The sequence below is a fragment of the Rhizobium sp. BK661 genome, assembly GCF_024808825.1.
Classification (GTDB): domain Bacteria; phylum Pseudomonadota; class Alphaproteobacteria; order Rhizobiales; family Rhizobiaceae; genus Rhizobium.
On sequence record NZ_JANTYT010000009.1, the window covers coordinates 55,462 to 169,285 of the forward strand.

Below are 113,824 nucleotides of genomic sequence, written 5' to 3' on the forward strand. Positions count from 1 at the left end.
GCGGAAGGAATTGGAGCAGACGAGCTCGGCCAGGCCGTCGGTCTTGTGAGCGTCGGTGCCGCGCACACCGCGCATCTCGTGCAGGATGACAGGCACGCCGGCATTTGCGATCTGCCAGGCCGCCTCTGAGCCGGCGAGCCCGCCGCCGACCACATGGATGGGAGAATGGGAAGAGGTCTTGTTCATGCGCGGCTGATTACCACGCTGGGCCGGCGCAGGAAACCGAAGAATTGCGAGGGCTCGATGCCCTCATATATCCAACTCCAGCCGGGCGCCTGTGTCGCTCGCCGCGGGCACGGCGCAACAGATCAGCGCTTCGTCATCGGCGACGTCCGCGGTCGGCTCCTTGATATAGGCGACGGAACCTGACAGGATTTTCGTCCTGCAGCTTCCGCAATTGCCGAGGCGACAGCTGAACTCGGGCGCCAAGCCGCGCGCTTCGGCAAGCTCCAGTAACGTGCCCGATCCCGGCTCCCAGCGCGCTTCCTTTCCGGAGTGCATGAAATAGACCGGCTGCGGTTCCTCGGCGGTGCGTGCGGACCACCTCGTGGTCTCGTCCCCCGACCGCTGGAGCGATGCGGGGCCAAACGCTTCCGCATGGATTCGTCCATCGGCAACATTCAATCCGCGCAGGCCATCATAGACTGACTGCATGAAACCTGTTGGACCGCAAAGATAGAAGTCATAATCGTTGAACGGCAACACGCTGGTCAGCAGCGTCATGTCAACGCGCCCCTGCTGTTCGTAGTCTTCGCCGCCGACCGTATCACTCGCATCACTGAGTAGCCGGACCAGCTTGACGACGCCACCGGCCGCGGCGGCGAGGGCATGAAGCTCGGCATCAAAGGCGCGATCCTGTTTGTTGTGAGCCGAATAGATCAGCCAGGTCGGCCGTATCCGCCGCGTACGCAATCCTTCGTAGACGATGTGCCGAAGCATCGCGAGCAGCGGTGTGATGCCAATGCCCGCCGCCAACAGGACGGCTGGGCGTCTCTCCGCGGCGTCGATCGTGAACGCGCCGGCGGGCGCGCGGACATCGATGATGTCGCCTTCTCGGATAACGTCGTGGAGATGCGTCGAAACTAGCCCCTCTCGCTTGACGCTGATGCGATACACGCTGTCGGAGGGAGCAGAGGATATCGTGTAAGTACGAACCAGCGGCGAGCCAGCTCCCGCTATGTTGACGCGAATGGGCAAATGCTGCCCAGCGATATGGGGAACGATCCCGCCCGCATCTGTAGGCTCAAGATAGAATGAGCGCACGCTTGCGCTTTCCCGAACGACGCGGGCAACGCGGAACGGCCGCCAGCCCTTGGCAAGGGCCGTCGCGCGAAGTCGAGCGGCGGCATCATTCCAGCTTCCGGTCATCAGGGAATTGGGTGACTGGCCATCAGCACGCGAACGCCAGCGGAGCGGCAGCGCGCCCGCTCTGTGGACGATCTGACTCGGACGAAAACACCATAGCCGTTCGGCTCCCTGGAAAGCCGCGATTTCAGGTGACTCCAGTATGACCCAAGCTTCACCCGAGAGTTGGAGTAGATCGCCGCTCTCAAAATCCGCGAAGACGAGCCCGGCCCGCGGATTGGCAACGATGTTGCCGAGCGTGTTGAAGAAGAGATTGCCGGCAAAGTCGGGGATTGTCAGAATGCCGTCCTCGCCGATTCTCACGAACCCCGGCCTGCCGCCGCGATGCGAGATGTCGATCTGCCGCTCGCCATCGCGATCGACATAGGATGCAACAAAAAACGTATCCGCCTTCGCAATCATCTCTGCTGGACGGCCGCCGAGACTGTCGAAACGGACTGGGGGTGGCTCGGCCGGCTGCAACGGATCCCGCACGAACTCGAAGTCGCGCAGCTGTATATATTGCGGGCAGTTGCCGTAGGATTGTCCGACGCGCACATCGAAGCGGTTGGGTCCGGTACGGTGGATCGTTCCGTTCAGACGGTTTCGGCGGCGCGTATGGAGCTCGATACCGAGCATGGCGACCGCGTTGCCGTCCTCCATCCCTTCATCGGCCGGGTCGAAAGGCATGCGCTGAAGACCGACACTCAGGGTATGAATGTCGGGGCTGTGCAGGAATCCCGGCCGATTGGCGCGCAACGTCGCCCAGGGGTTGCCTTCCGTGTCCACGCTTCCGAGGGCGATGAAGGGTAGCTGCGGATAGAATTCGCGGTGCTGATCGATCAGGTAATCTCGCAGCACGCGACGGCCCACTTCGTCCATTCGCTTGGCGACGCCGACCTTGTCCTGAAGCGCGACCTCCCCGGCATGCCAGGGAGAAGGCTTGGCGCCGCGTATTTCGACAGACATGGCTGCCTCCTTTCTCGGCTGGTGTGCCTCAAGCCGCTTCGACTATGCCGACGGGCGATTTCTGGAATGGCTCAAAGCCGGGCAGGCCCTCGATCCGCTCGAGCCATGCCGTCACGTTGCGATACGCCGATCGATCGACATTCCCTTCCGGTGCGCGGGCGATATAGCTGTAAAGGGCGACATCGGCGATGGTTGGTCGGCTTGCGGCGATCCATTCACGATCGACCAGCCGGTCATCGATCAACTGCAGAATGCGATGAGCCCGCGCGATCACTTCGCCGCTATCGAATGTCGCGCCGAACAACGTCACGAGCCTTGCCGCACAAGGGCCATAGGCAATCTCGCCGGCGGCAACCGAAAGCCACCGCTGGATCGCCGCCGCGGCTGCAGGCTCCTCCGGAAGCCACCCTTCGGGCGCGTACTTCTTGGCGAGGTAGACGAGGATAGCATTGGAGTCGCTGATAACGACATCGCCATCTTCGAGCACCGGCAACTGGCCGAACGGATTGAGCGCCAGGAACTTGGCGCTCTTGTGCTCCCTGGCAGCAAGGTCAACTTGCACGACCTCGGCGTCGATGCCGATAAGCGACAGGAAGAGGTGAGCGCGATGGGAATGGCCCGAAAGGGGATGCGAATAGAGCTTCATCAGTCTGATCTCCACGTTGCAATAGGCCGGATAGTAATTGTTCCTTGCTCAGTGTTGAATTACGATAACACACAAGAAACTATTTCATTTGGCGGAATAACGGTGGGTGATGGATCGACTTCAATGCATGAGAGTTTTCGTCAAAGTCGCCGAAACGGCGAGCTTTGCGCAGGCAGCTCGCCAGCTCCATATGAGTGCCCCGGCGGTCACGCGCGCAGTCGCCTCTCTCGAGGAGGCCACCGGGGCGCGGCTCTTCGTGCGCTCGACACGCTCCGTAAAGCTGACGCCGTCCGGCAGCCGCTATGCCGATGACTGTCGGCGGATCCTCGGGGACATTGACGAGGCGGAAGCCTCGGCGGGCGGATCTCATGCAACGGCATCGGGGATCCTGACGATCACGGCGCCGGTTCTGTTCGGTCAGATCTATGTCATCCCGATCATGACGGAGTTTCTCAGTCTGCACCCGGCCGTGACAGGGCGTGCACTCTTCTTCGACAGGATGGTCAATCTCGTGGAGGAGGGCATCGACGTTGCCGTCCGCATCGGACACCTGCAAGACTCGGATCAGCAAGCAGTCAGGGTCGGTAGTGTCCGCCGCGTCGTATGCGGCGCGCCCGGCTATTTCGAGCGCCACGGCGAACCGACGACGCCGGCGGACCTTGCCCGGCACGTCACGATCGTCAATACCGGGTCGTCGGCGCCGCTGGAATGGCACTTTGCGCCGGGCCACGCGCCCGTGAAGCTTCACCCACGCATGTATTGCAACACTGTCGGTGCATCGATCGAAGCCGCGGTGACCGGGTGGGGGCTCTCACGGACCCTGTCCTATCAGGTGGCGGAACACCTTGCGGCCGGTCGGTTGAAAACAGTGATCGAGGAGTACGAGGAAGAGCCTTTGCCAATTCACGTCGTTCATGTGGAGGGGAGACATGTCTCGGCGAAGACGCGTGCATTCGTAGATTTTGTGGCTCAGAAGATAAAAGCACTCGGCCTCTGAGCGGGGAGCGGAATGCTGACGTGGGGTTGGACGCCAGCGGTGATGCACATCCAGAAGTTCAAGCCGTTGCTCTGGCCGATGTTTCGTAGCGTTTGGACATGAAGCTTATTCGGTCGAGATTATTCAGCAGATCGACCATGTCGCATGCTTCGCGCCACGTCATCCTAGCCATCGGAACGCCGTTCAGTTCAGCCGGGCGCTGTGTCGTGGCGTCGACGACTGTCCAAAGGCCGTCCTCCATCCGAAGATTATATCGGCACATTCCGCATGTCTCCGTTATGCAACGGCCGGATACTTTCACAATGGTTAATATTAGTCCACCCTAAAGGACGACCGATATCGCGCGTATCAACAGGCTGGCAGAATGTTCATTTCGCATGTTGCGCTTTGATCTCGGAGATCCGGGTCCAACCGAATGGTTGGCGTCTGTATTGGGCAATAAGGCCCCAGAATCAAAAACGGCGCCGTAGCGCCGTCTTGGAAGCTTAGCGCTCGCCGCTATTAGCGGAACGAGCGGGAAGCGATGTTGCGGATGTCGTAGCGGCTAACGCCAATGTCGGCGAGCGTCTGGTTGGAGAGGCTGCCAAGCTCGCTGAGCGTGCGGCGGTAGCTAATCCAGCTCTTTGCAATGCGGATCGGGTTCATGTTCATCTTCCTCAAAGTGACCGTCGAGAGCGGCGCCATCGCCGCCTGATCGTTGATCACTCATATAGATGTTCTCTGTCATATTGTGCAGTGCAAAGAAAAGGCATCTGCTATGCAATTGTGCATGCGATGCTCATTTCGGATGCAGGGTTACTATCTGGGCGCCGCCCCTTGAGAGCCCGATTCCGGCCACAACCATTGCGGAAGCCGGTAGCCAGACAAAAGAAAACGCCCGTTGCCATTGGCAGCGGGCGTCTTGGGTAAGCGATCTGCTTGGGAGGATAGCGGATCGTTTGTATTAGCGGGCAGAAGCCTCGCGAGCAACGCGCTGGATGTCGGAGCGATCGATGCCGAGATCGTGCAATTCGCGGTTGGTCATGCGGCCGAGTTCGGTAACGGTCTGACGATACTTGCGCCAGTTGTTGAAAGAGCGTGTGAAGTTCATTTTGGTCCCCTTTCCTAGGGCTTGCGATTTGCCAGCTGCCGCCGGTCGGCGCTGACCTCTATTTGATGAACTGAAATATATGTTGCAGTGCGAAACTTCGCCAGAGACAAGATTTCAGAGCACCTATGCAATAGATGCAGGTCTAGAACCGCTTATTGCATGATTTGGCCACTATCTGGTCAATCAATAGGCAGAATGCCTTGCTGCCGATCGGTTCGGGGCTGTTTTCCGGCCGCTGGGGCGCAGGGCATCCTGTGCCTAACAGGTCTCAGGCAAAGTTCGCTCGGTTCGCTCGTCGCGAGCGACGATTTTTCCGTTTGCTTGCGAGGGCGGGCCTGGTGGTCATATCTGTCGTGCGCGAGCTTCCGCCTGAGCGATTGTCATGGTCCTGCCGCAGATCGCTGGAAACGTTGGGCTTAGGCGGCTGTGCTCCGAAAACAAAACGCCCACCGGGGGAGGATCCGGTGGGCGTCATTAGAGTGACTGACAACTGGGAGGAGGAGTGTTGCCAGTCTATCGGAGGGCGCTGGGAGGAGGAGTGCGCTGCTCCGAATCTCGTTACGAAGATCATCTTCGCAGGCTTCCGGAAATCCGGGCAAGGACGCCATTCCCTGTCTTATGATCAAGCATATAGGATGGCCGATCTCGATTTTGCAGTGCAATATTCTCATGCTGCCCATGCATCAAGTGCATGGCTGCGAGTATGGAGCATATATTAGCGATTTGACGTTATCGATCGGTTAAGGCGCGCGCCTAATTTGTACAATGAGGAATTCATATGGGAATATTTCCCTCCTGCTCAATCAACGGCTATAAAGTAAGGAGAAAGCGCGTCATTGCGTGTTTGGTGGAGTAGGGCATGTACCGCGGTCGACTGGAGCGAGATCTTTCAGTTTGGGTGGAAAAAGGGCTTTTGCCGGAAGCGACCGCAGGAGCGCTGTTGGGGGAATATGATGCCCGTCCGGCAAGCTTCAGCCTCGGCAAGGTGTTGATGATCCTTGCCGCAATCCTGCTCGGCGCGGCGATCCTGCTTGTCGTGGCTTCGAACTGGGACGCCATCCCGCGCCTCGTGCGCCTGGTAGTCATCGTTGCGGTTATCTGGACCGTGCATCTCGGCGCGGCCGCCATGTTGAGGCGTGGTGCGATCGCGGCGGCAAGCGGGTTGCTGGTGATTGGCACCCTATCCTTCGGCGGGGCGATTTCGCTGGTCGGGCAGATGTATCATCTGTCGGGCGACGAGTTGACGGTGATGTATCTCTGGTTCGTCATTGCCGTGGTTTCGGCGATTCTGTTCCGTTCGGGCGTCGTCGCTGCGGTGGCGGGGTTTTTGTCGTGGGGCAGCTTTGCCGCCTATCTCGACACCTACGATACCCGGTGGGTCGGTCTTGATCCTTGGGTCGTGCCGTTGATGGCGGTGGTTGTCATTGGCCTTGTGCGCTTCACCGGTGCAGGCCGCGTGCGGCATCTGGCATATCTGCTGCTTGTCGGCTGGCTGACTTGGATCTATGCGGTCAACGAAAATTTCTGGCTTGCGCTCGTCTATTTTGTTGCCGGCATGCTGGCTTTCGTGGTCGTCAGCCTGCCGCTGCCGCGTCTTTCTGCACTCGTCAGAAGCGCCGGTTCCGCGCCCGCGTTCTACGCGTTCCTCGTGGCAGTGATTGGCTTGTTCTTCCTGCACGTCGAACTCGAGCATGGCTGGCAGTTCGTAACATTGGCGGTGGTGACGCTCGGCGCCGCGATTCTTGCGATCGGGCTCCAGGGCCGCGACAACGGCGCGGTGCGCTATCTGGGTTACACCATGTTTGCGGTGGAGATGCTCTATCTTGCGTCGGTGACGGTCGGATCGATTCTCGGTACATCCAGCCTCTTCTTGTTCTCGGGGCTTTTCGTTGCTGTCGTGGCATGGATCGTCATTCGGCTTGAGCGGCGATTTGCATCGAGAACGCAGGGGGCAAGCGTATGAGCGTCTTTTCAATGCAAGGCTCAGGGCGCCGCTACATTGTCGCCGCAGTCATTGTTGCCGCTCTGCAGACGGCGGTGCTGGGGTACGTCATTGAGAGTCGTGCTTCGATTTTGCGTAGCGGCGCCGATATTCTTCTAAAGACTGCGCCGGTCGATCCGCGCGACTTTCTGCGCGGCGACTACGTGGTGCTGAACTACGACATATCCTCGGTCCCGGTCGCCTCGATCATTGGTGGTGTGCCGCAGGATCAGGGTAGCAAGAGCCTCTGGGTGCGCTTGAAGCCTGGTGAAGGGGGCTTCTGGGGCATTGTCGAATCATCGTTCGCGCCTTTGCCGGAGCAGGCGGGGACTGTCGTTTTGCACACCAGACCTTTCTACAGCTACGGTCCCAGTTCCGCCGATCATCTTCGCGTTGAGTACGGGATCGAACGCTACTACGTTCCCGAAGGGCAGGGGACGGCCCTCGAGCGGGCTCGCCAAGATGGTGATGTATCCATTGCCGTTCGTGTGGCGTCCGACGGAACGCCGCAGATCCGCAGCCTGCTTGTCGACGGCAAGCCCGCTTACGACGAGCCTCTTTATTGAATAGAGGCCAAATGGGTGTGGAGGCCTGCTCGTGCGGGCAAAAACACTGTCATTTGCTCTTCATTTTTCCTTTGCCTCTCCCAAATCGGGTGATATAGAGACGCCGCGCTCCGGAAGGCCTCATGTGCAGGCATATGCATGCGGTTTTTGAGAACGCGGGTATGGTGAAATTGGTAGACACGCCAGATTTAGGTTCTGGTGCCGCAAGGCGTGGGAGTTCAAGTCTCTCTACCCGCACCAAAAGCTGGCTTGCAGGCGGGGGGACCGAAACCGGTGTCCCTCGATACCCGGAAGCAAGCGCCGTTCCGCCTTGGGTGGAATGAATAAGAATTGAGAACAAGCCACGCTCGGCAACTTTCCGGCGTCGTGCTCATCGAAACGAACGGCGTCTGGGCACGGCCGCCACGAAATGAGGTAGGAAGACATGCAGGTTATCGAAACGCTCGCTGAAGGGCTGAAGCGCGAAATCAAGGTCGTAATCCCGGCCAAGGACATGGAAGTCAAGATGAACGAGCGTCTTGCCGACGTGAAGGACAAGGTCCGCATCAACGGCTTCCGTCCGGGCAAGGTTCCGGCCGCTCACCTCAAGAAGGTCTACGGTAAGTCGATCATGGCCGACCTCGTCAACGAGATCGTTCGCGAACAGCCGACTGCCATCTTGGCGGAGCGCGGCGAAAAGTCCGCGACGCAGCCTGAAATCGCGATGACGGAAGACAAGGACGAAGCAGAACTGATCCTGGCTGCGCAGAAGGATTTCGAGTTCACGCTTTCCTATGAAGTTCTGCCGCCGATCGAGCTGAAGTCCGTCAAGGGCGTCAAGATCACCCGCGAAGTCGTTGATATCTCCGACGAGGAAGTCAACGAGCAGGTTCTCAAGGTTGCCGAAAGCGCCCGTTCTTACGAAACCAAGAAGGGCAAGGCTGCCGACGGCGACCGCATCACCATGGACTACCTCGGCAAGGTCGACGGTGTTGCCTTCGAAGGCGGCACCGATCAGGGCGCCGAACTGGTTCTCGGCTCCGGCCGTTTCATCCCGGGCTTCGAAGACCAGCTGGTCGGCACGAAGGCTGGTGACGAGAAGACTATCACCGTCACGTTCCCGGCTGACTACCCGGCCAAGAACCTGGCTGGCCAGGAAGCAACCTTCGACGTCACCGTCAAGGATGTTGCAGCTCCGGCCGACGTTGAAATCAACGACGAACTGGCAAAGAAGCTCGGCCTTGAGTCTGCTGACCGCCTGAAGGAAATCGTCCGCGGCCAGATCGAATCGCAGTACGGGTCGATGACCCGCCAGAAGGTCAAGCGCCAGATCCTCGACCAGCTGGACGAGATGTATAAGTTCGAGACGCCTGCCTCGCTCGTCGAAGCAGAATACAACGGCATCTGGAACCAGGTCGCCAACGACCTCGCTCAGTCCGGCAAGACCTTCGAAGACGAAGACACGACCGAAGAGAAGGCTCGCGAAGAATATAAGAAGCTTGCTGAACGCCGCGTTCGCCTCGGCCTCGTTCTCTCCGAAATCGGCGAAAAGGCCGGCGTTGAAGTGAGCGAAGACGAAATGCAGCGCGCCATCTACGAGCAGCTGCGTCAGTATCCGGGCCAGGAAAAGCAGATCCTCGACTTCTTCCGTAGCCAGCCGGGTGCAGCCGCCTCTATCCGCGCACCGATCTTCGAAGAAAAGGTCATCGACCACCTGCTGACCGAGATCGACGTTACGGACAAGAAGGTCACCAAGGAAGAGCTTCTCGCCGACGAAGAAGGCGAAGGCTCGGAGAAGGAAACCAAGAAGGCTGCTCCGAAGAAGAAGGCAGCTGCCAAGGCTGAGGCTTCCGAAGGCGAAGAAGCCGCCGCTCCGAAGAAGAAGGCCGCTCCGAAGAAGAAGGCTTCCGAGGACAGCGCCGAGTAATCTTCGGCCAAATGAACTTACAGAAAGCCCCGCCTTGTGCGGGGCTTTTTTATTCTCCAGGCCGCATGTTGCTTTCAGGTCACCGCTTATCCGGTCTGCGCTTGAGGCGCACCATCTGGTTGCATTTTAGAATGTTCGGATGCAAGCTGCGTATTGCTGGCAGGGGAGGGATTGACGATGACTTCCGGCGCAGACTTGAAAGACCTGACAAGGCAGATTTTCGAGGCGCGACATCAGGGGGACCTTGATGTCCTTATGTCATTCCTCGGTGACAACTGCATTTTCCGCGCGGCCGGAAGTCGGTATTTGGCGCCGCTCACCGAGCCGGTTGTCGGCAGTGCTGCACTTCGCGCGACGATGCGGCATTTCATCGACACTTGGGATATGACGGCGCTTGAGATCCTCGACATCCATGTCGATGGCAATGTGGCGCTGGTCCATCGTAGGGGGCAGATGCCGCACGGTACTACCAAGTTCGATACCGAGGTCATGGACAAGATGACCTTCGAGAACGGCAAGGTGATTGAGTGCGTAGAGTTCCTTGACACGCTTCAAGCTGCGTCGCTACTCAACATAGCAACGATCTCCGCGGCACAGATATAACCGTCCGTTCTTGGGCTGTCGACGGTGGCGCTCGGCCTCAGACGGCCGGGCGCACCTTGTGGGCGTGGGTTAATTCCGCGACCTTGTGAATGTGGGAGACCGCAGCTCGCCCGCCCGCTGTCTTCGTGAAGAGTTCAAGCGTCTCATCCTCATGGTCACCGACCGGTGTCAGTGCTTGGTCCATATAGGTCTTCGACTTTTTGTCTCGTGCGATGAAGAAGGCGCTGACTGCAAGCTTGGCAATGGTTGCACCTAGCGACACGTGCTTGGTGACTGTTTCCCAGACGAAGCGCGGCCAAAAGATTAAAGCGCTTTCGCGCGGCAGATCGGGCCTCCGTTCCGAGGGATGCTTGAGCCGTAGAAGGCCGCTCTGCAATGGATGCACGTTTTCCAATGGTACAGTCGTGGCGAACGACACAAGGACCTTTACGAGACTGGCGAGCGGCACACCCGTGGCAACGGCCCGGCGCAGCAGCGTCTTCATGTGCTCTGGCGAATAGTAGAGCGACCAGGCCTCCTGGTAGATGTCTTCCCATTCCTGCTTGGTCATCTTCGGATGCGCCGTGCAGACGTGCTCGACGTCATAAATATTGAGGTCGGCGTCCATCTCGACGCCCTTCTTCCATAGAGTCTGGTGGTCTTCGGAGCCCGGCAGTGGCGTCAGCACGAAGAACTCGATGACATCAAGCGGCAGTTCGTGCTGGATAATCGCGATGTCGCGTCGAATCGTCTCTGGCGTGTCTGCCGGGAAGCCAAGAATGTATCCGGCTAATGTCATGATGCCTTGCGCCTTCCAGGCAAGCAACATTTTCCGGTACTCAGTAATTTTGTTCTGGTTCTTCTTGGCCGCGGTCAGGTTATCGGGGTTTACATTTTCGAGCCCGATGAAGACGCGCGTAACGCCGGCGCGCTTCGATTTTTCGATGAAGTTGGGGATCTTGTGGCAGAGGGTGTCGACCTGGATCATCAATCCAAGCGGAATGCCGTCCTTCTCCCGGAGTTCGATCAAGCGGTCGAAGATTGCTTCCCAATCTCTGTTGCGGGCGAAATTGTCGTCGGTGATGAAGAACTTGTGGATGCCTTGCGCCCAGTTCATCCGCACCAGTTTCTCGACATCGTCGGCCGAGCGGAAGCGTGATTTGCGGCCTTGCACATTGATGATGGTGCAGAAAGAGCATTGATAGGGGCAGCCGCGTCCGGCGTCGAAGCTGGTGCTGAGGCCGAGCGTCTGCGCCACATTGGTTTTCGGCAGGAATGGGACGGCCGCACCTTCGATGCTCGGCAGGTCGTTCATGAAATTGTAGAGTGGCTCAAGCTGGCCGCTGGCCGCATCCTGCAGCACGCGCTCCAGGCGTCCTTCAGCCTCTCCGGCAAACATCGAGATACCCATCTCGCGACAGGCATCGAGGCCGACCGCCTTGCCGTCGAGCATGGCGAGGCACCCCGACACGTGAAAGCCGCCCATCGAAACCGGAACTCCGGCCTTGCGGAAAGGGCGCGCGATGTCCAGTGCCCGGGGATACTGGTTCGACTGAACACCGACCAGCGCAACCATCCCGAAATTGTCGTGTTGTGCGAGTCGTTTCAGCAGCGCCGGAGTGTCGACCCGCGTGTTGGTCTCGTCGATGACCGTGATCTCGATCTTGACCCCTGGCCCCAGCACCTCGCGTTCTGCACAGTCGGAGGCGATTCCGTAAATCGCGGCCAGGGAATTGGAGGGGATCATCGCCCGCCACCACCGGATCACATAGCCGTCGTCGTCGTAATGCGACGGCTTGATCAGGATGAGCTGGAAATTCCGTTCGGCAGTCTTTGGCAGATCTTGCACGGTCACTCGCTGGTAAGAGAAATCCCCGAAAATGGACGCTACCAGACGCGGTGGATTATACAAGGGAAGGTTTTACGGGGACTATCTGACACAAATAAGTCAGGCCGAACGGATTTTTGTACGCTACTATCATTCTGTTTTTGTTTGATAAATCGCCAAAGATTTGCGGTAGAGCTCGATGGCTAGCTGTCAAAGTTCCGATTTGATGTCGCCCATCCGGTTCCATGCATCAAGACCGGCGATCTTGTAGGCTTCGGCGAGAGTCGGATAGTTGAACGTATTTTCCACAAAATACTCAACCGTGCCCTTGAGGTTGAGCACGGCCTGGCCGATGTGCACCAGCTCGGTCGCCCCTTCGCCGACGATGTGCACGCCAAGCAGCCGGCGCGTCTTCAGCGAAAAGATGAGCTTCAGAAGCCCCGTATCGAGGCCCATGATATGACCGCGCGACGTCTCGCGGAAGCGCGCAATGCCGCATTCATAGGGAATGCCGCGCTCCTTCATTTCTTCCTCGGTCAAGCCGCAGGTGGAAATCTCAGGCACGGCGTAGATGCCGTAAGGGAAGTATTTTGGCGGCTCCTTTGCGACCGCGCCGATCGCAACGCGGGCGGCGATGCGACCCTGTTCCATCGATGTGGACGCGAGGCTCGGGAAGCCGACGACATCGCCGGCGGCATAGATGTTCGGTACCGAAGTCTGGAAGGTTTCCGGATTGACCTTAAGACGACCGCGGCTGTCGGCTTCCAGCCCGGCAGCTGGTAGATTGAGTGTGTCGGTCGCCCCCAGACGTCCGGCAGCAAACAGAACCATGTCAGTCACCAGGTGGCGACCATTGTCGAGCTTTAGTTCTACCTTGCCGTTGTCCAGGCGCGTTACCTTGTCGGCTTTGGTGCCGAGCAGGATCTTCATGTTGCGATCGCGCAGCTGATAGGTGAAGTCTTCGACGATTTCCCGGTCGATGAAGTCGAGCATCGTCGTTTTGGGATCGATGACTGTGACCGCGGTATCCAGGGCGCTGAAGATCGTGGCATATTCAATGCCGATGACGCCGGCGCCGATGACAGCCATCGAGCGCGGCAGCTCTCCGATATCGAGCAGTTCGTCGCTGTCGAGTACCGTCTTGTTGTCGAACGGGATGTAGTCCGGGCGGAACGGTTTCGTGCCGACCGCAAGCAGGACACTCGCCCCGGTGACCTTGACGACCTCGCCGTCGTCCTTGACGACTTCGAGCGTCGACGCGTCGACAAAGCTTGCTTTGCCCCTGATATGCTGCACGCGGTTTCGGGCGAACTGGTGCTCCAACACCTCGACTTCGTGATCAAGGGTGATCAGCAGGCGCCGCCGAAGGTCATCGGCGCTGATTTCCTCCTTCACCCGGTAGGATCGGCCGTAGAAGCCGCGCTCGCGCCAACCCGAGAGATTGAGGGCCGTTTCGCGCAGCGTCTTTGAGGGGATGGTGCCAGTATGCACCGAAACGCCGCCAACCCGCTTGCCCTGTTCGATGACCAGTACCTTCTTGCCGAGCTTTGCGGCCTGGATAGCGCCGCGGCGGCCTGCCGGACCGCTACCGACAACAACGAGATCGTACTGGAACATTCACCTGGCCCCGATTGCTAAGCTGGAATCATTTTTGCGACGCAGTATGTCGCGCGTCCACGGGTAGCAGGTCAATGTTGCAGAATATTTTATGAGCGAATATCAGGATTCACTGAAGCCAAGCAGGGGTTCTAGCTTCTCGAAGGTGCGATCCATCGCGAAAGCGCGGCTGATCGGAAGCGGAATATGGCCATAGAGAATCGACATCTGTCCCTCCGCCACGTGTTCGTTCGTCTTGCTGATTGCCGCAAGGTACAGGGCTGCTGCAAGCCCGGTGCGATCGGAACCGGACAGGCAATGGATCAACAAGGGTTTCGGAGCGTCCTTCATGACCTGGATCAATTCCTTCGCCTGCTCCGGAGTAAGCTCCCTGTAAGCGGACATTGGAAAATCGATGTGCTCGATACCGAGCGACTTCGCTTGTGCGACTTCGGCTTGCCACACGGGGGTATTGACGCCGCCACGCAGGCTGATGATCGTCTTGATCCCGTAGCGCTTCTCGAACTCCGCGATGGCCCGCGGGGAGGGCTGCGACGAGCGGTAGACCTCGCCGGCGACTACGCTATGAAAATTGTCGGTCGCGAACAGGTAGACGGCGTAGCCGCCGATCGTGAGCGTGAGGAGCGCAAGACATTGTACTGCAAGTCTCCAGGACCGTGGAAATTGGCGGGGGGCGATCGTGGTCATGGAGGTCTCGAAGCAGGACGGTTGCAGCGTCCTCGCTTTGCCACCCAAACCTGACTGGCACCTGAAGCGGCCCGGGCCCTAAATCAGACGCAGGCCCTTGAGGCTCGCATGGCCATCCTTGCCGATGATGATGTGATCGTGGACCGTGATCCCGAGCGGCTTTGCCGTGTCGACAATCATCTTCGTCATGTCGATATCGGCGCGCGACGGCGTAGGATCCCCGGAAGGATGGTTGTGGACCAAGATCAAGGCGGTGGCGGAAAGCTCGAGCGCCCGCCGCACCACCTCGCGCGGATAAACCGGCGTATGGTCGACCGTTCCGCGTCCCTGAACCTCATCGGCGATCAACGCGTTGCGCTTGTCGAGAAACAAAATGCGGAACTGCTCGCGTGTCTCGTGCGCCATCGCCGCATGGCAATACTGGATGACCGACGACCAGGACGAGAGCACCTGCTTGCCGCGCAGTTCGCTCTTCAGGGTTCGCTGCGCCACTGTCGATATCAGTTTCAGATCGAGTGCCACGGCCTCGCCGATGCCCTTTACCTCTTGCAGCAGCGGCAGAGGCGCACCGAAAACCGCTGCGAGTGAACCGAAGCGCTCGAGCAACGCCTTGGCGATCGGTTTGGTGTCGCGCCGCGGGATCAATCTGAACAGCAGCAATTCGAGCAGCTCGTAGTCGGCAAGCGCCGTATCGCCATGCTGGCGAAAGCGGTCACGCAATCGCTCCCGGTGGCCGTGGTAGTGCTCTTCCTTGCCAAGCGATGCCGGGAGATTGGATTGTTTCACCAGCGAGGCCGGTTTGGCGGCCTGTTCCGCGAAGAAAGAGCGTTCATCGCTTCCGTCGCTGGTGGCGAAGGGCAGTTCGGCGTCGTTGGAGTGCGAAACAGGACCCTTCGTCATCAAGTGCTCATCGGTTCAAGGGCGGAAGGCCGGGGCGGTCGAGGCCGCCGGGAGAAAGAGTGAAGATCTCGCAGCCGTCGGCGGTGACGCCGACCGTGTGTTCGTATTGCGCGGAAAGCGAGCGATCGCGCGTGACGGCGGTCCAGCCGTCGGCCAGCACTTTCACATGCGGACGACCGAGGTTGATCATCGGCTCGATGGTGAAGATCATGCCCTCACGCAGCTCCGGTCCCTCGCTGGCGCGCCCGTAGTGCAGAATGTTCGGGGAGTCGTGGAAGAGGGCGCCTACACCATGGCCGCAGAAATCGCGCACGACGGAACAGCGTTCGGCTTCGGCGTACGTTTGAATGGCTTCCCCAATTGCACCGGTGCGAGCGCCAGGGCGAACGGCCGCGATGCCGCGCAGCAGGGATTCGTAAGTCACTTCAAGAAGCCGCTCTGCGGCGCGTTTGATGGTACCGACCGGATACATCCGGCTTGAATCGCCGTGCCAGCCATCGACCACATAGGTGACGTCGATATTGACGATATCGCCCTCGCGCAGCGGCTTGGCATCCGGAATACCGTGGCAGACGACATGGTTGATCGAGGTGCAGGTCGATTTCGTGTAACCGCGATAGTTGAGGGTCGCCGGAATAGCACCGTTGTCCATGCCGAACTCGAAGACGAAACGGTCAATTGCATCGGTCGCCAAGCCGGGCTTTACGACAGCGGCCAGCTCATCCAGGCAGCGCGCCGTGAGGCGGCAAGCCTTGCGCATTCCCTCGAAAGCTTCGGAATCGTAGAGCCTGATTGCGCCCGTATTCTTCGACGGTGCGGAAGAGGCTTCGATATAATTCACCATTGCAGGCCCTTAGCGATTGTCATTCTGGTACATAATGCAGCTATGCCGGGTTCGTCCATCGCGATCAATGGGTGGAACATTATTTCTGGCTGCGCGGTCGCTTTGAACCTGCGCTCCGGCCTTTCAACCGACCGCAGCACTAACCTACACGCGATCCTTTCGGCCCGTGGCTTGATCCTGCATGTCACTCGGACGGGGCGCTGGAAATTGCCTCGCTGGAGTAAAAACAATATGGCGCTTCCCAGCGCCCCGTTCGGCGGTTTGTGCCCGCAACTCCGGTCCCTCTGCAGCCTTGCCGGAGGAAGCCCAAGCTTCTTCAGGGGGCCATGTGTGCCACACAGGCACGTCCGAGGCTCAACTCGGCGCCGCATTCGCGCGGACGCCGCCGTCCCCGGAGGGAGACCATTTTCTGCGGACCCCTGATGCGGAAGCTCACGTCCTTCTTCCACATCCGGCGCCGTTCCCGCCCCGCCGCAACGCCTTGCGGTGTATCCGCGGCGGGACGAGGGGATGATGGCATAGCCGATCAATACGGGGAAAATCGAGTATGTCTTTTATTGATAACGACCTACTCAGGAGCGGGACGAAAACAGCGAGGCGAAGGTGGAAGTCGGCTTGTTCGGCATACTGGTGACCACAACCAGCTGACGTATCTGGCCGCGCTTGAAGGCGGCGAGGAAGCGCTTGTAATCCCTGAAGGATACGCAACCGTTGGAGTCGCCGCGGGCGCCGAGCATATAGGTGTGCGCGAGCAGACCGACGCGGTTATAGACGTAGCCTGCGCCACCGACAGGGTTGAGGCGGATCGCTTCGACACCGTGGAAGAGGCTTTCACGCATCGTCAGATTGTACGTGTGCGGTGGGGTCGGTCCGCGGTTCTTGGCATGCACGAAACGCGGGTTGTCACGCATCTTGCCGAGGCCGGAATGGGCCTCCAGGCGTTCGCCGTTCGGAAGGTAGACGACGTTGGCGGAAATGTCGTACACCGCGACGCCGCTGCGCGCGACCGGGGCAGACAGTCCCTTCTTTACCGTCGGCATCGCGTCTTCGTCATCATCCGAGGCGCCCGCATCCGGCCGGGCATAGGCGAGTACCGGTTCTGCTGGAGCGCTGCGATCGCTAGGCGTCGCGCGCTTGCTCAGGCCGTCGGGCCGAGCCATCGGCAAAGGGATCGACGTGTCGCTGCCGCTCAACACGAGATCGAACGGCTGGCTTGTGGCCGGAGCCGGTTGCGCGGCCGGCGCAAGGCTTGCAACCTCGACCGGGCCAGGCTTGGGGGCGGCGGGCGGGACCTGCCCCTTGATGACGGCCTCGGGTTGCGCGGCGAGCGCCAGTAGGGCAGGGCCTTCGGCTGCCGCGACCTCTGCCTTCGAGGGAATGATGATCCGATCAGCCGAGGCAACGGCGACAGGTGTCGTCGTAACAGCGTCATCCTTTGCCCGCGCCGGCTGGGCAGGTGCTGTTGCTGCCGCAATCATGGCCGGCTTGTTCGGCGAGGCTTCAGAAACGGTAAGAGGCTCCGACTGCCCGACGAATGCTGCTGCGAGCGCTGCGGACGGGGTCGCCACGCGAACGCCCCTTGCCAGCGCCAGTTCACTCTCGGTGCTCATGCGCAGCCTCGAGAATTTCTTGACGTGAACGAGGCGCTGCGTCGGCTCAGCGTTGGTGACGGCTAGGGGTGCAAGCGCGGCGTTGGCAAGCGGACCCGCGCTCGGAGCGACCATATGCATGGTCGCGACGGTGGCGACGACCCAAGCTGAAGCGGCAAACCCGGCACCGATAAGAGCTGCACCTGAAAGGAAGCGGAAAGCGGAAACGAAACGAGAAATGGGGGTACCTATGGGCCTGCTACTGCTAAACACATCGACCGCCAACGCCATAACACTCGTCTTTCACAACTCGTTACTGGGCCGGCGGTACTAACTGATCTTCTTCGCCGGGGCCGGTATAGGAGCATCAGGGCTAAATTGCGGCTCGCTAATATGTCCGGTTGCCTGGTAGGATGACGAATTATGGTAACCAATTCCTTTACGGGAGCGCGCAAGCCGTTCGAAATTGAAACGGGGGCCTTTGCGCATCGCCGCGGCCTTCTTTTGCGCAATCCTCCCTCTTCTCATGACGTGCCGAGAAGTGCGGATTCTGCTATATGTCCTTCCCGTCGTAGCTCCACGCTGGGAGGGAAAAGCCGATGTCTTCGACGCAAGTGGTTCATGAAGAGGTCTCGCCGGCCTTGCTGGTCGAGGCGATGTTCGCATTTCGGAAAACGGCCGCGATGAAGGCGGCCATCGAATTCGATGTTTTCACGAGACTTGCCGGGGACGGTAAAACCGCGGCGATGCTCGCGTCGGAGTTGGGTTGCGCCGAGCGCGGAGTGCGCATTCTCTGCGACTTTCTGGTGACTTCCGGTTTCCTGACGAAGGGCGGCGACAATTACGCGCTGACGCCGTCGAGCCAGGTCTTTCTCGATCGGCGCTCGCCAGCCTATATGGGGGCTGCCATCGATTTCCTCGGCTCGCCACAAATGGTGTCGTTGCTGCTCGACGACCCGGCTGCCTATGTCCGCAATGGCGGTTCCGTCGGCTTGGCGAACGTCGCCCCTGACAATCCGGTGTGGGTCAAGTTTGCCCGCGCCATGGGTGCGTTCACCGGCGTAAGCGCAAAAGCCCTGGCATCGGATGTCGCGACGTGGCCAACGCCGCCAAGCAAGGTGCTCGATATTGCCGCCGGCCCCGGGTTCTTCGGGATCGAAATCGCCAAGGTGGCGGCGTCGGCACGCGTGGTTGCACTCGATTGGAAACCGGTTCTTGCTGTAACCCAAGAGAATGCGACGAAGGCGGGCGTGGCGGACCGGTTCACCTTCCAGGCTGGAAGTGCGTTCGAAGTCGATTGGGGCGGCGGCTATGACCTCATACTGCTCCCGAACTTCCTTCATCACTTCGATGTTGACGGCTGCATCGCGCTTTTGAAGAAGGCGCGAGCGAACCTGGTTCCCGGGGGGCGGGTCGGGATCGTTGAGTTCGTTCCAAACGAGGATCGCGTCTCGCCGGAGTTCCCGGCTGCTTTTGCCATGGTCATGCTGGCCACGACGCCGAGAGGCGACGCTTATACGCAACAAGAGCTTGCCGACATGGCCGAATCGGCTGGGTTCCGCGTTGTCGCTTTCAAGCCGCTGCCACCATCGCCGGCCAGCCTGATCTTCCTGGAGTGATGGGTTAAGGTCTCGACCCTAGGCTCGCTCCATCACATAGCTTCCCGGCGCCTCTTCGATGGCGTTGAGCGCGGCACCGCCCGGCTTCCGGGCGGGCACGCGCTTGCCATCCTTGGCCTCGATCCAGGCCTGCCAGTGTGGCCACCACGAGCCGGCATTTTCGGCGGCTTCAGTAAACCACGCATCGTAGTCGCCCTTTGCCGCGCCACCGGTCCAGTATTGGTATTTCTTCTTGTCCGGCGGATTGACGACGCCGGCGATATGGCCGGAGCCCGCGAGCACGAAATCGACCTTGCCGCCGAAGAACTGGCTGCCGAGAAACACCGATTTTGCCGGCGCGATATGATCCTCGCGGGTTGCTAGGTTGTAGATCGGGATCTTGACGTCCTTGAGCGACAGCTTGTGGCCGTCAAGGATCATCTCGTTGGCGGTCAACGCGTTCCTGAGGTAGCAATTGCGCAGGTAGAAGGCGTGGTTGGCTGCCGCCATGCGGGTGGAATCGGCATTCCAGAAGAGCAGGTCGAAGGGCATGGGATCCTGGCCCTTCAGGTAATTGTTGACGAAGTAGGGCCAGATCAGCTCCGAGGCCCGCAGCATGTTGAAGGCGGTTGCCATCTTCGAACCGTCGAGGTAGCCGATCTCGTCCATATGGGCTTCAAGCCGTCCCAACTGTTCCTCGTCGACGAAGACTTTGAGGTCGCCGGCATAGGTGAAATCCACCTGCGTCGTGAAAAGGGTGGCGGTCTTGATCCGCTTGTTCTTCTCCTTGGCATGCAGCGCCAGCGTTGCGGCAAGCAGCGTGCCGCCGACACAGTAGCCAACAGCGTTCGCCTCCTTCTCGCCCGTCGCCTTCTCGATCGTATCGAGGGCAAAGTCGATGCCCTCGCGCGCATAGGCGGCCCAGTCTTTTTGCGCATGGCGGGCGTCTGGATTGACCCAGGAAATCACGAAGACGGTCTGTCCCTGGTCGACACACCATTTGATGAACGATTTCTGCGGGTTGAGATCGAGGATGTAGAACTTGTTGATCCACGGCGGGCAGATGAGGAGCGGGCGTTTCAGCACCGTCTCTGTCGTCGGCTCATACTGGATGATCTGGCAGATCTCGTTCTGCGCGATCACCTTGCCGGCAGTAAGCGCCATGTCGCGGCCGACGGCGAATTTGGTCATGTCTGTCTGGCGAAGCCTCAGGTCGCCTTGGCCGGCGACGATATCCTCGGCGAGCATCTTCATGCCGCGAACCAGGTTTTCGCCGCTGGTGGCAATCGTTTCGCGATAAAGCTGCGGATTGGTGGCGACGAAGTTGGTTGGCGAAAGGGCGGCCGTGATCTGTTTCACATAGAAGCCGGCCTTGTGCTTCGTATGTTCGTCGAGGCCGTCGGTTTCGGCGACGATCTTCTCGGCCCAATCTGCGGTGATCAGGTAAACCTGCTTTAGAAATTCGAAGAACGGGTTCTTTTGCCAGTCCTCATCGGCAAAGCGTTTGTCCTTGCTGACCGATTCTTCCGCCGGCGTCTCGCCCTGCATGCGCTGCATCGACCGCATCCAGACTCCGAAGTAGCTGCTCATCAGCTGCGTCTGGGCCTCGAAGGTGCGGCGAGGATCGGCGATCCAGTACTCGGTGACCTTGGAGAGCGTCTTGACCATATCGGTCATCGGCTCTGCCGCATTCTCAGCGATCTCGCCGCGTTCGCGCGGCGCAAGCCAGGCAGTTGCCGCCTTGCCGAGATTTTCGAGCGCACGGGCGAAGTTGACCGCCATGGCCTCGGGATCTTTCAACAGGTAGGGATCTAGATCCTTTGCATTGAAGCCCGGGTTCTTTGCCTTGTTGCCGTTTTCCTGCTTGCTGTCGGTCACGCGTTTCCTCCGGCGGCAGCATGTTCCTGCAAATTGAGTTGTACATCTGGAAAGATCGATAAAACAAGTTCCGCTGACGCTTGCTCGTGCTATTGCTTTGTGGCTGCGACGAATCTAACAGTCGAAGCACCGCAGGATTTGGGACCTCTGGCACATGACGACAAACGGCATCCGCATCATCGCAAACGTGACCCGCATCGCGCTCATCAGCGCCGCCGCGGCCATGACGCTTGCCGGATGCCTGCAGACGCCTGAGGAAAAGGCCGCTTTCCGCGCCAGCCAGGCAGCGCCCACCCCTGTTGTCATGAATGCGACAAAGGGCGAGGCGCCGACCGTGAGCGGCCTGTCGCACTACAAGGACGGCTATCCCGGGTTTGGTGCGCCGCTAACAGCCGCAAACGTCCAGATGAGCGATCAGGAGGCCGGCGGGCTCCAGCAGAAGTTGACGGCACTCGCCGCCCAGCGCAAGGCCGGCACGATCTCGGAAGCCGAGTATCAGCGTCGCGTTGCGGAATTCCGCAAGCTGGCTGCCGAGCACGGCGCCGATACGCTCTCGGAAATCGCCAATTAGGCCTTGCCTTCGCTGCGATTTGGAAGCAAAGCCTTCCATCAGTGGCGGAAGATGAATTTTTCCCGATAATGCAAGGCCTGCACGGCTCTCTGTCAAAGAATTGCCGTGTGACGCAAGTCTGATGAATACGGCGTTTGTGATTCTGAAGTTCGTATCGCGAACAGCCGGGAATTTAGGACGAACTTCGAGCGCGGCCGCGGTGGCCGCATTTCCGTGGGGAAAGAAATGGAAGAGTTTCACAAAGTCCGGCGTTTGCCGCCTTACGTTTTCGAACAGGTCAACCGTTTGAAAGCAAGCGCGCGAGCGGGCGGGGCCGATATCATCGATCTCGGCATGGGAAACCCTGACCTTCCGACCCCGAAGGCGATCGTCGACAAGCTCTGCGAAGTGGTTCAGGACCCGCGCACACACCGCTATTCGTCGTCCAAGGGCATTCCCGGCCTTCGCCGGGCGCAGGCCGCCTACTACGCGCGCCGCTTCGGCGTGAAGCTCAATCCGGACACGCAGGTCGTCGCGACGCTGGGCTCCAAGGAAGGCTTCGCCAACATGGCGCAGGCAATCACGGCGCCTGGCGACGTGATTCTTTGCCCGAACCCGACGTACCCGATTCACGCCTTCGGCTTCCTGATGGCCGGCGGCGTCATTCGCTCGATGTCAGTCGAGCCGGACGAGAGCTTCTTCCCGCCGCTGGAGCGCGCGGTTCGTCACTCGATTCCAAAGCCGCTGGCGCTGATCCTCAACTATCCGTCCAACCCGACGGCTTTTGTGGCGACGCTGGACTTCTACAAGGACGTCATCGCCTTCGCCAAGAAGCACGACATCATCGTCTTGTCCGACCTTGCCTACTCCGAGATCTACTTCGACGGCGAGCCGCCTCCGTCGGTGCTAGAAGTTCCGGGCGCAATGGATGTGACCGTCGAGTTCACCTCGATGTCGAAGACCTTCTCGATGCCGGGCTGGCGCATGGGCTTTGCGGTCGGCAACGAGCGCCTGATCGCGGCACTGACGCGCGTCAAGTCCTACCTCGATTACGGCGCGTTTACGCCGATCCAGGTTGCGGCAACGCACGCGCTGAACGGCGACGGCTCCGACATTGCGGAAGTCCGCAACGTCTACAAGCGTCGCCGCGACGTCATGGTGGATACCTTCGGCAAGGCCGGCTTCGAGGTGCCGCCGCCGGCAGCAACGATGTTTGCCTGGGCCAAAATCCCGGAAAAGTTCCGTCACCTCGGTTCGCTCGAGTTCTCCAAGCTGCTCGTCGAGAAAGCCGACGTGGCGGTCGCGCCGGGCATCGGTTTCGGCGAAATGGGCGACGACTACGTGCGTCTGGCGCTCGTCGAGAACGAGCACCGTATTCGCCAGGCAGCCCGCAACATCAAGAAGTTCATGTCGACGGCAGACGAGACGATGCACAACGTCATCTCGCTCAACGCACATCGCTGATATAATCCCCTCAACGGCAGCCGCTTCGGCGGCTGCCCTTCATGACACATTTCAGGATCGATCCATGGCAGATGCCCTCAAAATCGGCATTGCGGGCTTGGGTACCGTTGGTGCTTCGCTTGTCCGTATCATTCAGCAGCGCAGCAACGAGCTGGCCGCAACGTGCGGACGCCCGATCCTGATTACGGGTGTTTCCGCCCGCGACAAGACCAAGGACCGCGGCATCGATGTTGGCGGCATCGAATGGTTCGACCGGCCGGAAGATCTGGCGGAGAAGGGCGACATCGACGTTTTCGTCGAACTCATGGGTGGAGTCGACGGTTCCGCGAACAGCTCCGTGCGCGCGGCTCTGCAGCGTGGTCTCCATGTGGTGACCGCGAACAAGGCGCTGCTTGCCTATCACGGCGTCGAGCTGGCGACGATCGCGGAAGAGAAGGGCGCGTTGCTGAACTTCGAAGCAGCCGTTGCCGGCGGCATCCCTGTCATCAAGGCGCTGCGTGAGTCACTGACCGGTAACACGATCTCCCGCATCTACGGGATCATGAACGGCACCTGCAACTACATCCTGACGAAGATGGAGAAAGAGGGCCTGTCCTTCGCCGACTGCCTGAAGGAAGCACAGCGCCTCGGCTATGCAGAAGCCGATCCGGCCTTCGATATTGAAGGCAACGACACCGCCCACAAGCTCTCGATTCTCACGACACTTGCCTTCGGAAACCAGATCGCTGCCGACGATATCTATCTCGAAGGCATCACCAACATCTCGATCGAGGATATTCACGCTGCAGCCGATCTCGGCTACCGCATTAAGCTGCTCGGCGTTGCGCAGCGCACGGATACCGGCATCGAGCAGCGCGTGCATCCGACCATGGTGCCCGTCGATTCTGTGATTGCGCAGGTCGATGGCGTGACGAACGCGGTTGCGATCGAGTCGGACGTTCTCGGCGAGTTGCTGATGGTCGGCCCGGGCGCCGGCGGCAACGCAACGGCTTCGTCGGTGCTCGGTGACATCGCGGACATCGCCAAGAGCCGACCCGGCGCACAGCGCGTTCCCGTTCTCTGCCATCCTGCCAAGTCGCTGGAGCCCTATCGCAAGGCGCAGATGCAAAGCCACGAAGGCGGATATTTCATTCGCCTGACGGTACTCGACCGCACCGGCGTGTTCGCGAGTGTAGCCACCCACATGGCGGAAAACCAGATCTCGCTGGAATCGATCGTACAGCGTTCGAAGCAGCATCTGGCGCCGTCGCATCACCAGACGATCATCATGGTGACGCATGCGACAACCGAAGAGTCCGTCCGCAAGGCGGTCGCCGCAATCAAGGGCGAGGGTTACCATGTCGGAGAGCCGCAGGTGATCCGCATCGAGCGGCCGAAGGAAGACTGAGTCTTCCACGGGCGTTATGGCGTGCCGAATCCGGCGGCAGCTCTGATGCGTGCATCCACAGCTAACGTCATGCCTGGTGTCCAAAACCGTTGTGCGGCTGATCCAAGCCGCATAAAGCTGCCGATATCGCGCCCTGTCTCGGGGCGGTGACAAGCGTTGAGGGCAGCAGACGAGATGGAGATTCCGGCCGATCCGGTACAGCGCGCGTTTCTGGGCGTCGAGAAGTCCGTGTTGGACAATCGCTGGATTGCGCGCCTCGATCAAGCCGGCCAGAACCGGGCGCTCGCCATGTCGCAGATGCACGGGCTGCCTGAACTCATTGCGCGTGTTCTCGCCGGACGCGGCGTCACGGCTGACGAAGCGCTGGAGTTTCTTGATCCGACCCTTCGTGGCCTGATGCCTGATCCTTATACGCTGACGGATTGTGAGAAGGCTGCCAGGCGGCTTATGGAGGCAATTCGAAGCCAGCAGCAGGTTGCAATTTTCGGTGACTACGACGTTGACGGCGCATCGTCGTCGGCGCTGATGTTCCGATTTTTCAAGCACTTCGGCGTCAAGGCTGAGATCTATATTCCGGATCGCGTTTTTGAAGGTTATGGCCCCAACGCTGCGGCAATCGGCAGCCTGATCGACAATGGCGCACGGCTGATCGTCACCGTTGATTGTGGATCGACAAGCCACGACGCATTGGCCGAAGCTGCCAGGCGCAATATCGACGTCGTCGTCATAGATCACCACCAGGTGACACACGATTTGCCGCGTTGCCACGCGCTGGTCAATCCGAACCGCGAGGACGATCTCTCCGGGCAGGGACATCTTTGCGCCGCTGGCGTCGTGTTCCTGGTTCTCGTCGCGACGCTGCGGTTGTTGCGAGAGGCTGGCGATCCGCGCGCCAAATCGATCGATCTGCTGCAATGGCTCGATATCGTTGCGCTTGCGACTGTCTGCGACGTCGTCCCGCTGAAGGGCCTGAACCGCGCTTACGTGGTCAAAGGGCTGATCGCCGCGCGACATCAGGGCAATGCCGGCCTGTCCGCGCTGTTCCGCAAGGCCGGTCTCGCCGGGCCTGTAACGCCCTACCATTTCGGATTTCTGATCGGCCCGCGCATCAATGCCGGCGGACGCATCGCCGACGCTGCGCTCGGGAGCCGCCTGCTCACTCTCGACGACACGGGCGAGGCCGAGGCGATCGCCCAGCGATTGGACGAGCTCAACCGTGACCGGCAGGCGATGGAAGCGGCAATGCTCCAGGAAGCCGAGGCGGAGGCGCTGGCGGAATACGGGGATGGCACAGGCGCCTCGGTGATCGTCACCGCGCATGAAAAGTGGCACCCTGGGATCGTCGGCCTGATTGCAGCCCGTCTCAAGGAAAAGTTCAAACGCCCGGCCTTTGCCATCGCTTTCGACCCGTCCGGCAAGGGTACCGGCTCGGGCCGCTCGATCAACGGCTTTGACATGGGCAAGATGGTGCGCGCAGCGGTGGACGAAGGCCTGCTGATCAAAGGCGGCGGCCACGCCATGGCTGCCGGCCTCACCGTTGAGCGCGACAAGCTCGGCCGTCTACGCAGCTTTTTTTATGAACGTGCCGAAAAGACAGTAGCGGCGCTCGTCGCCAACGAGACGTTGAAGATCGACGGGGCGATTGCAGCCAGCGGCGCGACCCTCGATCTGATCGATCGGCTCGAGACAGCCGGCCCCTATGGTTCTGGCCACGCGCAGCCTCTCTTTGCGATTCCAGCCCACCGTCTTCGCGACTCCCGCCTGGTGGGCGAGAAGCACGTGAAAGTGACGCTCGAGGCCATGGACGGCACCCGGCTGGACGGGATTGCATTTCGGGCTGCCGATACGCAACTGGGCAACCTGTTGCTGAATTCCAGGGGCGCCAGCCTGCACGTTGCCGGCTCTCTCGGCGCGGACCACTATCAGGGCTCACGACGCATTCAGCTGCGCGTCCAGGACGCCGCGCCGGCGCGGTGATATCGGCGGATGCAGATGGCCAGCCGTTTCTGGACGACTGTGCCACAGACCGGCGTTAGATGAGAATGTGCTGCGTCAAGTCGCTCTCGATGAAGATCATGTTGGGCTTGTAGCCGCGCTCAAGGAATGTCTCGCGGCGGGCCATATCGGCTGCGAAGATCATTGTATTTTCGATCCCGATCGGATCATTGTCGTCGAGGTCGGCGGTGACATCGATTTCCGGCGGTAGACCGACATCGCGAAGCAGTTCGGTGATCAATGCCGGATCGGCCATGCCGCTGAGAATGAGCCGATCGACGCCTGCGGTTGCGGTCACCTGATAAGCGAGGGTCTGCATGGCGACCAGCATCGGGAAGGATTCGCGCAGTGCCGCGACTTCGGGGTGATCGCCCATGCCTCCGAGCGCGATGCGTGTATAAAGTTCGTAGGCCTTGATGAAATCCTTGCGAACCGCCCAGAAGCGAACCGCGACGGCCATGCGGTTGAGCGTGAAGACCTTGCACATTTCCTCGTAGATCGCACGTGCCTCGGGCGTCGTGCTGAGCTTTCCGCGCTTGGCGGCCATGTACAGGAAGTATTCGAGCCCGCCGCGATACTTGTCCCAGGCGACCATAACCTCCTCGTTGCCCGTCTGCGAGCGGTCGGGGGCCACCTTCGAGGCGACGACGGAGCGATAGAACGGCTGCTTGAGGAAGGCCACGCCGCTTTGGTCGAGCACATGAGCGAGATAGGGAAAGAAGCAGAAGCAAAAGTCGCGTGGAACCCACACGGAGCGCAGTGCCGACGAGCGGTAGATCGCAATTTCCGGGAAGATGTGGCGTTCGAACAGGAACTGAAACACTTCGACGAAGTCATGTTGGCCGAATTTGGTGTCCTCATCGACCTTGTAGAACGTGGTGAGGTCGCGGTCATTGATTTCGTCGTAGAGATACCAGGGCGCGTGGCAGGCGGACACGTCGGAATTAGCATCGAGGTAGGCGACCGCCGCCTTGACGCCCTCGGGAATGAGAAAGTCGTCGTCGGCGAGATAGATCGAATACTCACCGACCGCGTGGTGGAACGAGCTCGCGATATTCTTGTACGGCCCACCGTTGACTGCGCGACGGTAAAGGCGAATCGGAAGGCCCCTCGCGATGAACTCTTCGACGACCTCAGCCGTATTGTCGGTTGAGGCATTGTCGGAAATTACGATCTCGTAGGGGAAGTCGAAGTCGTAGGTTTCGCAATGCTCGAGTGCGTTGCGCAGATACGCTTCCCGATTGTAGGTCGGGATGCAGATGCTGAGTTTGATACCGCTCAATTGAATGCTCTCCGGGGCAGGGCGTTGCCTTCATGGCGTTGGTCGAAGGGCGCGGGGCGCCCGAAATTCTGCGGATCATGATTTCAAGGCGAGACGCTGCGATCACGGGCGGACCAAGGGGCCGCTCTCTCCACGGGGAGTCGCTCCCCTGTGAGCATTGCAACTTCCATCAAGATCGCCTCCGCGATGGGGATCTGTGCGCGGCCGCTTGCCGGCAAAGATTTGATGTGACTATCTATGGGGTAAAGTTGGAGCGAGGCTGGTGTTCGCGGTCGTGCGGGAAGCCGCAGCGACCGATAAGGCAATCGGAGAGATGAAGTCACGTTTTGTGGCGAGAGCGCCGCGCGTTCGCTAACTCAGACCGCGAGGTTGTGCGTCCATGCGTTGATTCGAATTAGGAACGCCTAAGCCGGTCTTGCGACCTCAAAGGACTTGAAATTCAGCGACGGCTCGTTCGAGCCTATAGTTTTTCTGCTCGCAACGAAGCGAAGTACTGTTTTCGCATAGGCTCACGCGGCGTGCTATCAGCATTGAGCGCGCATGGCGCCACAGGACCGGCAAGTGGGGCGGCTCAATGGACTTGCTCGAAAGTGAAAGGATCTGTCAGAAAAGAGCCACTTTCAGTGACTTCAGCAAGCTTGAACAAATCCGTCTGCTCCAATGGGGGCCTTCCGCCAACCGCGCTGCAGCAACCGGTGGCAGCTAGACGAATACTTGATCAGCTTCCATCGAACCCGTGGAAACGTTAGTGCTCATGCCTCGCGCTATTTAGGAGTGGAGGGGGAAATGGCTTACCCCCTCGCGTACCCTCAATGATGGCTGCCGTTGCCGTTGTTGCCATTTGACAAGCCATTGGCATTGCCGTTCATCACACCATAGGATTGCATCAAGTTAGGGCGGGATGCCGGCCCCGTTGTCTGGTCGACGCCAGATGTACCGTTGCCGCCAATGTAGTCCCCGTTGCCGGTGTAGGACGACGACGACCGGCCGACGGTCGAGCCGTTGGATGTGGTGGGCTTACTGTCAATCGTAGCCTGCGCAAAGGCAGAGCTGGCGGCAAGAGTGATTGCGGCGGTGGCTATAATGAGAGACTTCATAGTTCGTTGTTCCTTTTAGCTCGAAGCATGATTGCTTCGCACTCAGGTTGTATTAGCGTCGTTGCAGCGAAGGCGCTTGTTCTGGAATGCCAGTTGTTTGCCCGTGTCTGCCAGGACACAGATTTGTCTATCGCTCATTTGCGGGCTTAGGCGCTGGGAGGTCGTCACGAACGCCCCGGCCAATGCACAGATTTGCGTCTCAAAACGTTCGTGCTGTCCAATCGTCATCGCCGGTGATCCACTGGTGGCCACGCCCAAGGACCTTAGCGGGGGCGTGCTTCCCGTATTCCTGGCTCTTGGCCCGGCTGGCTTCGTTGCGCGCTACCCTCTCTTTATTGCGATTGGGAGGCTCAAATCGATAAACCGAGCCTGCAGAAGGGAAAGGGCAAGATGGTCGCCCGCATTGACCCATCTGCTGTTGTCACCCGAAAACGCGCCCTCATGGAAATCAGGTGGGGCTGCGCACCTGCTTCCGAGAGGGGCGGACCAAGATCGAGTTTCTGCAAAAGCTTGTATGCCCGCGCAGTCGGACTATCGGTTGTGTCAAAATGGTCTTGCCAGAACGGCCCATCGATTTGGTTGTCGTAGTTCGCTGGTTCGACGCCGTACGTCTCCCATACAGGAGCCAAATCTGTTGGATTGTTGTGGCGAACGTCCTCACTGACGAAGGAATTCTCGCCACGTGGGTGGTCGGGGAGGGGCCAACTCATATGGCTCCAAGGACAGAAGCAACTCGTCACCAAGCGCGCGGTCGCGCGAGTGTCCATTCGGCGTCTTCTTGTTGGTGGCGGTTGTATTGCGCGGAAAGGCGCTTGGCTTGTCGTGTGCAGACATTAGTTTGCGCTAAGCTGCCACATTACAATTGGAAAAAAAGTGAGCGCTCTTGGTTGAAGATTGCGCGTGTCACGACAGATAGTAGCAATATCTGGCTTGGTGGGGACAACGCCATGGCTGGGCGGGGTAAAGCTAATATTCAGAGCCTGATCAACGGACCTACTGCATGGGGACTTGCCACGCGTTTGGCAGTTCGGCATCTGGAACGCGCTGGAATGGAGGTCGCGCCGCTTCTGTTGCAGTCTGGTCTATCAAGCGTGGCCATCGCGGAGCGCCAACGAATTCATGTTACGGCGCAAATGCGGTTCCTGGAGTTGGTGGGCTACGCTTTGAAGAATGCGTGGATAGGTCTCACCTTGGCCAAGGAGTGCGACCTGCGCGAACTTGGGATGCTTTATTACGTGGCGGCCTCATCACATGATCTAGGTGACGCTTTTAAACGCCTCTCAAGGTACGTAAGCCTTGGAAATGAGGCACTCGTCGTGAGGTTAGGGGAAAGGCCTGCATGCTCCATCGAAGTCTCGTACGCCGGCGTGCAGCGTCATCGGGACCGGCACCAGATGGAATTGCTGGCCTTTGCCGTCTTGCGTTTGTGCCGAAAACTCGTCGGACGGGATCTTTCGCCACACAAGGTGAGATTCATCCATCATCGAACTGGCGACCTGAGTCAAATCAGGCGAACGTTTGGGTGTGAGGTCGAGTTCGATGCAGAAATGGATGAGATCATTTTCAACGCCGGAACACTGGAGCTCCCTGTCGTTGGAGACGACCCATTTCTCAACGAACTGATATTGAAGATGTGCGACGAGGCGATGACGGCCCGCCTGGCCAACACTAGCCGCTTTCGAACTATCGTGGAAAACAACATTGCGCCACTCTTGCCGCATGCCGAGGCGACCATAAAAGCCGTCGCGAAGCGACTTGGTCTAAGCGAGAGGACATTTGCTCGGAAATTGGCGGCGGAGGGGATAAGCTTTGGCGAAATCCTGGACCAAATGCGCCGTGATCTTGCGATCCGCTACCTAGAGGACGATCTTCAGGCGTCCCAGATTGCCTGGTTATTGGGATTTCACCATCCGAGCTCCTTCAGTCATGCGTGCCGACGTTGGACAGGCAAAAGCCCGCTTGAATTTCGGCGCGCTCCTGTACGTGACCCCGCAGAGTAGTCAAGCGGACAGATCCTCGTCTTTCAGCGCGAGATGTGCCAAATTTTCGCTTTCACGGCCGATGCTATGCGCCCGCCCATAGTTCAGGGTTCGACTTGATGGTCATTTCTCACCCTTCGGAACGTGCTTCTTGAGGATGTCGACACTGGCTTCCAGCTCCGCGATCACCTTGCTGATGGTCACGCCATGCGACAGCCAATGGCGGATGCGCTCGACGTCGTACATCATCACGCCACCGCTGCTGACGTTGTCGACCAACTCCTTGATGGCGCGCTGCTTGGGCGGCTGCAGCGCGCTGGCGTCGAGCATGATCTGAAGCCGTCAGCGATCGAACGGTGATTTGTTTTCCATCACTTGTTCTTCCCAGGCTTGTCATTCTTATCCTTGTCCTGTCCCGGAGGGCCGGAGTGCTCATGATTGTCGTCGCCATAGCCATGACCTGGCTTGGTGTCACCGCTGTCGGTTGGCGTCGATGGCGTCTGGCCCTTGGTGGGTTCGCCCGAGCCATCATTCGGATCTGTTTCGCTTGGCGTGCTTGGGCCTAGGCCGCCACCGGTTGGGCCAGTATCCGCAGGTCCAGTGGGGCCAGTCGCGGTATTGTCGCTGGGGCCGCTGCCGTCAGTGGTGCCACCCGTCGAGCCGCCAGTGCTGCCGCCACCACCCGATGGTGAGGAAGGGGGCGACGATGCTGTCTCCTGCCCACGAGAAGGCTGATTGCTGGCACCTCCACCCTGCTGCTCACTGTTCCCTGCGAGAGAGCCTCTTGTCGTACCATCGCTTGCGCTGCCATGCGTGGATCCGAAGGTGCTACCGCCAGAGAACCCGACGTTGGTGGAGGTGCTACCCCAGAGAGCAGAGGAGCTTTTGCGGGCGGGTCGTCCGGTGCTATCGGCGAAAATGCTACCCGTATAGAAGCCCACCGCAATTTCCGAATTTGGAAGTTTCGCGCGGGTTTTAGAGACCTGATTGGCGCCAACATAGCTGTAGGTGCAGCTTCTCCAGAAAAGAAAGAGTTGTCGGCAATGCTTCTTCGGCGCGTTTGTAGTGTAAAGATGGTGGTGTCTTGTCTGCCCTGCGTAAGAAGCCGAGGAAAGCACCACGCAAACCGCTAAAGCGGAAGCAACAGTTTTTACGGTATTCGTGAGAAGACGTTTCATATTCAGGTCGTCCTTTGGGGTGTATTTGATGAGAGACAAATTATCTATCCAAAGGGCGTGCCGTTTGTTTCTGGCTGCCAATCTATTGCTGACGACTGCCACGGCTCTGATCCTGGCTGTTGAACCGGGTCATGCGATAGGAAAAACGGACAAGAATGTGACGGGGACTTTGGGAAGGGAGCGTGTGAAGGAAACGCGTCGACCGGGCGCCGAATTGATCGCTTAAGCATGGAAGCTCAGTCATTGCCCGGTCAGCAGTAAGGGCCGCTCACCGAACGGAGATGCGGATGCAGCGCTCGCAAACACTGCGACAACCGGAACAGTCGATGAATACCTAGCTCATCAGTCGGGGCGGTTACGGCGCTCTTTCCCCCAGCAATGTTCGGAGGGGAAAGGGGCGGTCTGGAGATTCGTGTATGAGTATCAGACGCCGATAACTGGCACGATGGCGGTTGGCGCCGCCTGGCTGACGATTCGGCAGATGCAAGCGACCGATCGCCTCCAAATCGCTCACCATCAGCAACAGGTGAACATCGCGACGCTGCCTAGCCACCTTGCCATTCTGCGATTGATGGGAGTTTTGCCTAAGGCATTGCGGAACTGCAGCAACAAGGCGTTTGAGTTCGTCAGCCTCTGCGAAGGAGAATTTGGATAACCGGTATGGGATAGGAAGGCGAACTTTGCGCTAGGAATGTGCATCGTCGGGTACCGGCATGTGGCGGACAGCTTTACCCACAGCAGGTTTACGTCTTGCTCTTCAAGACAAAACCCTCATCGCTGCGCTATCCCACACGACTGGACGGCCTGAGTGGTACACGGACCTGATGAACCCGATTCTTTCGGACTTGGCTGCAACGACTCAAAATCTGAATGCTTCGCTGGCACATTGGAGCGAAGCCATCTTGGGCTACGAGGCGCCAATCACAGGGTAGATTTTCATTTTCCCCGGCTTGCCCCCGAAAACAAATTATTCTTCGGAACTATCCGCAAACTGGCTATGTTGTAAATGAAATCAAGGAGTTGAAGTGGCACGCCCTAGGGGAGTCGAACCCCTCTTCCCAGAATGAAAATCTGGTGTCCTAACCGATAGACGAAGGGCGCTTCCTTCGTGGTGGCGCCCTTATAGTCAGGCACTTTGAATCCCGCAAGCGGCAAAACAAGAAAAAATCACAATGGCGCGATTTTTTCCCTGCTTCCAGCATCACGCTCCCACTCAGTCCCACTTATCGTTTTGATATTGTTCCGTATTATCAATTCGCGGGCCGCCTGCGAAGATGTGGAAAGGTTTGGCGATGCAGCCGATCGTAGCCGGCAGCATCGCCAATGAGCAGTTTTCTCAGGCGCGCACCTCGAAAACCATGTTGAACGGTGTTTCGGTGGCGCGGCGGAAATGCTTGAAGCCGGCGTCGAGCGCGACTTTCCTGAGCTTGGTCTCGCCGGCCTGCGCGCCGAGGGCGAGCCCGACCTCTTGAGAGAGCGATGCCGGTGTGCAGATCATTGTCGATGCGCCGTAGTAGACGCGGCCGACCGGGTTGAGATTGTCCTTCAGGCAGTCATGAGCGAAGGGCTCGACGATCAGCCAGGTGCCATCAGCAGAGAGCGATTTCTTGACATGTTTGCCGGCGCCGACCGGATCTCCCATATCGTGCAGGCAGTCGAACATGGCGATGAGATCGTAACTCCCTTCAGGGAATCCGGCCGCCGGAGACTGTTGGAAGGTGACGCGCTCGGAAACACCAGCCTCCTTTGCCGCGGCCTTCGCCCGCTCAATCGACGGAGCGTGATAGTCGAAGCCGTAGAATGTCGACGCGGGGTAAGCTTGAGCCATCAGGATCGTTGAGGCGCCATGACCGCAGCCGACATCCGCGACCTTCGCGCCCGCTTTCAGGCGAGCTTCGACGCCCTGCAAAGCCGGTATCCAGTCTGCGACCAGATTATTGTTATAGCCGGTCCTAAAGAATCGCTCGGTTCCGCGGAACAGGCAGGCGCTGTGCTCATGCCACCCCACACCCGTGCCGGCGCGGAAGGCGTCGGCCACCTTGGGTTCGTCCATCCACATGGACTGCACGACCTGAAAGGCCCCGGCGAAGAAGGCAGGGCTGTCTTCCTCGGCAAAGACCATTGCCTGCTCAGGCGTAAGGTGAAAGCGATCGGTCTTCTCGTCGTAGCTGAGGTAATCGGCTGCCGCCAAGGCAGACAGCCACTCTCTGAGATAGCGCTCCTTTATGCCGGTTTCCTTCGCTATCTCAGCTGAGTTGCGTGGTTTGCCGTCGGCCATCGCCTTGAACAAGCCGAGGTCATCGCCCAGTACCACCAGCGCTCCGGATACGGCCGCGCCCACGTCGCCGATCAACCGGCCGACGAGTGCGTCTACTTTCTGCATGTCGGGTTCGCGCATGTCTTCCTCCCTAGGAAAACGCAGGAAAAGCCAGCCCACCCGGCACTATAGCACCGTCGTCGTTCGCCGCTAAAACAACACTGAGGCATCATGGGCGCGAGTTTCATTTTCAGAATGAGAAGGCGATCTGCAAACGAAACTAAACGTACTGGTTGCGCCAATTGTCGCGTTGACAAGAAAATTGGCCAGATCGATAGTTCGATTGCCCCTAGAGGCTTGGAGGAAAGATCATGATCAAGCAGTTGACTATTCTTGCATCCGTTTCCCTGCTCGGGGCGCTGGCATTTGCAACGCCATCCTCGGCGCTGACCATGAAAGAGTGCAGCGCGAAGTATAAGTCGGCCCAGGCGGACGGCTCGGCAAAGGACATGAAGTGGAATGACTTCCGCAAGGCGCAGTGCGGTCCAGACGCGACGGCAGAGCCGGATGTCACGCTGAATAGTGGCGAGGAACCGGAAAAGCCGACGATGACGGCGCCCAAGGGCGTTTCGTTCCCGACAGCCGTTGCACCAAAATATGCGAAGGAAACGCCCGGCAAGGGCAGGATGCACACCTGCGTCGACGCCTACCACCAGAACAAGGACGCCAATACGCTCAATGGCCTGAAGTGGATCCAGAAGGGCGGCGGCTTCTACAGCCTTTGCAACGCCAAGCTAAAGAGCTGACATCTTCGTCGCGTTTGGTGATCGAAGGAGACCATTGCGATAGGTTCCGAAATGAAAAGGCCGCCGGACAAAATCCGGCGGCCTTTGAATTGATCGGAGGCGTCTGCCTAGTGCAGGATCTGGCTGAGGAACAGCTTGGTGCGTTCGTGTTGCGGATTGTCGAAGAACTCGGCCGGCGAGTTCTGTTCGACGATCTGGCCTTGGTCCATGAAGATGACACGGTTGGCGACCTGACGCGCAAACCCCATTTCGTGTGTCACGCAGAGCATGGTCATGCCTTCTTCGGCGAGCCCGACCATCGTCTCCAGCACTTCCTTGATCATCTCAGGGTCGAGCGCCGATGTCGGCTCGTCGAACAGCATGATCTTCGGATTCATGCAGAGCGAACGGGCGATCGCCACGCGTTGCTGCTGACCGCCGGAGAGCTGGCCTGGGTACTTGTTGGCCTGCTCCGGGATCTTCACGCGCTTCAGGAAGTGCATGGCGACTTCTTCCGCCTGCTTCTTCGGCATCTTGCGCACCCAGATTGGGGCCAGCGTGCAGTTTTCCAGGATGGTCAGATGCGGGAACAGGTTGAAGTGCTGGAAGACCATGCCGACTTCGCGGCGGACTTCATCGATCTTCTTGAGGTCGTTGGTGAGTTCGACGCCATCGACGACGATCTGCCCTTTCTGGTGTTCTTCCAGGCGGTTGATGCAGCGGATCATGGTCGACTTGCCGGATCCCGACGGGCCGGCAATGACGATGCGCTCGCCGCGCATTACTTTCAGATTGATGTCACGCAGCACGTGAAAATCGCCGTACCACTTGTTCATCCCAATGATGTCGACGGCAACATCGGTTGCCGAAACGGTCATCTTTTTTTGCTGAGCTTCAGCCATGTGTTCGTTCCCTTGATCTTTTATCGTTTGTGGCCGGTATCGAGATAGCGTTCCATGAAGTTTGAATAGCGCGACATGCCGAAGCAGAACAGCCAAAAAACGAAGCCTGCGAAAATCAGGCCCGTCAATGGCGTCACAGCGCTTGCCCAGTTGGCGTCGGTAAAGTTGAACCGGACGATGCCGAGCAGATCGAACATACCGATGATCGATACGAGCGACGTATCCTTGAACATGCCGATGAAGGTGTTGACGATACCCGGGATGACCAGCTTGATCGCCTGCGGCAGGATGATCAGCCGCATCTTCTGCCAGTAGCCGAGGCCGAGTGAATCGGCGCCCTCGGACTGGCCTTTCGGGATCGCCTGCAAGCCACCGCGAATGACTTCGGCCATGTAGGCTGAGGCAAAGATCGCCACACCGATCAACGCGCGCAACAACTTGTCGATCGTGTAGCCTGCTGGCAGGAACAGCGGCAGCATCACGCTCGCCATGAACAGCACCGTGATCAGCGGGATGCCGCGGATTATCTCGATGAAGCCGACGCAGACCATCTTGATGACAGGCATCTTCGAGCGGCGACCGAGCGCCAGGATAATGCCGAACGGCAGAGACACGGCGATGCCCACGAATGAAAGCACCAGCGTCACCATCAGCCCGCCCCAGAGCGGTGTGTCGACGATCTCCAGGCCGAAGCCGCCGTAGAGCAGCCAGAAGGCAAGGAGCGGCAGGGCGATGAAGAGCAGGACTGCGTTGGTGCCCTTGAACGGTGCTTTTGGTATCAGCATCGGTACCAAGAGCAGCACGAACAAAATCCCGACGATGGTCGGGCGCCAGCGTTCGTCGAGCGGGTATCGACCGTACACGAACTGGTCGACCTTCGCATTCACGAATGCCCAGCAAGCACCGCTCCAGCCGTCGGGCTGAATGCCGCCCTGAACCGCTGTTGCACAGAAGGTGCGATCCGTTCCGGTCCAGACGGCCTGGATGAACAGCCAGTTGATCACGTGCGGCAACGCCCAGCCAAGGAAGGCAATGGCCAAGACCGTCAGCACGATATCCTTGGGTGTCGCCATCAGGTTCTTGCGAACCCAGGCCAGCGGGCCGCTTTCGCTGCGCGGCGCCGGCTCGGCATCGAGGAAGTTGGTTCTGACGAAGGGTTGGTTGGATGTCGGCATCTTATCTCTCCACCAGAGCCATCTTGGCATTGAACCAGTTCATCAACAGCGAGGTGAGGATGCTGAGGGTGAGATAGACGACCGCCCAGATAAAGACGATTTCGATCGCCTGGCCCGTCTGGTTAAGGATCGTGCCGCCGACCGCAACGAGATCCGCGAAGCCGATGGCAATGGCCAGCGACGAGTTCTTCGTCAAGTTGAGGTATTGGCTGGTAAGTGGTGGAATGATGATGCGCAAAGCCTGCGGGACTACGACGAGGCGCGTAACACTTGCAGGATGCAGACCAAGCGCACCGGCTGCCTCGGATTGACCCTTCGGTACACCGCGAATACCCGCGCGGACGATTTCGGCAATGAAGGCCGCCGTATAGAAGGACAACGCCAAGAACAGCGACATGAATTCCGGCCCGACGACCGCGCCACCGGTGAGATTGAATTTTCCGGCCACGGGTACGTCAAACGACAGCGGCATGCCGGACAGCAGGAACGCCAGAAGCGGCAGGCCGACGACGAGTGCAGTCGATACCCAGATTGTATGGAATTGCTTTCCAGTTGCGGCTTGGCGCTTGTGCGCCCAACGCGCGACGAATGCGGATGCCACGATCCCAACGAGGAAGGCCAGGCCGACCGCCCACATGCCTTCGCCGAAGATCGGTTTGGGAAACGCGAGCCCGCGATTGTTGAGGAATACGTTCAGCGGCAGATGCAACGACTCGCGAGCCCCTGGCAGGACGGCAAGAACGCCCTGATACCAAAAGAAGATGACGAGCAGGGGCGGGATGTTGCGGAAGACCTCGACATACACCGTGCAAAGCTTGGCGATCAGCCAGTTATGCGACAGGCGGCCGATGCCGACGACAAAGCCGATGATCGTTGCCGTGATAATGCCGGTAACCGCTACCAGAACGGTGTTGAGGAGGCCGACCACCAGCGCGCGGCGATAGGTGGCGTCGCTGGAATAGCCGATCAGCGACTGGCCGATGTCGAAGCCAGCGCGCCCGTTCAGAAAGCCGAAGCCGGAAGCGGTGCCGGAGCGTGCCAAATTCTGGGCCGTGTTGTGGGCGATCCACCATACGAAGCCAACAATGACGACGATGGTGAGAACTTGGAAGAAAATACCCCGATACCTCGGGTCGTAGAGCGCTGACTGGAAGCTCCAGCCAGTGCTTTGCACATGCGACGTGTGCACAGCCTCTTGCGTCATGCCGAGCCTAATCCCCTATGAGCCCGTTTTCGGGCTTTTCTCTTTGTGGTGGGAAGGCGGAAAACCGCCTCCCCACAGTTTCGTCAGTCGATCAACGTACCGGCGGTGCGTATTGGAGGCCGCCCTTGTTCCACAGCGCGTTCAGACCACGCTCGATCTTGAGCGGGCTGCCCTGACCGACGTTGCGTTCGAAGACTTCGCCATAGTTGCCGACGCCCTTGATGATGTTGTAGGCCCATTCGTTGGTGAGCCCCATGTCGGTGCCGATTTTCGTATCGGTTTCCGTGCCGAGGAAGCGCTTGATGTCAGGATTCGCGGAGTTCTTCATCTCATCGACGTTGGCCTGGGTGATGCCGAACTCTTCTGCGGTGACGAGCGCATAAGCCGTCCACGAAACGATGTCGAACCATTGGTCGTCACCCTGGCGAACGGCCGGGCCGAGCGGTTCCTTGGAAATGATTTCCGGAAGGACCATGTGCTCGTCGGGGTTCTTCAGCGTCAGACGCAATGAGTAGAGGCCAGACTGGTCGGTCGTGTAGACGTCGCAACGGCCGGCGTCGTAGGCGGCGTTGACTTCCTCAAGCTTTTCGAAAACGACCGGATTGTACTGGAGGTTGTTCGACTTGAAATAGTCTGCGAGGTTCAGTTCGGTGGTTGTGCCGGACTGCACGCAGACAGCCGCGCCGGAAAGTTCGAGCGCCGACTTCACGTTGAGGCTCTTGCGAACCATGAAGCCCTGGCCGTCATAATAGGTAACCGGGCGGAAGTTGAAGCCCTGTGCCGTATCGCGGTTGATCGACCATGTCGTGTTACGCGACAGGACGTCGATTTCGCCCGACTTCAGAGCCGGGAAGCGGTCCTTGGCCGACAGTGGCGTATATTTTACCTTGGTCGGGTCGCCGAAAACGGCCGAAGCGATTGCCTTGCAGAAGTCGACGTCGAAGCCAGCCCAATTGCCGGAAGCGTCAGGCTGCGCGAAACCGAGAAGGCCGGTGTTGACGCCGCACTGAATAAAACCCTTTGCCTTGACGTCTTCGAGCGTGGTGGCAGAAGCTGCCGAAGCGCCAAGTCCGAAGACTGCTGCGCCGATGGCGGCCGACAGAAGCTTAATCTTCATTTTTCCCAACCTTTTCCTTTGTCTTATCTTTTTGTGGGAGCGTCGCTGAAGCAAGCAAAACCTCCCATATGGCTCGACACCCTCCCGGCGCGAGCAGTGCTATCTCAGTCGCAAATGTCACCACGGTCAAGTGTCGCAGTGAAAGATTGCGTGATATTTCGGCAATTCCCTAATTGAGGCGCGCAAAATAAGCAGATGGCTAACGAAATGGCGGCGTTTTGCCGAAAAAAATCGCGCAAAATCACTGATATATCTGCAGAATCCTCAGATAGGCGGACATTTTACCCAATTTTCCTTCGGGGTTGACCGATCGTTTTGACCGGTTCAAAAAGTTTGCCGACTGCATCCCACCGCCAAAGGCATTTCCGACATGACAGATAAAGACGGCCTGCTTCAAAACGCAGGCATCAACACGCGCCTTTCCCACCTCGGCAACGATCCGGCCGAATACCACGGTTTCGTCAATCCGCCGGTTGTTCATGCCTCGACGGTGCTCTTTCCCAATGCAAGGGCGATGGAAACCCGCGCGCAGAAGTATACTTACGGAACACGCGGTACCCCGACAACGGACGCCCTTTGCGAGGCGATCGATGCCCTCGAAGGCTCTGCTGGGACAATCCTCGTCCCGTCGGGCCTGGCGGCGGTTACCGTCCCGTTCCTGGCTTTCCTGTCTGCCGGTGATCATGCGCTGATCGTCGATTCCGTCTATGGGCCGACTCGGCATTTCTGTGACACCATGCTGAAGCGCCTGGGCGTTGAGGTCGACTATTACGACCCGATGGTCGGGGCGGGCATCGAGGCGTTGATCAAACCGAACACGAAGCTCGTCCACACAGAAGCTCCGGGGTCGAATACCTTCGAAATGCAAGATATTCCGACAATTTCCGCGATTGCGCACAAGCACGGCGCAATTGTAACGATGGACAACACCTGGGCGACGCCGGTCTATTTCAAGCCGCTCGATTTCGGCGCCGACATCTCCATTCACGCAGCCACCAAGTACCCGTCCGGCCACTCGGATATCCTGATGGGAACGGTTTCGGCGAACGCCAAATACTGGCCGCAGTTGCACGAAGCCAACATTACTCTTGGCATTTGCGGCGCCCCCGACGACGCCTATCAGATCCTGCGTGGGCTGCGCACCATGGGTGTTCGCCTGGAGCGCCACTATGAAAGCGCGCTGACCATCGCCAGGTGGCTCGAGGGCAGGGAGGACGTCGCCACGGTGCTCCATCCGGCGCTTCCGAGCTTCCCTGGGCACGAACTGTGGAAGCGCGACTTCAAGGGCGCGAGCGGCATCTTCTCCTTCGTTCTTGCGGTTGACGCTCCGGAGAAGTTCAAGGCCAAGGCGCATGCCTTCCTTGACGCACTGCAGATCTTCGGCCTCGGTTGGTCGTGGGGGGGCTTCGAAAGCCTTGCAGTCCATGTCAACTTGAACGATCGCCGCATTCGAAAGGCGCCGACTGAAGGACCGGTCATCCGCCTGCAGATCGGGCTCGAGGATGTCGTCGATATCAAGGCCGATATCGAGCGCGGTTTTGCCGCGGCAAAAGCCGTCTGATCAGGTGCCGGCTCGGTAGCCGTAAATCCAGTCGAGATCCGCCGCAAGGCTTTGCGGCGGTCGCAACCCCAGGACGATGTCACGGCCGACGCGGATTGGCCCGCGCGCGTGATAGGCAAACTGGTTGAATGCACCACGCTTGCGCAGTCGCGCGATCCGCGGAGCGCGATGCGTCTCGAACAACTGCAAGGCCTCAGCGACGGGCCGTGCGGCTACGAACATAGCTAGCTCGTATGCATCCTCGATCGCCATTGCAGCACCCTGAGCCGCAAACGGCATCATGGCGTGAGCGGCGTCGCCGATAAGAACACTGTCACGGCCATTCTGCCAGCGTCCGTCCGTTGTTTCGTAGAGGGGCCAGAAGGTCATGCCGCGTGCGTCGGCAAAAATCCGCGTCATGGCAGGGTGCCATCGGGAAAACCGTGAAAGCAACTGTTGGCGTTGCGATTCCGTTGGTCGCGTCGTCCAGTCGTGCGACACGGCATTGCCTGTCGTGATCGCCACCATATTGAAACCGTTGGTTTCGCTCAGCGGATAGCAGACGAGATGTGCTGATGGACCAAGGAAAGCAGAGACGCTTGTCGGTTCAAGAAACGCGGGTGCGTTCGCCGCATCGATCGTGAAACGGTAGGCAATGTTCCCCGAGAAGCGAGGCGAGGGCGCGCCATCGATGCTCTCTCTTACCTGCGACCAGACGCCGTCGGCGCCAATCAGAAGATCCCCAGGACCGCCGGAAACGTCCGAGAGTGTCCCGCGCCCGATCTGCGCTCCGAGATGCAGTTTGCAGAGTGGCTCCTTGGCGACTGCATCAAGCAGTGCCCGCTGCAGCGAGGCGCGATGCAGGACGCCATAAGGGGCTCCCCATCGGGCGCGCGCAAATCCGCCGGCCGGAACGGCTGCCAGTTGACGCAAGGTGGTTCCGGATACGAGTCGAATGGAGTCTGGCTCCAGCCAGATGTCGGTGAGGCGCTCGAGGATGCCGAGCTCCGCCAGAATGTGAGCGGCATTCGGCGAAATCTGCAGACCAGCGCCGACCTCTGTCAGTTCAGGGGCTTGCTCGAAAATCTCGGAATGGATGCCGCGCCGTGCCAGTGCAAGCGCAACGGTAAGGCCAGCGACACCCGCGCCGACGATGGCGGCATGTTCAGCCGGCATGGGCTGTCCGATCCCGAGTTGGCGCTCTTAGGCAGCCTTGACGTGGAAGACGCAGCCGGCCGGATTGGTCTGGTTTGCCTTCAGCGCGCCATTCAAGCGGTAAAGGGTCGAGCAGTACGAGCAGACCTTCTCGTTCTCGTCGCCCATGTCGATGAAGATGTGCGGATGATCGAACGGAACGGAGGCGCCGGTGCACATGAACTCCTTCACGCCGACTTCGATAACGCGGTGTCCGCCGTCGTTCTGGAAGTGGGGAATGTTGTGGCCGGCCATGCTCGTCTCCGAATGCTTCGTAAATGTGCGCGGACCTTATAGTCGTTCATCGCAAATGTGTAGAGCCAAAGAGAGGCAGGACGCACAGTTTTTGCAACTGCGAGGGTTTCAGTTCGGCGGCCTATAAAATATGGTCCGGCAAAAAAGGACAGTCTGATGAACTTGAATACGCCCGTCTTTTCCAGCTTCACGCATAACGGTCTGAAGCTTGCCTTCTTCGACGAAGGTGATCCGTCGGGCGTGCCGGTGCTGCTGATCCACGGATTTGCGTCAAGCGCCAACGTGAACTGGGTTTATCCGGGCTGGCTGAAGACATTGGGCGATGCGGGCTACCGGGTCATTGCCATCGACAACCGGGGACATGGCGCAAGCGACAAGCCACGCGATGCCGAGGCCTACCGCCCCTGGCATATGGCGAGCGACGCCATCGCGCTGCTCGATCACCTCGGGATTCCCGAAGCCAACCTGATGGGCTACTCGATGGGAGCCCGCATTTCTGTGTTCGCGGCGCTCGCCCATCCCGACCGCGTGCGTTCGCTGGTCCTCGGCGGCCTCGGGATCGGGATGACGGACGGAGTCGGCGACTGGGATCCGATTGCGGATGCCTTGTTGGCGGCTTCCCTCGATGATGTCACCCATGACCGCGGGCGAATGTTCCGGGCTTTTGCCGACCAAACAAAAAGCGACCGTGATGCGCTCGCCGCCTGTATCAAGGGGTCGCGCGATCTCGTTGCGCGGTCCGACATGGCGAAGATCGAAGCTCCGACCTTGATCGGCGTCGGAACCAAGGACGACATCGCGGGTTCAGCCGAGGAACTCGCCGCACTGATGCCTCGCGCGACGGCGCTTGATATCCCCGGCCGCGATCACATGCTGGCCGTCGGCGATCGGGTCTTCAAGAAGGCGGTGCTGGAGTTTTACGCCGAAGTCGCCGGATAGCGACTTGGCTTCTGTTGTGGCAGGTGGGAACGATGCAAGATTGCCGAAGCACCCATTTATGTTAACAGGTTTTTGCCCTATATAGAGCCGATCTACGCATACGAGGAGACCTTTCATGGTCGCAAAGACAGACATTCGCTCTCTTGAGACGGGCAACCCCCTCAAGGTGATAGATCCGATCTGGGACAGCCTGCGCGAGGAAGCGCGCGCCGCCGCGGAAAGTGATCCGGTGCTGGCCGCGTTTCTCTACTCGACGGTACTCAATTACCGGTCGCTGGAAGAGTGCGTGATCTATCGTATCTGCGAACGTCTCGACCATCCCGACATGCAGGCGATTTTGCTGCGCCAGACCTTCGATCAGATGTTGGAGGATTGGCCGGAGTGGAGCGCGATCCTGCGTGTCGACATCCAAGCGATTTATGATCGTGATCCCGCATGCCTGCGTTTCATGGAAGCGGTGCTCTACTTCAAGGGATTCCATGCGCTGCAGACGCACCGCCTCGCGCATTGGCTGCTGAACCGCGGCCGGCGCGATCTGGCGCTGTATCTGCAGAGCAGATCATCAAGCGTGTTCCAGACCGATATCAATCCGGCCGCGCGCATCGGCAGAGGCATCTTCCTCGATCACGCCACCGGGCTGGTCGTTGGTGAGACCGCCGTGATCGGCGACAATGTATCGATCCTGCATGGCGTCACCCTTGGCGGCACCGGCAAAGAAGGCTCGGACCGCCATCCGAAGATCGGCAGCGGTGTGCTGATCGGCGCCGGCGCCAAGATCCTCGGTAACATCGAGATCGGCTATTGCTCGCGCATTGCCGCTGGCTCAGTCGTGCTGAAGGCGGTGCCGCCCAAGACCACCGTGGCAGGCGTTCCGGCCAAGGTGGTCGGAGAAGCAGGGTGTTCGGAACCGTCGCGAATAATGGATCAGGTGATCGGCGCGGATATCTGAGCCGCGCGTCACCTAACAGTTGGCATATCGGCGGGGATAGCGTTGTGCGTGGGTCCCCGTGCCTTTACAGCGCCGTCTTTCCCATGCAAGAAGCGGCCAACCGAGACCGCTCAGGAGATGCAGTGTGAAGCCCGAAGAAATCAAGAAACTCGACGCCTATTTCAAGCGCACGTTCAACCCCGAGGTCATCGTCAAGGCACGCCCGCGAAAGAACGATTCCGCTGAAGTGTATCTCGGCGAAGAATTTCTGGGTGTCGTCTATATCGATGACGAGGACGGCGACCGCTCCTACAATTTCTCGATGGCGATCCTCGACGTCGATCTCTGAAATCGGATCGATGGGCGGTCTGTTGGCCGCCCGTCAATCCAGCGGTGTCCCGCCCCACGCCGCCCAAGCCGCGATCGCTAACCTCCGATTGTTTCCTACCGCAGAGCAATCTCTAGCGGAAAATTGGGCAACCTTCTCTGGACCCATCCGTCGAACGCTCCATCTCCTCCGCTGAGCATGTGCTCTAGGCTAGGAAGGGATGTTGAGAATGGGTATTTTCGACAAGATCAAGAACGCGATTTTTGGGAAAGCTGTGGCTGCTCCAGTTACTCCGTCTGCCACACCTGCGGCTGCGCCGAGCGCCGCGCCCACGGCCACACCCCAGCCGGCACCGACGGCCGCGTCACCCGCCGCTGCGACCATTGACATCGTGCCACTGCTGGATGCGGCAGTGAAGAAGAGCGGACAGAAGCTGGATTGGCGCCGTTCTATCGTCGATCTGATGAAGGCGGTCGGCATGGACGCGAGCCTTGCGGAGCGCAAGGAACTTGCCGCCGAACTGGGCTTTACGGGCGATCCGCATGACACCGCCACCATGAACATGTTCCTGCATAAGGCATTGATGAAACGCCTTGCTGAGAATGGCGGAAAAGTTCCGGCTGACCTTCTCGACTGACCCGACGGTTCCATTGGCATCGCGACGATATTTTTGATGAAATCTCTGGTTGCGGTGTCCTGATATATTTTAGGGAAATCAAATGCAGCGCGTTGACTAAGAGCGAGAGCCGGGCTCGACACTCGCATAGGATGTTGTGCGATGCACAACAATACTTGACTATTTGTGCGTTGCAGCTAGGCTCCATCAAGCCACACATGCCAAGGAGGATGATGGTCATGTTGAACTTCGACGACGTCAATCGGAAGAACAAGGAAGCCATGGACACGGTCCTGAAGAGCTATTCGGAGACTGCCAAGGGTTTCCAGGCCATTGCCGCCGAAGCCGTGGAGTATTCCAAGAAGTCGTTCCAGGACACGGTCACGCATTTTGAAAGCCTGTCGGGAGCGCGTAGCTTTGAAGCTGCCTTCGAGCTGCAGACCACCTATGTGAAAACCGCATACGAGAACTTCGTGAGCGAAGCCACCAAGCTCGGCGAAATGTATTCCGATCTCGCCAAAAGCGCTTACAAACCATACGAGGCGCCTGTTGCGGCAGCGGCCGCCAAGGCGATGAAGACGGCTCCAGTTGTTGCGCCCGCTGCGGCGTAACCATAACCGGCAATTGCCGTACAGCTCTTGAAAATCGAAGACCGGCTACGCATCTGCGGCCGGTCTTTTCTTTTTTCACAATGCCCGTCGCATGCCCACCACCCGGTTTCTGTGTCTTTGCATCAAGACTGGCCGAATTGTGATTGCAGTGTGAAACGAGGGGCTTAAAATCGCTCCAGGATGGACTAAGTTAGTATTTCGAATATTCGGCGGGAAACCACTCCTCCCAGCTTCTTGCCGGACTGATCGAGGAATGAAAGAAAATGGTCGCAGAGCCGATCCGGATGCAAAACGACAGCGAAAGGAACGGGGACAACGGAAATCGCGGAACCTCGGTCATTACACGTACAAAGCCGAAGACCAAGAAGCCTAATCTCTACCGTGTGCTACTCCTGAATGACGACTACACTCCCATGGAATTTGTCATTCATATCCTCGAGCGTTTTTTTCAGAAGGATCGTGAAAGTGCCACCCGCATCATGCTCCACGTCCACAACCACGGCGTCGGTGAGTGCGGAATATTTACATACGAGGTAGCGGAAACGAAGGTGAGCCAGGTGATGGACTTCGCCCGACAGCACCAGCATCCGCTGCAATGCGTCATGGAAAAGAAGTGAGGATCTGAACGTGCCAACATTTTCGCCTAGTCTTGAGAAGGCGCTCCATCAGGCACTGACCTTTGCCAACGAGCGGCATCATGAATATGCCACGCTCGAGCATCTGCTGCTCGCCCTGATCGACGATGCCGATGCGGCCGCGGTTATGGGAGCCTGCAATGTCGACCTCGACGCGCTGCGCAAAACGCTTGTTGAATATGTCGATAACGAACTCTCCAATTTGGTCACTGGCTATGACGAGGACTCCAAGCCCACTTCCGGCTTTCAGCGCGTCATTCAGCGAGCGGTGATTCATGTGCAGTCGTCCGGGCGTGAGGAAGTGACAGGGGCCAACGTCCTCGTCGCGATCTTCGCCGAGCGCGAGAGCCACGCCGCATACTTCCTGCAAGAGCAGGAGATGACCCGATACGATGCCGTCAACTATATCTCTCACGGGATCGGCAAGCGCCCCGGCGCATCCGAGGCTCGTCCGCCGCGTGGCGCCGATGACGGCGAATCCGAGAGCAAGCCAGCTTCGCGCAGTAGCGGTGACCAGGAGGAAGGCGGCTCCAAGAAGCAGCAGGACGCCCTGAAGGCCTACTGCGTAAACCTCAACGAGAAGGCCAAGAGCGGCAAGATCGATCCGCTGATCGGCCGGCAGTCCGAGGTCAACCGCACGATTCAGGTTCTGTGCCGCCGATCGAAGAACAACCCGCTCTATGTTGGTGATCCCGGTGTCGGCAAGACGGCGATTGCTGAGGGCCTGGCCAAGCGCATCGTTGAAGGCAAGGTGCCGGAAGCCCTGGCCGATGCCACGATCTTCTCGCTCGATATGGGCACGCTGCTCGCCGGTACGCGCTATCGCGGCGATTTCGAAGAACGCCTGAAGCAGGTCGTCAAGGAGCTCGAAGAATATCCGGGCGCCGTGCTCTTCATCGACGAAATCCATACCGTCATCGGTGCGGGTGCGACGTCAGGCGGCGCGATGGATGCCTCGAACCTTTTGAAGCCGGCTTTGTCCTCGGGCGCGATCCGTTGCATCGGTTCGACGACGTACAAGGAGTATCGCCAGTTCTTCGAGAAGGATCGCGCTCTGGTTCGTCGTTTCCAGAAGATCGATGTCAATGAACCCTCGATCGATGATGCGATCGAGATCATGAAGGGCCTGAAGCCGTACTTCGAAGAGTATCATCACCTGCGTTACTCGAATGAGGCGATCAAGACGGCTGTCGAGTTGTCGGCCCGCTACATCTCGGACCGCAAGCTGCCCGACAAGGCGATCGACGTCATCGATGAGACCGGGGCCGCACAGATGTTGCTGCCACCGTCCAAGCGCCGCAAGCTGATCACCGAAAAGGAGATCGAGGCAACGGTCGCAACGATGGCACGCATCCCGCCGAAGACGGTGTCGAAGGACGATGAAGCTGTCCTTGCCAATCTCGAGCAGGAGTTGCGCTCGGTCGTTTACGGCCAGGACAACGCGATCGAAGCGCTATCGACCTCGATCAAGCTGGCGCGCGCCGGCCTTCGCGAACCGAACAAGCCGATCGGCTCCTATGTCTTCTCCGGCCCGACCGGCGTCGGCAAGACGGAGGTTGCCAAGCAGCTGGCGTCGTCGCTCGGCGTCGAACTGCTGCGCTTCGACATGTCCGAATACATGGAGCGGCACACCGTATCGCGTCTGCTCGGCGCACCTCCTGGCTATGTCGGCTTCGACCAAGGCGGTCTCCTGACCGATGGCGTCGACCAGCATCCGCACTGCGTCGTGCTGCTTGACGAGATCGAGAAGGCGCATCCCGACATCTACAACATCCTGTTGCAGGTGATGGATCACGGCGCGCTGACCGACCACAACGGCAAGAAGATCGACTTCCGCAATGTCATCCTGATCATGACGACAAACGCGGGCGCATCGGAGATGGCCAAGGCTGCGATCGGTTTCGGCTCGTCGAAGCGGACGGGCGAAGATGAGGAGGCATTGACCCGCCTGTTCACGCCGGAATTCCGCAACCGTCTCGACGCGATCATTCCGTTTGCGGCGTTGCCGACTGAGGTCATCCACAAGGTGGTGCAGAAGTTCATCATGCAGCTGGAGGCGCAGCTTTCCGAACGGAACGTCACCTTCAACCTGCAAGAGGACGCAATCTCCTGGCTGGCTGAAAAGGGTTACGACGACAAGATGGGCGCCCGCCCGCTCGCTCGCGTAATTCAGGACGTCATTAAGAAGCCGCTGGCGAACGAAATCCTCTTCGGCAAGTTGCGGAAGGGCGGCGTCGTCAACGTTACGGTCGGTCCGAAAGAAGATGGCAAGCCCGGTATTGTCCTCGAAGCCGTATCGGACAACGCGCCGATCAAGCCGAAGCCAGAAGCCGAAGTTGCCCATCCCGAGGCTGACGATGTGGATGACGGCGAACTGAAGACGAAGGCCCGCCCGAAGAAGACGACGGCCAAGAAGGCTAAGGCCGCCGCCGATCCCGAGGTCAAGAGCTTGCCCAAGAAGGGTAGTGCGGTTCCACGGGTTCCAAAGAAGTAAATGAACAAAAGGCGGCTCGAGTGGCCGCCTTTTTCTTTGCTGCTATCTTCGCCAACGCTAGGTCGGTACTCGGCGTTGATTAGAGTTCAGCCTTGATCTTTTCGGCATTCGCGGCGAGCACCGCATTGTCCTCCATCTGGCCAGAATGAGGACGCAGCGCCATTCCCTCGTGACGTGGGATCACGTGGAAGTGCAGGTGGAAAACGGTCTGGCCGGCGGCGGGTTCGTTGAACTGGCAGACCAAGACGCCATCGGCGTCGAAGGCTTCCTTGACTGCGTTGGCAATCTTCTGGACAACGGGGATCGTCTTGGCGAGAACGACAGGGTCAGCGTCGAGCAGGTTGCGTGACGGCGCCTTCGGAAGGACGAGTACATGGCCAGGCGCCTGCGGCATCACGTCCATGAAGGCAACCGTGTCGCTGTCCTCGTAAATGCGGTGCGAGGGAATTTCGCCGCGCAGGATCTTGGCGAAAATATTGTTGCTGTCGTAGGCGGCGCTGGTCATACGAACTCTCCTCATTACTGCTGTGATCGCGTAGCGCGACAGGGGCGAAAGCGTCAATCCTCCTGCTGGCGTTCGCCCTTTCGAAACGGGCTGTGCTCGGTCAGGATCTCGTTCATGTGTTCGATGTCGTCGCGCTCGCGTTCGAGATAGTCGGAGATTGCCCGGCGCAGTCCGGAATGGGCAACGTAATGCGCGGAATGGGTTGTCACCGGCAGGTAGCCGCGTGCGAGCTTATGCTCGCCCTGGGCGCCAGCTTCGACGCGCTTGAGACCCTTTGCCAGGGCAAAGTCGATCGCCTGGTGGTAGCAGACTTCGAAGTGCAGGAATGGGTGATCCTCGACGCAGCCCCAATGACGACCATAAAGCGTATCGCCGCCGATGAAGTTGATCGCACCGGCAATATAGCGACCGTCACGCTTTGCCATCACGAGCAGGATGTCGTCGGGCATGCGCTCGCCAATCAGCGAGTAGAACTTGCGGGTGAGATACGGTCGGCCCCATTTTCTGCCGCCTGTATCCATGTAGAATTCGAAGAACTGGTCCCAGATCCGCTCGGTCAGGTCACCACCGGTCAGCCAATCGATGCTGATGCCGTGGTCAAGCGCGGTGCGGCGCTCCTTTCGAAGCGCCTTGCGCTTGCGTGACGCGAGCGTTTCCAGAAACTCCTCGTGATTGGCATAGCCCTCATTGATGAAGTGGAACTGCTGGTCCGTCCTGTGCAGGTAATCCTCGCCCTCAAAGATCCCAATCTCGTCCTCGGGTACGAAGGTGATGTGTGCGGAAGAGACGCCAAGCTGGCGTACGACCTCCTTGAGGCTCTCGGCTATGGCGTGCTGGATCGGCAAGCGCTGTAGCCCCTCGGTCACAAGCAGCCTCGGGCCGGTCGCCGGTGTAAAGGGAATGGAGCATTGGAGCTTCGGATAGTACCGTCCGCCCGCTCGCTCGAAGGCATCTGCCCAGCCGTGGTCGAAAACATATTCGCCCTGGCTATGGTTCTTGAGATAGCCGGGCAGGGCACCGATAAGCTCGCCTTTGTCCGTTTCCAGGAGAAGATGGTGGCCCATCCAGCCGGATTGCGCAGTCGCCGATCCGGATTCTTCCAATGAAGAAAGAAAGGCATGCGACACGAAAGGATTGTAGGTGAGCGCGGTGCTCTTTGGGGAGGTCCCGGAAAGCCGCGACCAGCTCTCCGGGGAAATCGCGGTGAAAGACCGCTCGATGCGGATTGAAAGTTCGTCTGTCATGGAGCGAATGCGAGACCGTTTGGGAGGAGAATGGGGCTCACCAGCAGTCTGCGCATGATCTTGTCCAAAAAGCGAGCATCAAACCGAAAGGCGCGGATCGAATCCCTCGAATGTCATCTGGTCGGCATTCTCAAAGGTGTGCTTTCGTGCCTTTTCGTCACGGACGGTCCAAGTGATGACCATGACACCCTTTTCGCGCTGCGCCGTGATGAATGGGTTTGGCAGATCCGCGAAGAAGTAAGAAATGAAGTCAAGGCCGAGTTCCATGGCCTTTTCGTGGACTTCGAACTCTTCCGGTTTGTTGCCGCCGGCCGTCAGCCCGAGCGGATAGGGGGCATTCAGCCCCTTCAGGTCGCGAAGCAGCCAGTGGTCGAAGCTCATCAGGGCGACCTTGCCTTCATACCCTTCGAGCACTTCGAGAACGGCTTCCGCAAAGCCCTCGTCGTCGGCCTCACGGCCCTTCAGTTCGATGACCAAAGGCACTTGACCCTTTACGAGATCGAGCAGCTGACGCAGCGTTGGAATCTTGTCGGCTGTCCCGCCGACGGAGATGAGGCCGAGCTCTCGTGACGTACGCTCGCGCACGTCTCCCTTGAGATTGCACAGGCGCTCCAGGTCCTCGTCGTGGAAGACAACAGGCACGCCGTCAGAAGCGTAGTGCAGGTCGCATTCGATGGCGAAGCCCGCTTCGACTGCGCGCGAAAACGCGGAAAGCGTGTTTTCCCACACCGCCTTGTTGAGATCATGGTAGCCGCGATGAGCGACCGGCTGTTCCTTGAGCCATGCAGCGGAGGTCATCAGGCAATTTCCACAATCGCGTCGATTTCAACAGCAGCATTCAGGGGCAGCGCGGCCATGCCGACGGCGGCGCGCGCGTGCTTTCCGGCCTCACCGAGTACGGCTCCGATCAGGTTGGAGGCGCCATTGATCACGAGGTGCTGTTCGACGAAGTCGGGGGTCGAAGCCACGAAGCCATTGAGCTTGATAACACGTTTGATGCGACCAAGATCGCCGTCGAGAGCAGCTCGTGCCTGAGCAAGGATATTGATCGCACAGAGCTCCGCCGCGCGCTGGCCAGCTGCGACGTCGACGGTCTTGCCCAGATGACCGGTGATGATCTTGCCGTTTTCGAGCGGCAACTGCCCGGAGATGTAGAGGAGGTTCCCGCTGATGACGTAAGGAACGTAATTTGCGGCCGGTGCGGCAGCTTCAGGCAGGGATATCCCCATTTCTTTCAGGCGCGCAACGATTTGATCGGACATTTTCCTCTCCGCTTTTATTGTCAATAGTTCTAAAATTATGCATCAAGGCTTGGAATCAAGATTGTGACATTTTCGAGCCTCGATTTGGCCGAAAGCGTTCTTATAACATTGCAGGCGAGTCCAACAGGAGATTGTCAATGTTCCGATCGAGTCTTGCCGCAGTTCTTTTGGCGAGCGTTTCGACGACCGCCTATGCGGCGGCGCCAGTAACGAGTGCCGCAATTGCGACCGGTCTCGTTGCCCACAGGGCGGTCTACGATCTGGAATTGAAGGATGCCTCCGAGCGCTCTGGTATTTCGGGCATGTCCGGCCGTATGGTGTATGAGTTCGACGGCAACTATTGCACCGGCTTTACCACCAACTTCCGCTTTGTGACGCAGATCGACACCGGCGATACTGTCCGCGTCAGCGACCAGCAGACGAAGACCTTCGAGAATCTCAAGGATCGCAGGTTCACCTTCGACACGAAATCCTTCACCGACGACCAGCTTGATAAAGAAGTCAACGGCGCCGCCCAGGACCTGGCCGAAGGTGTGAAGGTTGCCCTGACGCAACCGGCCAGCAAGGAACTGCAGCTTGGCGCAAGCCGTTTCCCGACGGAGCACATGCTTGATGTGATCGAGAATGCCAAGGCAGGCAAGCGCCTGTTCGAGGCACGCGTCTTTGACGGCTCGGATGACGGTGACAAGGCGCTGGTGACGACGACTGTCGTCGGCAAGCAGGTGGCGCCGGCGACCGATGAGGCCGATGCGGGCAATGCCGGCGCCTTCTCGAAGGCCGCCTTCTGGCCCGTCACGATCTCGTATTTCAATGAGAATACCAAAACGGATACGTTGCCCGTGTATCGCATGTCGTTCAAGCTCTACGAAAACGGCATCACCCGCGATCTGACCATGGACTACGGCGACTTTGTTTTGACCGGCAGGCTTGCCAAGCTCGAGCTGCTCGACAGCAAGTCGGCTGCCTGCAAATAATCGTCGCGGCTGGCCGCGATCGCGATTGTCGCTATGTCTAAGTAAACCCTCTCTATGCTACTAATTCAAATGGCGCGCTGATTTCAGCGCAAGGGTCGGATTTGGAGTGAGAATCTTGGCGATACGGCATGGTGTTTTGGGTGGTGGGCTCTTCGGTATCTCGACTGCGGTCGCGCTAATGTGGCTCACCGGCGCCCCACCACTGGCGTCGGATTGCAGCAGCATGCCGGTGGCTGGAATCGACTGGAGGGAGTGCACCAAGAAAAATCTCATGTTGCAGGGGAGCGACTTTCAGGGCGCCAACCTGGCTGACGCAGATCTCAGCCTGACCAATCTCAGCGGTACCAATTTGTCCTCCGCGAATTTCGAGAAAGCAACGCTGGTGCGGGCTTGGTTCACAGGGGCACAAGCTGGCAAGGCGAACTTCTCGAAGATCGAGGCCTATCGCTCTGGCTTCGAGAATGTCTCTGCAGAAGGCGCGTCGTTCGCGGGGGCAGAACTGCAACGCTCGAATTTCAGTGGTGCCAAGCTCAGCGGCGCAAATTTCGAGAAAGCCGAACTTAGCCGCGCCAGCTTCGCCAGGGCCGTTCTCACCGGTACCAAGTTTTCTCTCGCGAACCTGTCGCGCGCCGATCTGAGTCGGGCAACTCTTGAAGGACCGGCAGCGTTCGATCGCGCCTTTATGTTTCTGACGCGAATCGAAGGACTTGATTTGTCTGCCGCGACCGGTCTCGAGCAGGCTCAAATCGATCTTGCTTGCGGCGATGCGAAGACGAAGTTGCCTGCCGGACTTTCCGCTCCGGCGAGTTGGCCCTGCGAATCCGATTGATTGTGCAGGTGTAGCGCAGCTAGTTGTGCGTCACATCCCTGGCTTCCCTTGTCGCTTTTTTTGCCGAGAGCCTTGATTTTCCGCGGAAGGGGGGGTATGGGCACCCGCATTCCACACGTAAGGCATGGGATTGTCCGGGAGAAATCCGGATGGTTCCGCCCGGTGGCATCCTCGAAGAGGGGGTGCTGTTAGCCTTGCGGAGGTTCAACCGGAAAAGGATAACAAGGCATGGCATTGCCCGATTTTTCTATGCGCCAGCTCCTCGAAGCAGGCGTCCACTTCGGCCACCAGACGCACCGCTGGAACCCGAAGATGAAGCCGTACATTTTCGGCGATCGTAACAACATCCACATCATCGATCTGGCTCAGACCGTTCCGATGCTGTCGCGCGCCCTGCAGGTTGTCTCCGACACCGTTGCTCGTGGCGGCCGCGTTCTCTTCGTTGGCACCAAGCGCCAGGCTTCTGAGCTCATCGCTGACTCGGCCAAGCGTTCCGCTCAGTACTATGTCAACTCGCGTTGGCTCGGCGGCATGATGACCAACTGGAAGACGATCTCCAACTCGATCCAGCGTCTGCGCAAGCTCGACGAAATCCTGTCTTCGGAACAGTCTGGCTACAACAAGAAAGAGCGCCTGAACCTCGAGCGCGAGCGCGAAAAGCTCGACAAGGCTCTCGGTGGTATCAAGGACATGGGCGGCACGCCTGACCTGATGTTCATCATCGACACCAACAAGGAAAAGATCGCGATCGACGAAGCCAAGCGCCTCGGCATCCCGGTTGTCGCAATCATCGACTCGAACTGCGATCCGGACCTGATCGACTATCCGATCCCGGGCAACGACGACGCTTCGCGCGCCATCGCTCTCTACTGCGACCTGATCGCTCGTGCAGCTATCGACGGTATCGCTCGCCAGCAGAGCTCGTCGGGCCGCGACCTCGGCGCATCGATCGAAGCTCCGGTTGAGCCGGCGCTCGAAGGCGAAGCCGAAGCCTGATAAAAGAAGCAGGCGGGTCGAATGGTCCGCCATGCTTTCCAGAGATTGGGAAAGGCCGCTCGCGACTCTCAGAAGTTCGGCGGCCTTGACCGTTTCAGGCGAGGGAAATCAGTCCTTCGCCATACAAGTTTCGTTATGACGCGTCATTCATCACGCTGTCATACATACAGGTACATTTCGTGCCTCAATCCGGTGCCGCACCGCCTTTCGCGGGCCACCGTTTGAACCGACAAGAGGAAGCTTATGACCGAGATTACGGCTGCACTGGTGAAGGAACTGCGCGAGAAGTCCGGCGCAGGCATGATGGACTGCAAGAAGGCGCTGCTGGAAAACAACGGCGACATCGAAGCGTCGATCGACTGGCTCCGCGCAAAGGGCATCTCGAAGGCCGACAAGAAGGCTGGTCGCGCTGCTGCTGAAGGCCTGGTTGCCATCGCTGGCGCCGGCCACAAGGCTGTTGTCGTCGAGCTGAACTCGGAAACCGACTTCGTTGCCCGTAACGACGCGTTCCAGGACCTCGTTCGTGGCATCGCCAACGTTGCTCTGTCCACCGACGGCACGGTTGAAGCCATTGCCGCTGCGACCTACCCGGCATCCGGCAAGCCGGTCGCCGACACCATCAAGGACGCGATCGCGACCATCGGCGAAAACATGACGCTCCGTCGCGCTGCCAAGCTCGAAGTCGAGCACGGCGTTGTTGCGACCTACATCCACAACGCTGCTGGCGACGGCATCGGCAAGCTCGGCGTTCTCGTCGCGCTGAAGTCGGAAGGCGACAAGGCTGTCCTGACCTCGATCGGCCGCCAGGTTGCCATGCACATCGCTGCGACCAACCCGCTCGCAATCCGCGCCGAAGAAGTCGACGCTGCCGTTGCCGAGCGCGAACGCAACGTCTTCATCGAGCAGGCCCGCGAATCCGGCAAGCCGGAAGCCATCATCGAAAAGATGGTCGAAGGCCGCATGCGCAAGTTCTTCGAAGAAGTCGCTCTGCTCTCGCAGGCTTTCGTCATCAACCCCGACCTGACGGTCGGCGCTGCTGTCAAGGAAGCTGAAAAGGAAGCCGGCGCCAAGATCGAAGTCGTCGGCATGGCGCGTCTTCTCCTCGGCGAAGGCGTCGAGAAGGAAGAGAGCGACTTCGCTGCTGAAGTTGCCGCGGTCGCCAAGGGCTGATCGACCTATACATGTGAAAACCGAAGGGCATCGCGTGACAACGCGGTGCCCTTCGTGTATCCGGCACACAGCGGTAAAATACGAGGAGCCACGATGTCGTCAGAGCCTGTCTACAAACGCGTTCTACTCAAGGCTTCCGGCGAAGCCCTCATGGGCAGCCAGGGATTTGGAATTGATGTAGCGGTCGCAGACCGCATCGCGGCTGACATAGCCGAAGCGCGGCAGATGGGTGTGGAAGTCGGCGTCGTCGTCGGCGGCGGCAACATCTTCCGCGGTGTCGCAGTTGCCTCTAAGGGAGGCGATCGCGTTACAGGCGACCACATGGGGATGCTCGCTACCGTGATCAACGCGCTGGCGTTGGCAACGTCGCTGCGCAAGCTGAACATCGATACCGTGGTGCTCTCAGCCATTGCCATGCCCGAAATCTGCGAGAGCTTCTCGCAGCGTGCAACCCTTTATCATTTGTCGCTCGGTCGCGTCGTGATCTTCGCTGGCGGCACAGGCAACCCGTTCTTCACGACGGACTCGGCAGCAGCACTGCGCGCCGCCGAAATGGGCGCGGAAGCGATCTTCAAGGGAACACAGGTCGATGGTATCTATTCGGCTGACCCGAAAAAGGATCCTGAGGCGACACGTTTCAACCATCTGACGCACAAGGAAGTCCTCGACAAGGGACTTGCCGTCATGGACGTTGCAGCCGTCGCTCTGGCGCGCGAGAATTCAATTCCAATCATCGTTTTCTCGATCCACGAGAAGGGTGGTTTTGCTGAAATCCTCAAGGGCGGTGGCCTCAAGACCGTCGTCTCTGATAACTGATTGAGTGGGCGGCTCGTTTGCCGCAGCTTCTACCAAGACGGGAGCAATGAAATGAGTGAAGGCATCGACATCAAGGAACTCAAGCGCCGCATGGATGGTGCGATTTCCGCGTTCAAGCACGATATCGCATCGCTGCGCACCGGCCGCGCCTCGGCCAACATTCTCGACCCCGTCATGGTCGAGGCCTATGGTTCGCGCGTGCCGCTGAATCAGGTGGCAAACGTGACCGTCCCAGAGCCGCGTATGCTTGGCATCTCCGTCTGGGACAAGTCGATGGTCAACGCCGTGGATCGCGCGATCCGCGAGGCCAACCTCGGACTCAATCCGATCATCGATGGCCAGAACCTGCGCATCCCGCTGCCGGAACTGAACGAAGAGCGCCGCAAGTCGCTGGTGAAGGTCGCCCACGACTATGCCGAGAAGAGCAAGGTTGCGATTCGCCACGTGCGGCGCGATGGCATGGACGGCCTTAAGAAAGCCGAAAAGGACGGTGTGATTGGCCAGGATGAAAGCCGGGCGCAGTCAGATCGTGTGCAGAAGATGACCGACGAGACGATTTCTGAGGTCGACCGCTTGCTTGGCGACAAGGAAAAGGAAATCATGCAGGTTTAGGCGCGCTGCGGCTGCGCCTTGGCTGCAAGAACCGGACGGGAAATGTCGGAACGAACATTTTTGACTGTGCCAGAACACGTTGCCATCATCATGGATGGCAACGGCCGATGGGCAAAGCAGCGCGGACTTCCGCGAACGATGGGACATCGAAAGGGCGTGGACGCCGTGCGCGAGACGGTTCGTGCCGCCGGCGACGTGGGGATCAAATACCTTACTCTCTTCGCCTTTTCCTCGGAAAACTGGCGCCGCCCGGAAACGGAAGTGTCCGATCTGCTCGGCCTGCTGAAGGCCTTCATTCGCCGCGACCTAGCTGAGCTTCATCGCCAAAACGTGCGCGTAAAGGTGATCGGCGACCGATACAGCCTGAAGAGCGATATCCTCAATCTTCTCGTGGACGCCGAAGAGACGACGAAGTCGAACACCGCGCTCACACTCATTATCGCTTTCAATTATGGGTCGCGCGACGAGATTGCTCGCGCAATGGCAAGTCTTGCGCATGACGTTGAGGCGGGGCGATTGAGGGCCCAGGACATTTCTCCCGCGTTGATCAACGCGCGGCTCGACACGGCTGGTATCCCGGATCCCGATCTGATCATTCGCACGAGCGGCGAAGAGCGCCTTTCCAACTTCCTCCTTTGGCAGGCCGCTTATTCGGAGTTCATTTTCGTTCCGGAATATTGGCCGGACTTCAGCCGGGATATCTTCTATTCAGCACTGGAGACCTTCGCGTCACGCGACCGTCGCTTCGGCGGACTGGTGGCGCAGACTGCTGCGGCAGTGGGCACCTGATGCAGCAGGAGCTGAAGCTACGCATCGTCTCCGGCGTGATACTTGCCGTTCTCGTGCTGCTGGCCACCTGGTATGGTGGCGTCGCCTTTAGCTTGCTGTCCGCATTGATCGGACTGCTTATCTATTATGAATGGTCGACGATCACGAGGCTCGCGACGGAGCAGCCAGTTGCCAACGCCATCGGTTGGTTAGGGCAGGCGGCGATCGCGGTGGCCGTCGTCGCGGGTACGCTCGGATATTCACTGATTCTCCTTGCGTTGTTCTTTCTGATTGCTGTCGGCTTCGTGTTTGTGTCCGGCGTATCGCGCTGGTTTCCTACAGGCATCGTGTATGCCGGCCTTACGGGAATTGCCCTCTCGAGCATCCGCGGTGCCGATAGCGTCGGGCTTTTCGCGATGCTCTTCGTATTCGCAGTGGTGTGGTCGACCGACATTCTTGCCTATTTCGTCGGGCGCGCCATCGGTGGTCCGAAGCTGGCGCCGAAGATATCCCCCGGAAAGACATGGTCCGGCGCCATCGGCGGCGCCGTCTCCGCTGTGATCGCCGGCAGCCTGGTTGCCTATTTTGCCTTTCCGCAAAGCGTCGTCCTCGCAGCGTCGGTCGCCTTCATTCTGTCGGTCTGCAGCCAGAGTGGCGATCTTTTCGAATCCTTCATCAAGCGCCGCTTCGGCGTCAAGGATTCGAGCCATCTGATCCCTGGGCACGGCGGCGTCATGGATCGCGTCGATGGGCTCATTTTCGCCTGCTTTGCGGCGTTCTTGCTAGCTGGGCTTTTTTCGCTGATAAAGGGCGGCGAAATAACGTCGCTCGGTGCAGCCCTGTTCGGCGTATAATGTCTGCAAAGGCTGGCGGAAAAATCAGATGCTTGGCTTGACCGGTATACTCGCGTTCCTGACGGGCTACATCGTGCCCTTCGTCCTCGTATTGTCGTTGCTCGTCTTCGTGCACGAGATGGGACACTATCTTGTCGGGCGCTGGAGCGGCATCCGGATATTGGCGTTCTCGATTGGCTTCGGCCCGGAATTGATCGGCTTCACCGACAGGCATGGAACGCGCTGGAAGCTCTCCCTGATACCGCTCGGCGGCTACGTGCGGTTCTTCGGCGATGAGGACGTGTCGAGCAAGCCCGATGACGACAAGCTGGCGGGAATGTCGGAAGAAGACAGAGCACGGTCTTTCGCCGGCGCCAAGTTGTGGAAGCGGGCAGCGACGGTTGCCGCCGGCCCGATTGCGAACTTCATCCTGGCGATTGCGATTTTCGCGGTTCTTTTTTCGATCTACGGCCGGTCGGTTGCCGATCCCGTCGTTGCAGAGGTTAAGGCCGGCAGTGCCGCTGCCGAAGCTGGTGTGGTGCCAGGTGACCTCTTGATCGCAATCGATGGCACGAAGGTCGAAACCTTCGATGATGTTCGGCGCTACGTCAGCATTCGGCCCGAGCAGCGGATTGTCGTGACGATCGAGCGCAACGGCGAGAAGCTGGATGTGCCGATGGTGCCGGCCCGGACCGACATGACCGATCAATTCGGCAATAAGATCGAGATCGGCCTGATCGGTATCGTCACCAACCAGGAGGTCGGCCACTTCCGGGTGCAGACCTACTCGCCGCTGGAGGCCGTCAAGGAGGGCACGATCCAGACCTGGCACATCGTAACCGGCACCTTCAAGTATATCGGCAATCTCATTTCGGGTTACATGAAGCCTGACCAACTCGGCGGACCCATCCGCGTCGCCCAGGCTTCCGGCCAGATGGCGACCTTGGGCGTTGCAGCTTTGCTGCAGCTCGCCGCTGTCTTGTCGGTTTCCATCGGATTACTGAACTTGATGCCGGTTCCGGTACTTGATGGTGGTCATTTGATGTTCTATGCGATTGAAGCGGTGAGGGGAAAACCGTTGGGTTCGTCTGCCCAGGACATTGCGTTCCGCATTGGCTTGGCGATGGTTTTGAGCTTGATGGTTTTTGCCACCTGGAACGATATAAGCGCTTTGATTGGTTGATTGCCGGACGAGGGAAAATTACCGTTTATTTACGATGTTTCAAAGGTGTAGTGGCGAATGCGTCACGCTTTGAAATGAAGTAAACAGAAATTAACTTGCTCCCTTGCTTGTATGACAAAAGCGGGTAAAACGACACACGTGGCCGGAATCGGGGGACGCCTGACGCCGGGGACGAGAAAAAAGGTAATGGGTGAAATGAAGGCTGGTTCAAGATTTTTGAACGCAGTATCGGCGGTTGCGCTGTCTGCAGGTATTGTTGCTTCGGGGGCAGGTGCAACGGTTTTCGTCTCGGCAACGACGGCAGAAGCTGCAGTTATTCAGCGTGTGGATGTGCGTGGCGCCAGCCGTGTTGGTGCTGAGGCCGTTCGCTCAAACCTCACCATCCAGCCCGGCAAGAGCTTCTCTAATACCGATATCGATGACTCGGTGAAGCAACTCTACGACACCGGCTATTTCTCCGACGTCAAGATTTCGGTCTCGGGTAGCACGCTCGTCGTTACCGTCGAGGAAGCTCAGCTCGTCAATCAGGTCGTCTTCAACGGCAACCGCAAGATCAAGGACGACAAGCTTGCGGCTGTCGTAAAGACGCATGCCGCTGGCCCTTACAATGAGGCGCAGATTCAGTCGGATATTCAGGCGATCAAGGACGCGTATGCCGCGACGGGTCGAAGTGAAGTTCAGGTAACCACGCAGGTCGTTCCCCTCGGCGAAGGACGCGTGAACTTGGCTTTCGTCGTCGACGAAGGTGACCGCACCAAGATTGCTGCCATCAATTTCGTAGGCAACAACGCCTACAGCTCCGGCCGTCTCTCCTCGGTCATCGCGACCAAGCGCTCGAACTTTCTGTCTTTCCTGACCCGCAAGGACGTTTACAGCGAAGACAAGCTTCATGCGGACGAAGAGGCGCTGCGCCAGTTCTACTACAACCGCGGCTACGCAGACTTCCGTATCATATCTTCCGACGCGGCTTTCGACGAGGCAACGAACAAGTACACGCTGACCTTCAATATTGAAGAAGGCCCTCGGTATGATTTCGGTGCTGTATCCGTGCAGTCGACGGTCCCGGGTATCGATTCCAATCAGCTTCAGGGGCTCGTCCGGACACACGAAGGTCAGGTCTACAGCGCCAAGGAAGTGCAGAAGTCCATGGAGGCGATCTCCGATCAGGTCGCTTCCGCCGGCTATCCGTTTGCCCGCGTTACGCCGCGCGGTAACCGTGATCTGGGCAACAACACGATCGGTGTCGAATACCTGGTTGACCAGGGTGAGCGCGCATACGTCGAGCGCATCGAAATTCGCGGTAACAGCCGTACGCGTGACTTCGTCATCCGTCGTGAGTTCGACATGAGCGAAGGCGACGCCTTCAATCAGCAGATGATCACCAGGGCCAAGCGCCGTCTCGAAGCTCTCGGCTATTTCTCGTCGGTTAACATCTCGACGCAGCCGGGCAGCTCGCCGGATCGCGTTGTCGTCGTCGTTGACGTCCAGGACCAGGCGACCGGCTCGTTCGGCATCGGCGCAGGTTACGCTGCCGGCGGTGATGGCCTTCTTCTCGAAGCCTCAGTTGAGGAAAAGAACTTCCTCGGTCGTGGTCAGTACATCAAGGTTAGTGCCGGTGGCGGTCAGGAAGGTTCGCAGACTTACGGCCTGAACTTCACCGAGCCGTACTTCCTGGGCTATCGTTTGGCGGTTGGTTTCGACCTCAACCACAGCGAGACGTCGAGCAACGATAACTACGACTACGAGGAAAACAGCGGTGTTCTGCGTGCGACAGCTCCGATCACGGAAGACCTCGCGACGACGTTCCGCTACAACTACAAGCAGATGAAGTACGACCCGTCGGGTTCGCTGAGTAACTTGTCTGCGCCGTACCAGAACCTCGTTGAAAATAGCCCGTGGGTGAAGTCGTCTGTTTCGCAGACGCTGACCTACAACACTCTTGACGACATGACGCTGCCTCGCGAAGGCATCTATGCAAGCGTTACGCAGGAAATTGCCGGCCTGGGCGGCGACTCGCAGTTCTACAAACTCTACGGTAAGGCACGCTATTTCCACCTGCTCGCTGACGATGCCGACATCATCGGGTCGCTTACCGGCTCGGCGGGCTATGTTGTCGGCTTTGACAAGAACCTGAACGTCTTTGACCAGTTCACGCTGACCAACGGCGATATCAGAGGCTTTGAAAACAAGGGTATCGGCCCGCGTATCGCCGGCTCCAACGACGACCCGCTTGGTGGCACGACCTACTTTACCGTGTCGGCTGAAGCGACATTCCCGCTGCCGTTGGTCCCGCGTGACTTCGGCTTGCGTGGCGCCTTGTTTGCCGATGCCGGTACACTGTTCGGCAATGATGTCGACCCGCTTGGTGATACCGTCAACGGCGAAGATGCATCGCTGCGCGCGTCCGTTGGCGTTGGTCTCATGTGGGCGTCGCCATTTGGTACGCTGCGCGTCGACTACGCTATTCCGGTCGCCAAGGAAGACTTCGACAAGACGCAGCACTTCAAGTTTGGCATAAACAACCAATTCTGATATCGGCAGTCCGGAACCGTAAAACCGAATTCCGTTCTGGAGATTTGCCGATGGAGCAAAATGGCTTTTTTCTGCCCCATGATGGCGTGAAACTCTCGGAGTTGGCGCAGTATCTTGGGGCAGAGCTTGCTGACCCCAAGGACGCAGATGTTGTGATACGCTCCGTTTCGCCCGTAAGCCGGGCGAAGGCGGGTGACATCTGTTATATCATGTCGAAGAGGAGCAAGGACGAGCTCGCGACGTGCGCGGCATCCGCTGTGCTTTGCACCGCCGGCTTGCGATCGTTGGTACCCGATCATCTGCCTGTCCTGATTTCGAAGAATGCCCATGCTGCCTTTGCTATGGCGGGTGGCTATCTCTACCCGAAGGCACTTCGGCCGGAGGCGCTGTTGTCCGAAGGCTCCGGCATCTCGGATCGTGCAGTTGTCGACAAGACGGCGCGTCTGGAAGGCGAGGTCTCGGTCGAGCCTTTCGCGGTCATCGGCGCACATGCCGAAATCGGAGAGGGCACGCACATCGGAGCCGGCGCGATCATCGGGCCAAACGTCAAGATCGGCCGCAATTGCACGATCGCCGCCGGCGCAAGCGTGCTTTGCGCGCTCTTGGGCAACGGCGTGATCATTCACAATGGCGCGCGCATTGGCCAGGATGGCTTCGGCTATGCTCCGGGCCCACGCGGGATGATCAAGATCGTTCAGGTCGGCCGCGTCATCATTCAGGATCATGTGGAGATCGGCGCCAATACCACGATTGATCGCGGTGCCATGGATGATACCGTCATCGGCGAAGGCACGAAGATCGATAATCAGGTCCAGATTGGTCACAACTGCCGAATTGGGCGTCATTGCGCCATCGTTTCGCAGGTCGGCATCGCTGGTAGCACGGTTCTCGGTGATGGCGTGCAGATCGGCGGGCAGGCCGGACTGAACGGGCATATCAAGATCGGTGACGGAGTGCAGATCGCCGCGAAGAGCGGTGTGGTCGGCGACATACCTGCCGGCGAACGTTACGGTGGTGTGCCGGCGCGTCCCATCAACGATTTTCTGCGAGAGACCGCAGCGATTTTGGCCCGGTCGACCGGCAGCAAGAAAACGGGAGAAAAGAATGACTGAAGAAGCAAAGACTTCGCTCTCTTCGGCAGACATCATGGAGATCATGAAGCTGCTGCCGCATCGTTATCCGTTCCTGCTGGTGGATAGGATCATCGATATCGACGGTGACGAGTCCGCGATCGGCATCAAGAACGTGACCGCAAACGAACCGCATTTTACCGGTCACTTTCCGGAGTCTCCGATCATGCCGGGTGTCCTGCTCATCGAGGGTATGGCACAGACAGCCGGTGCGATCTGCGCCAAGAAGCAGGGGGAGACCGGGAACCTGGTCTACTTCATGACGATTGACAACGCGCGCTTCCGCAAGCCGGTCGTTCCCGGCGACCGCGTCGAATATCACGTGAAGAAACAGAAGCAGCGCGGTAATATCTGGAAGTTCCACTGCGATGCGAAGGTTGATGGCGCGCTCGTCGCCGAAGCCGACATCGGGGCGATGATCGTTCGCAAGGATCAGGCATGAGCAGGATAGCAGCCAGCGCCAAGATTCACGCCATGGCGGTCGTCGAAGACGGCGCTGTGATCGGCGAGAACGTCAAGATCGGTCCCTTTTGTTACGTTGGACCGAATGTCACGCTGGGTGATAGCGTAGAGTTGCTTGCGCATTCCGTCGTATCGGGCCGCACGACGCTCGGCAGCGGGTGCCGCATTTTCCCAATGGCCGTGATCGGCGGGGATCCTCAGAGCGTTCATCACGGTGGCGAAGAGACGACCTTGACGGTCGGCGACAACTGCACCTTCCGCGAAGGTGTCACGGTCAACACGGGTACCGCTGATTTCGGTAGCCAGACGATTGTGGGCAACAACAACCTGTTCCTGGCGAATTCGCATATCGCCCATGATTGCCGGGTTGGAAGCAACGTCATCATGTCCAACAACGTCATGCTTGCCGGCCACGTAACGATCGAGGATCGCGTCATTCTCGGTGGTGGCTGCGCCGTGCATCAGTTCACGCGCGTCGGTCGACAGGCATTTGTAGGTGGGCTGTCCGCGGTTAGCTACGACGTCATCCCTTATGGGATGCTGAATGGCAATCCGGGCCTTTTGAGCGGCTTGAATGTCGTCGGTATGACCCGCGCCGGCATTGATCGCGCGACGATTCACACAGTGCGCCGGGCCTATAAGGCGATCTTCGAAGGCGATAATTCGATCCGAGACAATGCCGCCGCACTCCGCGACGAGTATGCTGGTTGCGAGCAAGTCATTCAAATTCTTGATTTCATCGCTGCCGAAAGCGACCGCGCTCTTTCATCTCCGACCAGGGGACAGAAAGGGTGATGCTTGGCTCTCGCGGGTGACATGGCAAAAGGCCGCTTGGCAATCATCGCAGGCAGCGGTCTTCTGCCGTCCTATGTTGCTACGGCCGCGCGCCAGGCAGGTGAAGATCCCTTCATTATCGCGCTGAAAGATGAAGCGGACCGCTCCTGGGATGGCTTTGATCACGCGGTGATCGGCGTCGGTGACTTCGCTGCTCTCAGTCGGATATTCGCGAGCAACGGCGTAGATCGAGTCGTCATGTCGGGAGGCGTGCGCCGGCGTCCGGAGTGGCGTGAGGTCCGCCCGACGCTGAAAACGATCGTGAAATTGCCGTCGACGGTCCGCACGCTGCTCGCTGGTGGCGACGATGCCGTATTGCGCATGGTCATTACCTTGATCGAGGGGAACGGACGCCGCGTCGTCGGCGCGCATGAGATCGCACCACACCTCCTTGCGACCGTCGGTCCGTTGGGCGCAGTGCGACCGGGACCTGATGATCGAAGAGATATCGCGCGCGCCGCGGAAGCGGCCGATGCGCTTGGCAGGCTGGATGTCGGGCAAGGGGCGGTTTCAGTTGGCGGCCGCATTGTTGCGCTCGAGGGCGTCGAAGGCACGGACAGCATGCTGGACCGTGTCGCTGACCTGCGATCAGCCGGGCGCATTTCTGCGCGTCGCCGCGGCGTACTGGTCAAACTCTGCAAACCTCAGCAAGATATCCGCGCGGATCTGCCATCGATCGGCATTTCGACGATCGAGAACCTGAAAAGGGCGGGCCTGGCGGGCGTTGCTGTCGAGGCGGGTCGCTCGCTCATCCTGGAGCGTGACGCTGTCATCAAGGCTGCGGATGAGGCCGGTATTTTCGTGTGCGGACTGGATAGAGGTTTGCCATCCTGGGGGCTAGCGTGAGCGATGCGTCGCTAAAAGTTGCCATCGTTGTTGGAGAGGTCTCGGGTGACCTTCTGGGGGCGGATCTGATCGCCGCCCTGAAACGACAGTTTCCGGGCGGTGTAGATCTCGTCGGCGTTGGCGGCGAGGGGCTCGAGACGCAGGGCCTGCGCTCGCTTTTCGATTTCTCTGAACTGCAGGTGATGGGCATCACGCAAGTACTGTCGACGTTGCCAAGGCTCGTCCGGCGTATTGGCGAGACGGCGTCGGCAATCATCGCGGCAAAACCCGACGTGCTCGTTATCGTCGACAGTCCGGATTTCACGCATAGGGTTGCAAAGCGGGTCCGCAGGGCGCTGCCCGGCTTGCCTGTTGTCAATTATGTTTGCCCGAGTGTTTGGGCATGGAAGGAATATCGCGCACAGCGCATGCTCGCCTATGTCGATCATGTGCTCGCTGTCTTGCCGTTCGAGCCTGAGGTGATGCGCAAACTGGGCGGGCCGCCGACGACCTATGTTGGCCACCGTTTGACGGCCGACCCAAACCTGTTGGACGCCCGACGCCGGCGTGCGCAGACCAAGCCACGGACACGGGCCGACCGCAAGACAGTGATGTTGCTGCCAGGCTCGCGCTCAAGCGAGATTACCAAGCTGCTGCCCCACTTTGGCGACGCCGTCACCGAGTTGGTGGCGCGCAACGGCGAGATGCGTTTCGTCTTGCCGACGATGCCGCGCCGCGAGGCCATGATCCGTGAGTTCGTCAAGGAGTGGACGACCAAGCCGGAGATCGTGGCCGGCGCCGAGGCGAAGTGGCAGGCGTTCACCGAAGCGGATGCCGCCATGGCGGCATCTGGGACCGTCGTGCTTGAGCTGGCGCTGACCGGCGTCCCGTGTGTTTCGGCGTACAAGACGGACTGGATCATCAAGCTCATGACCAGCCAGATCAAAACCTGGAGCGCGGCCCTTCCGAACCTGATCGCCGACTACGCCGTTGTGCCCGAGTATATCAACGACGTGGTGCGAGGCGGCAGCTTTGCGCGCTGGATGGAGAAGCTGTCGGTGGACACCTTGCCACGGCAGGCGATGATGGAAGGGTTTGACGTTCTCTGGCAGAGAATGCAGACCGAAAAGCCGCCGGGGGAACATGCGGCCGAAATCGTCCTCGATGTCCTTCAAAAGAAAAAGCCCGGCCATTCCTGACCGGGCTTCTTTGCTATCTGTGATCGCTGATTAGCGCTTGGAAACAGGCACGTAATCGCGTTGCGGCTCACCGACATAGAGCTGACGCGGGCGACCGATGCGCTGTTCCGGATCCTCGATCATTTCGTTCCACTGGGCAATCCAGCCGACCGTACGGGCGAGAGCAAACAGCACGGTGAACATGGTCGTGGGAAAGCCCAGAGCCTTCAGCGTGATGCCGGAGTAGAAGTCGATGTTCGGATAGAGCTTCTTCTCGATGAAGTACTCGTCAGTCAGTGCAATGCGCTCGAGTTCCATCGCCACTTCGAGCAGCGGATCGTCCTTGACGCCCAGCTCGCCGAGAACTTCATGCGTCGTCTTCTGCATGATCTTGGCGCGCGGATCGTAGTTCTTGTAAACGCGGTGACCGAAGCCCATCAGGCGGAACGGATCGTTCTTATCCTTGGCGCGGGCGATGTATTCCGGAATGCGGTCAACGGTGCCGATTTCGGTCAACATGTTCAGCGCTGCTTCGTTGGCGCCGCCGTGAGCCGGGCCCCAGAGGCATGCAATGCCGGCTGCGATGCAGGCAAACGGGTTCGCGCCCGACGAGCCGGCAAGGCGGACGGTCGAGGTCGAGGCGTTCTGCTCGTGGTCGGCGTGCAGGATGAAGATGCGGTCCATTGCTCGCGAGAGCACCGGATTAACGACATATTCCTCACAGGGAACTGCAAAGCACATGCGCAGGAAGTTCGAGGCGTAGTCGAGATCGTTCTTCGGGTAAACGAAGGGCTGGCCGATGTGATACTTGTAGGCCATGGCGGCGAGTGTCGGCATCTTGGCGATCATGCGCAGGCTTGCCACCATGCGCTGATGCGGATCCGTGATGTCGGTCGAGTCATGGTAGAAGGCGGACAGCGCGCCGACACAGCCGCACATGACAGCCATCGGATGCGCATCGCGGCGGAAGCCCGTAAAGAACCGGCTCATCTGTTCATGCACCATCGTGTGATGCGTGACGCGATAGTCGAAATCCTTCTTCTGGGCAGCGGTCGGCAGTTCGCCGTAGAGAAGCAGATAGCAGACTTCGAGGAAGTCGCCGTGCTCGGCAAGCTGTTCGATCGGATAGCCGCGATGCAATAGCACACCGGCGTCGCCGTCGATGTAGGTGATTTTCGATTCACAGGATGCGGTCGAGGTGAAACCAGGATCGTAAGTGAAGGAAGCCGTGTTCTTGTAGAGGGCGCCGATATCGATGACATCAGGACCGATCGTGCCGCTCTTGACGGCGAGATCGACTGATTTGTCACCGATTTTCAGTGTTGCGCTTTGTTCCGTCATTCTGATCCTCCAAACTGGCGGGTGGCGCCATAAAAGCGCCATAGGGTTAAGCGTCGTCGATGATTGCTATATGATCGCGCGCCTAATGCCAAGTTACCGTGATGCCATTTTGTGCATCGCAGTATCAACTTTTGGGCACTGCTGCGATGAGCCCTGCGCATAGCAGAAGCCGATGATAATCCTTGGCTTTTCAGCGTTCAGATTTTCCTTCAGATTTCAATCGATTATTATTGCCCGACGCCTCGATAGCTTGCATTGTGGTTGCAAGGGCGGCTGTTTTTTGGCGCAAATGCATGCCGGGGTTGAAGCCATTTGAAGTAACGAAGGCCGTGCCTGCCGCGGATGCTTCCGCGCGTGCAGCGGAGCCGTCTCTCCTGTTGAATCGATCGGCCGCCAAGCTGTTGCCGGCCATGCGCACGCAGTCCTCCATCGCGTGGCCGACACGGATCAAAGCTGCGACACGGGACTGGGCTTCATGGCTCCAAGGTTCCGCGACAGCGGAGATGGAACATGGACGGTTGTTTCTGTTCTCGCCGGTCTTCCTCGGAGCCGGCGCCGTCCTCTGGTTCGAACTCGCAAGTGACCCTCCCACGATGCGCTTGATGGCATGGGTTGTTGTGTTGGCACCTGTTGCAATGGCGGCGGGCCAAGGGCGTCCGTTTGTCCGGAGTTCAGCACTGGCCGGCTTGCTTTGCGTCGCGGGAATGCTTTCGGCCCAATACGAAACGCGGAGCAGGGCGACCGTCATACTGGATACGCCCGTCACCACAACGATCACTGGTCGGGTCGAGCGTCGGGAGGGGGATGGCGCGGGTCGTTGGCGCTATATCCTCTCCATTTCCGGCACTCAGTCGCCTCAGATTAGGCGGCCGCCAGACCGGGTTTCAGTCGTCGCGCGTGGGCAGAAAGAACCGTTCGAAATCGGGGAGTGGTTGACGGGACGGGCACGATTGACCCCGCCTGCGGGACCGGCGCTGCCTGGGCTCAACGACTTCGCCTTCAGCGCCTATTTCGACGAGATTGGCGCGAACGGTTTCTTTTATGGTTCGCCAAGCGTTTCAATGCCGCCAGCGGTCGGCACACCATCGATTTCGGAGCGCGGAGCCAACTGGCTGGATGGTCTTCGAAGCGGAATTGGAGACCGCATCCGTGGAATCCTGCCGGGCGACACCGGCGCCTTTGCGGCGTCGCTTGTCACCGACGAGCGGCGCGCGATCTCGCGGGAAACCACCGACGCGCTGCGACAGGCGGGTCTGGCGCATATCGTGGCAATCTCCGGTCTCAACATGGCGCTCTCCGCGGGTATCTTCTTCGTCGGCCTACGCCAACTGCTGAGCCTGTTTCCATCCGTTACGCAGGCGTACCCGACCAAGAAGATTGCAGCTGCTGGCGCGCTCGTCGCCCTGACAGCCTATTACATGATCTCGGGCTTTGCGGTCTCGGCAGAGCGAGCCTTCATCATGATGGCGATCATGCTGGCCGCTGTATTCTTCGACAGGCCGTCAATCAGTCTGCGCAACATTGCCCTATCGGCTTGGGTGATTCTGCTCTTGTCTCCATCCGAGGCGCTAGGCGCGAGCTTCCAGATGTCATTTGCGGCGACTCTTGCGCTGGTTGCCGGTTATGCGATGTGGTCGAAGCGAGCCGCGCGCGAACATCCCTTGCTGCAAGTCAGGGCAGTGAAGCCCGTAGTTTTTGTCGCACGCTTCTTTGCTGGCATCCTCCTTTCCTCAATGATCGGAGGCTTCTCGACCGCGCTCTTTGCAGTCGAACATTTCCATCGGCTCAGCGCTTATGGATTGCCCGCAAATCTCATGGCCATGCCGGTAATCTCCTTCGTGGTGATGCCTATGGGCATGTTCGCGATGCTGCTGACGCCGTTTGGCCTCGATATCGTTCCCTGGAAAATCGCCGGCTTCGGGCTCGAAATTGTGATCGCCATTGCAAAGATGGTCTCGGGATGGGGCGGCAACGTCGATATCGGCCGATTGCCGGTTTGGTACTTTCCTGTCGCCGTCGCAGGCTTCCTCGTGCTTGCGCTTCTGCGCACCAGACTGCGGTACCTCGGCGCTGTTGCGATCGCGTTGGCAACTCTGCTCGTTGTGCTCGCGCCGTCCAGACCGGCGCCAGATTTCATCATTGCCGAGGATGGCGGTCTCGTCGCGATTGTCGACAATCAGGTTATTGCTTCCAACCGGACGCGCCCACCCGACTTCATTTTCGACCAATGGCGAAGGGCTCTGGTTGCGGAGCAAGCCCGGCCGCCGCTCCTGATAGAGGGTGTCAAACCAGTCCGCCGGCGAGACGGCGACGGCAAGCCTCGGAGGCTCTCGGCCGACGAATTGCATAACGCTCGCAACGCGTTGCGGCAGGTCGTTGCGAGAGGCGTTGAGAACCGTTTCGTCTGCCTGAAAGGCGCTTGGTGCACAGCGGCGCACGACAGCGGCTACGTTCTGACGATCATCGAAGATCCCGCCTACGTCGGCGCTGCCTGCGACACCGCCGACATCGTCGTTACGCCCGCTCGTCTGCGCGCAAACGAATGCCGGTCAGGTGCATTGTTGTTCACGGGCGAAACCTTGCGCCGCTCGGGTGCGGCAGAGATACGAATAGACGAACAGGGAACGCCTGTCGTGACGACGGCCTATACGACACTTGACCGGCCCTGGATGCGGCATCGGGCATACAATTGGCGAAGCGGCACCTTCGACGGAGAGCCGCCTGTCTTTAGTGATAGCGGCGAATGAGGCCGACCAGCTTGCCCTGAACCTTGACGCGATCGGGTCCGAAAATACGCGTTTCATAAGCCGGGTTCGCAGCTTCAAGCGCGATCGAAGCGCCCTTGCGGCGGAAGCGCTTGAGGGTTGCTTCCTCGTCATCGACAAGTGCGACAACAATGTCGCCGGCGTTGGCGGTGCTGCCGTTGCGGATAATCACCGTATCGCCGTCGAAGATGCCGGCCTCGATCATCGAGTCTCCCTTCACCTCGAGCGCATAATGCTCGCCTGGGCCAAGCATGTCGGCCGGAACCGTGATGTCGTGCGTATTGTTCTGGATTGCAGAAATTGGCACGCCTGCAGCGATCCGCCCCATAACAGGTACAGAGGCCGAATTGCCATTGTCCGCATGCGCGGCCGGCTTTGGCGGCGCCACCGGTTGAGGTTTGCCAAGGCTGCCCTCGATCACGCTCGGCGAGAAACCGCGGCGCGGCTGGAGACTGGGATTATATGCCTCTGGCAGCTTGATGACCTCCAAAGCGCGGGCTCGATTCGGCAGTCGGCGAATGAAGCCGCGTTCTTCCAGCGCCGTAATCAGGCGGTGGATGCCCGACTTCGACGCGAGATCGAGAGCGTCCTTCATTTCGTCGAAAGATGGGGGGACACCGGACTCCTTCATTCGTTCGTGAATGAAGAGAAGAAGCTCCTGTTGCTTGCGCGTCAGCATCGAAGTTGAACCCCAGAGTTGTGAAACAAAGCCAGAACAGACACTATATGTTCCATATGTGTTCTGCAAGTACCTAAATTTTCGTAAAACTTGCCTGCAACTTGTTCAGTTTTTGCGTCGCTTTTGAGTGAATGCGGAGAAGGGGGTTGCATTGTTCTCTTGCCCGGCGCACATCTTCGCAAATCCCCGGGGAGTTTGCCATGAGCGAAGCACATCCGCTGGACCACATTGTGCTGCCGGTGTCCAACATCAGGCTTGCGCGCGAGCGCCTCGGAATGCTGGGATTCACCGTCGCGCCAGATGCGCGGCACCCGTTCGGAACAGAGAACGCCTGTATCTTCTTCGCCGACGAAACTTATCTGGAGCCGCTGGGCGTCGCCAGCCTCGAACTGCACGAGGCGTCGGCGAGGAAGGGCAACGTCTTCACCGCGCGTGACCGTGCCTTTCGGTTTCGATGCGGCGAGGATGGACTGTCCGCAGTTGTCTTCGCGACGGGGGACGCCGACCGCGACCACGCTAGATTCCTTGCGGAGAAGATCAACGGCGGTGAGATGCTGCAGTTCGAGCGGCCGATGAAGATGCCCGACGGCTCGGAAGCCATTGCTGCATTCAAACTCGCGTTCGCAGTTGACCTGCGCGCACCTGATTTCTTTTTTTTCACCTGCCAGAGGGTCAATCCGCTGCCTGCCGATCGAAGGGCGCTGCAAGTGCACCCAAATGGCGTGGGCGGGATCGCGGAGATCGTTCTTGGCGCGCCGGACCCAAAGGCGTTTGCGCCATTTGTGCGCGCCGCGGCGCACGGCCTGACGGTGATCAACGAGGCCTTTGGTGTGAGTGTTGCAACGCCCAACGCCAGGATCATCGTTCTGTCCCCCGATGGACTGGATGCCTACTTCGATATTTCTGCACCCTCAGACGATCGCGGCCTGCGCGGCGTTGCCGTTGTTTTCAAGGTCGGTGATCTCGCCGTGACAGAAGCGCATTTGGCTGCTAACGGGATGACCTACACGCGCAAGAACAATCGAATTCTGGTGAAGGCAGCGCCCGGGCAGGGTGCGCTCTTCGCCTTCGAGGAGAAACGATGAGCCAGACAAATTCCGAAGTCGCGGTCGGCGAAGGCGCCGGCCGCGTCACCTTTTCGAATACCGGCAAGCTGTCGCTGATTGCCGGACCGTGTCAGATGGAGAGCCGCGAGCATGCGTTCATGGTCGCCGGTGTATTGAAGGAGCTTTGCGACAAGCTTGGTATCGGCCTTGTCTACAAGTCCTCCTTTGACAAGGCGAACCGGACATCGCTCTCCGCTCAGCGCGGCATCGGCCTTGATAAGGCGCTGGAGGTTTTTTCCGACCTCAAGAAGGAATACGGTTTTCCTGTCCTGACCGACATCCATACCGAGGAGCAGTGCACCGAGGTGGCGACGGTCGTCGACGTCCTGCAGATCCCGGCCTTTCTCAGTCGCCAGACAGACCTGCTGGTCGCAGCCGCCAAAACCGGTCGCACAATCAACGTCAAGAAGGGCCAGTTCCTTGCCCCTTGGGATATGAAGAATGTCTTGAACAAGCTCAATTCCAGCGGCAACCCGAATATCCTGCTTTGCGAGCGCGGCGCTTCCTTCGGCTACAACACGCTGGTCTCCGATATGCGCTCGCTGCCGATCATGGCGGCGATGGGCGCCCCTGTTGTTTTCGACGCCACCCATTCGGTGCAGCAGCCCGGAGGGCAGGGTGGTTCCAGCGGCGGTCAGCGCGAGTTCGTGGAGACGCTGGCGCGCGCGGCCGTTGCCGTCGGTGTGGCAGGTGTGTTCGTCGAAACGCACGAAGATCCTGACAACGCGCCGTCTGACGGTCCGAACATGGTCTATCTCAAGGACATGCCGAGGCTTCTCGAAAAGCTCCTGGCCTTCGACGCGATCGCGAAAAGCTGACGTTCAAAAGACTGACATGTTCGTGTAATAGGCCACGCACGAATATCGCTGCGAAGCATGCGCAAAGCGCCATTGTAATTTGCGCATCTTCGATTAAGACGGATTTCAAACGATTTATCCACCCTCAAGCAGGAAAAGCCGATGACCGCAATTACCGACATTATCGCCCGCGAGATTCTCGACAGCCGTGGCAACCCCACCGTCGAAGTCGATGTCTATCTGGAAGATGGCAGCATGGGCCGCGCGGCGGTTCCGTCGGGCGCGTCGACCGGCGCGCATGAAGCCGTCGAAGTTCGCGACGGTGGCAAGCGCTACCTCGGCAAGGGTGTCGAAAAGGCTGTCGAAGCCGCCAACACGGAAATCTTCGACGCCATCGGCGGCATCGATGCCGAAAACCAGATCCAGATCGACAACATCATGATCGAGCTGGACGGCACGCCGAACAAGTCGCGCCTCGGCGCCAACGCCATCCTCGGCGTATCGCTCGCTGTTGCCAAGGCCGCTGCCCAGGCTGCCGGACTGCCGCTCTACCGCTACGTCGGTGGCGCTAGCGCCCACCTCCTGCCGGTTCCGATGATGAACATCATCAACGGCGGCGCGCATGCCGATAATCCGATCGACTTCCAGGAGTTCATGATCCTTCCGGTTGGCGCTGATTCCATCCGCGAAGCCGTTCGCATGGGCTCGGAAGTTTTCCACGTCCTCAAGAAGGAACTGTCGGCTCAGGGTCACAACACCAATGTTGGCGACGAAGGCGGTTTCGCGCCGGGCCTGAAGAGCGCCCCTGAAGCCCTCGACTTCATCATGAAGTCGATCGAGAAAGCCGGCTACAAGCCGGGTGACGATATCTGCCTTGGCCTCGATTGCGCCTCGACCGAATTCTTCAAGGACGGTAAGTATGTCCTCGAAGGCGAAGGCCGAACGCTGGAGCCGGGGGCCATGGCCGAATACCTCGCTCAGCTCGCTGCCCAGTATCCGATCATCTCAATCGAAGACGGCATGGCCGAAGACGATTGGGACGGCTGGAAGGCTCTGACCGATCTCGCTGGCAAGAAGGTCCAGCTGGTCGGCGACGATCTCTTCGTCACCAACTCGGCTCGCCTGCGCGACGGTATCAAGATGGGCGTCGCCAACTCGATCCTCATCAAGGTCAACCAGATCGGCTCGCTGACGGAAACGCTCGATGCCGTCAACACCGCGCACAAGGCAGCCTACACCGCGGTCATGTCGCACCGTTCGGGCGAAACCGAAGATTCGACGATCGCTGACCTCGCGGTTGCCACCAACTGCGGTCAGATCAAGACCGGCTCGCTGTCGCGCTCGGATCGCCTCGCCAAGTACAACCAGCTGATCCGCATCGAAGAAGGTCTTGGCCCGCAGGCCCGCTATGCCGGCCGCTCGATCATCCGCGGTTAATTGCGCCTGATTTTAACCACTTCGACCCGCGCCTTCGAAAGGCGCGGGTTTTTTCTTGCCTGATTTTTCATAGTCAACGGACAGTTAATCTCTGCCCGGTAGTCTTGAGCGCATCGAGGTAATGCGTTCGAGCGTGCGTTTATGTGGACAAAGCATCACAAGAAGAAAAAGATCGGTCGTTTCGTGGTTCCAGCCATGACGGTCGCGTTTCTTTCCTACTTCGGCTATCATTGCATCCATGGTGATTACGGTCTGCGGGCAACCGAAGGGTTCGAGCGCCAGCGGATAGCGCGTGAGAGGGAGTTGGCGGTTCTGAAAGGCAAGCGCGAGCATCTCGAAAAGCAGGTCGCGCTGCTGAGTGACGGTTCGATGGACAAGGATATGCTGGACGAGAAAGCGCGTCTTCAGCTGAATGTTTCTCGTGCCGATGAGATCGTCATATTCAATCACTATTCCAATTAACTGGAATTCAGTTAATTCAAATAAAGCATTATTTATCAGTGACTTGCTGATGAATACGAGCCATGCATTTATGGCATTGCTGTGGCGAAATTTCTTCCCTATGGTACGCCCAACCAAAGAACCGACAAACCCATAGGGAGGGTTGAATGGCGCCGCGAAAAACCGCGACCGTTTCCAGCCGTAAAACGAGCGCAAAGCCGGCAAACAAGGCCACCAATGGTGGTCCTGTTGCCGATTTCACGCGTGATGAAGAGCTCAGCGCTTATCGCGATATGCTGCTGATCCGCCGCTTCGAAGAGAAGGCCGGCCAGCTTTACGGCATGGGCTTCATTGGCGGTTTCTGTCACCTTTATATCGGCCAGGAAGCTGTCGTCGTCGGCATGCAGATGGCGCAGAAGGAAGGCGATCAGGTCATCACGGCCTATCGTGATCACGGCCACATGCTGGCAACCGGCATGAGCGCGCGTGGCGTCATGGCCGAGCTGACCGGCCGCCGCAGCGGTTATTCGCACGGTAAGGGTGGCTCGATGCACATGTTCTCGAAAGAGAAGCATTTCTACGGCGGTCACGGCATCGTCGGCGCTCAGGTCTCGCTCGGAACAGGTCTTGCCTTTGCAAACCGGTATCGCGGCAACGACAGCGTTTCCGTCGCTTACTTCGGTGACGGCGCTGCGAACCAGGGCCAGGTCTACGAGAGCTTCAACATGGCTGCTCTCTGGAAACTTCCGATTATCTACATCGTCGAAAACAACCGCTACGCCATGGGTACCTCGACCGCTCGCGCAACCGCGCAGTCGAACTACTCGCTCCGCGGTTCCGGCTTCGGCATCCCCGGCATTCAGGTCGACGGCATGGATGTCCGCGCGGTCAAGGCTGCAGCCGACGAAGCCCTCGAGCATTGCCGCTCCGGCAAGGGCCCGATCATCCTCGAAATGCTGACCTATCGTTATCGTGGTCACTCCATGTCCGACCCGGCGAAGTACCGCACCAAGGAAGAAGTGCAGAAGATGCGTTCGGAGCAGGATCCGATCGAGCAGGTGCGTGCGCGCCTGCTGGAGAAGGGTTGGGCCTCGGAAGACGATCTCAAGGCGATCGACAAGGACGTCCGCGATATCGTTGCCGACAGCGCAGACTTCGCCCAGTCCGATCCCGAGCCGGATGCATCCGAGCTCTACACTGACATTCTGCTCTAATCGGGGAGGGACGACCCATGCCAATCGATATTCTCATGCCCGCCCTCTCTCCGACGATGGAAGAGGGCACACTTTCCAAGTGGCTCAAGCAGGAAGGCGACACCGTCAAGTCTGGTGACGTGATCGCCGAAATCGAAACCGACAAGGCGACGATGGAAGTTGAAGCCGTTGACGAAGGCGTCATCGGTAAGCTGCTGGTTCCGGCCGGCACCGAAAACGTGAAGGTCAATGCCAAGATCGCAGTCCTGCTTCAGGACGGTGAATCGGCATCCGACATCTCGACTGCACCTGCTGCTCAGCCCGCACCTGCCGCAGCCGCACCGCAGGCGGAAGAAAAGCCTGCCGCCGCTGCTCCGGTTCCGGCCGAGCCGAAGGCCGCTGTGCCAAACGATCCGGAAATTCCGGCCGGCACCGAAATGGTCTCCATGACCGTTCGCGAAGCGCTTCGCGATGCCATGGCCGAAGAAATGCGCGCTGACGACAGCGTCTTCGTCATGGGCGAGGAAGTTGCCGAATATCAGGGCGCCTACAAGGTCACCCAGGGTCTTCTGCAGGAATTCGGCGCTCGCCGCGTCATCGACACCCCGATCACCGAGCACGGCTTTGCCGGCGTCGGTGTCGGTGCCGCAATGTCCGGTCTGAAGCCGATCGTCGAGTTCATGACCTTCAACTTCGCCATGCAGGCGATCGACCAGATCATCAACTCTGCCGCCAAGACGCTCTACATGTCCGGCGGTCAGATGGGTGCTCCGATCGTGTTTCGTGGCCCGAATGGTGCGGCTGCCCGCGTCGGCGCCCAGCACAGCCAGGACTACTCGGCCTGGTACAGCCAGATCCCGGGCCTCAAGGTCGTCATGCCCTATACGGCATCCGACGCAAAGGGCCTGCTCAAGGCCGCCATCCGCGATCCGAACCCGGTCGTCTTCCTCGAAAACGAAATCCTCTACGGTCAGCACTTCGACGTGCCGAAGCTCGATAATTTCGTTCTCCCGATCGGCAAGGCCCGCATTCATCGTCCGGGCAAGGACGTCACGATCGTCTCCTTCGGCATCGGCATGACCTATGCCACCAAGGCGGTCGCCGAACTCGAGAAGATCGGCATCGACGCCGAGCTGATCGACCTGCGCACGCTGCGCCCGATGGACCTTCCGACCGTGATCGAATCGGTCAGGAAGACCGGCCGCCTCGTCACCGTCGAGGAAGGCTATCCGCAGAACTCAGTCGGTACCGAAATCGCCACCCGCGTCATGCAGCAGGCCTTCGATTATCTCGATGCGCCGGTTCTCACGATCGCCGGCAAGGACGTTCCGATGCCTTACGCCGCAAACCTCGAAAAGCTCGCTTTGCCGAGCGTCGACGAAGTCGTGCAGGCCGTGAAGGCCGTCTGCTACAAGTAACAAGGGGAGGGTATTTCGATGCCTATCAACATCACGATGCCTGCCCTTTCTCCGACGATGGAAGAAGGCAATCTGGCCAAGTGGCTCGTCAAGGAAGGCGACACGGTAAAGTCAGGCGACATCATTGCGGAAATCGAAACCGACAAGGCGACGATGGAAGTCGAAGCCGTCGATGAGGGCACGGTTGCCAAGATCGTTGTTCCTGCCGGCACGGAAGGCGTCAAGGTCAATGCCTTGATCGCCGTTCTTGCTGCCGATGGTGAAGACGTATCCGCTGCCGCAAGCGGTGCGGGCTCTGCTGCTCCGGCGCCGAAGGCTGCTGAAGCTCCGAAGGCGGAAGCAGCACCGGCCGCCCCGGCTCCGGCTGCTGCCGCACCGGCTCCGGCCGCGGCGCCTGCTACCGTTTCCGCTGGCGGCAATCGCACATTCTCCTCGCCGCTCGCTCGTCGTCTGGCGAAGGACGCGGGGATCGACCTGTCCGCAATTGCGGGCTCCGGCCCGCATGGCCGCGTCGTTAAGAGCGACGTTGAAGCCGCCGTTGCAGGTGGTGGCGCCAAGGCGGCCCCGGCTGCCGCTGCGCCGCAGGCTGCTGCACAGGCTCCGGCCGCTGCCCCGAAGGGTGCTTCCGACGAGACCGTGCTCAAGCTCTTCGAACCGGGCTCCTACGAACTCGTGCCGCATGACGGCATGCGCAAGGTCATCGCCAAGCGTCTCGTCGAGTCCAAGCAGACCGTGCCGCACTTCTACGTCACGGTGGATTGCGAGCTCGACGCGCTGATGTCTCTGCGTGCCCAGCTCAACGACGCTGCACCCCGCAAGGATGGTGCGCCGTCCTACAAGTTGTCGGTCAACGACATGGTCATCAAGGCTATGGCGCTGGCTCTGCGCGATGTTCCGGATGCAAACGTCTCCTGGACTGAAACCAACATGGTCAAGCACAAGCACGCCGACGTCGGTGTTGCTGTCTCGATCCCTGGCGGCCTGATCACCCCGATCATCCGCAAGGCCGAGGAGAAGACCCTGTCGGCGATCTCCAACGAGATGCGCGACCTCGGCAAGCGCGCCAAGGACCGCAAGCTGAAGCCGGAAGAGTTCCAGGGCGGCACCTCGTCGGTCTCCAACATGGGCATGATGGGCGTGAAGCAGTTCGCAGCCGTCATCAACCCGCCGCATGCAACGATCCTCGCGGTCGGCGCAGGCGAGCAGCGCCCGGTGGTCAAGAACGGTCAGCTGGCTGTCGCAACCGTGATGACCGTCACGCTGTCGACCGACCATCGCTGCGTCGATGGCGCGCTGGGTGCGGAGCTGCTGCAGGCGTTCAAGGGCTACATCGAGAACCCGATGGGCATGCTTGTCTGAGACAACGGCGGAGGCGGAAATGACGAAGACCGTTCTTTGCTATGGTGACTCGCTGACCTGGGGCTATGACGCCGATACGATCGGACGTCATGCCTACAAGGATCGTTGGCCAAGTGCGCTTCAGGCGGCACTCGGCAACGAAGTGCGGATCATCGCCGAAGGATTGAACGGGCGAACCACCGCCTTCGATGACCATCTCGCCGACTGCGACCGGAACGGCGCACGCATTCTGCCAACGATTCTGCAGAGCCATGCGCCGCTTGATCTCGTCATTTTGCTGCTCGGTACCAACGACATGAAGCCCGTCGTGGCGGGGTCGGCCTTTGCCGCCTGCCAGGGCATCGCCCGGCTGGTGCGGTTGATCCGTAACCACGCTTGGCCCTTCGAATTCGATGGACCGGACATCCTGATCGTGGCACCGCCGAAGATCCGCGACACGGCGAATGTGCCCTTTGCGGCGTCGTTCGTCGGCGGCATCGAGGAATCGGCAATGCTGCCGACCCTCTATCGCGACCTCGCGGACGAGCTCGGATGCGGCTTCTTTGACGGCAATTCGGTGGCGAAGACGACACCGGTCGATGGCATTCACCTCGATGCGGACAATACCCGCGCTCTCGGGCGCGGCATGGAATCGACTGTGCGGATGATGCTGGGGCTTTGAGCATGGGATCCTTCGTCTCGCTTCGTCCTGCGACGCGGGAAGATGCGACGGAGCTGGCTATGCTCACGGATATCGCATCGCATGGGTTTGCTTCCTGGCTGTGGCTCTCTGAGCTCGGAAACGGCGGCTGCGATACGCCGATGGAGCGAGGACGGCAGAAGCTGAGCGGAGACCAGGGGCAGGGCAACTGGAGCGACGCGGTGATTGCCGAAGCCTATGGCGAGATCGCGGGAGCGGCGATCGGCTACGGCCTCGACGAAGGCATACGGAATAATGAGGCGGACCGCCCGGCGCTGAAGCCGGTCATCGATCTGCAGAAAATGGTGTTGGGAAGCTGGTTTATCGGAACGCTGGGTGTCTACAGCCATTTGCGAGGCATCGGGATCGGTCGACGGCTTCTTAGTGATCAGATTGAGCGGGCGGGAAGCGCCCCGGTCAGCCTGATTACTGCAGGTTACAACGAAGCGGCTCTGTCGCTTTACAAGAAGAATGGATTTTCGGAAGCGGCGCGAGCGAATGCCGTGGCCTTCTTCGAAAACGGCAGGAAACACGAGTGGGTGCTTCTCACCCGCGACGCCCGATAACAAAGGCAGGAAAACATGGCTGAGAATTACGACGTCATCATCATCGGTTCGGGCCCCGGCGGCTATGTCGCCGCCGTGCGCGCCAGCCAGCTTGGCCTCAAGACCGCGATCGTCGAACGCGAGCATCTGGGCGGCATCTGCCTCAACTGGGGCTGTATCCCCACCAAGGCGCTGCTGCGCTCGGCCGAGGTTCTCGACCATGCCAATCACGCCAAGGATTACGGCCTCGTGTTGGAAGGCAAGATGACTGCCGACGTCAAGGCTGTCGTCGCCCGCTCGCGCGGCGTGTCGGCACGGCTGAACGGCGGCGTCGGCTTCCTGATGAAGAAGAACAAGGTCGACGTGATCTGGGGCGAAGCCAAGATCACCAAACCCGGCGAAATCGTCGTCGGCAAGTCCTCCAAACCCGTCGTCGAGCCGCAGAACCCGGTTCCGAAGAACATCAAGGGTGAGGGCACCTATAACGCCAAGCACATCATCATCGCCACGGGCGCACGCCCGCGCGCGCTGCCGGGCATCGAGCCCGATGGCAAGCTGATCTGGACCTATTTCGAGGCGATGAAGCCGGCGGCCCTACCGAAGTCGCTGATCGTCATGGGCTCTGGCGCCATCGGCATCGAGTTCGCCAGCTTCTATCGCTCGATGGGCGTCGACGTCACCGTTGTCGAGGTCATGCCGACGATCATGCCGGTCGAGGACGTCGAAGTCACGGCGATCGCCCGCAAGCAGCTCGAGAAGCGCGGCATGAAGATCCTGACCAGCGCCAAGGTCACCAAGATCGAAAAGGCTGCCGACAGCCTGACGGCGCATGTCGAGACGGCTGACGGCAAGGTCCAGCAAATCACCGCCGACCGTATGATCTCGGCCGTCGGCGTGCAGGGCAATATTGAAAACCTCGGTCTCGAGGCCGTCGGCGTCAAGACCGACCGCGGCTGCGTCGTCATCGACGGCTACGGCAAGACCAATATCGCGGGCATCTACGCCATCGGCGACGTCGCCGGCCCGCCGATGCTCGCCCACAAGGCAGAGCATGAGGGTGTCGTCTGCGTCGAAAAGATCGCCGGCCTCCCGAACGTTCACCCGACGGACAAGGGCAAGGTCCCCGGCTGCACCTATTGCCACCCGCAGGTAGCCTCCGTCGGCCTGACCGAAGCCAAGGCCAAGGAATTGGGCCGTGACATCCGCGTCGGCCGCTTCTCCTTTGCCGCCAATGGCAAGGCGATCGCGCTTGGCGAGGACCAGGGTCTCTGCAAGGTGATCTTCGACAAGAAGACCGGCGAACTGCTCGGTGCGCACATGGTCGGCGCCGAAGTCACCGAACTCATCCAGGGCTTCGTCGTCGCCATGAACCTGGAGACGACCGAAGAAGAATTGATGCACACCATCTTCCCGCATCCGACGGTTTCCGAAACCATGAAGGAAGCGGTTCTGGACGCTTATGGTCGTGTGCTGAACGCTTGATAGTTTCCTTTTCCGCTCTCTATGACGGATTGGATCCCATCCGATCCCGGACTGGAAAAAGCGAAAGGAAATCATCATGTCTATGGGTACGCAGGCACTGCTTATCTTTCTCCTGATCGGCCTGGTGGCGGGGTTCCTCGCCAGTCTGGTCGTCGGAGGAGGCGGATTGATACGGTGCCTGCTGAGCGGCATTATCGGCGCGTTCGTCGGAGGCTTTCTCTTCAACGCGCTCGGCATATCGCTCGGTATCGACAATGCGTTGGTGGTGCAGATCATTCACGCGACGGTCGGGGCCATCATCGTGGTTCTGATTGCAAGGGCGATAGCGTAAAGGGGCGAGGGCAGGATGGAAGGCGTAGGTTGGATTGCCACGGTCATCATCGGGGGCTTGGCGGGGTGGCTCGCGGGCATTCTGATGGGCATACGTTTCGGCGTTCTGATGAACATTATCATCGGCATAGTGGGCGCGGTCATCGCCAGTGCGATCTTTACCCGCGCCGGGATCTATGTCGCCAGCGGTTGGCTGGGTTACCTTGTGACGGGTTTCATAGGCTCTTGTATCTTGCTATTTCTGGCAAAACTCGTCAGACGCTGACGAAAGAGGCCGCTTCCGGCGGTTTGAAGGCAGGTTATTGATGGTAACTATTCTCGACAGGATGAATCCAGACGCTGAAAAGCGCGTGCGGCACCCGGAAAAGGCCCATCGGCCCGATCAGGAAGTCATGCGCAAGCCGGATTGGATCCGCGTCAAGGCACCGACCTCCAAGGGATACGCGGAAACGCGCTCGATCGTGAAGGAGCACAAGCTCGTCACCGTCTGCGAGGAAGCCGGCTGCCCCAATATCGGCGAGTGCTGGGACAAGAAGCACGCGACTTTCATGATCATGGGCGAGATCTGTACGCGCGCCTGTGCCTTCTGCAATGTCTCGACTGGCAAGCCGAATGCACTCGATATGGCCGAGCCCGAGAACGTCGCAAAGGCCGTCAAGCAGATGGGCCTCAGCCATGTGGTCATCACGTCGGTTGACCGCGACGACTTGGAGGACGGTGGTGCCGAACATTTCGAAAAGGTGATCTGGGCGATCCGTGCAGCGTCGCCGACGACCACCATCGAGATCCTGACACCTGACTTCCTGAAGAAACCCGGCGCCCTCGAGCGCGTCGTTGCCGCCAAGCCCGACGTGTTCAATCACAACATGGAGACGGTCGCCGGCAACTACCTGACGGTCCGCCCCGGGGCCCGCTATTTCCACTCCATCCGCCTGCTGCAGCGCGTGAAGGAGCTGGACCCTACCATGTTCACCAAATCAGGCATCATGGTCGGCCTCGGCGAAGAGCGAAACGAAGTGTTGCAGCTGATGGACGACCTGCGGACCGCCGACGTCGACTTTCTGACGATCGGCCAATACCTGCAGCCGTCCCGCAAGCATCACAGGGTCATGAGCTTTGTCACACCCGACGAGTTCAAATCCTACGAGACGGTTGCCTACACCAAGGGCTTCCTGATGGTGGCTTCGAGCCCGCTGACCCGTTCGTCGCATCATGCCGGCGATGATTTCGCGCGCCTGAAGGCCGCACGCGAGAAAAAGCTGCTGATCGCAGCGGAATAATCAACGAGCGCTTGCATTTTTCGAAAGCCGCGGCGATTTTCCCCGCGGCTTTTTGTTTGCGGAGGCGACGAGAAATGCCGGCTTACATCTACGATACGCGGAAAGCCGCCAATGTACTCCGGCAGTCCGCGCGCATCATGATCATCGGCTGCTCCGGGGGCGGCAAAAGTACCTTGTCGCGGAAGATCAGCCGCAGGCTCGATCTTCCCTATTTCTCCATGGATAGGGAGTTCTTCTGGCTGCCGGGATGGGTCAAGCGCTCGAAGGACGAAGAGCGCCGCCTGATCACCGAGGTTGTCGCTGGCGAACGGTGGCTGATGGACGGAACCGGCCCATCGACTTTCGATCTTCGCGTCCCGCGCGTAGAGTTCGTTGTCTGGGTGCGAATGCCGCGCTGGCTTTGCCTCTGGGGTATCTGCAAGCGCGCATTCTTCCATTTCGGCAGAACGCGGCCGGACATGGCGCCCGGATGCCTGGAGCGCCTGCCGGACCGGGAATTCCTGACGTACATCTGGACCTTCGAGAAGCAGTTCGCGCCTCTTGTGATCGCGGGATTAGACAAGCACGGGCGAGATGTCCCGGTTTTTCAGCTGAAAAGCCGGCGGGAGGTGAACCATCTTCTTGATCTTCTCGGCGCTCCCACTTAACTGCCGGTCATGCCTCAGTTCGAAACGCATCGCCCCGTCCCGCATTCTGCCGATCAGATGTTCGACCTCGTCGCCGACGTCGAGCACTATCCGCAATTCCTTCCGCTCTGCGAGGCGCTGAGCATTCGCAGTCGCAAGGAGCGTGACGGCAAGGTTCTGCTGATCGCCGATATGACAGTCGGTTACAAGGCGATTCGCGAGACTTTCACGACGCAGGTGCTTTTGAACCGGGCCGAACGCGTCATCGAGGTCAAATATATCGACGGGCCATTCCGTTATCTCGACAATCGCTGGCGCTTCGAGGATACGGCTACGGGCAGCAACGTCCACTTCTTCATCGACTACGAGTTCAAGAGCCGCATCCTGGGCGCGGTCATGGGCTCGATGTTCGATCGCGCCTTCCGGATGTTCTCGGAAGCCTTCGAAACGCGGGCGACGAAGATCTACGGCTGAGCCAGTTCCCGGATCATGCTGAGCGCGGTTCTGACCGTCGCAAGCCGTACTTCAGCGCGACCGATGTCGCCATAGAGCATCTTCCGATGGATAAGGCCGCCCGCGCGCGACTTCGCGGCTAGGTGGACAAGGCCTACCGGCTTTTCAGCCGATCCACCGCCGGGCCCGGCAATTCCGGTGACAGCGACCGCAATGGCTGCGCGGGAGCGGAAGAGGGCCCCATGCACCATCTGCCGCGCCGTCTCTTCCGAGACTGCGCCGAACCGGATCAGCGTTTCCGCCTGCACGCCAAGCATCTCCATCTTGGCGGTATTCGTGTAGGTGACGAAACCTCTGTCCACGACAGCAGACGATCCTGAAATTTCAGTCAAGGCGCCGGCAATCAGCCCGCCGGTACAGGATTCCGCCATCGAGACCATCAGGCCCGAGGCTGCGAAGTCGCGAATGATTGCCTCTGCCTGCACGATGATATCGTCAGGGAAGATACTCATCTCAGGAGCTCCGATAGACGACCGTTGCGGTGGCGATCGCCGCGATACCCTCGCGCCGACCGACAAAGCCGATCGTCTCGTTCGTCGTTGCCTTCACCGAGCATCGGTCGATGGTGATGCCGAGAAACTCGGACAGTTTGGCGCGCATCTCGTCGCGATGCGGCCCGACCTTCGGCGCCTCTGCGATCAGCGACACGTCGGCGTTCATGATTGTGCCGCCGCGTTCCCGCACGATCTTGGCCGCGTGCTCGATGAAGATGCGAGACGGTGCACCCTTCCATTGCGGATCCGATGGTGGGAAATGATCGCCGATATCGCCCGCGCCACAAGTGGCAAGCAATGCATCGGTGAGGGCGTGCAGAGCCACGTCCGCATCGGAGTGGCCCTTGAGCTTTTGGTCGTGCGGAATGAACACGCCGCAGAGCGTTACGCCGTCGCCGGCCTCGAGCTGGTGGACGTCGTAACCGTTGCCGGTGCGCACATCCGGAAGTGCCTGTCCTGAAAGTTTGCTGTCTGCCATGGCGATGTCCCGTTTGACCGTCAGTTTTACATTGTCCGCCAGTCCCTCGATAATGCGCACCGGCAGGCTGGCCCATTCGGCAATGGCGGCGTCGTCGGTAAAATCGGTGAGGTTTGCGGCAGCCGCCTTCTCGTGGGCGGCGAGGATCGGCTCGAAGGCGAAGGACTGCGGCGTCTGCGCTGCGTAGAGGTGAGAGCGGGAAACGGTATCGAGTACCGTTCCGTCGAGATCAGCTCGCTTCAGCGTGTCGGAAACGGGCATGGCGGGGAGAATTGCCGGCACGCCCTCCGAGAGCAAGCCGGCGATGCGATCAAGAAGCGCATGATCGAAGAAAGGCCGCACGGCGTCGTGGATCAGAACATGCGAGAGGTTCTTGCCGCGCAAATGGCGCAGTCCCGCCAAAACGGATTGCTGTCGCGTTGCGCCGCCGTGAATAGCTTCGATCTGCGTGCCGGACTGGAGTTGAGCGGCGGCCTTGGCAAACAGGGCCTCGTCGTCGGGATGGATGACCACGACGATGTGGCGGGTAAGCTCCCAGCTGGCGAACTTTTCCAGTGTGTGCGTGATCACAGGCTTACCGCCAATCGCCCGATACTGCTTCGGGCCCTCTGCCGACGCGCCTGCGCGCTCGCCGCGTCCGGCCGCGACAACGACAACACCTATTGCTGGTTGCTTTTGATGCATTTGCGGCATAAATCCTCAAAGCGCGACTTTGCAGTCGGTGCTTAGCGGCTTGGCGCACCGAATTCCAGCATTTGCCCGAAAAATATCAATTCGCGCACTGCCCTCTTGGCAAGCCATTCAAACCTGTCTAAAAATAGTGCACGCATTCGGCGTGCCTGAAAGATAATCAATTGCTGGACTTTGACCTCGCTTCACCTTTGCGGATTGGACCTGTGGAAGTCAGGAACCGTGTTGTTCTGGCCCCTATGTCCGGCGTGACGGACATGCCGTTCCGGCAGCTGGCGTGGCGTTATGGCGCCGGGCTTGTGGTCACGGAAATGGTTGCGAGCCGTGAACTGGTCAATAGCACTGCCGAATCATGGGCGCGCCTCGAAAGCGCGGGTTTTGAGCCCCACATGGTGCAGCTCGCTGGCCGTGAAGCGCATTGGATGGCCGAGGCTGCGAAGATCGCTGCCGATCATGGCGCCGACGTCATCGATATCAACATGGGATGCCCCGCCAAAAAGGTGATTGGTGGCTACTCCGGCTCCGCCTTGATGCGCGATCCTGACCATGCCCTCAGCCTCATTGAGGCGACAGTCAAGGCGGTCAGCGTTCCCGTAACTCTGAAGATGCGGCTCGGTTGGGACGAGAATTCAATCAACGCGCCCGATATCGCACGTCGAGCAGAAGACGCTGGCGTCCAGTTGATCACCATCCACGGCCGCACGCGCATGCAGTTCTACGAAGGCCGGGCCGACTGGGATGCGATCCGCGCGGTTCGCGATGCCATTGCGGTGCCCCTGGTTGCAAACGGCGATGTCGAAACCGTCGAAGATGCACATGAGATCCTGCGTCGCTCGGGAGCCGATGCCGTCATGATTGGCAGAAGCTGTCAGGGCAGGCCATGGCATGCCGGCGTACTGGCTGGCAAGACGGCGCCGGAAGTGTGGGAAGTCCCCGACATCGCCACCGAGCATTACAGAATGATGCTCGAGTTCTACGGTGAGGCAGTTGCCGTTCGCCATGCAAGGAAGCACCTTGGCTGGTATCTCGAACGTTTCGCGCCTGGTCTTGCTGCGCAGGAGAAGGCCGCGATCATGACCGCGCGCGAGCCCGATGAGGTAGCTGCAAGGTTTTACGAGGCATTGATGGCTGCGGCATCGAACACGCAGACCCGGGAGGCTGCATGACGAATGACGTGCCATCGTCGATCGACAACGGCGGTAGCGCAGTTGCGATCGCTGTACTCAATGCGATCCAGAATCCGGTCGTGATGGTGAACGAGGCCGGCCTCGTCGCTTTCGCGAATTGGGAGGCGGAGGCCTTCTTCGGTGCAAGCGCCGCCCACCTTGCCCGCTACAAGATCTCGACCTTCATTCCGTTCGGCAGTCCGCTGCTGGCCTTGATCGATCAGGTTCGCGAACGGCGGGCGCCGATCAACGAGTATCGTGTCGACCTCAGCTCCCCGCGCCTCGGGCAGGACAAGCTCGTCGATCTGTATGTTGCCCCTGTTGTCAGCGATCCGGGTTCCGTCGTGATTGTCTTCCAGGAGCGATCTATGGCGGACAAGATCGATCGGCAGCTGACGCATCGCGCGGCGGCCCGCTCGGTCACCGGGCTTGCATCTATGCTGGCGCATGAGATCAAGAATCCGCTGTCTGGCATTCGCGGTGCGGCACAGCTGTTGGAGCAATCGGTCGTTGATGACGACCGCGCTTTGACGCGGCTGATCTGCGACGAAACCGACCGCATCGTCTCGCTCGTGGATCGTATGGAGGTCTTCTCGGACGAGCGGCCCGTTGATCGGATACCAGTCAATATTCACTCCGTTCTCGATCATGTGAAGGCCGTGGCGAAGGCCGGATTTGCGCGGCACCTCCGGATTACCGAGAACTACGACCCGTCGCTGCCGTCGGTCTACGCAAACCGTGATCAGCTCGTGCAGGTGTTCCTCAATCTCGTAAAGAATGCCGCTGAGGCTGTGGGCGATCGCCCGGATGGCGAGATCGTTTTAACGACGGCTTATCGCTCCGGCATTCGTCTGTCGGTCGCCGGGACCCGCGAAAAGATCTCGTTGCCGCTGGAGTTTTGTGTTCAGGATAACGGTCCCGGCGTGCCAGCTGACCTCCTGCCGCATCTGTTTGATCCATTCATTACGACGAAGACGAACGGCAGTGGGCTTGGCCTCGCGCTCGTCGCGAAGATTATCGGTGATCATGGCGGCATCATTGAATGCGACAGCCAGAACAACCGCACGACATTCCGCGTCTTGATGCCGGCCTCCAAGGACGCATCGATGGACGACGCAACGACCATAACTCCCACAGGACCTACTCGATGACAGCAACGATCCTCGTCGCGGATGATGATGCGGCAATTCGTACCGTGCTTAATCAGGCTCTGAGCCGCGCCGGCTATGACGTGCGAATTACCTCCAACGCCGCCACGCTCTGGCGTTGGGTGTCGGCGGGTGAAGGCGATCTTGTCGTGACCGATGTCGTAATGCCGGACGAGAATGCTTTTGACCTGTTGCCGCGGATCAAGAAAGCGCGTCCCGATCTCCCGGTCCTCGTCATGAGCGCCCAGAACACGTTCATGACAGCGATCAAGGCTTCCGAGAAGGGCGCCTACGATTATCTGCCGAAGCCGTTCGATCTGACCGAACTGATTGGTATCATCGGCCGTGCGCTGGCCGAGCCGAAGCGTAAACCTGCCAAGCTCGACGAGGACATGCAGGACGGTATGCCGCTTGTCGGTCGTTCGGCGGCGATGCAAGAAATCTACCGCGTCCTTGCTCGCCTGATGCAGACCGATCTGACGCTGATGATCACCGGCGAATCTGGTACCGGCAAGGAACTTGTGGCGAGGGCGCTGCATGACTATGGCAAGCGCCGCAACGGACCGTTCGTCGCCATCAATATGGCTGCAATTCCGCGCGACCTGATCGAATCCGAGCTATTCGGCCACGAGAAGGGTGCATTCACGGGCGCCCAGACACGTTCCACCGGCCGCTTCGAGCAGGCAGAAGGCGGCACGCTGTTCCTCGATGAAATCGGCGATATGCCGATGGACGCTCAGACGCGGCTACTACGCGTCCTGCAGCAGGGCGAATACACCACAGTCGGGGGGCGCACGCCGATCCGTACCGACGTTCGGATCGTCGCGGCGACCAACAAGGACTTGAAGCAGGCGATCAATCAGGGGCTTTTCCGCGAGGACCTGTACTACCGCCTGAATGTTGTTCCACTGCGTCTGCCGCCGCTGCGTGATCGTGCCGAGGATATACCGGATCTGGTGCGCCACTTCGTCCAGCAGGCGGAAAAGGAGGGACTTGGCTCCAAGCGTTTCGATCAGGAAGCGCTCGATCTGATGAAGGCCTATGCCTGGCCGGGCAACGTGCGCGAGCTGGAGAACCTCATTCGGCGGCTGATGGCACTTTATCCACAGGATGTGATCACCCGGGAAATCATCGAAGCCGAGCTTCGGTCGGATGTGCCCGACAGCCCTATCGACAAGGGGCCGATCCGCAATGGCAACATGACGATCGCCCAAGCTGTTGAAGAAAACATGCGGACATACTTCGCCGGTTTCGGCGACGGCCTGCCGCCGCCGGGACTTTACGACCGTGTGCTGACGGAAATGGAGTACCCGCTGATTCTTGCTGCCCTTACCGCGACGCGCGGGAACCAGATCAAGGCTGCCGATCTCTTGGGACTGAACCGCAATACGCTGCGCAAGAAGATCAGAGAGCTGGGCGTATCGGTGTATAGAAGCTCCCGAACTGCTTGACAATGTGACCGGCGACGTTGCATTTTCGCCACAATGCGTTGCTTAGAAGTCACGCATGGGGCTCGGGTTTTCGCAGCTGTCTAAGAGCGCAACGACACGGGTTGTTGTCGCACAGGCAGGCTGACGGTTTCCGCGCCTGTCCGCGGGAGCGGCGGAAGCGAGTGTCTGCCGCCAGGAGAATTAAGCGAATGGAACAGGATGCAGTGCCGCCGCCGGCGGAAGGCGAAGCTGTCACGGCAGTGACCGATCGCCGTGCCCTGTTTGCGCTGCCGGGCCTGATTCTTGCCGGTGGTGCGCTTCTCTGCGCCACGCTGACGCTGTTCGTGCTGCTGGGGCTGACACCTATCGCGCCGACCTATCACGTCGTGGTCACCTCGGTCGTCGTGAACTCGTTCTTCGTGCTCGGCCTAATGGCGTTGATCGCGCGCGAGGTCTCTCGCCTGCTCAAGGCACGCAAACGCGGGCGAGCGGCGGCGCGGCTTCACATCCGCATCGTTGTACTTTTCTCGATCGTCGCGATCACTCCGGCGATCCTCGTCGCCATCTTCGCCAGCATCACGCTGAACGCCGGCCTCGACCGGTGGTTTGCGCTTCGGACGCAGTCGATCATCAGTTCCTCCCGCAATATCGGGCAGGCCTACATGATGGAGAATGCGAGCTACTTGCAAGGCCAGACGGTGTCGATGGCGAATGACCTCGAACGCAACCGAGCGCTGTTCAATCTCGATCGCACGGGCTTTTCCGACCTTATGACTCGGCAGGCCCGTGGACGCGGGCTTCTTGGCGCCTTCCTTGTCCAGTCTGACGGTTCTGTGATCATTCAGGCCGATATCAAGACCGAGAAGCCATTGCCGGCGATTCCTCAGGACGCTCTGGATAAGGCGGCCGCCGGACAGCCGACCCTGATCCCGCCAGGCATCACCAACCTCGTCGGCGCCATCATCAAGCTTGAGGCGATCGATGGGGCGTTTCTCTACACTGTTCGCGCCGTGGACCCGAAGGTTATGGGCGCCATGCGGATGATGGAGGAGAACGCCACCGAGTACAAATCGATGGAGGCGGGGCGCTTCTCGCTGCAGATCGCCTTCGCGGTTCTGTACATCGGCTTTGCCTTGATCGTTCTGCTGGCCGCCATCTGGACAGCAATCGCCGTCGCCGACCGCATCGTGCGTCCGATCCGCTTGTTGATTACAGCCGCCGACAGTGTCGCTTCTGGCAACATGGATATCATTGTTCCCGTTCATGCTGTGGACGGCGACGTTGCCAACTTGTCACGTACTTTCAACAAGATGATCTCGGAAATTCGCACGCAACGTGATGAAATTCTGGAGGCCAAGGATGAGGTGGACGACCGTCGACGCTTCATCGAAGCGGTCCTTTCCGGCGTCACGGCCTCGGTTATCGGCGTCGAGCACGACCGCAGGATCACAATCGTCAACAGTTCGGCGGAAGCGCTGATGGCCCTCTCGGCCTCAGAGATGCTCGGCAAGCAACTCTCCGAGATCGCACCTGAAGTCGACCAGGTCCTGACGGAAGCCGCATCCCGCTACCGCGGCGATTTCCGCAAGCAGATTGCCCTTGTCCGAGCCGGGACCGTCCGGACGCTCAGCGTGCAGGTCACGCGCGAAGAAGTGCGCGACATGAGCGAATCCTATGTCATTACGCTCGATGACATTACTGACCTTGTCATCGCGCAGCGCTCGACCGCATGGGGCGACGTCGCTCGCCGTATTGCCCACGAGATTAAGAACCCGCTGACGCCGATTCAGCTGTCAGCAGAACGCATCCAGCGCCGCTATGGCAAACAGATCAACCAGGATGACCGCAGCGTCTTCGATCAGTGCACGGAAACGATCATCCGGCAGGTCGGCGACATCGGCCGCATGGTAGACGAGTTCTCTTCCTTCGCCCGGATGCCGAAGCCGACCAAGGAGCCAAGCGATCTGCGCAAGATCCTGCACGATGCCGTGTTCCTGCGCGAGATGGGCAATAGTCATGTGAACTTCCTGCAGGAACTGGGTGACCAGCCGCTGGAAGGGCAGTTCGACAGCCGCATGCTTGGTCAGGCCTTCGGCAATTTGATCAAGAATGCGGTTGAAGCGATCGAGGCGGTGCCGAGCGGAGAACGCGACGAGCGCAAGGTCCTGGTAAGAGCTTCGCTCGACCCGGTACGCGACCGCTTTACCGTCGATGTGATTGATAACGGTCGCGGTCTACCGGTGGAGAACCGCCACAGAATTCTGGAACCCTACATGACGATGCGCGAGAAGGGCACGGGCCTCGGACTAGCGATCGTCAAGAAGATTATTGAGGAACATGGCGGGCAGCTCGAACTTCACGATGCGCCCGCTGATTTCGACCAGGGAAGAGGGGCTATGATCCGCGTGCAACTGCCACGTCTGGAAGCCGCGCCGTCCGCCCTGGCCGCAAGTGACAAGGAAAGCGTTTATGGCCTCTGATATTCTGGTCGTCGATGACGAGCACGACATCCGCGAGATCGTCTCCGGTATCCTGTCTGATGAAGGACATGAGACCCGCACCGCACATGATAGCGACAGTGCGCTGGCTGCGATCTCCGATCGCGCCCCGCGGCTGATCTTTCTGGACATCTGGATGCAGGGCAGCAAGCTCGACGGTCTGGCGTTGCTCGACGAGATAAAGACACGGCACCCGGACATTCCTGTTGTCATGATCTCCGGCCACGGAAACATCGAGACCGCCGTGTCGGCGATCAAGCGAGGGGCCTTCGATTTCATCGAAAAGCCGTTCAAGGCCGACCGACTGATCCTCATCGCCGAGCGCGCGCTTGAGAATTCAAAGCTCAAGCGCGAAGTCTCTGAACTGAAGCGCAAGGCCGGCGATCCGGTCGAGCTTATCGGTACCTCCGTTGCAGTCTCGCAGCTCCGCCAGACGATCGAAAAGGTATCGCCCACCAACAGCCGCATCATGATTTTCGGCTCGTCGGGTTCCGGCAAAGAGCTCGTCGCGCGTATGATCCACAAGAAGTCGACGCGTGCAAACGGCCCATTCGTGGCGCTGAACGCCGCCAACATCACGCCCGACCGCATGGAGATCGCTCTCTTCGGTACGGAAGGCTCTCCGGGCCAGCCGCGCAAGATCGGCGCCTTGGAAGAGGCGCACCGCGGCATTCTCTACCTGGACGAAGTCGGCGAAATGCCGCGAGAGACGCAGAACAAGATCCTGCGTGTTCTCGTCGATCAGCAGTTCGAGCGCGTCGGCGGTTCCAAGCGCGTGAAGGTCGATGTTCGGATCATATCGTCGACAGCCTACAACCTGGAGACCCGCATCGCCGAGGGTTGGTTCCGGGAAGATCTTTATCATCGCCTTGCCGTCGTACCGGTGCGCGTGCCTGCACTCGCCGAACGGCGCGAGGACATTCCGTTCCTAGTCGACCAACTGATGCGGCAGATCTCCGAGCAGGCCGGCATCCGCCCGCGCCGGATCGGCGATGACGCGATGGCCGTGCTGCAGGCCCATGATTGGCCGGGCAACATCCGCCAACTCCGCAACAACATTGAGCGGCTGATGATTCTCGCCCGTTCGGACGGCCCTGATGCGCCTATTACGGCGGAAATGCTGCCGACCGACCTCGGCGACATGCTTCCGAAAGTCTCGGCGAAGAACGACTATCACATCATGACGCTGCCGCTTCGCGAAGCGCGCGAAATGTTCGAGAAGGACTACCTGATTGCGCAGATCAATCGCTTCGGCGGCAATATCTCGCGCACGGCGGAGTTTGTCGGCATGGAGCGCTCGGCTCTGCACCGCAAGCTGAAGTCGCTCGGCGTTTGATTGAGATGGCGCTGCGGCGCCGTCTCCCATTTTCCCGCACATATCCACGCACAGGTTTCCATGCCCAGAATAGCCTACGTAAACGGCCGCTATGTCCCACACGCGAATGCGATGGTCCATATCGAAGACCGCGGCTATCAGTTCGCTGACGGCGTCTACGAAGTCTGCGAGATAAGACACGGCTATATTGTTGATCTTACCCGCCACCTGAACAGGCTGGAGCGGTCACTGGGTGAGTTGCGCATTGCCTGGCCGATGAGCCGCAATGCGTTGACTCGAGTTATTCGCGAAACTGTGCGACGCAATCGGGTTCGTAACGGCCTCTTCTATCTGCAGGTCACCCGCGGTGTTGCGCGACGTGACCATGTGTTTCCAGTCGAGGGAACGCCATCCTCCCTGGTGATCACCGCCAAGAGCACGGATCCCTCTGTTATCGCGAAAAAGAATGCGACGGGCATCAAGGCGATCACGGTTGCGGACAATCGCTGGGACCGAGTCGACATCAAGTCCGTCGGCCTCCTGCCGAACACCCTGGCGCGCCAGCAGGCGAAAGAAGCCGGTGCGCAGGAAGCGATCTATGTCGACGCGGACGGCATGGTGAAGGAGGGAGCCGCCACCAACGTCTGGATCGTCGATCGTGACGGCACACTCGTTACGCGCCCGGCCGACCGCGGTATCCTCCGCGGCATCACCCGCACGACGCTGATCGACGTGGTAGCCAAGCTGGGAGTGAGAATCGAGGAGCGGAAATTCTCGGTCGCGGAGATGCTCGCCGCACGCGAAGTCTTCATCACAGCTGCCACGAGCATCTGCTTTCCGGTTGTGTCGATCGATGCGCAAACGATCGCAAATGGCCATCCCGGCAGTGTCTCCCAGAAAATCCGGGAAGCCTTTTTCGACGTTGCGGAAAAGATTGCGATTTGATACCAAGACTTTCTGGGCAGAGGGGATGAGGGTTGTCAGCTGCCTGCAGGCGAGGTTGATTAGTATTCCACCGGCAAAACAAAGCCGGCAATAAAGAAAGAAGCGGCGCGATGGCGGAACGTTCTCAGAATTTGCAGGACCTATTTCTCAATACTGTTCGCAAGCAAAAGATTTCCCTGACAATTTTTCTCATTAACGGCGTTAAGCTGACGGGCGTCGTTACGTCCTTCGACAACTTCTGTGTTTTGCTTCGCCGTGACGGCCATTCGCAACTCGTGTATAAGCACGCAATCTCGACCATCATGCCCGGCCAACCGATGCAGATGTTCGAAAACGAAGAAGCCGCCTCCTAACGGGACCTGCAATTATCTCGACACGCGATACCAAGAACGATTCGATCATCCCGGAAGCTTTAAAGCACCGGGATGATATGCGCGCGACTGTTGTCGTGCCTGTGCTCAAACAGCCGCGTGCTGGGCGGGGAGGCGGCGATTCTACGCCCCTGGTTACACGCACACCAGAAAGTCGCCTGGAAGAGGCGACTGGCCTTGCCCAGGCTATCGACCTTGATGTCGTGCACGGCACTATCGTGTCCGTCAACGATCCGAGGCCCGCGACGCTGATGGGCACCGGCAAGATCGCAGAGATCAAGGCAACGTTGGATGCCAACGATTCCGGCCTCGTGATCGTCGATCACCCGTTGACACCAGTGCAGCAGCGCAATCTCGAGAAGGAATGGAACGCCAAGGTTATTGACCGCACCGGTCTTATCCTTGAGATCTTCGGCCGACGCGCGTCGACCAAGGAAGGCACGCTGCAGGTCGATCTGGCGCACCTGAATTACCAGAAGGGCCGTCTGGTCCGCAGTTGGACCCACCTTGAACGCCAGCGCGGTGGCGGTGGCTTCATGGGTGGTCCCGGTGAAACCCAGATCGAAGCCGACCGCCGTTTGCTGCAAGACCGTATCATCAAGCTCGAGCGTGAGCTTGAGCAGGTGGTGCGCACGCGCCAACTCCATCGCGCGAAGCGCAAGAAGGTGCCACATCCCATCGTTGCGCTCGTCGGCTATACCAACGCCGGCAAGTCAACGCTTTTTAACCGCATCACGGGTGCAGGCGTGCTTGCCGAAGATATGCTCTTCGCAACGCTCGACCCGACGCTGCGCCGGATGAAGTTGCCACATGGCCGTACCGTGATCCTCTCAGACACCGTTGGTTTCATTTCGGACCTTCCGACCCATCTTGTCGCCGCTTTCCGCGCGACGCTGGAAGAGGTGTTGGAAGCGGACTTGATCCTTCATGTCCGCGACATGTCCGACGTCGACAATCAGGCGCAGAGTGCCGACGTGCTCCGCATCTTGAAGGACCTCGGCATCGACGAGGAAGAGGGCGACAAGCGGATCATCGAAGTCTGGAACAAGATCGATCGCCTTGAGCCGGAAGCGCACGATGCGATCGTGCAGAAGGCAAGTAGTGCCGAGAACGTCGTCGCCCTGTCCGCGATCAGCGGCGAGGGCGTCGATACGCTAATGGGAGAGATCAGCCGCAGGCTGTCGGGCGTGCTGACGGAGGCGACAGTACGCCTGCCTGTCGACAGGCTCGCGCTGCTGCCGTGGCTTTACGATCATGCGATTGTCGATAGCCGCGAAGACAATGAAGACGGCTCCATCACACTTGACGTGCGCCTGTCTGAAGCTGAAGCGGTCGAACTGGAACGTCGCCTTGGCAACGGGACGAAAGCCGCTAAAGAGGACTGGGAGCGCTAACGCAAGCCCGCCGGGACGACCGGCTTCGCGCTTCCGCAAGCGACTGTCTTCGCGCTAGGTGTCCTGGGGTCAGCCCAGCCGCCGTTCGATTGCCTTCGCTGCCTGCCAGATTTCCTCCATCCGCTCCAGACTCGCAGCCTCCAGTGTCTCGCCTTCTGCATCAAGAACCGTTTCTATATGATTGAAACGTCGGCGAAACTTCGTGTTAGTACCCCGCAATGAGTCTTCAGGATCGGCCTTTACGTGCCGGCCAATGTTGACGACCGCGAAGATAAGATCGCCGAGCTCATCGCTGACCTTTGCTTGATCCCCATCAGCCAGCGCAACGCGCAGTTCGCCAATCTCTTCCTCGATCTTGTCGAGGATCGGTTCAGGAGCGGACCAATCAAATCCCACCTTTGCGGCGCGCTCCTGGAGCTTCAACGCTTCGGTGAGGGCAGGGAAGCTCCGTTGGACGGACCCCAGGAAACCAGCGTTGAAATCCTCGCCGAGGCCGCGCTTGGATCGTCGTTCCGCGCGCTCGCGTTTTTCGGCCTGCTTGATATCATCCCACTGCTTCTTCACCGCATCCGGCGTGTCTGCATCGGAACGGGCAAAGACATGCGGATGCCGGCGGATCATTTTCCGCGTGATCGCCTCGACGACGTCGCCAAATGAGAACTCGCCTGCCTCTTCCGCCATGCGTGCGTGGAAAACGACCTGCAACAGCAGGTCTCCCAGCTCTTCGCAAAGGTCGTCCATGTCATTGCGCTCGATCGCGTCGGAGACTTCGTACGCTTCCTCGATCGTGTAGGGCTTGATTGTCTCGAAGGTCTGGACGATGTCCCACGGGCAGCCAGTTTCGGGATTGCGCAGCGCGGCCATGATCTCGATCAGGCGGGAAATGTCTTTGGAGGCTTCCATGGTCACTCAGTTCAGTGGAATGTCGTTGTCGCTCTTCGATGCCTGGTAGCTGTTCGAGAGCGTGTCGTAACGCGCCTTGATGCGCGCAGTCTGTGCCTTCAACTCGGCCTTCAAATGCTCGTCTTCGGTCTCAACCAGATCGGCGACGGCAAAGCTGTTCCAGAATGCATTGCTGCGCCTGTAGCCGCCCGGTTCCAGGCCGAAAACCTCCTTCAGGATCTTGAGGTCGTGCGGAATGGCGAAGGCGTCGCGCGAATCCTCGTGGCTAAAGAAATAGTAGAAATTGTCGAACCCGGCCCAGGTGATAGCCGACATGCACATGGTGCAGGGTTCGTGCGTCGACAGAAAGATGAGATCCTTGGTGGCCGGCTTTTCGCCCAGTTCGTAGAAGCGCTTCAGCGTGTGCACCTCGCCATGCCACAGCGGATTTTCAAGCTCGTTGTTGGTCTCTGCGATGACGAGCGAGAGATCTGATTTGCGCAGGATCGCGGCGCCGAACACCTTGTTGCCGGCAGCGACGCCGCGTTCGGTCATCGGCAGGATCTCCTTTTCCATGACGTTGAGCAGGCGGGCGGCGATAGTCTTATCGGGCATGGCGTTCTCCTTGGTGGCTGCACTCTAACGGCAGCGGCAGGCGAGGCAAACGCCGATTTCGACAGCGAGCGGGATTTGTCACAGTCTTTCTGCTGCGCTGCGGCAGACGCAGGTGTGTCCGCTGCGCCGCACCGGTGACTTTTACTCAAATCATTGGAAGACCGAGTAAAAGAATACGCGCCCGCGCGGGCATTGGAATTTCTGTTTCTTCATTTGGTTGGGCAGAGAGTGCATATTCCGGCAACTTCGAAATGGATTGATGATGTCTCCCAAGACTGAACAACTGTCGGTATTTCCTGCCTTCTTCCGCGTTGAAGGCAGGATCGCGGCTGTCTTCGGCAATGGCGACGAGGCCTTCGCCAAGGTCCGCCTGCTCCTCAATACCCAGGCGCGGATCGTTGCCTATACGGACCGTCCTGAGGCCGATTACCATGCCTTTCTGATCGCCAACCGGATCGAGACCGTACGATCAGGCTTTGCTGCCGAACAGATCGTCGGAGCAACACTCGTCTTCGCGGCGACCGGAGATGCTGCGCAGGATCGCGCCATCGTTGAGGCGGCGCGCGCCGAGAAGGTGCCGGCCAATGCCGTCGATCAGCCTGATTACTGCGACTTCTTCACGCCAGCGCTTGTCAATCGTGCGCCGGTGGCCGTCGCTATCGGCACAGAAGGTGCCGGCCCGGTTCTGGCGCAGATGATCCGTGCACAGGTCGATCAGTTGCTTGCGCCGTCGCTCGGTCGTCTTGCCGATTTCGCGATCGGTTACCGTAAGGCTGTCGAGCAGATTGTGCCCAAGGGCGCTGCCCGCCGCCTTTTCTGGCGCCGCTTCTTCTCAGGCGCTGTCGCCGATGCTGTCGCGAACGAGAACCTGCCGCAGGCGCGGCGTGCGGCCAATGGCTTGTTGCAGTCCGCCGAAAAGGTCCAGGGCCACGTCTGGCTCGTCGGCGCCGGTCCCGGTGCCGCGGATCTGCTGACGCTGCGCGCCCAGCGTGTGATGATGGAGGCCGATGTCATCGTCTACGACGCCCTCGTGCCGCAGGAAATCGTCGATATGGGCCGCCGTGACGCCGAGCGTTTGTCTGTCGGCAAGCGTAAGGGATGCCATTCGAAGTCCCAGGAAGAGATCAACGATCTGCTCGTGCATCTCGGTCGCGAAGGCAAGCGCGTGGTTCGTCTGAAGTCCGGCGATCCGCTCGTGTACGGCCGGGCAGGCGAGGAGATGGCTGCACTGCGGGCTGCAGGCATTTCCTATGAAGTTGTACCAGGCATCACGTCGGCTTTCGCCGCTGCCGCCGATTTCGAACTGCCGCTGACGCTGCGGGGCGTGGCGTCGTCGCTGGTCTTCACCACTGGCCACGATCTGACCGGTGACGTCTTGCCGGATTGGGCGAGCCTTGCGGTCTCGGGCGCAACGATCGCCGTCTACATGGGTCGCACCGTCGCGGCATCCGTCGCCGAGCGCCTGATGCAGGCAGGCCTGCCTGCGGAAACGACCGTCGCCGTCATTGAGAATGCAAGCCGTTCCGATCGCCGCCTGCTGCATGGTATTCTGCGGGATCTTCCCGACCTGCAGCACCGTGACGAGTTGACCGGTCCGGTCATGGTTATTATCGGCGATGCGGTCGCAGGCGCCAATTTCGAACTGTCGGAACCGCTTGTGCGCGAACGCGCCCGGTCCGAGGAATTTGCAAGGAGCTGAACATGGTAGACAAGGTTCTCACCGCCAACCGCTTGACGGATGGCATCGCCGTCTGGCTGAACGCCAACGGCGAATGGGTTACCTCGCTGCAGGAAGCCCTTGTGGCTCGTCACGCCGAGGCCGTCGCGGCTCTGGAAGCGATCGGCAAGAAGTCCTATGCCGACAACCAGGTGGTGGACGTCGCCGTCGTCGAGGTTCAGGAGACCGATGGCGTGCTCTGGCCGCTGCGTCTTCGCGAGCGCATTCGCGCCCAGGGTCCGACCATGGAATACGCGCCGGGCTACCAGCCCGCCGACCCCGCATTCATCGCAGTCTGAGGAAGCAGATGTATCGTTACGACGAATTTGACCACGCTTTTGTCGCCGAGCGCGTCGAGCAGTTTCGCGACCAGGTCCAGCGCCGCCTTTCCGGCGAGCTTGCCGAGGATGCGTTCAAGCCGCTGCGCCTGATGAACGGTGTTTATCTGCAGCTTCACGCCTACATGCTGCGTATCGCAATTCCCTACGGCACGCTGAGCTCGCGCCAGGTGCGGATGCTCGCCCATATCGCGCGCAAGTATGACCGTGGCTACGGCCATTTCACGACCCGCCAGAACCTGCAGTTCAACTGGCCGAAGCTGTCCGAGATCCCGGATGCGCTGGCCGAGCTCGCCTCCGTCGAAATGCACGCTCTGCAGACGTCGGGAAACTGCATTCGCAACGTGACCGCCGACCATTTCGCCGGCGCTGCAGCCGACGAAGTCGCCGATCCGCGTCCCTACGCCGAAATTCTGCGCCAGTGGTCTTCTGTCCATCCGGAATTCTCGTTCCTGCCGCGTAAGTTCAAGATCGCCGTCACCGGCGCCGAGCGCGACCGCGCGGCGATCCAGGTCCACGACATCGGCCTGCATCTGAAGAAGAACGAGAAGGGCGAAATCGGCTTTGCCGTTTACGTCGGTGGTGGCCAGGGCCGCACGCCGATGATCGCCAAGCTGATCCGTGACTTCCTGCCGGAAGAGGACCTGCTGTCCTACACGACCGCGATCGTCCGCGTTTATAATCTCAACGGCCGCCGCGACAATAAATACAAGGCTCGCATCAAGATCCTCGTGCACGAAACAGGCACGGAAGAGCTGACCCGTCAGATCGAGGCCGAGTTCGCGGAACTCAAGGACTCCGAACTGAAGCTACCCGAGGCCGATGTCGAAGCGATTGCTACATATTTCGCGCCGCCGGCTCTGCCTGACCGTGCCGAAGGATGGGAAAACCTGGCTCGCTGGAAGAAGGCCGACCCGGCTTTCGCCCGCTGGGTGCAGCAGAACGTGCAGCCGCACAAGCATCCCGACTACGGCATGGTGACGATCTCGCTGAAGCCGATCGGCGGCATTCCGGGCGATGCTTCGGACAGCCAGATGGATGCGGTGGCCGATATCGCCGAGGAATACGCCTTTGACGAAGTTCGCGTCAGCCATGAGCAGAACCTGATTCTGCCGCATGTGGCACTTGCTGATCTCGAGGCTGTCTATCGCGGTCTGGTTGCCATCGGCCTTGCCGAAGCCAATGCCGGTCTGATCACCGATATCATTGCATGTCCCGGGCTGGACTACTGCGCGCTTGCCAATGCGCGCTCGATCCCCGTTGCGCAGGAAATCTCCCGGCGCTTCGGCGATCCGGATCGCCAGGCTGAAATCGGTGAGCTGAAGATCAAGATCTCCGGCTGTATCAATGCCTGCGGCCATCACCATGTCGGCCATATCGGCCTGCTTGGCGTCGAAAAGAAGGGCGCTGAGCTATACCAGATCACGCTTGGCGGTTCGAGCGACGAGCATACGTCGATCGGCGAGATCATCGGTCGCGGCTTCGAGCCGGACAAGGTGACCGACGCGATCGAAACGATCGTCAATACCTATCTGACAATCCGCAAGGAGCCGTCGGAAATATTCCTCGAAACCTATCGTCGCGTTGGTCCGCAGCCGTTCAAGGACGCGCTCTATGGTTCAGCGGCAGAAGCGGCCTAAGGAGAGGACGATGACCGAGATTTGGAGAGAAACCGGCTTCGTCGAGAACGATCCCTGGGTGATCGAGACGGAAGAGGTCAAGGCGGGCGAGGGACAGAAGCCCCTCCTTACCCTGGACGAGCTGATCGCCAAGGCCGACGAGAGCAATGAGGTCGGCTTCGGCGTGCTGATCAAGCCGGCGGACGACATTCGCAAGCTTGAGCCCTACCTTTATCGCCTGGAGATTGTCGCTGTTGCCTTCCCGGCGTTCAATGACGGTCGCGCCTTCAGCCACGCGTCCCTGCTGCGCGACCGCCTGGGATATACCAACGAACTGCGCGCCGTCGGGGACGTGCTGATCGACCAGATTCCGCTGATGCAACGGGTCGGCATCGACAGCTTCGCCGTCACCAACGAGACTGCGATAAAGCGTCTCACGGAACATCGTCTGCCGGGGATTCCGCATCATTATCAACCGGCTGTGCGTGACGCGGACGCCGGCAAGGGCTATAGTTGGCGCCGTCAGGCGAAGCCGGCTGCGTAAGCACCGGATCGCCGTCAAGGAATTTGACGGAACGGTGCAATGAAGACTTTTGAAATCGCGGTGATCGGTGGCGGCCTTGCCGGCATGATCGCCGCTATCGCCTTGGCTCGCGGCGGACGCAACGTTGCTCTCGTTGCTCCGCCGTCATCAGGCCAGGATAGGCGCACGACCGCGCTCATGGATCAGTCGATCCGTTTCCTCGACAGGTTGACCCTTTGGGAAAAGCTGCGTCCGGCGGCCGCTCCGCTTTCGACGATGCGGATCATCGACGGCACGAATCGCCTGTTGCGGGCTCCCGTCACCACCTTCCGGTCCGTTGAACTCGATCTCGAAGCCTTCGGCTACAATTTCCCGAACAAGGCGCTGATGGAAGTGTTGGAAGCCGCGATTGCCGCTGAAGGCAACATCACGTGCTTCAACTCGTTTGCCGACCTGATCGATATCAGTGCCGATTCCGTGACCATTACGCTTGCCGATGGCGAAGTCCTGTCGGCCTCGTTCGTGGTGGGCGCGGATGGGCGCAAGTCCAAGGTGCGCGAGACTGCTGGTATCGATGTGAAGACCTGGTCCTATCCGCAATCGGCCATGGTGTTAAATTTCCAGCACTCGCTGCCGCACGAAAATATCTCGACGGAGTTCCACACCGAAAGCGGCCCCTTTACGCAGGTGCCGCTGCCGGGCAATCGCTCAAGCCTCGTATGGGTTCAGAACCCGTCCGATGCGGTGGCTCGCAATGAACTCTCGCTTGTTGAACTGAGCAACGTCGTCGAGGAGCGTATGCAGTCGTTGCTCGGCAAGGTGACGGTCGAAGAGGGCGTGCAGCTCTGGCCCCTGTCAGGCATGATGGCCCATCGCTCCGGCAAGGGACGAATTGCCCTGATCGGCGAAGCCTCGCATGTCTTCCCACCGATCGGCGCACAGGGGCTCAATCTCAGCCTGCGCGATGTGCTGACGCTGTCGGATATTCTGTGCACGCGGCCTGAGCTGCCGATCGCTGCCGATGCCGGCGACCAGTTCGATCGCAAGCGTCGCGCCGATATCATGACCCGTACGGCAAGCGTCCATCTTCTCAATCGCTCGCTGCTGTCCGATTTCCTGCCGGTTCAGATGATGCGCGCTGCCGGCCTGCATATCCTTTCGGCGCTGCCGCCGCTGCGCAGCATCGTCATGCGAGAGGGCATCGAGCCAGGGCGCGGCTTCCGCGACATTCCGGGCGCGATCAGGGAAAGACTAAGCCGGAAGAAAGCCTGATTTGATCGCAATCAGGACGGCCGAGACGGTCACGACGGATAGCGCCGTCGTGATCAGGATCGTCGCCGAAGCACGCTCCTGCCAGACGCCGTATTGTTGTCCGATGACGAACACGTTGGTCGCCGTCGGCAATGCGGCGAGCAGCACTGCCGCATAGACCCAGATAGGGTCGAAGCCACCGACGGTGGTCAGGGCAAGATAGACGACGATCGGGTGAATGATCAGTTTTGCCGGAACGATGTAGCCGATCTCAACAGGCACGCGCTTCAATGGCCGAAGTGCCAGTGTCACCCCCATTGCAAAGAGGGCGCACGGCGCGGCAGCCTGCGCGAGATAGTCGACGAAGCGCTGGAATGCAAGCGGCTGATCGACGTGCAGGCCGGCGGCAACAAAGCCGAGGGCTGTCGATAGAATAAAGGGATGAAAAGCCACCTTCCGAGCGATATCGATCGCCAGGCGACCAACGGAGCGCCGGTCGTCGCCAGCCACCGCCATGAGCGCCGGAGCGACGATGAAATGCAACGCATTCTCCAGGCAGACAATCAGCGCCACCGGCACAGCCGCACTTTCACCGAGCGCCAGCAAGGCGAGACCTGGCCCCATATAGCCGATATTGCCGTAGGCACCGGCAAAGGACTGGATTGTGCAGTCTGCCAGCGAATTGCCCCGGACCCATCGGCCGATCGCAAACAGCACAACGAAGATTGAATAGGTTGCCGCGAGGTCGGTAGCAATGAAATCGATGCGCGTCAGATCCTCGAAGGGCGTGCGTGAGACTAGCTTGAAGAAGAGCGCGGGTAGGGCGGCATAGATGATGAAGGTGTTCATCCAGCCGAGCGCCCCGGCCGGCTGCTTCGTCACTTTGCCTGCGATATAGCCAATGAAGATCAAGCCGAAGAACGGCAGAAGCAGACTGACGATATCGGACAACCATTATTCCAATGCAAATTTCTGTAGGGCGGTTTTCCGCTTAGCCGATTTTCATCAGGATTGGAAAGGTCTGCTGGAACCAGATTGCGACATCACTGACGAAACCGAACATAAAAGCGAGACCAGTTAGGACGAGAAATACTCCCATAACTTTCTCGACAGTCCCGAGATGTCGGCGGAAGCGCGTCAGGAAGCCCATGAAGGCACCGGAAAAGCCTGCGGCAATCCAGAAAGGTATGGCAAGACCAAGGGAATAGACGGCCAGCAGACCGGCACCCGAGCCGACGGTTTCTCGCGAAGCCGCAACGCCAAGGATCGCGCCGAGCACGGGGCCGATGCAAGGCGTCCAGCCGAAGGCGAAGGCTAGGCCCATCACATAGGCGCCGGTCAATGTCGCCGGTTTGCCGCTGCCTTGAAAACGCGCCTCACGGGCCAGGATGCCGATCCGAAAGATCCCCAGGAAATTCAGACCCATAACGATGATGATCAGGCCGCCGATCTTCGCCAGCAGATCGAGATGTTGGCGAAGCGCCATACCAATGCTGGATGCCCCGGCCCCGAGGGCGACGAAAACGGTGGCGAATCCGAGCGTGAAGAAAAGGGCTGAAAACAAAACGTCCCGTCGGCCGTTCGGCACAACGGCGACCGCGTTGCCACCGCGGAATTGCTCGACGGAAATGCCAGCCATATAGCAAAGATAGGGCGGAACGAGAGGCAGTACGCAAGGAGACAAGAACGATAGCGCGCCCGCAAAAAGGGCGCTCAATAACGAAATATCGGCAATCGACACTTAGGCACTCCGGCGGCAGGCAATCATCGGCGGAGTCCTACCCCAGGCGAGGCTTCTGGGCCAATCACCTTTTTGCGCTTTCGGATAACCGAGCATCTGCCAAGAGCGCAAAGCGTCCCAAAGCAGAAATGGCGCGCCAAATGGCGCGCCATCAGGAAATTCAGGCGTTATCAGACGCCAGCATCAACGATCCCGGCAGACGGTCCGGTACTTGGTGATATAGTGATGATGGCTCTTCTTCTGGTAAGGCTCTTCCCAGCATCTTTGCCGCGATGCGTAACGGGGACGATCGTAATCATAGTCTTCGTCATCATAGGCATAGCGCGGACCATGCCTGTAATAGCGCGGAGGTGGCTGATCGTCATAGTAACGCGGGCCGCCACCGCCGAATTCGAAGTAGACGCCGTCTGCAAAGGCGGGCGCGCTCACAAGCAGCGTCGCGAGACCGGCGGCCGCAATAACAAGCTTTCTCATAGTCAGTCTCCATGTGTCTCTGACGTAGCGCCCTCGAAGCGCTCTTGGTTGAACAGATTAGGGCCGACGAATGAATGTGCACTGAAGCCGGCGTTCATCTTACAGTCATGCTTGGCAGGTTCCCGAACAGCGGTGATGATTCCCTAAATGGCCGATGCAGGGCGCTGCAGCAGGCCGGGCGCGTCAAGTGCGCGCTTTTCTTGAGCGCGTCGCAGGGCGGCGGCACGCTTAATTATCAACGCAGGATCGGTGTTGCCGGTCAGTGATCAGTGTCGGAAATATGCGGAACGTGCAGTATCTGGCCATCGAGCAGAAGCAGGAAATGTTCTTCATCGAGCCGATTCACGATCTCGCCTTCCTCCGTTATATAGTCAGTCTTGGGCGAAGCCGCGTTCTGGCCGGAAATCCTCATCTGCTGAATGACGACATAAGTCTTCCCTCTGTCGTCCTGACACCGAAACCGCCTTTCCTCTCTATAGTTCGACATGGCCGAGCCTCCATCGCATTGAACAGAATCTTTGCTCGCAGCAGTGCAATTTCAAGGCCTACCGATTCCCTCGAGCAGATTTTGCTTTCTGCGCGGAAAACAGCATCTGGAGTGGCAGCCGAGGGAGGCTCGGCTGGGTTCGATCATCAACCGTCTTGCGAGATCAACGGGCAGCATTCGCGACGCGATTGCCGGCGTTCTGAGTGGCGTTGACGGTATTGGCGGCATCACGCCCGACACCCTTGATGGTGTTTGCGCATGAGGTGAGGGCGATGAGCAGGCACAAGGCGGCAGCGACTTTGGCGGTGATCGTCATTGAGGCGTTTCCCAGTTGAAGATGTTAGGTAATGCGCGAGACCGCAAGTTGTTCAAAACGAACCAAATTCGCGCCTGAGCGAGTGCGGGAGACGAAGAGAGGGACGGCCACAAAGAAAGCCCGGCGGGATATAGTCCACCGGGCCTTTTAAACGGACCTACATAGGCGATGCTGGTCCGGCAGCGCAGATTTCAGACGCTGCAATCAACTAACGACCGACGCGGCCAAAAGTTCCTCAATGCTCGCCAAAACCGAGTGGCCGAAGAGGCGGCCTTTCACTAGCCCGAACCGGCCGGAAGCGGTGTACCGACTACATTCAATCTTGCGGTCGGCTTAGGCGAACGGCGGAAGCCAAGGTGTGTGTGATGGGGCGTATGAGAGCATCGAATTTCAAGCTCTCCCCGCACAAGGAAACTTCATTTCTTTTGTTCACTAATTTTATAGACAATATTCGATGCGATAACGAAGGAGAGATATATGTCGCTGCGATTGGTGGGCATTGCCGGTAGTTTCAACCGTCCATCCAAGACCTTTGCCCTCGTCGGGCACATTGCTGGGCTTGCTGCAGAAACCTACGGGTTCTCCAAGACGGTTTACGATCTCAAGGACCTGGGGCCTTCTCTCGGAACTGCCTTGTGGCGAAGCGAGTTGGATGAGCAGGCGAGCCAGGTGATCGATGACATCGTCAAAGCCGACGTTCTTGTTATCGGCTCGCCGACTTACAAGGGGTCTTACCCGGGCCTGTTTAAGCATCTGATCGATCTGATCGAGCCAGCCGAACTTCGGGCCAAACCGATCATCATTTCCGCAACCGGCGGTGGGGACCGCCATGCGCTGATTGTCGAGCATCAACTGCGACCGCTTTTCGGCTTCTTCATGGCCCACACACTGCCGACGGCCGTCTATGCCTCGGACCGCGATTTCGTCGACTACAAGGTTACATCCGAAGCGCTGTCTACCCGCATCGGCTCTGTCGTCGATGAGCTTGGCAGCTTCTCTTTCGTACCGTCCGCAAGGGGTTCGTTGCAGGCGGCCGAGTGAACGGGCGAGGGAGGGTGACATGGTCAGTACAGAGAAAGGCGAGCTTTGGAGTGTGTTCGACTTCGCGCGCCGCTACCGGCTGACGATACGCGAGCAGAATCGCCTCCTGATGCTGTTTGGTCCCGTCGCCGGTGCTGCGGAGTTGCTTGCGAATGCCAGGCGCAACCAACTGATTTGAGCGAGAGGAAGGAAAAATGAGGATGCAGTCTCTTTTTCTATGGTTCCGGTCGGTGATCCACCACGGTCTTTCGCAACCGGCCGGGTCATGGAGTGAACTGACTAGGGAAGGCGAGCCGACCGCCCGCGATTACGAAATCTACTATTGGAACCCATCTCCCGGGCCCTGGTACTGAAAGAAGGATTGAGATGGTCGTTTTCGACGATCGCCGCGTCGCTCCGCGGTTCCGGTTTGCGGGTGCCGCAGCAGACCTTGCCGCCCAAGCGGCCACGATCCTCGCTTTCGGGTTCCTTTTCGCAGCCACCCTTGGGGTCTTCTAGGACCAATAGCTCGTTCATACGCCGCGATAAGGATTGATGATGACGCCAGTACTTATTCTTCCCGGGCTTTTTGGATCAGGGAACACGCACTGGCAAACCGCCTGGTTACAGGATCATCCCGAAAGTCGGCTCGTCGAACAGGACAACTGGGGCAACCCGCACCTCATGACATGGCGGGCAAAGCTTGAGGCGACACTTGAAGATGCAGGAGAAGCCTACATCGTTGCTCATAGTTTAGGATGTCTGCTGGCGGCAAGCCTCGCTGGTCGGTCCTCCGTGGCGCGAGTGAGGGGAGCGCTGCTGGTTGCGCCCTGCGACCTGCCGGCGACCGACAGATTGCATCCAGGACGGATCGCTTTCGGTACGATGCCGACGGCCGAGTTGCCGTTTCCGAGCATGGTGATTGGAAGCCTGAACGATCATTACATGTCGCTCGATCGCCTGACACTCTTCGCTCGCCTCTGGGGCAGTGAGCTGCACAATGTCGGCCTGGCAGGGCACATCAACGTCGCCAGTGGCTATGGCCGCTGGCCGGGTGGCTATCGTATTTTCGAGAAGCTGAAGGCCAGAACGCATCACCTCGACAAGATACCGACGAAAAGGCCGTTACTCGGCAGAGCGTCGTCTTCCGCGTGGTAGGGCTTACTCTGCCGGCGCCCCGATCGACCGTGCTGTCAAGCGTCAAACCAGCGACAGAATTACTTGGGATACTGTGAGGGCCAATCAGGCGGGCCCAGGCGCTATCCGCTGCCGTGACCATTTTGGGCACAAGTGCTTGAATGGCGACAAAAAACAGCTACACAATCACCCACCATTGAAAGCCGATATCACCTACCAACAAGGGTCACCGCTCATGAGCCTCCGTATCAACGATATTGCACCTAATTTCACCGCGGACACCACGCAGGGTCCCATCCAGTTCCATGACTGGATCGGCGATGGCTGGGCGGTTCTCTTCTCGCATCCGAAGAACTTCACGCCGGTTTGCACCACCGAGCTTGGCGCGATGGCGGGGTTGGAGCCCGAATTCCGGCAGCGCGGCGCCAAGATTATCGGTATTTCCGTGGATCCGGTAGAAAGTCACAGCAAGTGGAAGAGCGACATCAGGACGGCGACAGGCTTTGATGTCGACTACCCGCTGATCGGCGACAATGAGCTGAAGGTTGCCAAGCTCTACGACATGCTGCCGGCTGGAGCCGGTGAAACCTCGGAGGGCCGGACACCCGCCGACAATGCGACCGTCCGCTCGGTCTTCATCATCGGCCCGGACAAGAAGATCAAGTTGATCCTCACCTATCCGATGACGACGGGAAGGAACTTCAACGAGATCCTGCGCGCCATCGATTCCATCCAACTGACGGCGAAGCATCAAGTTGCAACGCCGGCGAACTGGCAGCAGGGCGAGGACGTGATCATCACGGCGGCCGTCTCGAACGAAGACGCCATAACCCGGTTCGGTTCGTTCGACACGATTCTTCCGTACCTGCGCAAAACCAAGCAGCCGCAGGCGTAATCTTTCGGGTGGGAGCCGGGTACGCCCGGGCGCCCATTCTACGCAGACTGGCTTGAAGCGCTTCACGGCTCTGCCCAAAAATTGAGAGGCGGCGAAATTCGGCGCCTCTTTTGTTGTTCGCCATGTTGTCGTCCTCGGCACGCATAGCGACACAAACTCCCACCTGTTTCTCGCGTTTGCCGGGCCAATGCGAGTAGGGTAGGGCCGCACACAGCAAGCAGGTCATTGGCGCCATTTGCCCATTTATTTCCACTTTTACGCGTGATGCCCCTCGCATCTGCTGGGAGGCACGGATACATTGCGTCGTGAGCATAATCGCCGGGCAGGAGAAACGAGCATGAGCAGATTTCGCGCTTTGATGGCAGCCGGAGCGATGTTTGGCCTTTCCGCGCTCGCGTCGGCGTGCGCGACCCCCCCGAACTCGATGGGCTCTGCCTCAGGCTATGTGCCTGGGGATTCAATGAATCGAGCCTGCGAGGATGGCTTCAGACCAAGCGACGGACGCTCGTGCAGCTATTGACGGAGCGCTGTGATTCGATAGCAGCGGATCGCTAATCTCGGCCGTCCGCCTGCTTGATCTCTTGCCAATGCGGATAGTGCTCAGCACACCACCATCGCGTTTCGCCGCTCTTCGACGATGTGTGCCCGAAGCCTCCCCATTTCCCGCATCCGGCAACACAGCAGTAGTGGTTTATATGGATGTTGGCGCCGGGCGCATTCGAGTGGTTTTCAATGCTCATCGCGAAGGATTCCCACTGTCCTCGTCAGCTTCAGGTGTGCGGCACCTCAGTCTACACTACTTAAATATCAAGTAAAAAAGCATGTATGGCGAGATAGTTGCCCGGCGAGCTGGCGGCCGCAAGTGCGCGTCATTGTTCCACTTCGCCGTGGAAATGTTGCAACTTCTCTTCCCAAAGTCCCCGCTGCTCGCCAAAGATTGCTATTGCCGCAATCGACCTCCGTAAGAGAAAAAGGGCATTCCGGCGCGTACGCGGTATTGACGTCGTCAGCGTGTTAGTATGGACAAGAACACTACGTCTGGCTCGCAGTACCATCCTCTCAAAACCGAAATTAGTCGCGGAATGATCACAGAAAGAAAGCAAGAAACCAAATCGGTCGAATCAAGCAGCCGTGAAGCGCCAAGCTTCCGCGCGCGTGTCGCCGTTGTCATCCCTTGCTATAATGAAGAGGTCACGATTGGAGCGGTCGTCCGCGATTTTCGCGTGGCACTTCCCGACGCAACGATCTACGTCTTTGATAACAATTCTTCTGACCGGACGATCGCCTGGGCGCGGGAGGCAGGCGCAATTGTCAACACTGTCCGTGAGCGAGGCAAAGGCAATGTCATCAGGCGCATGTTTGCCGATGTGGAAGCGGACGTCTATCTGCTCATTGACGGGGACGGGACATACGATGCGAGCGCCGCACCAATTCTGATTGAGGAAATGTTGGCGCATGGCTTGGACATGGTAGTGGCTAGCCGAACTTCCACAGAGCGGGAGGCATATCGGCCCGGACACAGGTTTGGAAACTGGCTCTTGACCGCTTGCGTAATGATGATTTTTGGACGGTCTTTGACTGATATGCTTTCGGGTTATCGGGTGTTCTCGCGGCGCTTTGTTAAGTCGTTCCCTGCCCACGCCTCCGGCTTTGAGACCGAAACGGAATTGACAGTACACGCTTATGAACTCCGGATGCCAGTGTCAGAGGTAAAGACCGTCTACCGGTCGCGCCCCCCGGGCTCGTCAAGCAAGCTTAATACATATCGTGATGGACTGCGGATTCTTCTGACAATATTCCGTCTTTTCAAGGCCGAGAAGCCGCTCGTATTCTTTGCAATAGGATTTCTATTCTGCGCTGCTGCCTCGGTGATACTCGCACTTCCTCTTCTGGCAACTTATTTGGAAACAGGCCTTGTTCCTCGCATCCCGACTGCTGTGCTGGCGGCATCACTCATGCTATTCGGTGCGCTGCTCTTAACATGTGGCATCGTATTGAACACCGTTACGAGAGGCCGCATGGAAATAAAGCGCCTTGCCTATCTCGCTGTGCCAGGGCTTTGGCGCTCAGGTACTCATGGCTGAACTGCCTAGACAGATACTGAGCTTCGCTGTCGCGGGCATCGTCGGTTTTGCGGTTGATCTGGGTGTCTTGCTGCTCGCCGTGCACTGCGGCTTAGGGTTCTTTTTGGGCCGATCAATCTCGTTCCTCGCTGCGGTACTCGCAACTTGGCAAATCAACCGGCACTTTACTTTTGAGCGCGGGCCCGATCAGGAAGTTCAAAAGGAGTGGTGGCGGTATTTCGCCACCATGTTACTGGGCGGATTCTTCAACTACGTGGTTTACAGCTTAATCGTCTTGTCATTTCCGAAGCTCTGGTTGTTGCCCGCAATTGCGGTAGCCGGCGGCTCTCTCGCTGGCATGAGTTTTAATTTCGTAGGTGCGAAATTGTGGGTATTCAAACCAGATCTGGTACGGTCGCCGAAATGAGGGTGTCAAAAGCTGAGAGGCGAACGGCACTGCTCAATAAACCGCAGGCGCCGTTAGTGGCCGCCATCATCGTTCCGCTATTATTCGGCTTCTACTCGGTGATCCTGGGTGCGGATGCAAACTGGGACCTCTACAACTATCACGTCTATGCGCCGTTCGCGTTGATGAATGGCAAGGTGTCAATCGACCTGGCACCTGCTGGATTTCAGGGATATTTCAATCCGACACTAGACCTCTTCCCATATCTTCTCAACCGAACGCTGCCTCCCGCAATGTCAGGCTTCTTGCAAGGGATGCTGCACGGCATGACTTTCGTCTTGGTTATGGGTATTGCGTCCGTAGTCCTTCCGGAAAGGCCCATTGAGGATCGATACCGTCTGCCGATCCTGCTTGCGCTTTCGGGGTGCCTCACCGCGGTCTTTTTGTCTGAAGTTGGCAATTCCATGGGAGACAACACGACCGCACTCTTCATTCTCGGTTCAGTCTCTATCATCGTTTCAAATTGGTCGACTCTCCGAAGTTGCAACATGGCGGCGGCGATGCTCCTTGTGACCGCTGGCTTGTTGGCTGGCCTCAGCATGGGGCTGAAGCTGACAAATGTCGTCCCTGCGTTTTCGATCTGTGTCGCCTTATTGTTCTGCGGCCGTGGTACCTTGCCCCTGCGATTGTGGTTGTCGATTGGTTTCGGCGTCGCTGCAATAATTGGCTTCGCCATAACGGGTGCCCACTGGATGATACGGTTGGCACAAGAATTCGGTAATCCGCTCTTTCCACAATTCAGCAACGTCTTTCCGCACCCGCTTGTTGCGCCAGTCGGCGTCGCCGACATGCGTTGGCGCCCGCAAGGCCTCCTCGAGACGTTTTTTTGGCCGTTCATTTTCTCCGTAAACCCTCGCAGAGTTGGCGAGCTACCTCTTAGGCAAATCATCTGGCCCATCGTCTATGTGACGTTCTGGATCTGGACGCTGCGAAAGCTCTGGGCTCGCTACCTTGGTGCCGCGACGCCCACCCTTAGACCCGAGGCATCGTTCCTGCTACTCTTCATCGCGACAGCTTATCTGCTGTGGATGCAATTCTTTAGCATCTCCAGATACATGGTGTCGTTTGAAGTCCTTTTGCCGCTCGCGTTGTTCATCCTTCTGACGCAGCTGCGTCCCTATACATATGCCCGTCGCACAGCCAAATGGTTGTTGGTCGCCGCGGCCGCGGTTGTTCTGACGGCCGGAGCTCGTACCTGGGGCCATGAGGGATGGGGGGACCCGCTATACCACGCAGAAGCCCCAGCGCTGCCTGATCCCACTCACGCGACCGT

Annotated in this window: 112 protein-coding genes and 2 tRNA genes (2 of these 114 running past the window's edge); 74 read left to right on the forward strand and 40 right to left on the reverse strand. The window is 59.3% G+C overall.

Translation table 11 applies throughout. From position 1 onward, the window contains the following. From trmFO to FHX16_RS18810, 3 genes are all read right to left on the reverse strand, one after another. Positions 1-186: the 5' portion of a methylenetetrahydrofolate--tRNA-(uracil(54)-C(5))-methyltransferase (FADH(2)-oxidizing) TrmFO gene (gene trmFO, locus FHX16_RS18800; protein ID WP_183864149.1), read on the reverse strand. The gene continues 1,248 nt to the left of window position 1, outside the view; the window shows 186 of its 1,434 coding nt (coding positions 1-186); its start codon is at positions 184-186; its stop codon lies beyond the left edge, outside the window. A gap of 63 nt (positions 187-249) precedes the next feature. Next, the gene (locus FHX16_RS18805; protein ID WP_183864150.1) at positions 250-2,313 is read right to left on the reverse strand and encodes a pyridoxamine 5'-phosphate oxidase family protein; all 2,064 of its coding nucleotides are present in this window, start codon (positions 2,311-2,313) and stop codon (positions 250-252) included. Positions 2,314-2,341: 28 nt separating this feature from the next. Continuing rightward, complete coding sequence (locus FHX16_RS18810) at positions 2,342-2,959, reverse strand: glutathione S-transferase family protein (RefSeq protein ID WP_183864151.1); 618 nt, start codon at positions 2,957-2,959, stop codon at positions 2,342-2,344. A 127-nt stretch (positions 2,960-3,086) separates the two neighbouring features. Here FHX16_RS18810 and FHX16_RS18815 point away from each other — a divergent pair, with 127 nt between their 5' ends. Further along, positions 3,087-3,956, forward strand: coding sequence for a LysR family transcriptional regulator (locus FHX16_RS18815; RefSeq protein ID WP_183864152.1), 870 nt, complete (start codon positions 3,087-3,089; stop codon positions 3,954-3,956). A 501-nt stretch (positions 3,957-4,457) separates the two neighbouring features. Here the strand turns inward: FHX16_RS18815 and FHX16_RS18820 are convergent. Beyond that, a complete protein-coding gene (locus FHX16_RS18820) occupies positions 4,458-4,601 on the reverse strand; it encodes a DUF1127 domain-containing protein (RefSeq protein WP_183757029.1) in 144 nt (47 codons plus the stop codon). A gap of 298 nt (positions 4,602-4,899) precedes the next feature. After that, positions 4,900-5,046, reverse strand: coding sequence for a DUF1127 domain-containing protein (locus tag FHX16_RS18825; RefSeq protein ID WP_016553779.1), 147 nt, complete (start codon positions 5,044-5,046; stop codon positions 4,900-4,902). An 859-nt stretch (positions 5,047-5,905) separates the two neighbouring features. Between FHX16_RS18825 and FHX16_RS18830 the strand changes: the two genes are divergently transcribed. The 5 genes from FHX16_RS18830 (at position 5,906) to FHX16_RS18850 (ending at position 10,102) form a co-directional block, all read left to right on the forward strand. Next, positions 5,906-7,009, forward strand: coding sequence for a DUF2157 domain-containing protein (locus FHX16_RS18830; RefSeq protein WP_183864153.1), 1,104 nt, complete (start codon positions 5,906-5,908; stop codon positions 7,007-7,009). Next, entirely contained in the window at positions 7,006-7,593 is a 588-nt protein-coding gene (locus FHX16_RS18835) for a GDYXXLXY domain-containing protein (protein ID WP_183756973.1), read from the forward strand. The genes FHX16_RS18830 and FHX16_RS18835 overlap by 4 nt, the downstream gene beginning before the upstream one ends. Before the next feature lie 155 nt (positions 7,594-7,748). Continuing rightward, positions 7,749-7,833 (forward strand) — tRNA-Leu (locus FHX16_RS18840). A gap of 184 nt (positions 7,834-8,017) precedes the next feature. Continuing rightward, entirely contained in the window at positions 8,018-9,499 is a 1,482-nt protein-coding gene (tig, locus tag FHX16_RS18845) for a trigger factor (RefSeq protein ID WP_183864154.1), read from the forward strand. A 177-nt stretch (positions 9,500-9,676) separates the two neighbouring features. Continuing rightward, positions 9,677-10,102 (forward strand): nuclear transport factor 2 family protein, encoded by a 426-nt coding sequence (locus tag FHX16_RS18850; protein WP_183864155.1) that lies wholly within the window; start codon positions 9,677-9,679, stop codon positions 10,100-10,102. A gap of 37 nt (positions 10,103-10,139) precedes the next feature. Here the strand turns inward: FHX16_RS18850 and FHX16_RS18855 are convergent, their stop codons facing one another. From FHX16_RS18855 to FHX16_RS18880, 6 genes are all read right to left on the reverse strand, one after another. Next, positions 10,140-11,936 carry a B12-binding domain-containing radical SAM protein gene (locus FHX16_RS18855; RefSeq protein WP_405049294.1) on the reverse strand — a complete coding sequence of 599 codons (1,797 nt, stop codon included), beginning with the start codon at positions 11,934-11,936 and terminating at the stop codon, positions 10,140-10,142. Positions 11,937-12,119: 183 nt separating this feature from the next. Beyond that, positions 12,120-13,526 (reverse strand): Si-specific NAD(P)(+) transhydrogenase, encoded by a 1,407-nt coding sequence (gene sthA / locus FHX16_RS18860; RefSeq protein WP_016553785.1) that lies wholly within the window; start codon positions 13,524-13,526, stop codon positions 12,120-12,122. 102 nt (positions 13,527-13,628) lie between these two features. Continuing rightward, positions 13,629-14,213, reverse strand: coding sequence for a tyrosine-protein phosphatase (locus FHX16_RS18865; protein ID WP_183756969.1), 585 nt, complete (start codon positions 14,211-14,213; stop codon positions 13,629-13,631). A gap of 78 nt (positions 14,214-14,291) precedes the next feature. Beyond that, a complete protein-coding gene (gene radC, locus FHX16_RS18870; RefSeq protein WP_259129672.1) occupies positions 14,292-15,113 on the reverse strand; it encodes a DNA repair protein RadC in 822 nt (273 codons plus the stop codon). Between the two features lie 7 nt (positions 15,114-15,120). Continuing rightward, positions 15,121-15,957, reverse strand: coding sequence for a type I methionyl aminopeptidase (gene map, locus FHX16_RS18875; protein WP_183864159.1), 837 nt, complete (start codon positions 15,955-15,957; stop codon positions 15,121-15,123). A 572-nt stretch (positions 15,958-16,529) separates the two neighbouring features. Then, the gene (locus FHX16_RS18880; RefSeq protein WP_405049295.1) at positions 16,530-17,837 is read right to left on the reverse strand and encodes a tlde1 domain-containing protein; all 1,308 of its coding nucleotides are present in this window, start codon (positions 17,835-17,837) and stop codon (positions 16,530-16,532) included. 308 nt (positions 17,838-18,145) lie between these two features. Between FHX16_RS18880 and FHX16_RS18885 the strand changes: the two genes are divergently transcribed. Next, positions 18,146-19,165 carry a class I SAM-dependent methyltransferase gene (locus FHX16_RS18885; protein WP_259129676.1) on the forward strand — a complete coding sequence of 340 codons (1,020 nt, stop codon included), beginning with the start codon at positions 18,146-18,148 and terminating at the stop codon, positions 19,163-19,165. Between the two features lie 18 nt (positions 19,166-19,183). On the opposite strand, the gene phaC is transcribed toward FHX16_RS18885, so the two are convergent. Further along, positions 19,184-21,022, reverse strand: coding sequence for a class I poly(R)-hydroxyalkanoic acid synthase (gene phaC, locus FHX16_RS18890; protein ID WP_259129679.1), 1,839 nt, complete (start codon positions 21,020-21,022; stop codon positions 19,184-19,186). Positions 21,023-21,176: 154 nt separating this feature from the next. Between phaC and FHX16_RS18895 the strand changes: the two genes are divergently transcribed. The 4 genes from FHX16_RS18895 to recJ all read left to right on the forward strand — a co-directional run bounded on the left by FHX16_RS18895 (position 21,177) and on the right by recJ (position 26,400). Further along, on the forward strand, positions 21,177-21,593 hold the full coding sequence (locus FHX16_RS18895; RefSeq protein WP_183756963.1) for a hypothetical protein: 417 nt from the start codon (positions 21,177-21,179) through the stop codon (positions 21,591-21,593). A 225-nt stretch (positions 21,594-21,818) separates the two neighbouring features. Beyond that, a complete protein-coding gene (locus FHX16_RS18900; RefSeq protein WP_024314005.1) occupies positions 21,819-23,036 on the forward strand; it encodes an LL-diaminopimelate aminotransferase in 1,218 nt (405 codons plus the stop codon). 64 nt (positions 23,037-23,100) lie between these two features. Then, positions 23,101-24,423 carry a homoserine dehydrogenase gene (locus tag FHX16_RS18905; protein ID WP_183864163.1) on the forward strand — a complete coding sequence of 441 codons (1,323 nt, stop codon included), beginning with the start codon at positions 23,101-23,103 and terminating at the stop codon, positions 24,421-24,423. A gap of 174 nt (positions 24,424-24,597) precedes the next feature. Then, positions 24,598-26,400, forward strand: coding sequence for a single-stranded-DNA-specific exonuclease RecJ (recJ, locus tag FHX16_RS18910; RefSeq protein ID WP_183864222.1), 1,803 nt, complete (start codon positions 24,598-24,600; stop codon positions 26,398-26,400). A 55-nt stretch (positions 26,401-26,455) separates the two neighbouring features. Here recJ and FHX16_RS18915 read toward each other — a convergent pair whose 3' ends face one another. Further along, complete coding sequence (locus tag FHX16_RS18915) at positions 26,456-27,700, reverse strand: glycosyltransferase family 2 protein (RefSeq protein ID WP_183864164.1); 1,245 nt, start codon at positions 27,698-27,700, stop codon at positions 26,456-26,458. 809 nt (positions 27,701-28,509) lie between these two features. Beyond that, positions 28,510-28,797 carry a hypothetical protein gene (locus tag FHX16_RS18920; RefSeq protein ID WP_183756959.1) on the reverse strand — a complete coding sequence of 96 codons (288 nt, stop codon included), beginning with the start codon at positions 28,795-28,797 and terminating at the stop codon, positions 28,510-28,512. Between the two features lie 887 nt (positions 28,798-29,684). Between FHX16_RS18920 and FHX16_RS18925 the strand changes: the two genes are divergently transcribed. After that, a complete protein-coding gene (locus FHX16_RS18925) occupies positions 29,685-30,797 on the forward strand; it encodes an AraC family transcriptional regulator (RefSeq protein WP_246712712.1) in 1,113 nt (370 codons plus the stop codon). Between the two features lie 102 nt (positions 30,798-30,899). On the opposite strand, the gene FHX16_RS18930 is transcribed toward FHX16_RS18925, so the two are convergent. The 4 genes from FHX16_RS18930 to FHX16_RS18945 all read right to left on the reverse strand — a co-directional run bounded on the left by FHX16_RS18930 (position 30,900) and on the right by FHX16_RS18945 (position 34,352). Next, on the reverse strand, positions 30,900-31,106 hold the full coding sequence (locus FHX16_RS18930; RefSeq protein ID WP_183864165.1) for a hypothetical protein: 207 nt from the start codon (positions 31,104-31,106) through the stop codon (positions 30,900-30,902). A gap of 41 nt (positions 31,107-31,147) precedes the next feature. After that, positions 31,148-31,717 (reverse strand): hypothetical protein, encoded by a 570-nt coding sequence (locus FHX16_RS18935; protein WP_183864166.1) that lies wholly within the window; start codon positions 31,715-31,717, stop codon positions 31,148-31,150. A 1,263-nt stretch (positions 31,718-32,980) separates the two neighbouring features. After that, positions 32,981-33,055 (reverse strand) — tRNA-Glu (locus tag FHX16_RS18940). Positions 33,056-33,290: 235 nt separating this feature from the next. Next, positions 33,291-34,352, reverse strand: coding sequence for a class I SAM-dependent methyltransferase (locus FHX16_RS18945; protein WP_183864167.1), 1,062 nt, complete (start codon positions 34,350-34,352; stop codon positions 33,291-33,293). A gap of 230 nt (positions 34,353-34,582) precedes the next feature. Here FHX16_RS18945 and FHX16_RS18950 point away from each other — a divergent pair, with 230 nt between their 5' ends. After that, positions 34,583-35,017, forward strand: a complete 435-nt coding sequence (locus FHX16_RS18950; protein WP_016553801.1) for a hypothetical protein — start codon at positions 34,583-34,585, stop codon at positions 35,015-35,017. Positions 35,018-35,124: 107 nt separating this feature from the next. Here the strand turns inward: FHX16_RS18950 and FHX16_RS18955 are convergent, their stop codons facing one another. From FHX16_RS18955 to FHX16_RS18970, 4 genes are all read right to left on the reverse strand, one after another. Then, positions 35,125-35,898 carry an amino acid ABC transporter ATP-binding protein gene (locus FHX16_RS18955; RefSeq protein WP_016553802.1) on the reverse strand — a complete coding sequence of 258 codons (774 nt, stop codon included), beginning with the start codon at positions 35,896-35,898 and terminating at the stop codon, positions 35,125-35,127. A 20-nt stretch (positions 35,899-35,918) separates the two neighbouring features. Then, positions 35,919-37,073: an amino acid ABC transporter permease gene (locus tag FHX16_RS18960; RefSeq protein WP_114712612.1), complete on the reverse strand. Its 1,155-nt coding sequence runs from the start codon at positions 37,071-37,073 to the stop codon at positions 35,919-35,921. 1 nt (position 37,074) lies between these two features. After that, a complete protein-coding gene (locus tag FHX16_RS18965; RefSeq protein ID WP_183756954.1) occupies positions 37,075-38,277 on the reverse strand; it encodes an amino acid ABC transporter permease in 1,203 nt (400 codons plus the stop codon). A gap of 91 nt (positions 38,278-38,368) precedes the next feature. Next, entirely contained in the window at positions 38,369-39,394 is a 1,026-nt protein-coding gene (locus tag FHX16_RS18970; protein ID WP_016553805.1) for an amino acid ABC transporter substrate-binding protein, read from the reverse strand. A gap of 370 nt (positions 39,395-39,764) precedes the next feature. On the opposite strand from FHX16_RS18970, the gene FHX16_RS18975 reads away from it, so the two are divergent. Further along, entirely contained in the window at positions 39,765-40,955 is a 1,191-nt protein-coding gene (locus FHX16_RS18975; RefSeq protein WP_183756952.1) for a cystathionine beta-lyase, read from the forward strand. Here FHX16_RS18975 and FHX16_RS18980 read toward each other — a convergent pair whose 3' ends face one another. After that, a complete protein-coding gene (locus tag FHX16_RS18980; protein WP_183864168.1) occupies positions 40,956-42,110 on the reverse strand; it encodes an FAD-dependent monooxygenase in 1,155 nt (384 codons plus the stop codon). 27 nt (positions 42,111-42,137) lie between these two features. Further along, positions 42,138-42,383: a zinc-finger domain-containing protein gene (locus FHX16_RS18985; protein WP_016553808.1), complete on the reverse strand. Its 246-nt coding sequence runs from the start codon at positions 42,381-42,383 to the stop codon at positions 42,138-42,140. 156 nt (positions 42,384-42,539) lie between these two features. On the opposite strand from FHX16_RS18985, the gene FHX16_RS18990 reads away from it, so the two are divergent. From FHX16_RS18990 to clpA, 7 genes are all read left to right on the forward strand, one after another. Then, positions 42,540-43,322: an alpha/beta fold hydrolase gene (locus FHX16_RS18990; RefSeq protein ID WP_183864169.1), complete on the forward strand. Its 783-nt coding sequence runs from the start codon at positions 42,540-42,542 to the stop codon at positions 43,320-43,322. A gap of 115 nt (positions 43,323-43,437) precedes the next feature. Continuing rightward, positions 43,438-44,271, forward strand: a complete 834-nt coding sequence (cysE, locus tag FHX16_RS18995) for a serine O-acetyltransferase (protein WP_183756949.1) — start codon at positions 43,438-43,440, stop codon at positions 44,269-44,271. 124 nt (positions 44,272-44,395) lie between these two features. Further along, a complete protein-coding gene (locus FHX16_RS19000; protein ID WP_016553811.1) occupies positions 44,396-44,599 on the forward strand; it encodes a DUF3126 family protein in 204 nt (67 codons plus the stop codon). A 208-nt stretch (positions 44,600-44,807) separates the two neighbouring features. After that, on the forward strand, positions 44,808-45,215 hold the full coding sequence (locus tag FHX16_RS19005; RefSeq protein ID WP_259129689.1) for a DUF3597 domain-containing protein: 408 nt from the start codon (positions 44,808-44,810) through the stop codon (positions 45,213-45,215). A 218-nt stretch (positions 45,216-45,433) separates the two neighbouring features. Next, positions 45,434-45,805, forward strand: coding sequence for a phasin family protein (locus tag FHX16_RS19010; protein ID WP_183756947.1), 372 nt, complete (start codon positions 45,434-45,436; stop codon positions 45,803-45,805). A gap of 263 nt (positions 45,806-46,068) precedes the next feature. Continuing rightward, positions 46,069-46,422, forward strand: a complete 354-nt coding sequence (gene clpS, locus FHX16_RS19015) for an ATP-dependent Clp protease adapter ClpS (RefSeq protein WP_183864171.1) — start codon at positions 46,069-46,071, stop codon at positions 46,420-46,422. Positions 46,423-46,432: 10 nt separating this feature from the next. After that, complete coding sequence (gene clpA, locus FHX16_RS19020) at positions 46,433-48,934, forward strand: ATP-dependent Clp protease ATP-binding subunit ClpA (protein ID WP_259129691.1); 2,502 nt, start codon at positions 46,433-46,435, stop codon at positions 48,932-48,934. Between the two features lie 79 nt (positions 48,935-49,013). Here the strand turns inward: clpA and FHX16_RS19025 are convergent, their stop codons facing one another. From FHX16_RS19025 to FHX16_RS19040, 4 genes are all read right to left on the reverse strand, one after another. Further along, complete coding sequence (locus FHX16_RS19025; RefSeq protein WP_183864173.1) at positions 49,014-49,439, reverse strand: HIT family protein; 426 nt, start codon at positions 49,437-49,439, stop codon at positions 49,014-49,016. A 53-nt stretch (positions 49,440-49,492) separates the two neighbouring features. Next, a complete protein-coding gene (locus tag FHX16_RS19030; RefSeq protein ID WP_183756944.1) occupies positions 49,493-50,683 on the reverse strand; it encodes a GNAT family N-acetyltransferase in 1,191 nt (396 codons plus the stop codon). A gap of 78 nt (positions 50,684-50,761) precedes the next feature. After that, on the reverse strand, positions 50,762-51,481 hold the full coding sequence (locus tag FHX16_RS19035; protein WP_183864174.1) for a glycerophosphodiester phosphodiesterase: 720 nt from the start codon (positions 51,479-51,481) through the stop codon (positions 50,762-50,764). After that, positions 51,481-51,945: a RidA family protein gene (locus FHX16_RS19040; RefSeq protein WP_183864175.1), complete on the reverse strand. Its 465-nt coding sequence runs from the start codon at positions 51,943-51,945 to the stop codon at positions 51,481-51,483. Before FHX16_RS19040 ends, FHX16_RS19035 begins: the two co-directional genes overlap by 1 nt. Positions 51,946-52,082: 137 nt before the next feature. On the opposite strand from FHX16_RS19040, the gene FHX16_RS19045 reads away from it, so the two are divergent. The 15 genes from FHX16_RS19045 to lpxB all read left to right on the forward strand — a co-directional run bounded on the left by FHX16_RS19045 (position 52,083) and on the right by lpxB (position 67,108). Next, positions 52,083-52,919, forward strand: coding sequence for a cell envelope integrity EipB family protein (locus tag FHX16_RS19045; RefSeq protein ID WP_183864176.1), 837 nt, complete (start codon positions 52,083-52,085; stop codon positions 52,917-52,919). Between the two features lie 115 nt (positions 52,920-53,034). Further along, a complete protein-coding gene (locus FHX16_RS19050) occupies positions 53,035-53,748 on the forward strand; it encodes a pentapeptide repeat-containing protein (protein WP_405049296.1) in 714 nt (237 codons plus the stop codon). Between the two features lie 228 nt (positions 53,749-53,976). Next, on the forward strand, positions 53,977-54,744 hold the full coding sequence (gene rpsB / locus FHX16_RS19055) for a 30S ribosomal protein S2 (RefSeq protein ID WP_016553822.1): 768 nt from the start codon (positions 53,977-53,979) through the stop codon (positions 54,742-54,744). A 243-nt stretch (positions 54,745-54,987) separates the two neighbouring features. Further along, on the forward strand, positions 54,988-55,914 hold the full coding sequence (gene tsf / locus FHX16_RS19060; protein ID WP_037127686.1) for a translation elongation factor Ts: 927 nt from the start codon (positions 54,988-54,990) through the stop codon (positions 55,912-55,914). A gap of 93 nt (positions 55,915-56,007) precedes the next feature. Beyond that, positions 56,008-56,730, forward strand: coding sequence for a UMP kinase (pyrH, locus tag FHX16_RS19065; RefSeq protein ID WP_016553824.1), 723 nt, complete (start codon positions 56,008-56,010; stop codon positions 56,728-56,730). A gap of 51 nt (positions 56,731-56,781) precedes the next feature. Beyond that, on the forward strand, positions 56,782-57,342 hold the full coding sequence (gene frr, locus FHX16_RS19070; RefSeq protein WP_016553825.1) for a ribosome recycling factor: 561 nt from the start codon (positions 56,782-56,784) through the stop codon (positions 57,340-57,342). Positions 57,343-57,384: 42 nt separating this feature from the next. Then, on the forward strand, positions 57,385-58,131 hold the full coding sequence (locus FHX16_RS19075) for an isoprenyl transferase (protein ID WP_183864177.1): 747 nt from the start codon (positions 57,385-57,387) through the stop codon (positions 58,129-58,131). Next, positions 58,131-58,964, forward strand: a complete 834-nt coding sequence (locus FHX16_RS19080; RefSeq protein WP_183864178.1) for a phosphatidate cytidylyltransferase — start codon at positions 58,131-58,133, stop codon at positions 58,962-58,964. Before FHX16_RS19075 ends, FHX16_RS19080 begins: the two co-directional genes overlap by 1 nt. Positions 58,965-58,992: 28 nt before the next feature. After that, positions 58,993-60,126 carry an RIP metalloprotease RseP gene (gene rseP / locus FHX16_RS19085; protein ID WP_183864179.1) on the forward strand — a complete coding sequence of 378 codons (1,134 nt, stop codon included), beginning with the start codon at positions 58,993-58,995 and terminating at the stop codon, positions 60,124-60,126. Between the two features lie 195 nt (positions 60,127-60,321). Next, positions 60,322-62,658, forward strand: a complete 2,337-nt coding sequence (gene bamA / locus FHX16_RS19090) for an outer membrane protein assembly factor BamA (protein WP_183864225.1) — start codon at positions 60,322-60,324, stop codon at positions 62,656-62,658. 50 nt (positions 62,659-62,708) lie between these two features. Beyond that, the gene (lpxD, locus tag FHX16_RS19095) at positions 62,709-63,770 is read left to right on the forward strand and encodes a UDP-3-O-(3-hydroxymyristoyl)glucosamine N-acyltransferase (RefSeq protein ID WP_183864180.1); all 1,062 of its coding nucleotides are present in this window, start codon (positions 62,709-62,711) and stop codon (positions 63,768-63,770) included. After that, positions 63,763-64,230 (forward strand): 3-hydroxyacyl-ACP dehydratase FabZ, encoded by a 468-nt coding sequence (gene fabZ, locus FHX16_RS19100; protein WP_183756936.1) that lies wholly within the window; start codon positions 63,763-63,765, stop codon positions 64,228-64,230. The genes lpxD and fabZ overlap by 8 nt, the downstream gene beginning before the upstream one ends. Further along, the gene (lpxA, locus tag FHX16_RS19105; protein ID WP_183864181.1) at positions 64,227-65,045 is read left to right on the forward strand and encodes an acyl-ACP--UDP-N-acetylglucosamine O-acyltransferase; all 819 of its coding nucleotides are present in this window, start codon (positions 64,227-64,229) and stop codon (positions 65,043-65,045) included. The genes fabZ and lpxA overlap by 4 nt, the downstream gene beginning before the upstream one ends. A 3-nt stretch (positions 65,046-65,048) precedes the next feature. Beyond that, positions 65,049-65,930 carry an LpxI family protein gene (locus FHX16_RS19110; RefSeq protein WP_183864182.1) on the forward strand — a complete coding sequence of 294 codons (882 nt, stop codon included), beginning with the start codon at positions 65,049-65,051 and terminating at the stop codon, positions 65,928-65,930. Further along, a complete protein-coding gene (gene lpxB / locus FHX16_RS19115; protein WP_183864183.1) occupies positions 65,927-67,108 on the forward strand; it encodes a lipid-A-disaccharide synthase in 1,182 nt (393 codons plus the stop codon). Before FHX16_RS19110 ends, lpxB begins: the two co-directional genes overlap by 4 nt. 30 nt (positions 67,109-67,138) lie before the next feature. Here lpxB and gltA read toward each other — a convergent pair whose 3' ends face one another. Further along, positions 67,139-68,428 carry a citrate synthase gene (gltA, locus tag FHX16_RS19120; protein WP_016553835.1) on the reverse strand — a complete coding sequence of 430 codons (1,290 nt, stop codon included), beginning with the start codon at positions 68,426-68,428 and terminating at the stop codon, positions 67,139-67,141. 190 nt (positions 68,429-68,618) lie between these two features. Continuing rightward, on the reverse strand, positions 68,619-68,840 hold the full coding sequence (locus FHX16_RS19125; protein ID WP_246712713.1) for a hypothetical protein: 222 nt from the start codon (positions 68,838-68,840) through the stop codon (positions 68,619-68,621). A gap of 91 nt (positions 68,841-68,931) precedes the next feature. On the opposite strand from FHX16_RS19125, the gene FHX16_RS19130 reads away from it, so the two are divergent. After that, positions 68,932-71,175: a ComEC/Rec2 family competence protein gene (locus FHX16_RS19130; RefSeq protein ID WP_259129705.1), complete on the forward strand. Its 2,244-nt coding sequence runs from the start codon at positions 68,932-68,934 to the stop codon at positions 71,173-71,175. Here FHX16_RS19130 and lexA read toward each other — a convergent pair. Then, on the reverse strand, positions 71,156-71,872 hold the full coding sequence (lexA, locus tag FHX16_RS19135) for a transcriptional repressor LexA (RefSeq protein ID WP_016553836.1): 717 nt from the start codon (positions 71,870-71,872) through the stop codon (positions 71,156-71,158). The genes FHX16_RS19130 and lexA overlap by 20 nt on opposite strands. A gap of 200 nt (positions 71,873-72,072) precedes the next feature. Here lexA and FHX16_RS19140 point away from each other — a divergent pair, with 200 nt between their 5' ends. From FHX16_RS19140 to FHX16_RS19210, 15 genes are all read left to right on the forward strand, one after another. After that, positions 72,073-72,957: a VOC family protein gene (locus FHX16_RS19140; protein ID WP_259129710.1), complete on the forward strand. Its 885-nt coding sequence runs from the start codon at positions 72,073-72,075 to the stop codon at positions 72,955-72,957. Beyond that, entirely contained in the window at positions 72,954-73,796 is an 843-nt protein-coding gene (gene kdsA / locus FHX16_RS19145) for a 3-deoxy-8-phosphooctulonate synthase (protein WP_183864186.1), read from the forward strand. The genes FHX16_RS19140 and kdsA overlap by 4 nt, the downstream gene beginning before the upstream one ends. Before the next feature lie 141 nt (positions 73,797-73,937). Next, positions 73,938-75,212, forward strand: coding sequence for a phosphopyruvate hydratase (gene eno, locus FHX16_RS19150; protein WP_037127725.1), 1,275 nt, complete (start codon positions 73,938-73,940; stop codon positions 75,210-75,212). 141 nt (positions 75,213-75,353) lie between these two features. Next, positions 75,354-75,674, forward strand: coding sequence for a septum formation initiator family protein (locus tag FHX16_RS19155; protein WP_007532419.1), 321 nt, complete (start codon positions 75,354-75,356; stop codon positions 75,672-75,674). 146 nt (positions 75,675-75,820) lie between these two features. Next, a complete protein-coding gene (gene pdhA / locus FHX16_RS19160) occupies positions 75,821-76,867 on the forward strand; it encodes a pyruvate dehydrogenase (acetyl-transferring) E1 component subunit alpha (RefSeq protein WP_016553840.1) in 1,047 nt (348 codons plus the stop codon). Between the two features lie 17 nt (positions 76,868-76,884). Then, on the forward strand, positions 76,885-78,264 hold the full coding sequence (locus tag FHX16_RS19165; RefSeq protein WP_259129716.1) for a pyruvate dehydrogenase complex E1 component subunit beta: 1,380 nt from the start codon (positions 76,885-76,887) through the stop codon (positions 78,262-78,264). A gap of 18 nt (positions 78,265-78,282) precedes the next feature. After that, on the forward strand, positions 78,283-79,623 hold the full coding sequence (locus tag FHX16_RS19170; protein WP_259129719.1) for a pyruvate dehydrogenase complex dihydrolipoamide acetyltransferase: 1,341 nt from the start codon (positions 78,283-78,285) through the stop codon (positions 79,621-79,623). 19 nt (positions 79,624-79,642) lie between these two features. Then, positions 79,643-80,284 carry an SGNH/GDSL hydrolase family protein gene (locus tag FHX16_RS19175; RefSeq protein WP_183756927.1) on the forward strand — a complete coding sequence of 214 codons (642 nt, stop codon included), beginning with the start codon at positions 79,643-79,645 and terminating at the stop codon, positions 80,282-80,284. 2 nt (positions 80,285-80,286) lie between these two features. Then, positions 80,287-80,868, forward strand: a complete 582-nt coding sequence (locus FHX16_RS19180; protein WP_259129721.1) for a GNAT family N-acetyltransferase — start codon at positions 80,287-80,289, stop codon at positions 80,866-80,868. 15 nt (positions 80,869-80,883) lie between these two features. After that, a complete protein-coding gene (gene lpdA, locus FHX16_RS19185) occupies positions 80,884-82,329 on the forward strand; it encodes a dihydrolipoyl dehydrogenase (RefSeq protein WP_183864190.1) in 1,446 nt (481 codons plus the stop codon). 76 nt (positions 82,330-82,405) lie between these two features. Next, positions 82,406-82,660: a GlsB/YeaQ/YmgE family stress response membrane protein gene (locus FHX16_RS19190; RefSeq protein WP_007790427.1), complete on the forward strand. Its 255-nt coding sequence runs from the start codon at positions 82,406-82,408 to the stop codon at positions 82,658-82,660. A gap of 15 nt (positions 82,661-82,675) precedes the next feature. Further along, a complete protein-coding gene (locus tag FHX16_RS19195; protein ID WP_183756923.1) occupies positions 82,676-82,924 on the forward strand; it encodes a GlsB/YeaQ/YmgE family stress response membrane protein in 249 nt (82 codons plus the stop codon). A 40-nt stretch (positions 82,925-82,964) separates the two neighbouring features. After that, the gene (lipA, locus tag FHX16_RS19200) at positions 82,965-83,939 is read left to right on the forward strand and encodes a lipoyl synthase (RefSeq protein ID WP_183864191.1); all 975 of its coding nucleotides are present in this window, start codon (positions 82,965-82,967) and stop codon (positions 83,937-83,939) included. Between the two features lie 74 nt (positions 83,940-84,013). Beyond that, a complete protein-coding gene (locus FHX16_RS19205; protein ID WP_183864192.1) occupies positions 84,014-84,586 on the forward strand; it encodes an AAA family ATPase in 573 nt (190 codons plus the stop codon). A 9-nt stretch (positions 84,587-84,595) separates the two neighbouring features. Next, on the forward strand, positions 84,596-85,039 hold the full coding sequence (locus FHX16_RS19210) for a type II toxin-antitoxin system RatA family toxin (RefSeq protein WP_113363054.1): 444 nt from the start codon (positions 84,596-84,598) through the stop codon (positions 85,037-85,039). Here the strand turns inward: FHX16_RS19210 and FHX16_RS19215 are convergent. Both FHX16_RS19215 and FHX16_RS19220 read right to left on the reverse strand, forming a co-directional pair. Beyond that, positions 85,030-85,530, reverse strand: coding sequence for a CinA family protein (locus FHX16_RS19215; protein WP_183864193.1), 501 nt, complete (start codon positions 85,528-85,530; stop codon positions 85,030-85,032). The two genes, FHX16_RS19210 and FHX16_RS19215, sit on opposite strands and share 10 nt — an antisense overlap. 1 nt (position 85,531) lies before the next feature. Then, entirely contained in the window at positions 85,532-86,743 is a 1,212-nt protein-coding gene (locus tag FHX16_RS19220) for a bifunctional 2-C-methyl-D-erythritol 4-phosphate cytidylyltransferase/2-C-methyl-D-erythritol 2,4-cyclodiphosphate synthase (RefSeq protein WP_183864194.1), read from the reverse strand. A gap of 161 nt (positions 86,744-86,904) precedes the next feature. Between FHX16_RS19220 and dusB the strand changes: the two genes are divergently transcribed. From dusB to hflX, 8 genes are all read left to right on the forward strand, one after another. Continuing rightward, a complete protein-coding gene (gene dusB / locus FHX16_RS19225) occupies positions 86,905-87,906 on the forward strand; it encodes a tRNA dihydrouridine synthase DusB (RefSeq protein ID WP_405049297.1) in 1,002 nt (333 codons plus the stop codon). After that, positions 87,903-89,057 (forward strand): nitrogen regulation protein NR(II), encoded by a 1,155-nt coding sequence (locus FHX16_RS19230; protein ID WP_183864195.1) that lies wholly within the window; start codon positions 87,903-87,905, stop codon positions 89,055-89,057. Before dusB ends, FHX16_RS19230 begins: the two co-directional genes overlap by 4 nt. Then, entirely contained in the window at positions 89,054-90,505 is a 1,452-nt protein-coding gene (gene ntrC, locus FHX16_RS19235) for a nitrogen regulation protein NR(I) (protein WP_016553855.1), read from the forward strand. The genes FHX16_RS19230 and ntrC overlap by 4 nt, the downstream gene beginning before the upstream one ends. Positions 90,506-90,693: 188 nt before the next feature. Beyond that, positions 90,694-92,964 (forward strand): PAS domain-containing sensor histidine kinase, encoded by a 2,271-nt coding sequence (locus tag FHX16_RS19240; RefSeq protein WP_183864196.1) that lies wholly within the window; start codon positions 90,694-90,696, stop codon positions 92,962-92,964. Further along, positions 92,954-94,318 (forward strand): sigma-54 dependent transcriptional regulator, encoded by a 1,365-nt coding sequence (locus tag FHX16_RS19245; RefSeq protein WP_183756917.1) that lies wholly within the window; start codon positions 92,954-92,956, stop codon positions 94,316-94,318. The genes FHX16_RS19240 and FHX16_RS19245 overlap by 11 nt, the downstream gene beginning before the upstream one ends. Before the next feature lie 60 nt (positions 94,319-94,378). Next, entirely contained in the window at positions 94,379-95,242 is an 864-nt protein-coding gene (locus FHX16_RS19250; RefSeq protein ID WP_183864197.1) for a D-amino-acid transaminase, read from the forward strand. Positions 95,243-95,352: 110 nt separating this feature from the next. After that, a complete protein-coding gene (hfq, locus tag FHX16_RS19255; RefSeq protein ID WP_064692060.1) occupies positions 95,353-95,595 on the forward strand; it encodes an RNA chaperone Hfq in 243 nt (80 codons plus the stop codon). 77 nt (positions 95,596-95,672) lie between these two features. Next, positions 95,673-97,007 carry a GTPase HflX gene (gene hflX / locus FHX16_RS19260; protein ID WP_183864198.1) on the forward strand — a complete coding sequence of 445 codons (1,335 nt, stop codon included), beginning with the start codon at positions 95,673-95,675 and terminating at the stop codon, positions 97,005-97,007. Between the two features lie 69 nt (positions 97,008-97,076). Here the strand turns inward: hflX and mazG are convergent, their stop codons facing one another. After that, positions 97,077-97,910, reverse strand: a complete 834-nt coding sequence (gene mazG / locus FHX16_RS19265; RefSeq protein WP_183864199.1) for a nucleoside triphosphate pyrophosphohydrolase — start codon at positions 97,908-97,910, stop codon at positions 97,077-97,079. Positions 97,911-97,916: 6 nt separating this feature from the next. Next, positions 97,917-98,504 carry a nucleoside deaminase gene (locus FHX16_RS19270; protein ID WP_183864200.1) on the reverse strand — a complete coding sequence of 196 codons (588 nt, stop codon included), beginning with the start codon at positions 98,502-98,504 and terminating at the stop codon, positions 97,917-97,919. A gap of 262 nt (positions 98,505-98,766) precedes the next feature. On the opposite strand from FHX16_RS19270, the gene cysG reads away from it, so the two are divergent. Genes cysG through FHX16_RS19295 form a run of 5 tightly spaced genes read left to right on the forward strand, consistent with a single transcriptional unit; the run spans position 98,767 to position 103,973 of the window. Beyond that, complete coding sequence (cysG, locus tag FHX16_RS19275) at positions 98,767-100,203, forward strand: siroheme synthase CysG (RefSeq protein ID WP_183864227.1); 1,437 nt, start codon at positions 98,767-98,769, stop codon at positions 100,201-100,203. 2 nt (positions 100,204-100,205) lie between these two features. Beyond that, positions 100,206-100,520 (forward strand): DUF2849 domain-containing protein, encoded by a 315-nt coding sequence (locus tag FHX16_RS19280; protein WP_016553863.1) that lies wholly within the window; start codon positions 100,206-100,208, stop codon positions 100,518-100,520. 8 nt (positions 100,521-100,528) lie between these two features. Then, positions 100,529-102,199 carry a nitrite/sulfite reductase gene (locus tag FHX16_RS19285; protein ID WP_259129727.1) on the forward strand — a complete coding sequence of 557 codons (1,671 nt, stop codon included), beginning with the start codon at positions 100,529-100,531 and terminating at the stop codon, positions 102,197-102,199. A gap of 10 nt (positions 102,200-102,209) precedes the next feature. Next, on the forward strand, positions 102,210-102,722 hold the full coding sequence (locus FHX16_RS19290; RefSeq protein WP_183864202.1) for a DUF934 domain-containing protein: 513 nt from the start codon (positions 102,210-102,212) through the stop codon (positions 102,720-102,722). Positions 102,723-102,761: 39 nt separating this feature from the next. Beyond that, a complete protein-coding gene (locus FHX16_RS19295) occupies positions 102,762-103,973 on the forward strand; it encodes a UbiH/UbiF family hydroxylase (protein WP_183864203.1) in 1,212 nt (403 codons plus the stop codon). Here FHX16_RS19295 and FHX16_RS19300 read toward each other — a convergent pair. The 5 genes from FHX16_RS19300 to FHX16_RS19320 all read right to left on the reverse strand — a co-directional run bounded on the left by FHX16_RS19300 (position 103,953) and on the right by FHX16_RS19320 (position 106,970). Further along, positions 103,953-104,903 carry an AEC family transporter gene (locus FHX16_RS19300; RefSeq protein WP_183864204.1) on the reverse strand — a complete coding sequence of 317 codons (951 nt, stop codon included), beginning with the start codon at positions 104,901-104,903 and terminating at the stop codon, positions 103,953-103,955. The genes FHX16_RS19295 and FHX16_RS19300 overlap by 21 nt on opposite strands. Before the next feature lie 40 nt (positions 104,904-104,943). Further along, positions 104,944-105,693 carry a cytochrome c biogenesis CcdA family protein gene (locus tag FHX16_RS19305; RefSeq protein ID WP_114712656.1) on the reverse strand — a complete coding sequence of 250 codons (750 nt, stop codon included), beginning with the start codon at positions 105,691-105,693 and terminating at the stop codon, positions 104,944-104,946. A 183-nt stretch (positions 105,694-105,876) separates the two neighbouring features. Further along, a complete protein-coding gene (locus tag FHX16_RS19310) occupies positions 105,877-106,167 on the reverse strand; it encodes a hypothetical protein (RefSeq protein WP_183756905.1) in 291 nt (96 codons plus the stop codon). Positions 106,168-106,426: 259 nt separating this feature from the next. Then, the gene (locus FHX16_RS19315; protein ID WP_183864205.1) at positions 106,427-106,654 is read right to left on the reverse strand and encodes a hypothetical protein; all 228 of its coding nucleotides are present in this window, start codon (positions 106,652-106,654) and stop codon (positions 106,427-106,429) included. 163 nt (positions 106,655-106,817) lie between these two features. Further along, a complete protein-coding gene (locus tag FHX16_RS19320; RefSeq protein ID WP_016553871.1) occupies positions 106,818-106,970 on the reverse strand; it encodes a hypothetical protein in 153 nt (50 codons plus the stop codon). Between the two features lie 477 nt (positions 106,971-107,447). On the opposite strand from FHX16_RS19320, the gene msuE reads away from it, so the two are divergent. From msuE to FHX16_RS19370, 9 genes are all read left to right on the forward strand, one after another. Beyond that, a complete protein-coding gene (msuE, locus tag FHX16_RS19325) occupies positions 107,448-108,011 on the forward strand; it encodes an FMN reductase (RefSeq protein WP_183864206.1) in 564 nt (187 codons plus the stop codon). 19 nt (positions 108,012-108,030) lie between these two features. Further along, positions 108,031-108,189 carry a hypothetical protein gene (locus tag FHX16_RS19330; RefSeq protein ID WP_183864207.1) on the forward strand — a complete coding sequence of 53 codons (159 nt, stop codon included), beginning with the start codon at positions 108,031-108,033 and terminating at the stop codon, positions 108,187-108,189. 188 nt (positions 108,190-108,377) lie between these two features. After that, positions 108,378-108,509, forward strand: coding sequence for a hypothetical protein (locus FHX16_RS19335; protein WP_259129730.1), 132 nt, complete (start codon positions 108,378-108,380; stop codon positions 108,507-108,509). Positions 108,510-108,548: 39 nt separating this feature from the next. After that, positions 108,549-109,148 (forward strand): alpha/beta hydrolase, encoded by a 600-nt coding sequence (locus FHX16_RS19340; protein WP_183864208.1) that lies wholly within the window; start codon positions 108,549-108,551, stop codon positions 109,146-109,148. 214 nt (positions 109,149-109,362) lie between these two features. Continuing rightward, complete coding sequence (locus FHX16_RS19345; protein ID WP_183864209.1) at positions 109,363-110,022, forward strand: peroxiredoxin; 660 nt, start codon at positions 109,363-109,365, stop codon at positions 110,020-110,022. 337 nt (positions 110,023-110,359) lie between these two features. Continuing rightward, positions 110,360-110,542, forward strand: a complete 183-nt coding sequence (locus tag FHX16_RS19350) for a hypothetical protein (RefSeq protein ID WP_246712715.1) — start codon at positions 110,360-110,362, stop codon at positions 110,540-110,542. Positions 110,543-111,104: 562 nt separating this feature from the next. Then, entirely contained in the window at positions 111,105-112,106 is a 1,002-nt protein-coding gene (locus tag FHX16_RS19360) for a glycosyltransferase (protein ID WP_183864228.1), read from the forward strand. After that, entirely contained in the window at positions 112,099-112,512 is a 414-nt protein-coding gene (locus FHX16_RS19365) for a GtrA family protein (protein WP_183756900.1), read from the forward strand. Before FHX16_RS19360 ends, FHX16_RS19365 begins: the two co-directional genes overlap by 8 nt. A 56-nt stretch (positions 112,513-112,568) precedes the next feature. Next, on the forward strand, positions 112,569-113,824 hold the 5' portion of the coding sequence (locus FHX16_RS19370; protein ID WP_183864210.1) for a hypothetical protein. It continues 517 nt past the right edge of the window; 1,256 of the gene's 1,773 nt are visible here — the first part of the coding sequence; the start codon lies at positions 112,569-112,571; its stop codon lies off the right edge, out of view.

Excerpts from the sequence above, each read along its gene's own strand:
- FHX16_RS18805 (WP_183864150.1), bottom strand. The coding sequence starts at position 2,313 with ATGTCTGTCGAAATACGCGGCGCCAAGCCTTCTCCCTGGCATGCCGGG.
- FHX16_RS18810 (WP_183864151.1), bottom strand. The coding sequence starts at position 2,959 with ATGAAGCTCTATTCGCATCCCCTTTCGGGCCATTCCCATCGCGCTCAC.
- FHX16_RS18815 (WP_183864152.1), top strand. The coding sequence starts at position 3,087 with ATGAGAGTTTTCGTCAAAGTCGCCGAAACGGCGAGCTTTGCGCAGGCA.
- FHX16_RS18820 (WP_183757029.1), bottom strand. The coding sequence starts at position 4,601 with ATGAACCCGATCCGCATTGCAAAGAGCTGGATTAGCTACCGCCGCACG.
- FHX16_RS18825 (WP_016553779.1), bottom strand. The coding sequence starts at position 5,046 with ATGAACTTCACACGCTCTTTCAACAACTGGCGCAAGTATCGTCAGACC.
- FHX16_RS18830 (WP_183864153.1), top strand. The coding sequence starts at position 5,906 with ATGTACCGCGGTCGACTGGAGCGAGATCTTTCAGTTTGGGTGGAAAAA.
- FHX16_RS18835 (WP_183756973.1), top strand. The coding sequence starts at position 7,006 with ATGAGCGTCTTTTCAATGCAAGGCTCAGGGCGCCGCTACATTGTCGCC.
- tig (WP_183864154.1), top strand. The coding sequence starts at position 8,018 with ATGCAGGTTATCGAAACGCTCGCTGAAGGGCTGAAGCGCGAAATCAAG.
- FHX16_RS18850 (WP_183864155.1), top strand. The coding sequence starts at position 9,677 with ATGACTTCCGGCGCAGACTTGAAAGACCTGACAAGGCAGATTTTCGAG.
- sthA (WP_016553785.1), bottom strand. The coding sequence starts at position 13,526 with ATGTTCCAGTACGATCTCGTTGTTGTCGGTAGCGGTCCGGCAGGCCGC.
- FHX16_RS18865 (WP_183756969.1), bottom strand. The coding sequence starts at position 14,213 with ATGACCACGATCGCCCCCCGCCAATTTCCACGGTCCTGGAGACTTGCA.
- radC (WP_259129672.1), bottom strand. The coding sequence starts at position 15,113 with ATGACGAAGGGTCCTGTTTCGCACTCCAACGACGCCGAACTGCCCTTC.
- map (WP_183864159.1), bottom strand. The coding sequence starts at position 15,957 with ATGGTGAATTATATCGAAGCCTCTTCCGCACCGTCGAAGAATACGGGC.
- FHX16_RS18880 (WP_405049295.1), bottom strand. The coding sequence starts at position 17,837 with ATGGCGTTGGCGGTCGATGTGTTTAGCAGTAGCAGGCCCATAGGTACC.
- FHX16_RS18885 (WP_259129676.1), top strand. The coding sequence starts at position 18,146 with ATGTCTTCGACGCAAGTGGTTCATGAAGAGGTCTCGCCGGCCTTGCTG.
- FHX16_RS18895 (WP_183756963.1), top strand. The coding sequence starts at position 21,177 with ATGACGACAAACGGCATCCGCATCATCGCAAACGTGACCCGCATCGCG.
- FHX16_RS18900 (WP_024314005.1), top strand. The coding sequence starts at position 21,819 with ATGGAAGAGTTTCACAAAGTCCGGCGTTTGCCGCCTTACGTTTTCGAA.
- FHX16_RS18905 (WP_183864163.1), top strand. The coding sequence starts at position 23,101 with ATGGCAGATGCCCTCAAAATCGGCATTGCGGGCTTGGGTACCGTTGGT.
- recJ (WP_183864222.1), top strand. The coding sequence starts at position 24,598 with ATGGAGATTCCGGCCGATCCGGTACAGCGCGCGTTTCTGGGCGTCGAG.
- FHX16_RS18920 (WP_183756959.1), bottom strand. The coding sequence starts at position 28,797 with ATGAAGTCTCTCATTATAGCCACCGCCGCAATCACTCTTGCCGCCAGC.
- FHX16_RS18930 (WP_183864165.1), bottom strand. The coding sequence starts at position 31,106 with ATGCTCGACGCCAGCGCGCTGCAGCCGCCCAAGCAGCGCGCCATCAAG.
- FHX16_RS18945 (WP_183864167.1), bottom strand. The coding sequence starts at position 34,352 with ATGCGCGAACCCGACATGCAGAAAGTAGACGCACTCGTCGGCCGGTTG.
- FHX16_RS18950 (WP_016553801.1), top strand. The coding sequence starts at position 34,583 with ATGATCAAGCAGTTGACTATTCTTGCATCCGTTTCCCTGCTCGGGGCG.
- FHX16_RS18955 (WP_016553802.1), bottom strand. The coding sequence starts at position 35,898 with ATGGCTGAAGCTCAGCAAAAAAAGATGACCGTTTCGGCAACCGATGTT.
- FHX16_RS18960 (WP_114712612.1), bottom strand. The coding sequence starts at position 37,073 with ATGCCGACATCCAACCAACCCTTCGTCAGAACCAACTTCCTCGATGCC.
- FHX16_RS18965 (WP_183756954.1), bottom strand. The coding sequence starts at position 38,277 with ATGACGCAAGAGGCTGTGCACACGTCGCATGTGCAAAGCACTGGCTGG.
- FHX16_RS18970 (WP_016553805.1), bottom strand. The coding sequence starts at position 39,394 with ATGAAGATTAAGCTTCTGTCGGCCGCCATCGGCGCAGCAGTCTTCGGA.
- FHX16_RS18975 (WP_183756952.1), top strand. The coding sequence starts at position 39,765 with ATGACAGATAAAGACGGCCTGCTTCAAAACGCAGGCATCAACACGCGC.
- FHX16_RS18980 (WP_183864168.1), bottom strand. The coding sequence starts at position 42,110 with ATGCCGGCTGAACATGCCGCCATCGTCGGCGCGGGTGTCGCTGGCCTT.
- FHX16_RS18985 (WP_016553808.1), bottom strand. The coding sequence starts at position 42,383 with ATGGCCGGCCACAACATTCCCCACTTCCAGAACGACGGCGGACACCGC.
- FHX16_RS18990 (WP_183864169.1), top strand. The coding sequence starts at position 42,540 with ATGAACTTGAATACGCCCGTCTTTTCCAGCTTCACGCATAACGGTCTG.
- cysE (WP_183756949.1), top strand. The coding sequence starts at position 43,438 with ATGGTCGCAAAGACAGACATTCGCTCTCTTGAGACGGGCAACCCCCTC.
- FHX16_RS19005 (WP_259129689.1), top strand. The coding sequence starts at position 44,808 with ATGGGTATTTTCGACAAGATCAAGAACGCGATTTTTGGGAAAGCTGTG.
- FHX16_RS19010 (WP_183756947.1), top strand. The coding sequence starts at position 45,434 with ATGTTGAACTTCGACGACGTCAATCGGAAGAACAAGGAAGCCATGGAC.
- clpS (WP_183864171.1), top strand. The coding sequence starts at position 46,069 with ATGGTCGCAGAGCCGATCCGGATGCAAAACGACAGCGAAAGGAACGGG.
- FHX16_RS19025 (WP_183864173.1), bottom strand. The coding sequence starts at position 49,439 with ATGACCAGCGCCGCCTACGACAGCAACAATATTTTCGCCAAGATCCTG.
- FHX16_RS19030 (WP_183756944.1), bottom strand. The coding sequence starts at position 50,683 with ATGACAGACGAACTTTCAATCCGCATCGAGCGGTCTTTCACCGCGATT.
- FHX16_RS19035 (WP_183864174.1), bottom strand. The coding sequence starts at position 51,481 with ATGACCTCCGCTGCATGGCTCAAGGAACAGCCGGTCGCTCATCGCGGC.
- FHX16_RS19040 (WP_183864175.1), bottom strand. The coding sequence starts at position 51,945 with ATGTCCGATCAAATCGTTGCGCGCCTGAAAGAAATGGGGATATCCCTG.
- FHX16_RS19045 (WP_183864176.1), top strand. The coding sequence starts at position 52,083 with ATGTTCCGATCGAGTCTTGCCGCAGTTCTTTTGGCGAGCGTTTCGACG.
- rpsB (WP_016553822.1), top strand. The coding sequence starts at position 53,977 with ATGGCATTGCCCGATTTTTCTATGCGCCAGCTCCTCGAAGCAGGCGTC.
- tsf (WP_037127686.1), top strand. The coding sequence starts at position 54,988 with ATGACCGAGATTACGGCTGCACTGGTGAAGGAACTGCGCGAGAAGTCC.
- pyrH (WP_016553824.1), top strand. The coding sequence starts at position 56,008 with ATGTCGTCAGAGCCTGTCTACAAACGCGTTCTACTCAAGGCTTCCGGC.
- frr (WP_016553825.1), top strand. The coding sequence starts at position 56,782 with ATGAGTGAAGGCATCGACATCAAGGAACTCAAGCGCCGCATGGATGGT.
- FHX16_RS19075 (WP_183864177.1), top strand. The coding sequence starts at position 57,385 with ATGTCGGAACGAACATTTTTGACTGTGCCAGAACACGTTGCCATCATC.
- FHX16_RS19080 (WP_183864178.1), top strand. The coding sequence starts at position 58,131 with ATGCAGCAGGAGCTGAAGCTACGCATCGTCTCCGGCGTGATACTTGCC.
- rseP (WP_183864179.1), top strand. The coding sequence starts at position 58,993 with ATGCTTGGCTTGACCGGTATACTCGCGTTCCTGACGGGCTACATCGTG.
- bamA (WP_183864225.1), top strand. The coding sequence starts at position 60,322 with ATGAAGGCTGGTTCAAGATTTTTGAACGCAGTATCGGCGGTTGCGCTG.
- lpxD (WP_183864180.1), top strand. The coding sequence starts at position 62,709 with ATGGAGCAAAATGGCTTTTTTCTGCCCCATGATGGCGTGAAACTCTCG.
- fabZ (WP_183756936.1), top strand. The coding sequence starts at position 63,763 with ATGACTGAAGAAGCAAAGACTTCGCTCTCTTCGGCAGACATCATGGAG.
- lpxA (WP_183864181.1), top strand. The coding sequence starts at position 64,227 with ATGAGCAGGATAGCAGCCAGCGCCAAGATTCACGCCATGGCGGTCGTC.
- gltA (WP_016553835.1), bottom strand. The coding sequence starts at position 68,428 with ATGACGGAACAAAGCGCAACACTGAAAATCGGTGACAAATCAGTCGAT.
- FHX16_RS19125 (WP_246712713.1), bottom strand. The coding sequence starts at position 68,840 with ATGGCCGGCAACAGCTTGGCGGCCGATCGATTCAACAGGAGAGACGGC.
- FHX16_RS19130 (WP_259129705.1), top strand. The coding sequence starts at position 68,932 with ATGGAACATGGACGGTTGTTTCTGTTCTCGCCGGTCTTCCTCGGAGCC.
- lexA (WP_016553836.1), bottom strand. The coding sequence starts at position 71,872 with ATGCTGACGCGCAAGCAACAGGAGCTTCTTCTCTTCATTCACGAACGA.
- FHX16_RS19140 (WP_259129710.1), top strand. The coding sequence starts at position 72,073 with ATGAGCGAAGCACATCCGCTGGACCACATTGTGCTGCCGGTGTCCAAC.
- kdsA (WP_183864186.1), top strand. The coding sequence starts at position 72,954 with ATGAGCCAGACAAATTCCGAAGTCGCGGTCGGCGAAGGCGCCGGCCGC.
- eno (WP_037127725.1), top strand. The coding sequence starts at position 73,938 with ATGACCGCAATTACCGACATTATCGCCCGCGAGATTCTCGACAGCCGT.
- FHX16_RS19155 (WP_007532419.1), top strand. The coding sequence starts at position 75,354 with ATGTGGACAAAGCATCACAAGAAGAAAAAGATCGGTCGTTTCGTGGTT.
- pdhA (WP_016553840.1), top strand. The coding sequence starts at position 75,821 with ATGGCGCCGCGAAAAACCGCGACCGTTTCCAGCCGTAAAACGAGCGCA.
- FHX16_RS19165 (WP_259129716.1), top strand. The coding sequence starts at position 76,885 with ATGCCAATCGATATTCTCATGCCCGCCCTCTCTCCGACGATGGAAGAG.
- FHX16_RS19170 (WP_259129719.1), top strand. The coding sequence starts at position 78,283 with ATGCCTATCAACATCACGATGCCTGCCCTTTCTCCGACGATGGAAGAA.
- FHX16_RS19175 (WP_183756927.1), top strand. The coding sequence starts at position 79,643 with ATGACGAAGACCGTTCTTTGCTATGGTGACTCGCTGACCTGGGGCTAT.
- FHX16_RS19180 (WP_259129721.1), top strand. The coding sequence starts at position 80,287 with ATGGGATCCTTCGTCTCGCTTCGTCCTGCGACGCGGGAAGATGCGACG.
- lpdA (WP_183864190.1), top strand. The coding sequence starts at position 80,884 with ATGGCTGAGAATTACGACGTCATCATCATCGGTTCGGGCCCCGGCGGC.
- FHX16_RS19190 (WP_007790427.1), top strand. The coding sequence starts at position 82,406 with ATGTCTATGGGTACGCAGGCACTGCTTATCTTTCTCCTGATCGGCCTG.
- FHX16_RS19195 (WP_183756923.1), top strand. The coding sequence starts at position 82,676 with ATGGAAGGCGTAGGTTGGATTGCCACGGTCATCATCGGGGGCTTGGCG.
- lipA (WP_183864191.1), top strand. The coding sequence starts at position 82,965 with ATGGTAACTATTCTCGACAGGATGAATCCAGACGCTGAAAAGCGCGTG.
- FHX16_RS19205 (WP_183864192.1), top strand. The coding sequence starts at position 84,014 with ATGCCGGCTTACATCTACGATACGCGGAAAGCCGCCAATGTACTCCGG.
- FHX16_RS19210 (WP_113363054.1), top strand. The coding sequence starts at position 84,596 with ATGCCTCAGTTCGAAACGCATCGCCCCGTCCCGCATTCTGCCGATCAG.
- FHX16_RS19215 (WP_183864193.1), bottom strand. The coding sequence starts at position 85,530 with ATGAGTATCTTCCCTGACGATATCATCGTGCAGGCAGAGGCAATCATT.
- FHX16_RS19220 (WP_183864194.1), bottom strand. The coding sequence starts at position 86,743 with ATGCCGCAAATGCATCAAAAGCAACCAGCAATAGGTGTTGTCGTTGTC.
- FHX16_RS19230 (WP_183864195.1), top strand. The coding sequence starts at position 87,903 with ATGACGAATGACGTGCCATCGTCGATCGACAACGGCGGTAGCGCAGTT.
- ntrC (WP_016553855.1), top strand. The coding sequence starts at position 89,054 with ATGACAGCAACGATCCTCGTCGCGGATGATGATGCGGCAATTCGTACC.
- FHX16_RS19240 (WP_183864196.1), top strand. The coding sequence starts at position 90,694 with ATGGAACAGGATGCAGTGCCGCCGCCGGCGGAAGGCGAAGCTGTCACG.
- FHX16_RS19245 (WP_183756917.1), top strand. The coding sequence starts at position 92,954 with ATGGCCTCTGATATTCTGGTCGTCGATGACGAGCACGACATCCGCGAG.
- FHX16_RS19250 (WP_183864197.1), top strand. The coding sequence starts at position 94,379 with ATGCCCAGAATAGCCTACGTAAACGGCCGCTATGTCCCACACGCGAAT.
- hfq (WP_064692060.1), top strand. The coding sequence starts at position 95,353 with ATGGCGGAACGTTCTCAGAATTTGCAGGACCTATTTCTCAATACTGTT.
- hflX (WP_183864198.1), top strand. The coding sequence starts at position 95,673 with ATGCGCGCGACTGTTGTCGTGCCTGTGCTCAAACAGCCGCGTGCTGGG.
- mazG (WP_183864199.1), bottom strand. The coding sequence starts at position 97,910 with ATGGAAGCCTCCAAAGACATTTCCCGCCTGATCGAGATCATGGCCGCG.
- FHX16_RS19270 (WP_183864200.1), bottom strand. The coding sequence starts at position 98,504 with ATGCCCGATAAGACTATCGCCGCCCGCCTGCTCAACGTCATGGAAAAG.
- cysG (WP_183864227.1), top strand. The coding sequence starts at position 98,767 with ATGTCTCCCAAGACTGAACAACTGTCGGTATTTCCTGCCTTCTTCCGC.
- FHX16_RS19280 (WP_016553863.1), top strand. The coding sequence starts at position 100,206 with ATGGTAGACAAGGTTCTCACCGCCAACCGCTTGACGGATGGCATCGCC.
- FHX16_RS19285 (WP_259129727.1), top strand. The coding sequence starts at position 100,529 with ATGTATCGTTACGACGAATTTGACCACGCTTTTGTCGCCGAGCGCGTC.
- FHX16_RS19290 (WP_183864202.1), top strand. The coding sequence starts at position 102,210 with ATGACCGAGATTTGGAGAGAAACCGGCTTCGTCGAGAACGATCCCTGG.
- FHX16_RS19295 (WP_183864203.1), top strand. The coding sequence starts at position 102,762 with ATGAAGACTTTTGAAATCGCGGTGATCGGTGGCGGCCTTGCCGGCATG.
- FHX16_RS19310 (WP_183756905.1), bottom strand. The coding sequence starts at position 106,167 with ATGAGAAAGCTTGTTATTGCGGCCGCCGGTCTCGCGACGCTGCTTGTG.
- FHX16_RS19315 (WP_183864205.1), bottom strand. The coding sequence starts at position 106,654 with ATGTCGAACTATAGAGAGGAAAGGCGGTTTCGGTGTCAGGACGACAGA.
- FHX16_RS19320 (WP_016553871.1), bottom strand. The coding sequence starts at position 106,970 with ATGACGATCACCGCCAAAGTCGCTGCCGCCTTGTGCCTGCTCATCGCC.
- msuE (WP_183864206.1), top strand. The coding sequence starts at position 107,448 with ATGTCGCTGCGATTGGTGGGCATTGCCGGTAGTTTCAACCGTCCATCC.
- FHX16_RS19330 (WP_183864207.1), top strand. The coding sequence starts at position 108,031 with ATGGTCAGTACAGAGAAAGGCGAGCTTTGGAGTGTGTTCGACTTCGCG.
- FHX16_RS19335 (WP_259129730.1), top strand. The coding sequence starts at position 108,378 with ATGGTCGTTTTCGACGATCGCCGCGTCGCTCCGCGGTTCCGGTTTGCG.
- FHX16_RS19340 (WP_183864208.1), top strand. The coding sequence starts at position 108,549 with ATGACGCCAGTACTTATTCTTCCCGGGCTTTTTGGATCAGGGAACACG.
- FHX16_RS19345 (WP_183864209.1), top strand. The coding sequence starts at position 109,363 with ATGAGCCTCCGTATCAACGATATTGCACCTAATTTCACCGCGGACACC.
- FHX16_RS19350 (WP_246712715.1), top strand. The coding sequence starts at position 110,360 with ATGAGCAGATTTCGCGCTTTGATGGCAGCCGGAGCGATGTTTGGCCTT.
- FHX16_RS19360 (WP_183864228.1), top strand. The coding sequence starts at position 111,105 with ATGATCACAGAAAGAAAGCAAGAAACCAAATCGGTCGAATCAAGCAGC.
- FHX16_RS19365 (WP_183756900.1), top strand. The coding sequence starts at position 112,099 with ATGGCTGAACTGCCTAGACAGATACTGAGCTTCGCTGTCGCGGGCATC.